The sequence below is a fragment of the Mucilaginibacter puniceus genome (assembly GCF_054783175.1).
Genome location: NZ_BAAGRB010000001.1, coordinates 288,358 through 403,700 on the forward strand (window position 1 = coordinate 288,358; position 115,343 = coordinate 403,700).

Consider the following 115,343-nt stretch of genomic DNA (forward strand, 5'->3'; position numbering starts at 1 on the left):
AATTCAAAGCGCTGCAATCAGCGGTTAATACGCTGGTCTCTGAAGGGATACTTCAAAAAGATACTGTAAAATATGGTGTGGTCGACCTGCATAAGCAAAGCTCGGTACCGATCAGGATCGCCGCAAAAACGAATAGCTATGACCGGCTTGAAAACCCGGTTGCCGGCTCCTATAAACTAATGTCACCAACTGAAGGATTTATTTTTAGTACCGGCTACCCTTTTCAGATCAAAGGCACTTCAAGACCTTTGAATTTATCCATGAAAGAAGGTGACCTTGATTTTATGAAGGTAATGGAAGATATTTTTTGTCAGATCATGTTAGCGTTCTCAGCACCGGATAAGAGTAATTTTCTGCCGGTCATTATTAAGCTGATTGATACCTTGCTCGAACCGCTTACCGCAACCAGAGAGGTCAATGAAGAAGACGAGGAAGACGAAGAAGAATTAATGGACATCAATTAAAATTCAACTATCATGAGTGATGTAAGTATTTTGTCGAACCAGTACAACCAACTGGTCGCAACTTCGGACAAGGTGAATAATTCGGTCATAACTTTTAAAAAAGAACACCTGCTCGCGGATGAAAGTAACCGTAGGAAATATCCCAAATTGGCCGTGTCAGCTGAAGAACACGCAGAAGCTAAGAAAACGCTGACCGCATTTTTAGATAATATCAAAAAGATAATGGACGAGAACGAATTAAAGTCTGACTTTATTCCTTCATTGATCATTCTTGACTATAAAGACCGGTTATCAAAATATCATGACCTCAACAGCGCTTTGCCAAACCTGATAAATCAGGTATCCAATGATAAGCCCATACAAAGCAAAGATCTGATTATCCTTGATGATTTATTGACTGTTCTTGACAGCGAGCGGAGTTCATTGTTCAGAAAACTAAGAAAAGGTCGCGGATGATTTCTTTTTTAAAAGGATTGTTTTTTGACCAGGCATCTAAAATTTCAAAAATGATGGAAGAATTGGATGCGTCAACGATTTCACCCGAAATCGATGAACCTTTTTTGCAAAAAACAAAGGATCTTTTACATGAGCTTTTTCAGGAGATTCAGCACCTGATCAGCTCAGGCGATCTTGATATCGAATCTTTAGCCTCCAATAACATCATACGTTATAACACCATTCACGAGAAGATCCTAAATATTGAATTATTCAGATTTTTGGTAATCATCAATTATGATGAAGCCGAAGTATATTTCAAGAAAAAGATCACCAAGATCTATGATGAGATCAATTGCTTTTTTCAGAACCCGCCGATCATAACGACCATCAGCAATTCTGATGATTACTTCTGGGCCTTTCCTGGCTATGATATTATTGCGGTGCCTAATGGGGAACAACGTAACCTGCTAAATCTACCTGACCTTTACCACGAAATGGGTCACCTGTTTTTTAGCCAGTACGAAAAATTCCTGATCGGAAAGATCAACAGGTCGATTGAGGCTTTTTATAACAGAGAAATTATCCGGGTTGATAGTGAACAGCGCGCACAAACCTTAAAAACGTTTTACCGCGAAAAGCTTGTCAGGTGGGCCAGTGTCTGGGTAATGGAGTTTTCGTGCGATTTGATAGCTACCTATCTTGTCGGTCCTGCATACGCCTGGACAAATCTTAAGATATGTACGCTGAGCAGCGGACATTCCAGTATATATAACGATTCAGCCAAACACCCTTCCGATGAAGCCAGGATGCGGGCGATCTGCTACCTACTTAACAAAATGGGACATACGGCCGAAGTCATAGAGATCAATGCTTCATGGGATAGATTTTTGAAAGCAACTAACAATCCTATCCCTGCCAATTACGCAGATATATTTCCACAAGATCTACTGAATGAACTCGCTGAAAACGTATTCGAAGGATGCAAAAAAATCGATCTGAGAACCTATGCGGACCAGATAGCGAAATATGACCAGCCCATATCCAGGGTTTTGAATGATGCCTGGACAAAACTTTTCACCTCGCCCGATGATTTTGCGACGTGGGAGCGGTCAAAGATCGAAGAAATCAATACTTTACTGCGATGAATGAAATCAATTTTTTTTATAGTACTTTAGAGAGACCAATCCTATAAGATCATGAGCACCGAGCCTAAAAATGAAAAACGAATACTTGATGCAATAGAAAGTTTACCAGCCGCCCAATGGTATAAAATAGAGGATATTGCCCAAAGATCAAAGTTAAGCAATCCGGAGATTTATGAAGTCATCAACAGCTCGGATGACTTTGTATCGTCGACAGATGATCATATGCAGCCCGTAGTAACGACCAGGGACCGTTTCCGCAAGACCGAGCCGTTTTTCAGAAAAATAGTTGGCGCATTTAAAAACCGGATAGATTAATGGAAGCTATCATTCTTGCAGCATTAGGCAGCACATGTATCCAGCTTTTGAACTTATTAGAATTAAGTAAAGTACCAAAAAGCAGGCGACCCGATTTTAAAGATATCGCTTATTGGTTACCTTATATCATCAATCCTTTATTTGGGGCACTCATCGGCTACGCGTATTTTGACGGACAGGTACATGTTAACAAATTGCTGGCCATTCACATCGGAGCCTCAGCACCGTTAATCATTAGAAGTATGTCCAGTGTTATTCCTTCTGTCATTAAATCTGATACCAAATAACCGGGATCATAAAAATCACCTCAATACCAACGGCAAAGTCTAAATTTCGACGTAATACTTATTTGTCTTAGAAGTTAAGCCTACATTATTTCCTGTTTTCGGTCCCCTTTGGGCCCTGCTCTACGCTATATCTTTTTCAAAGGATGCCGCTGCGATCACTGACCGGAGGCTTCGCCATTTTCGCTTCGCTGCAAACTGCGCGCCCGATCCGTAAAAAAGCAAGGTTAAGTCTTCACTCTATGAAGGACTCCGCCGATCAGGCTACATTAGGCTTTCCCTTGCATTTTCGATTTATAAAAAAAACCGTCCCCGCTTTTCGCAATTGACATGACTTGATTTCAACAGGAACGGGCAAAAGCAGTCTATGATCCTACGGACGCCTCGGCCGGCAACAGTAGCCGGCTGGGCGGACGCCTTTTCCCCGCATCAAATACGGGCCACCCCGCAGCGCACTAAAGATTCTTCGAGGGATAGCAATCGCGGACACTACAAGGAGCGTTCATTTAGCCTTTGCTTGAGGCAAATTTATACCTCTTCGGCAAGCAAGGCCAGGCTTCGTGACCGAAAAAATCTCCACACCTCCGCTGCGCTCCGGGTAGTATTTTTTCTATGTCAGCCTTGCATGCCAGCCCCCCGCGCAAATTTTCTGCCTCTATCAAAGGCCAAATGAATTTTAAAAACTAATGGTCATTGAGCGAAACAGAATAATTAACCATAAAAAAAAGTAGTCATGGAAATCACAGGAAGATTGGTAGCAGACGCTACCGTAAGAGCAGTAAACGAGGACAAAAAAGTAACAGGTTTTAGGGTTGCGGTTAACCGTACCTACCAGTCACAGGGCGAACGTAAGGAAGAAACCGCCTTTATTGAGTGTACCTACTGGCGCACCGATGCCATAGCGCCCTACCTGACCAAAGGCATGTTGGTGCAATTAAGCGGATTTATGACCGCTCAACCTTGGGTAAGCCGTGACGGCGAGCCTATGGCAAGCCTGCAATTCCGCACCGAGCAGATACAAATGCTGACCAAATCAGCCAAAGCCAATTAAACCGTAGCACAGGAATTTATAAACTTTTAAATATTAAGAAAATGGCAAATAATCTTTTTTATAACGAGCAGACAGGAAAACACAGTTTTTTTAGCGTAAAGGAAAAAGCATGGCATGGATTAGGGCAGGTCGTGGAAGATTACCCGACCAGTGCCGAGGCCATCCGCTATGCGGGTTTAGATTATACGGTAGAAAAAAGGCCGTTGTTCACTAATTCATTACCGAATGAATTAAATGAAATGGGGGAAAGTATCGACTTTCCTAAAATTAATGTACCTAACTATTTTGCCACCGTTCGCACCGACAACAGTTCTGTTTTGGGTGTGGTGGGTAAAGATTACGAAGTGGTACAAAATGCCGATGCCTTTCAATTCTTTGATGCTATAGTAGGGGGTGAAACGGGTATCAAATACGAGACCGCAGGCGCATTGGGTAAAGGAGAGCGGATATTTATCACCGCCAAATTACCCGATTTTATTAAGGTTGGCAAACAGGATTTAATAGAACAATACCTGTTTTTAACTACCTCCCACGATGGGTTTGGCAGTATAACCGCAGCATTTACACCAATTCGTATCGTTTGCAACAATACGCTGAATGCCGCCCTGCGCAACCACACCACCGCTATTAAGATTAGGCATACCGCCTCGGCTAATGACCGCCTGAAACAGGCGCATACCTTAATGGGCATTTCCCATAAAATGGGCGAGGAATTACAGGAACTGTTTAATTACTGGACAAATGTTCGCATTACGGATAAGCAGGTGAAAAAACTGATACAGGTTGCTATGGCTCCAAATAAGGAAGTGATACAAAACTTGGAATTGGGTTTACTGGATAAGCTGTCCACCACCTACACGAACATTGTAGATAATGCCTTTGCTTATGCAATGGGTAACGAAACCCAGCAAATGGAAACCACCGCAGGCACTTTGTTCGGTGCTTACAATGCCATCACAGGCTATTATCAGAACGTCAGAAACTTTAAAGACGGGGATGCCAAGTTTAAATCCATCATGGATGGCACAGCCAAGCAAAGGGCGCAGGTCGCCTTTGACCTATGCGGGAACTTCGCCAAAAATGGGACGGATGCCCTGAACTTGAATTGATACTAACGCAGGGGAGCAATCCCCTGCATTTATTCACCTTAAAGATTAATCAACATGCAACCCTTAAATATGATGAACAACGTGGCAAAAGCAAGGCTTTTACACAGTTTGCTAAGAGAGGAAATCCCTGAATTTTTAGGTTACCTGAACGAACTCACCGAAACCGTTTTAAATGATAAAGAGCGTATCAGTGAGGCATGGGACAACGGGATGATGGCCGCCGAAATGTGGTTTGAACTGGCAGAGCGCATACAGGCTATTATGGCTAAGTACCCAAAAGATTTATACCGTTCCCCAAATGTGTTCGCTGACCAGTTGTTCGACGGTTATCTGGCCATTTTTACCCGACACGCCCTGACCACCTACGTGCAACAGGCTAAACAGACCGACCCCAAATTCAAACCCGCAGTAGAACTTTTATTCACTTGATATGAAAACCCAACATTATACCGTGCCATGCGCTCTGCTGTTAATCGCCCTTTGCCTGTTCATCCGCTATTCCATTGGCAGGCGCAGGTTCAACCGCAGGGGCGTAGCAGGCTTACAACAATTCAGCAGTTACCATCATTTTATAACGGTGACCACCATTGAAAAAATCATCCTGATTGCCGGAAATCTCTGCGGATTGGCAGGGCTTTTCTTACTGGCGGTCGCAGGCATTAACCATCTAAAATTTTAACACTATGAAAACGCAATTCTTTCAGCAGATAGCAGGCTTAGGCTTTACAGGCAATTTCCTGCTCAATATCAATCAGGACGAAACAGGGATATTGACCGTTTCCGCAGTCCTTAAAAAAGGCAGTATCACGGCAACCGCAGGGAACAGCCTGCCCCCGATGCTGTTCAAAGGCACAGCCGAAGAACTGGACGAGGGCTTTTTTGAGCAGTTCGCACAGCCCGTTAAACAAACGGCAGGCATCATCAACAATTTAGAGGATTACCAAAAGCAACTGGAAAAGGCCAAAAAGAACGTGAAAAACGGCAATGATAAAACGGCCAAAAATTCAGCATCTGAAACAGACGATGAAACAGATGAAGAACCGCAAAACCTGTTCACCCCGCAGGTGGATGATGCGCAGGCCAAAGCCGAAAAGAAACGCCTGTACGATGATGCGATGGATAAAGTAAAGGAACTGGCGCAAAACACCAAGTATGCCGAAGCGTTGGCGCAATTGCCCGACCCTGCAGATTATCCTGACAAGGCCGAAGCCATCGAGGCGAAGCGCCAAACCTTGCAGGCAGGCAAGGAAGCCTATGATAAATTAACCGCCAGTTTTAACGATTAAGAGAACGCCATGAAAACGATGATTTTACCGAGGATTTTCCTGCACAAGGAGAACGGGCAGGAAATCCGGCTAACAGACCCGAACGATACATTCACCATAACCGATGTGCAGAATTTCTTTGCAGGTACATACCCCGTCTTGACCAATGCCAAAGTGATTGGCCCTGAAATCAGGAACGATGAAGCGGTGTACCGCTTTGAAAGCACGATAGGAACAAAAGGTTAGCCATGAAAAAGCGAGTAATTAACAGGATAATTAAAATCAACACTAAAGGCGACCAATGGAAACTACAGCAATTGTTCAGGGAACTGACAGGTCGGTTAGACCGTCTGCCCGATGCGGACGAGGTCAGGCGCAACCCGTTAAGGAGCGCACCCGCAGACATCACGGAAATGGTTTTTTGAACCATAGCTTTTTGCCCTTTTGGCCGTTCAGCGGGAACAGGGACAGGATAGCAAGGGAGTATTTTCACTCCCTTGCCAATCTCTGCGGGTTCTATCATTTACCTATACCACCAACAGATTTACCGTTCCCGCAGAATATTTACCACACATGGCAACAGGTGGCTGAACAAGTCGCCAAAATAGACCGAAATAATCATTGTGTGATAATTAAGGATAGGGGAAAAAGTGCAGTATTAGGTGTGGTGAAAACCTACGATTTAAGCCATTGCCTGTTTTATATCCCCGTTCGCGCGTACTGGCTTTGGTCGCAAAACGCTGAACAAAAACGCATCACCGAATTGGTCACCGTCTTATTTGCCTACCTGCACCAAGTGGTGGATATTCCATTCTATGCCGAGAACGGCACATTCATGGATTGCCAGTACGATACATTGGAACAATGGATAAGCGAAGCGGAACACGAAATCGGGAATGATGCCGAGGAAAAGGCATGGCGGGAACATCAGGAAGATACGCTTTACGAAATGAAAAGGGCGGGCGGGCATATCATGCCCATCATCAAAAACCCTGTTTGGCTACAAAAAATGGAACAGGTAATAACCGATTTCCATCATCGTGATAAACACGAACTGGAATGGGAACTGTTAGCCATCGAAATGCTACAGCTTTACCGCCAGTACCCGAAACGCTCGGTAACCGATAGCATCCGTGAGGACTTGGTTTATCCTGACGAGGAAGAACGCATCAGGGTGGAACAATACATCAGTTTCTATTGGAGTGACAGGGATTGTTTTCAGGATGAATTGATGGACATGATCAATTGCAGTTTTCAGGAAATAGCCGTTCAGGATGAACCCACCATCGTGCATTGTTTTGATACCCTGCCCGATACAGACCGCAAAGATTTTGATTTTGAGACCCGCCTGTTCGAATTGATTGAACGATTACGGGATTTACTAAACAGTTACGACCATGAAGAACATCACCCAACAGTTTAACAGCAGGTTTGAACCTTACAAAGTCCTGCTGATTTATAAGCATGAACAAGCGCAGGAAATCAACCAGTTTCAGCGAAACGAAGCTGAAACGCAGATTTACGTGGAAAGCTATGACATAGGCAGGAATGGCAAACCCATCAATGCGCACCCGTTATCCGTAAAGGAAATGAGCGTTTTACATGCCTTATTGCAAACCTCGCAGGAGTTACAGGACACCTATTTAAAATCTAAAGGCTTGCTCTCCAATAAGGTGTTATATGTCAATCAGCAGGCTAACGGCTTTGCCGTATGGTACACTCCGCCACAGGAAGTGACCCTATTCTTTGTCGATGGCCTGCGTATTCCATCGGGAAAGTTTCAGATACCTGCCATGCTGTGGAAAGCCAATGCGGATAGTTTGCACGTTTTTGCCCTGAAAGGCAAAGCAAAACCCAATGAGAACACTAAACTATGCCATGCCCCATACCTGAATATATACGGGAGCGGTCAGGTTTGTATGGGAACGGTGCAAATCAATATCGGTAAAACCACCTGTTTAGAGAACTTTATGGCTACATGGGAACGTTATTTCTTTAACAGCAAATTCAGCCACTCCATTAGCGGGAACAACAGCACCAAGTCCAACACCACCGAACTATGGCGTAACCTCGCAGGTTCGGGCAAACCTTTTCCCCAAGAGGAATTATTAACCAGTCATTTGACCCTTAAACAAATCATCCGATGAAAAAGCAAAAAGTCTTTAAACCTGCCGTACATATTGTACAAAAGGAACTGTTACAACCCTACAATCCAGTTACCATCAACCTCATTGGCGCTGGTGGAACAGGCAGTCAATTGTTAACCGCATTGGCGAGAATGAATCACGCTTTAAATGCGTTAGGACATGCAGGGCTATTTGTCAGGGTATTTGATAATGATGTGGTAGATACCGCCAATTTGGGCAGGCAATTATTTACCACCGCCGAATTAGGGCAATACAAGTCGGTTGCCCTCATTAACCGCATCAACCGCTTTTTTGGCACGAACTGGAAAGCCGAAACGACCCGTTATGATAAGCAATCCTTAAAAGACGGGGACTTGGCAAGTGCGGTAATCACTATTTCTTGTGTAGATACGGTAACTGCACGCTACGAAATAGGCGAGATATTAAAACACCTCACCAAGAACTATGGCGGTCGCAACCGTGTCAAGTACTGGTTGGATTTTGGCAACAGCCGTTCAAGCGGTCAGGTGATTTTATCGACCCTTGAAAAAATCACACAACCCGCCTCTGAATTATACCGACCCGTTGAAAGCCTGCCCTTAGTGACCGAAGAATTTAAAGAACTGCTGAACAGTTCGGAAAAGGAGGATAATACCCCAAGCTGTTCACTGGCCGAAGCCCTTACCAAACAGGATTTGTTTATCAATTCGGCTTTGGCCAACTGCGGGGCATCCCTGCTCTGGCAGTTATTCCGTGAGGGCATTTTATTTAACCGTGGTTTCTTTCTCAACCTCGCAGATTTCAGGACACAGCCTTTAAAAGTGGCGTGATAGATAGCCAACCTGCCGGAATGCCCGGCGGGCGGGCATGCGCCCGCCCCGTTTCGCCCCGTGCTTTCGCTTTGATCGCATTTTGATGGTGAAATCACGGGTCGCCACATAGCAATAGACTTTTCTTAGGTATTCAGTTAAATAGGATTGCCGTTCGCATCAACCCGATTACGGCAAAGTTCAGGGTATTTCGTAGCCTCATCGCTGAGAAAGACAATATACTCCGCTATCTGATCGTATTCATTTTCAAAAATGGTATCGAAACGCTCGATAGGATTGGCCATTTGATTGGCCGCGTAAAAGCGTTCACTCATATCAAACGCATGATGAACAATTCCGGTTTGGTCAAGCTCCATTTGACCAAGGTTCATCCTGGCCGCTTCAACGATCAGGTTGGTGATGTAAATGATCCTGACAACCGGGTGGGGATGATCACCCGCTTTGTAATATACCGGACCACCTCCATCCAGGAAAGTAAAATAAATGAAGATCGTTGCCGCGTATAATGCGATGAGGTGCTGAATAACGCCCTGATCACCGCCCATTTCAGGGTGCCTTTCGATGTACTGCAAAATATGAAAGGTCATTAAATTGGCGGCATGGCAATCAGCATCAAATTCCAGGATATGTTGATATTCCTCATAGGGAGCGCCGTTGGCCTGATACTTTTCATTCAGACGGGTGGGCAATAATGCACTTCGCTGTATCAGGTGCGCTAACTCATGATAGTAGGTAAATTGCGTACTGATCTGGTACATGATATAGCCCGGCGGATCACCTTCGTTAAAAATTGCCCCGTATCGTTCCCTGAGAACCTCATCCCGGTCAAAACAGTCATTATTCCGGTAAAAATGATCGTAAAAATGTACCTGCAAGGCGGCAGTTATCATGATCAACGAATACCCGGGAATCGTCATTGCGCAGGCATTAACCTCGTTCCGCTCATTCTCATAAAAGAAACGCGCGGGAGCGATCTGGTATTGCTGCTCATGGATGAGCAAGTTATCGCGGCAAAACTCAAATAATTGATCGAACAGGTCCACATAAGGGCTGAACTCGTAATCGAAGATCGCTACATCGGGAAGACCGGCCTGGTCTACAAGTTCCCGTTTATTGGCTTCATAGTTTTGGATACTCATGGTAAAGCTATTTGATGTCCACTGCTCATTGTCTTCAGATTATTTAAGATAAAAAAAGCCCCTGCAAGCAGGAGCTTTTTACCTAAACCTTATCACATTGCCGGAGGTTCCCGGCATGAATATCCAAAACTATTACTTTTTATTTATTTTCCGGCAAATTATTCCCTGCGCTTTTATCCCTAATGTTTCAAATAATAAGTTCAGAAACCTGCTGAAGAAATTGAGCTATATTTGTTTATCAACCCTATTTCTAAAGTTGACCCAGATCACATGTACAGAACCATCTATCAATATCATCCGGTTGGACAGGGTTGTTTTTATACTGGAAATATCTATATCGGTGCTTACCGCGCATTTACTTTTGTCTACGATTGCGGTACGAATTCAGATCAGGACTACCTGCTGGAAGCCATTGACAATTCACCCATCAAAAGACGGAAAAACGGTAAGATCGACGTTTGTATGATCTCTCATTTTCATGCCGATCATACCAGCGGCATTCCGCATTTACTGCAAAATACCCGTTGCGACCGACTGGTGATCCCTTATTATGAACCTATCGAAAGACTCATTATCTACCTGGAATCCGGGAACACGGATGATGATTACCGCAGGATGTTGGAAGATCCTTATACCTATTTTTCAGGAGATGGATTTGATATCGGGGAGATCATTGTCGTAGGTGGCGGGCCGGAAGCGCAAATTCTGGAACCGGGCAGGCCTGTTGCTCCAGGCCCGAATAGTGAAGCTAATTTCAGGGCAACTTCGGACTTCCCTAAAAACCGGGGATATGCGGATGATTGGCAGGATGAGCAGGACAATCAGCTATTATTTCAGGAATTGAACCGCCATGAGCCAAAAGCGGACCTGAATAAGGTCAGTGTGAAATCCATCCCTTACCAAATGCGTACGCCATTGTATAAGTTCATCTTTTATTGCCGGACCATGCAAGGCGGCAGTGACACCGATGCCCGTTTGAAAATAGAACTGTTGAAAAAGCAGATCGACGCTTATTATCACAGTAAGTTAAATGACCCGAAAGCCGGGGTTTCAGAATTTAAGGACCTGTTTAATAAAGTACATCTTAAAGAGATCACCAGGATATATGGTTCGGTGTTCGGTGGCGCAGCCAAACTGAATGGCACATCATTGGCTGTTTACCACCAGACTACTTTAAGCCCGGAAGGCTATACCATGACGCAAACTCATGATGTGCGCTTTCCTGGACGGGGGTTTACGAGAAAAGAGTTGGGTTCCCTGATGACGGGTGATCTTGACCTGGAAACAAATGAAAAATTAGAGCTTTTTCAGGACTACTATCAATATTACCTGCCAGATACCGGTTGCTTTCAGGTGATGCACCATGGGTCGGACAGGAACTGGCCCTTCGGTGTTCCTGCCAGCAAGCTGCATACTTTTCCTGCATATGTTGTTAACCATGGTGCCGGACGTGCACATCATCCGGGTAAGGAGGTTGGTAAGTTATTGCGGAGACACCGTCCTCACCATGTTTTTTTGAATAACGAATTTACACCTGTGGTTTACGGGTATTATTTCAGGTTGCGTTAAACAGCTATGGGAAAGAAGAAAGATAAGGAATGGTGGATGCGGGTGGATCAGGAGATCGCGCAACTGGAACTATTTAACAGCACGCTGGATGGCCAGGCGAAATTTAAAGGAAAACATATCGGTGCCGAGATTGAAAGGGTTGACGGACGCCGTATATTTAGATTGGGCGCCATAAACGACAGTTTATCTGAGGAACCTGGTTTTCCTTTTGAGGCAGGTGACCTTTCGATAAAAGTTGCCGGACGGACGACCGCGCAGCGCAATACGGTTGATGTTCGTGAGGGCTGGGCATCAAGATATACTGAAGGGATTGTGGAGGAATTCAGGAGCGCGAACTGGACCAGTCGCCCGGGTTGCTTCCGAAGCTATTACTTATCCCGCAGCAATCAGTTACTCTACCAGCTCTTTGGGAATATCGGCGCAATAGATATCTGTCTTAAGGGGGGTAATTTACGCCTGGTACAGGAGGACCATTATATTATCGTAGCCGCTTTAGTTCCTGTAGCTTACGAGGTCTTCAATGAATTATCCTATGCCTTGCTGGTTGCTTTAGGATTTGTCAGCGGTGAGTTCCTGCAAAATGAAGTATTTAGTTTCCGGGTAAAGACAGCTAATAGCAGGCCGGGAAACTCATTTCATTACCGGTCACTTAGAAAAGGAGGTTCTTCGGTTTATCAGGCTTTGGTATGGATCCCTTTTGGATATGAAGAAATGATAGGCCGTCCATTGGCTGAAAAGCTCTATAAAAATAAAACGCTGATCCCTTTAGATATACCGACCATCACAGAGCTGGCACGGCAGGTTTTGGATGATCATCATATCAAATATGCGTTGGTGTTATTAAATGATGCCAACGAAAGCAGCCAGTCGCTACTGATCAGGAATAACTGCTTTTTTATCGTTATGGAAGTACTCCGGAAAACTTATTATGAACAGGTAAAGGACCAATTGCCCAAAGATTACAGCAACCGCCCACACCTGCAAAAATTCCGGAACGTATTTGAAGCGATCGCTCCTATAACAGATCAAGAAGCCGAGCTTTTGGCTCTCCGGAATACCTTTATGCATGGCGATATCAGGAATATCGAGGGCGAAGAAATGATGCGGATCATGCACCGTCAGTTATCGCTCATCTACAAGCTGGTGCTGACCCATGCAGGCTTCCGTGGCTATACGATCGATCATTATTTCTTACGCCACGGCCCAGCAAAAAAGGCGTTTACAAAATTAATTCCAGGCTTTGCAAAGATTGGTGTATCAACAACTGATAATAATTTAGAAAATTAGAAAATGAAAAGCCTCTACATCATTGGCAATGGCTTCGACCTGTACCATGGTTTACCTTCCAGGTATGCTGACTTTCATCAGTATGTTTCTGAATTCGCGCCCGAACTTTTAAACCGCCTTGATGCTTACTTCGATTTTGAAGTTGATCAAAATTATTTGTGGCGAAACTTTGAACAGGACCTTTGCAAATTCGACCATGAGGGTTTCATGGATACTTATAACCATATCGATGTAACATCCGAATCCTTTAAGTTAAGTGAATTGTATGGACTGGAGGATGAAGTAACTGAGGAAGCCGATAATTTGGTAACGGATATTCGCGAACAGTTTACGGACTGGATAGGAACCTTTGATTTTGAGGAGATAGACCGTTCATCCTATATTCCGGTAAATATAAATACGGGTGCTTTATTTATCAATTTTAACTATACCGACACCCTGGAAGAATTGTACAGCATACCCAAAGAAAGGATCTTGTATATTCACAATAATGCCAATGCCTATGATGGTGAAATGATCTTTGGGCATTCCGAGGTTTCTGACCATGCCGATACCCCAACTTTTGATGAAGATGGGGAACCCACACGAACTATGTATACAGATTCTCAAAATGCTTCAAGAGCTCCGTTTTATGCCTTTCAAAAAGATACCAAAGCCGTGTTAAAACAACACCGGCTTTGGTTTGCTGACCTTAAGGACCTGGACGAAGTGACTATTCTTGGTCATTCGCTCGGAAAAGTTGACTGGCCATATTTAAGGCTGATCCACAAGCTTTCACCCAAGGCAAAGTGGAAAGTGAGTTATTACGGTAACCAGGAACGAATTGATCTGCAAAAGCGGATCAGGTCTATAGGCCGACATATAAACTGTGAAATGATCACCTTTCATGACCTGACATGACCCTCATTATGCGACCTTGGCTTCTTTGCCGATGCGTATCCGTTTACTCTTTACTTCGCCGGAAAGCACCCGGTTAATATCATCGATACTATAATAAAGTATCCCACCGATCTTGGTAAAGGGGATAGTGCCATTGTCCCGCAAGGTCTGTAAGGTATTATCGGAAATTTTAAGCATGTTCTTCACCTGGTAACTTTTTAGCCACTTTTTAGGCTCTTCGATCGCATGGCCCAAAAGCCCTTTGATCTGATTCAGTAATTGCAGGCCAAATTCCTGCAAATCTTCTTTTGTTATGATTTCTGCTGCCATAATTCATATCATTTGAGGTTAACTGATACAAACTTGCCTGATTTCAGAAAAAATTGCCTCCGACATTATCCGAGTCGGATAGGATTTTTTTTCTAAAAATATAAGAGAACTGTAGCATAAAGCGTATAGAGGATACTAATTCTAATCCATGCCAATAGGAGAATGGTATGTTGCTCAATTAATTATTTATCGTATTCCATATCCACCTGAATCCCCAATAATTTATGTTCCGGGGAATCGTCCTGCAGGACATGGCAAATATTATCTTCGATAATTGTACGATACTCATCCGCTGTCAGGTAAGGCTTTACCTCTTCCAGTTGATTTTGATTAATTGTTAAAATATATTGCTTTCGGGTAGGCAAAATTAAATCTTTCAGAACTTTAAACAGTTCTGCCACCTGCCTTGGATCAATACCATCTAATAACCTGCTGTCATGAAATAGCAAGTTCATGTGATGGCCATAACCGCTGAGTAAGATGGTTAGATCATAGCAGAATAATTTTACACTGTTGATGCCATCAGATGCATCAGCTTCAATTTTGGCATCGAAATTATAGCGAAGCTGATTATCGCCATCGTTATTATAGACAGTTATGCCTGCAGCAGATTCAGGATAGAAGCGTTTCGCCAAATCCCGGAAAAAGTCTCGCAGATCTTTGATCACTCCATCAGCCTCGGTGAGATATGTAGAAGTCTTTAATGTTTCCTCAACAAATTTTTGATCGAGTTTAATCTTTTGATCTTGGTATTGTTTAAGAAGCTGGTCATAACGTTCGAGGTTTTCCTTTTCGCTTTTTAAATCCGCGAGCCGGTTGGTCAAACGGACAAATACATCAAGCGCCTGATGCGTATCAAGATATTTTAGCGTATTGTCAAAAGCGACTTTTTCCCTCGTAAATTTATCCGTAACGACATCAATCTGTCGAATAAGTTCATTTTTTTGATCAAGAAGCCTTTTCTGCCTGTTGGTGGTCAGGTGTATGTAGAACTTTTCTAACTCATCCAGTTTTTTTAACGCTACCTCTGATAATATTACTGCCGCTTCTCTATAGATACGCTCGATACTATCCCTTTTGATATCAGGTGTTGTCTTGAGGCTTTCTTCAATATTATGTACCTGGCCCTGTAAAAGAACGATCTGGTTTTGCGCGTTATCAAGTTCAATTCGTAAACGGTCAGCTTCCTTTTTAATATCGTAAAAGTCTTCAGCAACATTAAATTTGGAAAGATCGATCTCCAGTTTTTTTATCTTATCGGCCAGGTCCTGGGTAGCCAGGCTGACATCCCGATTACCGGCAAAAAAATCCTTCAGAAGCTGATCGTTGCTTAATTCTTTGATCAGGCCCTTAATACGTTCGCGTTCCGTTCTGAGTTTATATTTCTCCTGAACCAGATGTACATTCAGGCCTAATAAGAATGAATTGTATAACAAAACCTGATACGGTTGGCCCAATTCATTGGGATCGTTAAAATTCACATAGGAGCCCCTTTGAGGCCGTATAAAAAACGGGAGCAAAGACCGGAAAGACAAATGTTTCAGATCGTCCGGAATATCAAAAAGGAGGTTTTCGAATTTTTTATTAAAGTCACTTTGCTTGATCTCTTCACCGTCAAGTTTGATCACCTGGCCTCCGTCGGTCGACCTGGACACGTTGTATATAACTCCGCTGACCTGGAACTTCAAAAAAAATTCCCAACCGGGCAGGTGTTTTTTGAATGAGTTTTTTTTGCTTGAACCGAGACAAAAATGGATTATAGCGACTAACAATGACTTACCAACGCCATTGTAGGTTCTGCTTTTATCTTTGATTCCGGGTGATGCCTGCTTTGCAACAATAAAGTTCAAGCCGGAAGTATTGTTAAATACGACCGGCTTAAAACTTGAATGATTTGAATTTAATTCAATTAGCTGCATTTAATTATAAGGCCTTTATCTTCTTTAATAGCTTGCACACTGTATAAAAATATAAGTGTCAATACCAGGTTGTCGAAGGTCTGTTTAGCAAAATAAAATCCGTTATTGAGATCAGCGAGATATTTTCTCCAAAGCTCATCAACACTTAATGGACGATCGAGTATTTGTAGCAGATAACTACCAAACCCTAATAAGGATTCCGAGAAGTTTACATGTTTACTTGGCAGTAGCATCTTTTAATTTATTTTTCAGGGTTTTTCTCGAACACATCGCAGGATTCGAAATACTTTGCAATTATCGTAATAATTGCTGATTCAACGTACGCCTCATTTTTCGGGGCGCAATTTTTTACCATATCCCAAAAAACAAGGTCTCCCGGGTGATCCGTTTCGACGCCCGTCCAATCCTTATTCTTTGAATCCAGGTAAACTCCGGTTAATTTTTCCTGCAACTCATCAGCTAAAAAACTTTGATTACCAAGATACGTATTCAGCGCCCCCAATTTCTGGACGCCAGTATTTAAAAACATTTGAGTGGTTTCACTAAGTTTGTTAAACTGTATTTTCTCACTCCAGTCCGGGAATTCTATTTTCGCCGGAACGGCCTGTATTGGTAACGCCATAATATGTCCGATCGCTTCAGCAAGCGCTGAATAATCAAGGTTAATGATTTTATTAACGTCGGGAATAAAGCCGGTCACAGAAAAGATCTGATCATCAGTTAAATTGAACAACGTATTTTCAAGGTCCTTCGGCGTTAAAAAACCGCCATTTACCAGAGATTGATTTTTCACCAATGCCTTGATCGCTTTTTCACTATCGGGATTTACACCCAGGTATTTATCATTGACCACGAAATAAAATTCCTTGATATCAGGCCACTGTTTTTTGAGACCCGCAAAGTCAGTTTCGAGTTTTTTAACGACCTCGGGATAATTGTTTCTGATTTCTTCGGGAGCATAAACCTGGTAATACACACCAGTGCTTGAATTATAGCCGTCATTCTTCCGGTCGCCTAAAGGTCCCCAAGGCTTGATTTGCTGAAACCCTGCATCATTATAGTTTTGAATGGATGTGAACAGGTCCTCGAACTTATCCCCATTGGCTTCATGAATTTTTATTTTAAATAATTGACGGGCAAGTGCTTTTTCCTGGGAATTCATATCTGTAAATATACTAAGTTAATTAGTGATGATAAATAAGAAATGCATTTGAATTGTGCAGACAGTGTTTGCACAATTCAAATGCATTCAAACTTGAGGTCGCAATTTGCGGCCTCAAGTTTTTAAGCTCTACCGTCAGGAAGCTCGTCGTTGCCCAACTCTTTTTGCTTGCTGATCTCCTTTTCAATTTCATTAGCTAATTGCTCCGCCGTCGGCAAATACAGTTGATACTTGGACGCAAAAATGTTGCTGTTATCCGGTAAGGTGAACTTCACGACCGTATCATTCTTTTCAAGGCATAAAAGAATCCCTACTGTTGGCGTTTCATGGTTCAGTTTTTCTACCCGGTCGTAATAATGGACATACATCTGCAATTGTCCAATATCCTGGTGAGTGACTTTGTGGGTTTTAAGCTCGATGATCACAAAGCATTGTAGCAGCCGATTATAAAACACCAGGTCAACAAAAAAATCATCGCCATCCAAATGAATCCGCTTTTGCCTTGCTACAAAAGAAAAGCCATTGCCAAGCTCCAGCATGAATTCCTGAAGGTGGGTAATCAAAGCGTTTTCAAGGTCCTTTTCATAATAAGCGGCTTCAGGCCTCAAACCTAAAAATTCCAGGATCATTGGGTCTTTAATAATGTCCTGTGGCTTTTCAGGTTTTGATTCATTTCTCGCAACTGATAAAACTTTTTCTTTATCAATGCTCAAAAGAAGCCTTTCATATAACTGACTGCTTATTTGCCGGTCCATCTGTCTTGAAGTCCAACCGTTTTTAACCGTTTCCTGAATGTAAAACTCAATTTTTTCATCACCATTAATACTTAATAATGATTTGTAGTGGGTCCAACTCAATTGTGTCCGCAGTGCGGACACAATTGGAAACTTTCGATAAAACTGCCTGAAACGATTTAAATTTCTTAAAGCAAATCCATCCCCAAATTCCGGCAGTAATTGCTCAGATAATACCTCCAGTAGACGATCACCATACACAGCACGTTCTCTTCCATTTTGTTCTTCTTCAAAAATGCGTTTGCCGATATGCCAATACATCATTGTTCTCTGAGTGTCAACGGCACGTGTAGCTGATGCACGAGCATCTATTATAATGGCTTTGATCTCGCCAACTAATAACAAATCTGTTTTCATACCAGTTCCTCCTCCAGTTTATCTTCAGCAATCTCAACGTTAACTCGCAGTCGCGCCTTTAATGCCTGCATATCCCTGTTCACTTTTTTATCCTTCATCTTAGCATAGATCTGGGTTGTGGTCAATTTGGTATGCCCAAGCATTTTACTAACCGTTTCAAGGGGAACATCATTTTCAAGAGTAACGGTAGTGGCGAAGGTGTGGCGCGCAATGTGGGTGGTCAAGACCTTTTCAATGCCAGCCAGGTCGCCGATTTCTTTCAAATAAGCATTCATCTTTTGATTGCTTTTAACCGGCAGTAACCTGTTCTCTATGATCCGGGAATTATGATCGGCATAGCGTTCAATGATCTCAATGGCCTGTGGTATCAATGGAACGTTGGCTTCGATAGCAGTTTTGGTTCGGGTGGTTTTTATCCAGGTCACACCATCAGTACCGGTAACAACATGCTGCGGGGTTAGTTTATCTACATCAACAAAGGCATAACCTGTATAACAGCAAAATAAAAATGTATCGCGTACTTCCGCTAATCGTTTCACTTTGAAATTATATGCAGCTAACTGGTTGATCTCTTCCCATTCCAGTTCCACTCGGTTTACTTTATTGTAGGTGCATTTAAACAGGTTAAAGGGATTGTGGCTCATCCATTGATGATTCACGGCCAGGTTGATGATCTTTTTAAGATTTTTGATGTAACGCATAGCGGTGTTATGCTCGATCTTATCCTCGGTTTTCAGATACATTTCCAAACCGGTTACAAAGGAATAATCGATAGACTCCAAATAAACATCAGGTTTCTTAAATCGGAACTCGATGTATTCTGCGGTTTTTTTGCGGACTGTCTTGTACTTGGTCAGCGTGGCCCGAACAAAATCTTTATCCAGCAATTTCTCCAGATCAGCATTGTGTTCATCGAATACCTCCAGCAACATTCTGTGCTTCTCTTCCTCACCGGTAAATTTGCGTTTGATCTTTTCGGCGGTGATAAAATCTTCAACACGTTTAAGATCTTCAAAGGCCCGGCGGATACCATAGATGGTATCATTGATGCAGGCATTGACATCGCGGGCGTCCTGGCCGTTGCCTTTTAAATAACCGCTTTCGGCATCCCACTTTTTAGGGTCGACCTTTCGGCCGAGGGAAATCTCTGTTCGTTTGGTTAGGTACGTGATGCGCGCATAAAGCGGTACCATTCCCTGTGAATCTGTTTTTCTTTTGTCAGCCCAGATCAGGACTGCAAACTTTTGTGCATTTTTCATTTGAATGAATTTTAAATACCTGGTAAATAATCTGGTCACGAAAACTCGCTTTTCGCGACTAATTTTAACTTATACAAGTGCCTTAAAATCAATCAATTAACCTCATATTCGGTGACCTATTTTTAACTTTCAAAATAGGTCACCGAGTTAGTCACCAAAACCATAAAAACCGGGTTATTTTCCGGGTCCAGAACCCTGCGGATCATAATTTCTGCAGGGTTCTGATATGGCTTGATATCGCCTCCTGATCAAGGCGTTATTTAAACCAAAAATTTGATATAAAATGAGGTGTTTTAAGGTCCTATTTTATGATTGCAAATAATTGATTTACAAATAGTTAATCATTGATTTGGTGACTAAATTAGGTGTTCTGAACCAGTCACCGAATAGGACGCTGGATGAGTCATAAATGCTGAGGTATTATGCGGATTTTTGGGTATAAAAAAAGCGCTTAGACCAGTAATCTAAGCGCTTTTGATGTGCCTTGCGGCTCTTTTAGCGGAATGGACGGGACTCGAACCCGCGACCTCCTGCGTGACAGGCAGGCATTCTAACCAGCTGAACTACCACTCCGTTTGGGATGGCAAATATAGTGACCATTTTTTATAACACAAGCTATTTTTTTAAAAATAGAGTAAATAGGCCCTATGTGCCTCAAAACGTGGTTTTTAAATATATTTTAAAGTAAAATATATCCTTTGGCTCAACAATTGCTTTAAAGGAGGCGTCATTAAAACTACAAAAAAATACAAATGAAGCACTACAAAGAAAACGATATTGTGATTTACACAGATTGCGATGGCAATAGGTTTGACACATTTGTAATTTTTGAAACGGATAGATTAACCGGCTTAACCCATATTAATCATTTAAATTTAAAAGTAACCGACGCGGAACTGGAACTACATCCCCGTTCATTAACTAATGAAATACCTATGAACGACGTGTATAGCTTTCAGCTTTTTAAGCAATTGAAAGAGAAATATGCTGAAATAGATAGCAGGAAGGGTATGACCGTTCACCGCGAGATACCAACTATTAAATTGGCTAAAGCATCTTAGCTGACCAAAATATTTTCGCCAAATTTGTGTGAAACGGTTGTTTTTTCGGTACCATTGATACTGATTACCAATGATTGGTCAAAGCTGATCTTTTCAATCAACTCAATTTGGGTTCCTATACCAATATTTAACTTTACCAGGTATTGTAAAAACGATGCGGTGGTATCACTTACCGCGGCAACCTTGCATTTATCGCCTTCTTTTACATCTGCCAGGGTTACGGAGTAGGTTTTAGGCAACTTGCCATTTGCTTTAGGTATTGGGTCGCCGTGCGGGTCATACTCCGGGAACCCTAAAAACTTATCCAGTCTATCTGCCAGGTCGGCATTGCTTATATGTTCCAGGTCTTCGGCAATCTCATGTATCTGATCCCATCGATAACCCAGCTTGTCTAACAAAAACACTTCCCAAAGACGGTGCTTTCTAACTATAAGTACGGCATGTTTAAATCCATCTTCAGTAAGCTTTACGCCATTTTTTTTATCGTACTCAATTAATCCCTTTTCGGATAGCTTGCGTATCATATCCACCACCGACGCCGCATTGTTACTTAATGCCTCCGCGATAGCAGTAGGGGTGATTTTTTCGTCCCCTTTTTGCGACAGCCTGTATATAGCCTTCAGATAATTTTCTTCGGATAGCGTATGCATTAAACAAATGTAATTATTTATACATAAAAAATAAAATTAGTTAAGACTAATTTTATTTTTTTTGGTTTATCAATTTAAATAAATATGTTTGCACTTTGATATTTAAATATGAAGATCATATACCTATTAGGATTATTATTTATATCTATAAGCGCCGCCGCACAAAACGGTATATTAAAAGGTCGTTTAACATCAGGCAACGAAGCATTGCCTTATGTTAATGTAGCCATAGACACTATACAATCAACAAATACCAATGATAACGGCTTTTATGAATTTAGCGTTGCCCCCGGCATTTACGAGGTTACGTTTTCGTGCGTGGGTTATTTAACAGAAAAGCGTAAGGTCACTTTAACAGCTGGTATCACTATAAACCTTAACATCACCCTTAGTGCCAATACATCTAAGCTTGACGAGGTGGTGGTAACCGGTGTGTCGCGCCGCACACAATTGCGTAGTAATCCGGTACCTATTGCAGTAATGACCAAAAAGGAAATGGATGAGAACGTAAATAATAATATTATTGACGCCATTGTAAAAGGTGTACCGGGCGTAAGTGCGGTAACTACAGGGCCTAATATTTCAAAACCATTCATCAGGGGTTTAGGTTATAATCGTGTTTTAACTTTGTATGATGGTATACGTCAGGAGGGCCAGCAATGGGGCGATGAGCATGGCATTGAGATAGATCAATACGGCATTGGCCGTGCCGAGGTAATAAAAGGCCCGGCAAGTTTAACATATGGGTCCGACGCGTTGGCAGGGGTAATTAATATGATCCCTTATATCCCGGTAGGAGTAAACAAGGTTTTACAGGGTAACTATATTGCCGATTACCATACCAACAACGGTATGATAGGTACATCATTAGGGTTAACGTATAAAAAGGACGATTGGAAATACTCCTTCCGCGCTACCGGAAAATTGGCGCATGATTATCGGAACAAAGTGGATGGCTTTGTATATAATACAGGTTTTAGAGAGATCAACTTATCAGGTTTGGCTCGTACTGACAAAAAATGGGGTTACAGCCAAATAGCAGCCACCGTATATGATAACAAACAGGAAATACCCGATGGTAGCAGGGAGCAGTTTACACGCCGATTTACCAGGCAGGTATTTGAGTCGGACTTGGATGATATAACCAACCGCCCGGTTGTGAGCGATAGAGAATTAAAAAGCTATACCATAGCACCGCTACACCAACATATACAGCATTACAGGTTATATACCAATAACGAATTTAAACTGGGCGATAGCAGCAGTATTACAGCATCATTGGCTTTTCAGCAAAGTGTACGCCGCGAGTATAATCACCCCACACAAATAACCCAAGCGGCGCTGTATTTAATATTAAATACTTTAAACTACGACCTGAAATATAACCTGCCAACACTAGCGGGTATTGAAAGCTCAATTGGCGTTAATGGTATGTACCAAACCAACCGCAGTAAGGACGCAACCGATTTCCCGATACCCGATTATAATTTGTTTGACGCCGGTGCATTTTTATTCGCTAAAAAAACAATAGGAAAAGTGGATATATCAGGGGGCATTCGCTATGATAACCGCCATATTAAATGGAACGATTTTTACGTAGGAACCAATCCTCAAACCGGATTTGGACAGCGTGTTACCGCAAATACTGCCGGAGCTAAGTTACAGTTTCCCTCTTTTACGCATGCTTACCAGGGTGTATCAGGTAGTTTAGGTTTAACGTATAATATTACTGAAAGGCTATTGCTAAAAGCGAACATTGCCCGTGGTTACCGCGCACCAAATATTACAGAGATAGGATCAAACGGATTGGATCCCGGCGCGCATATAGTTTACCTGGGTAACCGCAACTTTAACCCCGAGTTTAGTTTGCAGGAAGATATAGGCGTGATAGCCTATTTAAAGGATGTGGATCTGGTGCTGGAGTTGTTTAATAACAATATTGACAACTACATCTATCAATCAAAACTAACCGATGCTGCCGGTAATCCGGTGGTAATTGTGCCGGGTAACAGCACCTATCAGTACCAGCAATCAAGCGCACGATTATATGGTGCCGAGTTTACTTTTAACATTCACCCACAGGCTGCAAAATGGATGGCATTTAATAACAGCATATCATACGTTAAGGGCCTTAATGGCAACATGCAACTGGTAGCACAATCAAATGGCGAGGCCAAATATTTGCCTTTTATACCACCCCTGCATACACGGTCCGAATTGAAATTTAACCTGCAAAAGCATTACGGTGCATGGTCAAAAATTTATTTTAAAGCGGAACTGGACAATTACGTCACCCAAAATAACTTTTACGCATTGGATAATACAGAAACCGCTACGCCCGGGTATAGCCTGGTTAATTTAGGTGCGGGAGCCACTATCAACAAAAAATCGGGAAAACCACTTTGTGAGCTATTTTTTCAGGTAGATAACTTGTTTAATTTAGCTTATCAATCAAACCTTAACCGTTTAAAATATTTTGAATATTATACCTCGTCGCCTAATGGCAGGTCAGGTATATATAATATTGGTAGAAATGTTAGCATAAAGGTTATTTTCCATTTTTAAAATTAAAGTTAAATGTTTCTTTTTAATTTAATTGTTTTTTATATTCGTGGTAACTAAACCTTATCACTATGAAGCAACTTTTTTACCCAATTCTCATTTTTGCATCGCTTATAATAACTTCTTGTAATACCGTCCAAAAGACGAGTAATATTGGACCCTTTATGCGCTCGCTCTTTGTAAACCAAAACGTTTACAAAACAAAGGATACCTTAGCTTTAAAAGAGGTTTATGACTATGAAAAACACGGCGTAATACATAATGATGAGGTTTATTTGCTTGATCCGGGTTATTCTAGAAGCGAATCATCCTTTTTAAGATATACGGTGGTTAAAGACGGTGAGAAGCAAGTTATAAAAATTCCGGGGCTGGTTTCATTGATTAAGGATAAGATAAAAGTCAAGGGCAAGGATTCATTAATTACAAGAATAGTTTATTTGGATACAAGTAATCATGAATTGAAAGACAATGCTAAGCCGTCATACTTTCAATTCATAAATCCTACAAAGGATGAACCTGTCACTAAACAGTATTTAGCTACCGAACATATAACCGCATTACCCATAACTATCCCGATAAAATTCAGACCTAATGTACCAAGTAATAGACAGCCATTTTCTTTAAATGCCTCAGTGTCCTATGCATTTGGATATAAAATACGTGTTAATAATAACCCATACAAGGAAAATTTTATAAGGATATTGCCATTTAGTTTGGGGCTCGGAACAGAAATGTATCTACATAAAGATTCTGTATCAAATGATAAATATAAAGGTGAAACTAATATAGCCCTATCTATGGCTTCAGGGATTACCTACGAGGCCAGCAATCGTTTCAACATTGGTATATTTGTCGGTATAGATAAAATGTTTAACGATAAAAAAAACTGGATATATCAAAATAAAGCGTGGTTTGGGTTGGGGTTTGGGTATAAATTTGGCGGCGGGGCGGCTAAAGAAAAAGAGGAAGAATAATCTGTAAGTGCGTTACATTGCCCCCGACATCATAGCCATATAATAATTGGCCGAGTAGGTAGCCAACAATACCAGCAAAATATCCTGGGGTTTATTGTCGAAAGTCACCTCATAATTATATCTGAATTTTGACCAATTAAAATCCGGATCAAACAACATTAGTCTTTGCTGATCCTTATCTTCTACCACAAACTTATTCAGGAAAGTTCCGGTTGCCTTTACAATATATTCTTGCCCGTTTTGAAAGGATATGATGATATGTCCTTTCCAATTCATTGCATATTGGCAATTTGCAAACCATTTTTGGTGACAGAAATAGTAGTACTAAAAATTCCAATGGGTGTGATCTCATAATTATCATACCCGCAATAGCAGCTTTATATGAAAATAAACTTTCATAATTTATTTGCCCTACCTTATCTGAACCATCCATAAGTTCAAATGTGTTTGAGTTGGTGTATTGAACTTTCATAATATCATTCTTTTATTCCTGTTTACAGCATTGTGCTGCACCCTGTTTTTTAAATTGAGCAGATAGTGGCCCCCATATAATTATTAGGTGCATGGTTGCAGCACTGGTAATTAATAAAGAGACCTGATTAAATGATCCTTTAAGTATGAAGGCGCAACCCAAAGTTGTTGCTGCCCAAATTAATGCACTTCCAATAATGTAATAGGTAAGTGCGGTTTTCTTGTTTTTTTCCATTTTGGTATTGATTAATTGTTTTTAAATAAATATCATCTTATTCTTCCTGCTTCAATTTTTCCATATCGGCAATAGTTTCTTCTAATTTGTCAAATAAGCGTCCATACATCAACCGCACATCCCATTTGTTGATCTTTGCTGAAAAATAAAACATCGGCAGAGTAAAGGCTACAGTAATGATTATTGCAATTAACGGAATGTTTAAATCCGGATATTTTTGGGTCCACATCTTTATTACACCAAATTTACTCCAGGAGGACCATACAGCACTCATAGCAAGCGGAACAATAAGTGTATTGGTAACACGCGCTAATATTTCAACTCTCGAAAAAATATTTTTAAGCCATCTATCAAATAACTTGAGATATTCATAACTGGTTGCTCCCTGATCTAATATTTTAGTGCTATCCATTATACTTTTAACATACAATACTCTACAAAGAAAAAGTAAAGAAATAACCAAACCTTGCCATAACGCATCCATGGAATAATACATAACGGGTGTGGCAATGGTGGCAATGAGAACAAAGTTAGTGTTGAATTTCATCCTCCGTTTTATCCTGTAAACCACGTGTATTGATTTTTGGTTGTACAGGTCGTTAATCTTGGGTGCAATCAAGCTTTTTTCATTCAAAAAGCCTTGTTTCCAAATATTCTCAATTGAGGTTTCCATCGAGTATCTTTTTTAAACGTTCTTTAATTCGGCCCACACGTACGGCGATGTTGTTGGCGTTGGTATCTAATACTTCAGCAATTTCCTGGTAGGGCTTTTCTTCCAGGTATAGTAGGATGATTGCCCGGTCAACTTCGGATAAGTGCCTTATCGCCATATATAACTGGTTCAGCGGTTCATCTTCAAATGCCCTGTTTTCAGTAGTTACCACATCCGGCAAAACATCCGATGTGAAATAAGTTTGCCCGTTTCTTTTCTCCTTTTTTAATAATGTTAAGCATACATTGAGTGATACACGGTAAACCCATGTCGACCACTTGCATTGCTCCTTAAAATTATCTTTACTCCGCCAGATCTGAAGGCAAACTTCCTGGTAGTAATCCTCAAAATCTGCCTGCGAATTGGTGTACGCCTTACATATCTTGATGATGATTCCCGCAAAAGGTAAAATGGATGCCTGGTAAAAATCTATGCTCAATTTTAATAGCTTTAGTATTGCAATGCTGTTTTTACAGTTAGTGGCTTAATTTAAGAAATATTACACGCCTGCTGATTTTTTTAAATGTTCTTTGTGATATATTTGACCCACCTACAACTACCCACTAACAATGACCATCAAAACCTTATATAATGCCGTTAAACTATCCTTAAACGGCGAGGAACAAGACTATACACAAGGCAGCATACGTAAAGCTGTATTTCTGTTAGCTATACCCATGATATTGGAGTTAAGCCTGGAAAGCGTATTTGCCCTGGTAGATATATTTTTTGTAAGCAAACTGGGCGAGAATGCCATTGCCAGTGTAGGGTTGACTGAATCGGTAATAACTTTAGTATATTCTATAGCTATTGGTTTAAGCGTTGCTGCCACCGCCGTAGTTGCCCGTCGAATAGGAGAGAAAAACGCCGAGGCTGCCGCTCATGCAGGCGCGCAATCACTTATTATTTGTTTTTTACTTAGCGTATTTGTAACAACCGCAGGGGTAATATTTGCCCCGCATATTTTGAGCCTAATGGGTGCCGGTAAAGAGGTAGTAGCCGAGGGTGCCATATTTACCCGCATTATGTTTGGCGGCAGCCTGGTAATTATGTTGATTTTTTTAATCAACGGCATTTTTCGCGGGGCAGGCAACGCGGCAATGGCCATGAAAAGTTTATGGATAGCCAGTTTGGTTAATATTATATTATGCCCTGTTTTAATCCATTTTTTTGGCTTAAAAGGCGCGGCAATAGCTACCCTAACTGGCCGCAGTTGTGGTGTGCTTTACCAGTGTTATCATTTAATTAAGGGCAAGGGCACTATTAAATTTAAGGCCAGCCATTTTACGGTTGATATGCCTATTATCAAATCCATTATAAACATTGGGTGGCCTGCTACCTTACAGTTTATTATAGCCAGCGGCAGCTGGATAGTATTGGCACGTTTAGTGGCCCAAACCGGGGGGACATCCGCATCGGCAGGTTATCAAATTGCTATACGGAACGTGGTTTTCTTTATACTGCCCGCCTGGGGTTTAAGTAATGCCGCGGCCACATTGGTAGGGCAAAACCTGGGTGCTAAAAAAATAGACCGCGCCGAAAAAAGCGTGATGTTAACGGCAAAATACAACGCTATATTTATGGGCATAGTTATGCTGATATTTTTGTTTCTATCAAAATATATCATCAGTGTGTTTAGTAAGGATGAGGTGGTTGTAAATTTTGGCGCACATGCTTTGCAGATGATGGGCGCAGCTTATATTTTTTACGGCTTAGGCATGGTGATGACTCAGGCGCTCAATGGTGCGGCGATACCAAAACACCAACCTGGATAAATTTTATTGGTTTTTGGCTGATACAGATACCGTTGGCCTATTTGTTATCAAAGGGCCTCGACCTGCGTACCACAGGCGTTTTTATATCTATACCCATAGCCGAAACTATTATTGCGCTTACAGCATGGTACTATTTCAAAAAGGGGAAATGGAAAGAGGTTAAAGTTTAGCTTATACATAAAAAGCCATCCACTAATAGCGGATAGCTTTCAAGAAAGTTTGAATTTTTAACACCCTTTGCCTGGTATGGCATAAATCACATTGCCTGAGACAGATAAATTGAAGCCAAAATTTTCTTTAGGAAGCACCAATTTTTCCCATGTTTTTCCCATGTCTGCTGACCGGAATATACCATCTGAGTGGCCACTTATTAAATATTTGCCTGCTTGTTTAATTGAATAAATATCTGATGAAGGTTGAGGTCTGATCAATGAACTAATCCACGAAGGTCGAAGTTCTTCACCTATAACATTCCAGGTTTTTCCACTATCCAGTGAAATGTGTACGCTGTTTGTTTTGGTTATTGTGTTGTTGATTATGGCAGCAAATCCTCCATTGATACGTTCCACGGCGATGCCAGTACCCCATTCACTAAGCACATCATCCCAGGTTTGACCATCATCGGTTGATCTTAAAATCCCCTTTTTGCTGGTAGACAGCAATACACCGTTTGACTCTGCCAATTTCATCGCACCGTCGCCAACTTGCACCGCCTTCCAGGTTTTTCCTTTATCGGCAGATCTGAAAAAGACATTGTTTGAACCAATGAAAACAGTGCCTGCGGCAGTTTCAAAAATGGTGCGTACTTCTTTTACACCAAACTTTTCGTAGGTATAATCTGTCGTTTTGTCTATGCGTAGGGCTTGCTCCTGAAAATCAGTATACATAGGCGACCAATTATTTGTTCCGTTTATTTTTTTTAGAAATTGCCCTCTAAAATTGTATGCAAATATCCCATTATTGCCAAAAGCAATTTGACGCTGATTACCTGCGAATGCCTCTTTTGTCCAAAAAGAAGTTTTGGCATTTGGGTTAGTGTGATATAAACCATTGCCGGCATTTATATATAACCCATGGTCATTTGCCAATACACGGCCCCATACCCCCGTTCCTTGCAACCTTTCAGGCAGCCCTTTACTAATGTCCTGCCAGGTTTGGCCGCCATCTGTAGATCTTAAAACAACTGTTTTACTCGCTTTATTTACTTTTTTGGCTGTTTTATTTTCTTTTAACACAAAAGAATTTAGCAGGAATAATCCTAGCAGGATAGCCGGGACAAATACAAATAATTTTTTCATCTTATCAAATTTTAAAGTAAAACCTATGTTTCGTAATTTATTTAATGGTCCTATCGATTGGATGAAGCAAAATTACTTTGATAACTTTTGGCCCGAAGAATTTGAATTGTAAATAAAAATGTAAACTCTGTAAATAGATAGTAAATAGGCTTGTTAAACAACCGGAATTGTAAATAAAATTGTAAACTTTGTATATAAAATTTTGACGTTATGTTAGATAGCCGAAATATACTGTACGGGAAAAGCAAATACCTTTTTGGAGGAATGTTGCTTTTGTTTATTGCTGTGATATGCGCGGCTTTCAGCATGACGGGCAATGATGACTTTGATATCAGCAGGAGAGAAATTTTACTCCGCAGGATAGGACATGAGTTGCTTTTGCAGTCGGGCGATAGTAAATCACGGGTGTTGCCTGTAAAAAGGATAGCCGACAATGAATACCAGATCAGTTTTGAGAATGAACTTACCTTTCAGCCCGACTCGCTGGTAAATACTACCCGGCGTTTGTTGGCTAGAGACCCGCTTACGCGTGATTATGTGGTTAATGTGCTGAATAGCGGTAGTGTAGCCTACGGATATGCCATATCTGAGAATGAAAAAAATGATATTATAGCTTGCAAAGGAAGGGTGCAACCCAAAGCACAGTACATCATCGACATTAAATTTAAACCCAAGGGTATGAATATTCTGGGCAATGGATATCTTTTAGGGGGCCTTCCATTTTTAGCGTTTGTTGGGTTTATGTTTTTGAGATCTACCAAGCCGCGTAAAGAATTACCTAACAATGAATATAACAAGACATTTACTTTAGGCTCGACTTTGTTTGATACGCAGAGAAAACAATTGATCATAAATAAGGAAACTATAGAGCTAACCGGAACTGAAACGCGCCTGTTGCTTATTTTCGCGTCGTCTCCCAACGAAATTATAGAGAGGAAACGGCTGCAAAAAGAAATATGGGAAGATGAAGGTGTTATTGTAGGGCGCAGCCTGGATATGTTTATATCAAAACTCAGAAAAAAACTGGAATTGGACCCCAATATCAAAATTGCTGTTATACGCGGTAAGGGCTATAAGCTTGAAATAAACTTTTAAAGCTGTTTCATTTAATCAGGTAATCGGTTAATTTTTCTTCCATATTTTTTTTATAAAGCTATATCCTGAAAGTATTGCCTTTTTAAAATTCTCTTTGGCGCAAAAATAAATAAATATCCTGCTGGCTGTTGCAAGCAAAAAAGGCCTTGTGCGCAATGCTTTTTTTAGTTTTACATGATCGTTTGAAGTAAGTTTAAAGCTAAATAGTTTATGCAGATAGAGTTTGTAAATGTTGATGTATATATCTCTTTCTAAAAACGCAATTTCAACTTTTCTTAGGTAAGGCCTGTAAAGTTTAAGAAGGGCGCTTAAATCCTCTACATGCAAATACTCTAATATTTCAATAATATCTTTTCCTTCATATACATTTTCGTCGGCTGTTCGTTTTGTCCATAGCCTTTCAGTTGTAACAGCAGCATGATAACCTTTAACCAATATCATATCCAGCAACAGGCTCCAGTCGTCTGCTATATTAAAGTTTTCATTCCAGTGTAATGCCGGATCTTTTCTGAATATAAATGACGAGGACGGCGAAGGACATATTTTCAGGTATATCTCTCTTAATTTTTCATTATCCAGTAATATCCAGTTGTCGGTATTATTGGATATCGAGATGTAACTGTTTAATATGGTAGATTCAACAAAAAAATCATAGCTTTTGTTGTCGCCATTAACCTGTGTCCAGTTTGCAAAAACAAAACCTAAATTTTCTTTCTCAAGCTTCTCAATACATCGTTCTATAAAATTATCGTTCCAGATATCGTCAGAATCCAATGAAGCTATATACACCCCTTGGGCCATTTGAAGCCCGGTATTACGTGCTTTTCCCTGTCCCCCATTGGTTTGGTAAATGTATTCTACCTGTGGGTATTGCGCTACAAGTTCACGGGTTTCATCAACAGATCCATCATCAACTACAATAATTTGCTTATTAAGGTATGTTTGTTTGATAGCACTTTCAATTGCGCTTGCAAGCATATCCGCCCTGTTGTAAGTAGGAATAATGATGGAAACAAGTGGGGTGGAAGAGGTTGACATATCTTATAATAAACTTTTAAAATGAGGCACGTATCTGCCTAAGAATTTGCAATGTGTTTGATGGAAATAAAAATAAGTGCAACAATAAGGCAATGATATTAACAGGGTTGTTAAAGGCCGCAATAATTAAAATTGATACGGGAAGAAAAACCTGGTAATATTCAAACAAAAAAATACGATACTGCGCAAAATTAGGGTTGACATATATTTGTTGAACAGAGAATTTTTTTAACAATAGCCGGTTATAGATAAAGTAAAAAACCAGGCCGGGGATAATTAAATATAATTGATCAAACCAAACATAGGCAGCAAAAGCAGCTAGCTCAACAGCTACAATGCAGTTGCCCAGTGTTGCAAGTTGTGCATCGCTTAATTTTTGAACTAAAGTAACCAAGCCGCTAACTTTATCGTTCTCCTTGTCGGCCAGCTGGTGCCAAAGTATACCCCTTAAACCAAAACAAAAAAGCCAAATTGCCATACAGGCAACCGACCATGTGTTTATTTGCTGATTAGTTGATTGATAAAAACACAATGCAATAAACAGTGTTGGAAACACCTGCGAACCTAACGCGTCAGCCAGGATGCCAGGCAGTCCCCTTTTCTTTAAACGAAACGGAGGGACAGAGTATAAAGTGAAGGCAATGTACGAACCAAGGTAAAACAAGTTTGCGACAGAAAAAGGTTTTAGAAAATAGACGACAATGCCTATTGCGACAACCAATGGTAATAATATCAGTCCTATTTGTTGGAAAATATTGTAAGCGGCCATCTGGTTTTTTTTACCGGCTTTTGCATCGTCCTGTACATCTGTAGCATCATTAATTAAACTCACATAAATGGCACATAATATAATGGCGCATAGCGTAAGTAATATTAATGGTATCTGACTAAGGAAAGTATGATGGCTTTTTTGTATGATTAGATATGCAACAGCAAGCATCGGTGGAAGTTTATACTCCCACCAATCGTTTGCCCTTATCGTTGTAAAAATCTTTTTCATTAGTTATTTACTCATTCTGTCCAATATAGAGTTGACCAGGTCCTTTTCGGGTTGTAATGGTACATTTTCATTAATAAAAGCATGCGCCAGTTTCCCCATTGCTCCCCATTCCTCACGTTTGTTCCAGGCGCGTTCCATTGCGTTGTCAAAGTCAACTTCATTGGGCTGGCCTATAAACCCATTCACGCCGTCGGTAATAACCTCCGGGTTGCCACCTGCAGCTGATACAATTGCAGTACGGCCAATTGCCATAGCTTCAAGCAATACAAGGGGTAAACCCTCACTACGAGAAGGCAGAATCAACGCATGGTAATTTTCCCATAGTTTAGCTATGTCTTCTGCTTGGTCCAGAAATTGGATGTTTTTTACACCCAATAGTTCGGCCATTTCTATTAAGGCTTCTTTGTCAGTACCCGAACCAATGAATGAGATCGTTATCGGCCGTTCCCTCCACTTTGCCTGGGCCATTACCCTGATCAATATATCCTGTCCCTTATCCAGTAAAAAATAACGTCCAATACAAGCAAGTCTAAATCCTTGTTCTGTGTGCGGCATAGGCGCTATATGCCTTTGAACTTTTACCGGATTATAGATAATCTCTGACTTTGGTAAGCGTATGCCAAATTGTTCTTCAGTTAATAGTTTATTGTGTTTTGATACAAAATAACTCCAGGAAGCTTTTTGGTAAACCTCGCGCATTACAGGTCTTTCTAATGGAGTGGGCCAGTAAAAATCAACTGCCTTTTGTGCTATAAGTACGTAAGGTATGTTAAGCTGTAAACATGCATAAGCCAAACTAAGCCCGTCAAAATTTATTCCCTGAGAGACAATTGCAAATTGTGGTTGTATTTTTTCAAGTTTCTTTTTAACCCAATAGTTGTCGCTGGCATACGGGGTATTATCCGGTTTCACCATTTTTAGTGCCCGTTTGAAAACTTTTGTAAACAACAACGAGGGCTTTTTAATACTATTTAACAGGCCAAATTCTTGTTGCAGGTCTTCCAGCACAACCCCCTGCTTAGCAAGTTCAACATACTTTTTATGCTGTGCATTTAACCGTATTTTAAATATGGTTATACCATACCCGGCCAATTGAAAGTAGGGTATGGTACGCGCCCACAACTCCTCGCTGCCTCCCCAATCTTCATGGCAGCTGGAAATAATAAGTATTTGTTTATTGGTGTCTGCCATCCGTTGTCTTATTGCGATTCATATAGTTTGGCATATACTCCGTTTTTTTGAAGAAGCATTTCATGCGAGCCCTGTTCTACAATTGTTTTATTTTGCATTACGTATATTAAATCTGCCTGTTGTATGGTTGATAACCGGTGGCTGATTACCAATGCCGAACGATTACCCAAACTTTGCTTGAGATTTATAAATAGGTCACGTTCAGCAAAAATATCAAGCGCACTTGCCCCTTCGTCAAGAATGATAAGTTGAGATTTGCTGTAAAGGACACGCGCAATAGCCAATTTTTGCCATTCGCCGCCGCTTATTTCATGGCCGTCATCAAAAATGCGTCCAAGAATAGTATTGTATTGATCCGGAAAATAATTAATATAATTAGCCGCGCCTGAATCTTCAGCAGCTTTTTTTATCTCTTTTTCATCAATTGGCGAATGAATATTTCCAAACCAGATGTTTTCATTCGCAGTTAAGTTATATTTAACATAATCCTGGAATACAACGGACACTTTACTGCGATATTCATTGATATTAAATTCGCGGATATCCTTGGTGCCTGCACGAATTATACCCCGGTCAGGATCATATAATCTGCATAGTAATTTTATTAGTGTAGACTTACCCGCACCATTAAGGCCTACAAGCCCAATAATTTGGCCGGCAGGTATGTTTAAATTAATGTTTTCTAAAGTATTGGCCGAAGCATGGGGGTATTTAAAGTATAGGTTTTCTACGCTAAAACCGGTTGGCTCCTTTTGATTGTTGAAATTGGTAAATGCAGAAGATTCTATTATTGGCTTTAAGTCAAAAAGAGCAAAGACATCTGAAAGATACCTGTTGTTTTGATATATATTTGATATGCCTGCAGCAAGCCCCTGCATGGTAGAAAACGATTGCGGAAAAATAACCAGGAAAACGGCAATGTCCCCTACGCTGGTTTCTCCGCTTAATATGCCAAAAACAATATAACCGATAACAATAAAAAATGAAGCTGTTGAAATGGCAGTGCATATAAGTTCAACAATTGTTCTTCTGCTATTGTGTTTAAGTTGATACTCCAGTAAGTTTTTTTTAATGCTTGAGTATTTATTTAAAAGATGGGGGCCCAACGAAAACGATCTTATTTCTTTGGCAGACGAGTCGCCGGTAATGAGTGTGCTTAAATAAGATGCTTCGCGTTCCATCCCTGTATGCTTTCGTTGCCATTGGTAAAGCTTTTCTGAAAATTTAAATCGAACTATCAAAACCGGGGCAACAAAAAGACACAACAATGGCAGCAATACCCAGTTTATAGTAATTAAAATGTAACCCATTGAAGCCAGCATAACCATGTTTTTCACCAGCTCATGCAGCCCTAATACAATGGCATGTGGCTTATTAACCCCCTCCCGGGCTCTTTTTAAAATATCAAAGTAAACCGGATCCTCATAACATCCATAATCCAGGCTGATGGTATGTTGGTGAATTTGCTTATCTACATGATTATTGACAACCGCCGCTTGTTTTTCGGTCAAAAAAGTTGATATGCTTTTAACACATACATATAGTATGGCCACTATGCCGGCCAACAAAATATAATTGGTGATGTGATTGGTATTATTAGTGCCCGCAGGCTTCACCAATTGGTTGATCAGGAGTTTTAAGGTGTAGATACTTCCAATCCATCCGATGTTCTCCAACAGCAGAAATAACACAGACAAAATGGTATCGGTGGGAGAAATTTCCCAAATAAACCTAATGGCTTTACTTAAATGAAGATTTTTATAGAAATTTATTACTTTGAGCCTGGTTACAGCCATACATCCTTAAGAAAAACATGGAGTTTTATTAACCAGGGAGGGAAATCGTACAGTAACATCATTAAGAAATAACTAATAGGGAAGAAGTTATATCTTTAATGAATTTTACAACCACGATGTTTAGGCTAAGGTACAAACCATGTAGTAAAATATAAATTTTATTTGCATATAATTTCCGGTTGAATAGTTTTACAAGTTGTGATAGTTAAATTTTGTTTCTAAACGATAATATGGGCAATACAGACGCTGTTGATTCCGCTATCGATAAAGGGTTAGACTATTTGGCCCAACACCAATACCCCAGCGGAGAGTTTTGCAGTTACATAGCGCCTGATGATGCGATGCAGGAATGGTGTGCTACCGATAGCACAGTTTTTTTTAGCTCGGTGATAGGGTCATGCTTGATACCATTGACTAAAACACCTGCTGCTGAGCCAATACTATCAAAAATTACGGATTACCTGCATTATCAAATGGCCCCAGATGGCGTATGGAATTTTTTTGCTCTATATCATCCAATGCGATGGGTTCTTCCGTACGATGCCGATAGCTTATCATTTGCCAGTAGTTTTATGAAGGCAAGAGGTGTACAATTTCCGGAAAGAAGCAACAAACAACTACTATTAGCTAACAGGGCCCGGGGTGGATTATTTTATACCTGGTTTGTTCTTCATCCCAAAATACATACCAATAAAACGCTTTTGCGCTTATCCATCCGGGCATTGCGGAAACCGTTTCGTAGCATGTTGTTTTTGGCACGTAATGGTGAAGATATTAATTTGGGAGTTAATGCAAGTATATTGGCTTATTTGGGTGATATACCGGAAACAACTCCTATTATAAATGCGCTAATCAAGATGATCAACGAGGGTAAGGAAGACAACTGCGACAAATGGTACCTTAACCCCTTTGTTATATATTACCTGATATCCAGGGCCTACAACCGCGGAGTAATAAAATTACAGCCGGTGGCCGCACCAATTATTGAGCGAATATTGGCCACTGCTTCGGCCGAAGGCCAATTAGGGAAATCAATTTTTGATACAGCTATAGGTATTACTACCCTGATCAATTTTGGTGTTAAACCGCAGGAAGTTCATCCATCAATCAGTTTTTTGTTAGAGAAACAAGGTGTGCACGGCGAGTGGCCCAGATGGCTGTTTTTTTACCTCAACCCACAACGGGCCTATGGTTGGGGCTCAGAAGAATTAACCACCGCATTAGGTGTTGAGGCACTTGCCAAATATAAAAGCAGTTTGGTAACAACACCAACAAAGGCAAAATAAAAGCAACAAAGCCAATCCGGCCTCTCTAATTAAAATATTAAGCCGAATTTTTTGATAAAATATTAGGAGCTGAAATCAAAAGATCATTGTTGATAGTACACAGGTTTTTTTTACCGGAAATCCTATTCATTTACACGCCAAATTAAATCTTATGATTTTAAGAAATTAATATAAAGGTAATATCGGTTCTATTACTTTGCACCCGTTGTTAATATCACTAATAAGAGTAGGTGTATATAATGAAAATAATATAAACAATTAATCATAAAAACTATGGAGAGAAATATATAAAAAGAAAATATATACCCAAAAAAATACCGGGGTGCGCTAACACCACCGGCTTATGCCCGGGTATTCAAACAAAATCTATCGACAGAATTTATTAACCCAAACAATGCAAAAGTATGCAATTCAATTTGAGCAGGAAAATCCCTGCGCAGGAAGTTTTTTATTCTAAAGCTTTCCTGATAATGAAATTAACTTTCATAGTATTAATAGGCCTGTGCTTACACGCTTCGGCGGCGGTATTACCCCCAATTAAAGTAACAGGTACGGTAACAGATGATAAAGGCCTTTCGTTACCTGGTGTATCCATAAGTGTTAAAGGAAAAAACACCGGATCTGTGTCTGACAGTAATGGTCATTATGCTATTGATACCGAAACCGGACAAACCCTGGTATATTCATATATCGGATTTAAAAAGGCCGAAGTAGTTGTAACTGGTTCAGTTATAAACATAACATTGATGCCCGACGCGGCACAATTGAATGATGTAGTGGTAACTGCCCTGGGTATTAAGCGCGAAGAAAAATCATTAGGATATGCGGCCCAGACTTTAAAAGATAAAGCGGTACAGGATGCTAAATCAAACAACTGGGTAAACTCTCTTTCGGGTAAAGTTGCCGGCTTAAATATACAAGGTACCGGTTCTGGCCCAATGGGTTCGGCCCGTATAACGCTTCGTGGCGAAAACTCTCTTAATTTGGATAATAACCAGGCACTTATTGTACTGGATGGTGTGCCGGTAAACAGCAAAATAACAGGTACCGGTTTTAAAGCCCACTTAGCAACGGATAGCCCGGTAGATTTCGGATCTGACGTGTCTGATATTAACCCGGATGACATTGAAAGTGTTACCGTATTAAAAGGCCCGGGAGCTACCGCACTTTACGGCAGCAGGGCCGCAGGCGGGGCATTAATTATAACCACTAAAAGCGGTGCCCGTAAAGACGGCGGATTGGGCGTTACCTACAACCTTAACATGAGTATTGACCAGGTTAATCGCTGGCCGGATTACCAGTACGAATATGGGGAAGGTAGAACATCGGCCTATTACTCCTACGGCGATAGTGCCGATGGTATAAATACCAGTACCAATGTGTCTGCGGGCCGGGCATGGGGCCCAAAATTCAATGGACAATCGTATTTTCAATATGACCCAAATACAGCCGATAACCGGGCCTTGGTGCGTACACCATGGGTAGCTTATCCTGATTATATTAAAGGGTTCTTTCAAACCGGATCAACCGTTACCAATAATCTGTCTATAGAGGGCGGTAATGATAAAAGCTCGGCCAGGTTATCTCTTTCCCATCTGGAAAATACCTGGATCATTCCTAATACCGGGTTTGAAAGAACGTCGGTTGCTTTATCGGTAAATCATAAAATTACGGATAGGTTAAAAATCAGCGGAAAAGCCAATTATACCAATAAAACCAGTGATAACCTGCCATCAGCCGGCTATAATAATCAAACACTGATGTACTTTTTAGCTATAGGTACAGCTCCAAATATTGATCATAATTGGTTTAAGCCTTATTGGATGCCGGGATTAGAGGGCGTGCAGCAAAAAAATCCTTTCAATCCAGGCCCCGACAACCCTTATATTGACATTTATGAGGATCTGAACAAAATGTCAAAAAATGGCTTTATTGGTACCGCTTCGGCCAATTACCAATTTACCAATAAGCTGGAGTTGATGTTGCGTACCAGTTTGGATATGTCTACTGAGTTTCGCGCGCAGCAACGTCCTTACAGTATTACCAAATACCCTAAAGGAAGTTACCGCGAATCAAACGTTTTTAGCTATGAGTCTAACAGCGATTTATTGTTAACTTATAAAGATGAAATTGGCAGTAAAATAAAATACTCGGTAAATGCGGGTGCCAACGCCTTAATGCAAAAATATAATTTTGCAGGTATTTATGCCGACCAACTGGCGCAGCCGGGTGTTTACCAGCTATCCAACAGTCTTGACCCTGCAGTTGCCGATCCATTACGTACCGAAAAGGCGCTTAACAGCGTTTACGCGGCAACGCAATGGTCATATAATGATGCGTATTTCCTGGATCTGACCGGCCGTAATGATTGGAGCAGCTCGCTGCCATACCAAAGCAATTCTTTCTTTTATCCATCGGCCAGCATCAGTGTTTCGTTGGGCGACGTATTTACTTTACCAAAGGCATTTTCATTTGCTAAGGTACGTTTGTCCTATGCCCAGGTTGGTAATGATACACGTCCTTATCAAACGGCAAAATACTATGATAAAATTTACAGTAATAGCTTTACCAATGCTACCACACTATTTAACCCGGCGCTTAAGCCCGAGATCACCTCAAGTTATGAGGCAGGGTTAGACTTAAGGTTATTTGGCAACCGTTTATCTACCGACATTGCTATTTACCGTAACAATAGCCGTAACCAGATATTGGCTATCCCGCTTGATCCTACTTCGGGTAACTCAAGTGCCCTGATCAATGCCGGTTTAATAGAAAGCAGCGGTATTGAGGTACAATTAAAGGGCTCGCCTGTTGCTAATCCCGGTTTTAAATGGAACAGTACCATTAACTGGAGCATGAACAGAAGTTATGTGCGCGAACTGGCAAGTGGCTTAACCAGCCAGGTAATATACAGCCATGAGAGCAACGTAGCCATTGAAGCCAGGGTTGGTGGCCGCATGGGCGATTTGTATGGCAGGGGCTTTCAGCGTTCGCCCGACGGTAAAGTAATTTATAATTCAACAGGTTTACCCGCGCCGTTAGATCCGGTATCAAAAAACCTGGGTAATGCTTTTCCTGATTGGAGAGCAGGCTGGGTGAATGAATTTACGGTTAAGAAAGTTCGCTTCAGCTTCCAGTTTGATTATCAACATGGCGGTAAAATGTTCTCGCAAACCAATCATAAAAACAACACGCTGGGCAAAACCAAAGTTACTTTACCGGGACGTGAAGATGGTATTGTGGGCGATGGTGTAGTGTTGGGTAGTGATGGTATATATAGGCCAAATACGGTTAATGTAGCTGCCAGTTCGTATTATGAAAATTTTTACGGTATAAGCAATGCCGAGAACAATATTTTTGATACCAGCTATTTAAAGTTACGCGAAGCCCGTTTAGAGTTTAACCTCAATATGCCATTTTTAATCCACGCGGGTTTAAAGCAAACCAGTATAGCCTTATACGGGCGCGACCTGTTAAATATCACCAAGTTTCCGGGATTTGATCCCGAAGGAGGAAATTTAAATAGCGGTACCCTTACCCCGGGTGTCGAACTGATGCAGTTTCCGTCTACACGCACTATCGGTCTCAATTTAACTTTCAAATTATAATTACCATGAAAAAGATATTCATACTAACCTGTTTATTCAGTAGCTTTTTCATTTCCTGTACTAAGGATTTTGAAAAGATAAACACCGACCCTAACCGGCCCAAAGAAGTAAACCCCGGTATTGTGTTAGGGCAAATGCAGTACCGCATAGTAAGCAGCAGCATTAGTGCCGCAAGGGGCTTTACGCATGAATTAATGCAGGTTGACGCGCCACGCACCAGCACGGGCGGCGGCGGCGTACACCGTTATGTTATTACCCCGGGAACAGGGGTATGGAACAGTTTTTATACCTACCTGGCAGATATTGATGTGATCATCAAAGGGGCCGAGCGTTTAAATGAGCCTAATTATAAAGCTATTGGATTAGTGTACAAGTGTTGGGCATATTCTATTTTAACCGATTTGTATGGCGATATACCCTATTCAGATGCTATAAAGGCTTCCGAAGGTAATTTTCAACCAAAGTTTGATACGCAAAAGGATATTTATACTCAAATACTTAAGGATCTGATAACAGCAAATGACCTGTTTGATGATACCAAAGCTTTAACCTATGCCGGTGACGGGCTTTATCCGTCAAATACTTTAACCGGCGGAAAAAATGTGGGTATACAGCGCTGGAAAAAGTTTTGCAATACCCTGCGCCTTCGTTTGTTATTACGTTTACTAAAACGTAATGCAGAGTTAAACGTAAGCGACCAGATTACCGCTATTTTAGCTAACCCTGCCAAGTACCCGGTATTTTCATCAAATGCAGACGAAGGCATTTACAAATTTACCAATGTAAACCCCTACTTCAACCCGTATTTTACGGCCAGGCAGTTAGATTGGCGCGATGGTACTTACTATACCAAGTTTTTTCTGGATCCCCTAAACAACTGGAACGACCCACGCAGAGCAGTGTGGTCATTTACAGTACCTGTCAACGGTCAAAATGTATACCAGGGAATTGATAGCGGGTATCCAACAACGGTACAATATGTAGTGGGTAAAAACTCAAGCTATAATGATGTACTTAAAACATCGGCAACAACGGGTGTAATGATAACCTATGCCGAAGAGGAGTTTATCAAAGCAGAATTAGCTTTAAAAGGGTATGCTACGGGCAGCACAGCCAAAACGCATTATGAAAATGGCATCAAGGCTTCAATGGCACAATGGGGGGTTACTTTACCTGCAGGATATTTGCAGCAAGCGGGTGTATTATATGACCCAACGGCTAGTTTAGATGCGCAATTACAGCAAATTATATTGCAAAAATACTATGCCTATTACTTTAATGATTACCAGGCATGGTTTGAAAAAAGGCGCACGGGTTACCCGGTACTGCCAAGAGGTACAGGTATACCGGCAGAAAATCAATTTCCTAACCGCATTCCGTACCCTACCTACCTGCAATCATTAAATCCAACAAATTTGGCCGCGGCAGTTGCTGCAATGGGAGGAGACAATAGCGATATTAAAGTTTGGTGGGATAAATAACATTCATAAACAATAATCAGTATATATCATGATAAAAAAATCAATAGTAATCGGCTCATTTTTAATGGCCGTTACATTAATAGGTTTTGGCCAGCCCAAACCAACAGAGCATAAAACGCTGATCGTTTTTTTTGACGGCCTGCGCCCGGATTACATTACACCAGAGGGCATGCCCAATTTGTATAACTTTCGCAAACAAGGGGTATATGGTAAACAGCATCATAGTATTTATCCAACCGTTACCCGTGTTAATTCGTCAGGATATTCAACCGGAAGTTACCCCGCAAAAACCGGGTTAATGGGCAATACAGTATACTTTCCCGAGGTGGATAAAGTGGCCGGCTTAAATACCGGCGAAGCTGCCGACCTAAACCGCATTAGCAAAGCTACCAACGGAAAATTACTTACGGCGGTATCATTAGGCGAGTTATTGCAGGCTGCAGGCAAAAAAATGATGGTTTTTAGCTCAGGTTCAACTGGCCAGGCCCTGCTGCAAAACCATACGATTAGTGGTGGTGCTATTGTTAACCCATCAATGATACTACCAGAAAGCTACAAGGACGAAGTAATTAAAGCCGTTGGCCCAATTCCTCCGCACGAAAAACCAAATTCGGTACAGCATAAATGGGTTGCTGATGCGTTGATGAAACTGGGCCTGGTACAAAACGGCCCGGCGGTTAGTGCGATATGGTTCTCTGACCCGGATGGTACTGCGCATGCAGATGGTATTGGTGCAGAAACCGCCGTAGCTTCTATCAAATCTGTAGACACACAATTTGGCCGCATATTAGCATATCTTAAAGCCACTCATCAAGATGATAATTACAATATCATTATATCTACCGATCATGGTTTTATAACCCATAACGGCAAGCAAAGTGTAGCTGGTTTATTGTTGGAGAAAGGCTTAAAAAAAGACAAGCTATCTGATGATGTGATCATAGCCGAAGGTGCCATTTATGTAAAAGATCATAACCCGGAGGTTATTAAAAAAATTGTGGCCACTCTGCAGGAACAAGAATTTATAGGCCCCGTATTTACCAAAGGCACCAAAAAAGGTGATGTTAAAGGCTGGGCTGATGGAACATTATCATTCGAGGCCATTCACTGGGACCACCCTACACGTGCTGCCGATATATTGGTTGACGAAAACTGGGATGATACCAAAAACAAATTTGGTTATGCGGGCACCAGTTTTTCGGGCGGTGTTGCCGGGCATGGTGGTTTTAGTCCGTACGAAGTACATATCGCCCTGATCGCATCAGGGCCAGATTTTAAAAAGGCCTACGAAAGCGACTTGCCTACATCAAATGTAGACATCGCTCCAACCGTTTTGCACCTGCAGGGCATCCCCGTACCTGCATCAATGGACGGCAGGGTAGTGTATGAATTGTTGACCCAAAAATCAGGTAATTCAAATTTAAAAGCAAAAACAGATATTGTGGAGACAGAAGTGAAACTGCCGACCGGAACCTATAAAGTTTTATTGCATAGAACACTATTTGGAAAATACACTTACATTGATTACGCCACGACAAGCCGTACAAGTAAGTAATTATTTTTCGATTATTAATACCAAAGGTCAGGTGCGTATGCATCTGACCTTTTTTGCTTATGTCATCATATTATTTAAAATAATAAAAGCCTCAAATCTTCTCGACTTGAGGCTTTTATCTTTCTTTAGGTAGAGGGAACGCGCGAAATGTCGAACTTTTTGGAGGATTTAAAGGCGATTAAAGCGAATGAAAATATAAATATATTTTAATGGTGTAACTATTTTCCATTGCTATTAATGGATGTATTAAATGTAATAAGTGCCTTCGCACGGGTTTGTTGTGGCGAATAACGTGGACTTTATAGCCTCTTATACAGGACTGGTTATCTACAGGTATTACAGCATGGGCAACGTTCGATAGCACAGAAGCTACTCTATGGAAGCTAATAGGAAGCAATACGTTAAATATTATTTAATAATAGCGTATTGTTTAAATAATATTTAATAATTACATTGCTTTCTGATTAAACAATGTATTGAAAAGCAATATATTGCAACCAACTTATCACACATCATGAAAAAACTTATCCTAACGCTAAGCTTAGCTATAGCTTCTTACTTTTCTTATGCACAAACCAATACATTTCCTTTAAGTGGTAATGTAGGTATTGGTACAACAAGTCCTACAAATAAATTTGAAATTAAGGGCACTCCAGGTGCGCCGGCTTCAACAGGAACCACTCAAACAGCTCTCGGTTTAACAATAGCTGCTGATCAATGGAATAGTTTAGATTTTGGAAATAATTCCACTTATGATTATGCATGGATTCAGTCTACTCGTAGGGATGCAAAAGATACTTATGATAAATTGGCTCTTAATCCAAACGGCGGCAATGTTGGTATTGGTACAACAAGCCCGACCGGAGTATTACATCTAAATAATTCAACCTCCACTGTTGATATGCTACGTCTTCAGTTTAATGTAAGTGGTGGTGGAAATTGGGCCATTAATCCTTTTATTTCTGGGATAAGTAATGGAGGCTTATCTTTTGTTGATAAACAGCATTCTACTACTCCTGTTGTTATTAGCAATGATGGATTCGTTGGCATAGGGACAACAAATCCACAAGAAGCATTATCAGTAAATGGAAATATTCGTTCAAGAGAAGTAAAAATAGAGGCAACTAATTGGCCTGACTATGTTTTCAAAAAGGAATATAAGCTTCCTTCTTTGAGTGACGTGAAAACTTTCATTGATAAAAACAACCATTTACCTGATATGCCATCCGAAGCTGAAGTAGAAAAGAACGGGATTAACATAGGTGAAATAGTGAAGATTCAGACAAAAAAGATTGAAGAGTTGACATTATATCTTATTAAACAGAAAGAAGATACAGACAAACAAATCAAGTTACAACAGTATGAAATTAATCAACTCAAGCGGCAATTGAAATTGAAAGCTAAAAATTAGTGCATCATAGTATGTCAGTAGCCTCATTAGATAACCAGTTTAGAGAATCAACTAAACAAGTAACCTAACCATGAAACACACCTTATTAAAGTTTTACCTGGTAAGCAGTATCATATTTTGTCTTATAACCAAAGCACAAGCACAAAACCCTGAACTGTCCTTTGATTATGACGCAGCAGGTAACCAAACAACGCGTACCTGGATATGTGTAAACTGTACCACACCTTTTGTTTCTGCGCCATTTTTTGCTAAGCAGTTAGGGACTGTGGTATTCCAAGGATCGACAACGGTGAATACATCCGAAGAGCGTAAGCTTATTGCTTATCCAAATCCATTGGTTGAAACACTCAACTTAAAATGGCAAAACCCTAAGTATCCCATCAAGTCTGTGGACATATCAACAATAAACGGTACTCGGGTTTATTCTCAAACATACACTACTGTAGAAGAACAAAATCAAGTCAGTGTGCCTTTTAGTAAGCAGATTCCGGGAATGTACCTGGTAAGGGTAACCTATTCTGACGGAAAACAGGAAGTTGTACGCGTAGTTAAAAACGGATTTTGATAACACCTAACTTTATCATGAAAAGACTTTTACTCTTAATCATCATATTATTTTCTGCGCTAACATCGTTTGCCCAAGAGGCTGTGCCTGTTGATTCTTTAAAAAAGGATACAGCAAAAAATGTAGTCATCCTTACGGATACGCTTAAATACACTCCGCGCGATCCAAAAAATCCTCAAAAAGCCATTGTCAAAATCACACCGGGTATAAATGAAGTTGAATCTTCAGAAAATAAAACAGTTGCTAAGTCAGCATCCAGGTCTATGTCCATGTCAGCATCAACAGATGCCGGGCGTACAGCAACTGCAATAGATGTTTCGCCCAGTGGGGCTGCAACTTATAGCGTGCCTATTGCAGTACCGCCGGGTATTAGTGGTGTAGTGCCAAGAATAGCCTTGGTGTATAACAGCCAGGCAGGTAACGGGCTTGCGGGCTACGGTTGGAACATCAGTGGGCTATCCAGCATTACGCGCATTGCCCCAACTATTTTTCATGATGATACAGTAGGCGGAGTAAAAGGCAATATACACGACAGGTATGCCCTTGATGGCCAGCGCTTATTGTTAAAAAGCGGCACTTATGGTGCCGATGGTGCCGAATACCAAACCGAAAACTATTCAAATACAAAAATAGTATCGCATGGCTCATTAGGTACAGGGCCAGGAGGTATAGCCTTGGGTCCGCAGTACTTTGATGTTTATTACACAGATGGTTCGCATGCAGTTTACGGGCAGGATACTACATCGCGTACCAAAACCAGCTATGGCATAAACTATATGGATAACCCGCAAAATATCCGTATTAGCTATGTATACACAAAAGCTTATGAAGTTAGCCTCATTTCGCAAATTGCTTTTGGCGCGCTAAGTTCGGGTACGGCTATTAACCAAATTAATTTCAGCTATAACAGCCGCAATCGTAATGAGCAGATGTATGTAGGCGGAACACCCATTTTTCAACAACAAATTCTCAGCCAGATAGATGTTGTGGGTAATGGCTCCGGCTATCGCACCTATGCCTTAACACAAGATACAGTTGCCGGGTTAAAGTATGAGCAAGTATCCAGCATACAGGAACTCAGCGGCGATGGCTCAAAAAGCTTTGAACCTATTTATTTTTATTATGGCTATAATTATTCTTCTATTACTGTTACAGAATCAACTGACCCTTTTTTAAGTGGAGTTACTGCAACCAATTCCAAGGTATTAACCGGCGATTTTAATGGCAATGGTAAAATGGATGTTGTAGTATATCCAAATGCTAAAAACAAGTTTTGGATAAAATGGGATCCCAATCAAAATCCCTCTCCTGGATTTACAGATCCGGTCAATTTATCATTTGTAGACATGTTTGCATCAACTTATTTGAAAGCTAACAACAAAGTAGCTACCGGGCAGGGATTGGTATTAGTGCAGCAACCGGCAGCTGATACCATAAAATTTAGAACATTTTCGGAGGGTATATTTTATGCGATGGAGCAGGAGTATGTGCGGGAATTGACTATACCAGTCCCCCCAGTCATGAGTACCTCTCCATGTAATACGTTCGATTTTACACCAGATAGTAAAATCACTCAAGAATATTATTCGGGCGATTTTAATGGTGACGGTCTAACTGACGTTATTGCAATAGACAAAGGTTATTTTTACAAGGGCTCTTCGGGTTGTTCCGTGCTTAATAACGACGCAAATGCCAGTTTTATTAATCTTGACAGACGCATAACCTCAAATTTTGTGCATTCTTTAGGTTCTTTAAAAACTAAATTTGGCTGGAATGGAAGAACAATATATACTGCAGATTTTAACGGAGATGGTAAAACGGATTTAGTACGTGTCATTGCCGGAAAAATGGAAGTATATAGCTTAAATGCAAGTAACGAACTGATTTTACTATGGTCTCATACTGATTCCAGTATACACCTTTATTTTCCACCTTTGTTGGGTGATTTTAATGGTGATGGCAAATCTGACATTATGTTCCCAAGTCCAATTTGGAATCTTCCCAATACATTCGGATTGTTTACCTCTACCGGTACTGGTTTTAGTAAACAAGATAAAACATATCCTTTTGCAAACGCTTACAATACGCTGATACCGACTGACGTTAACGGCGATGGTAAAACAGATATTATAAGCTACAGTACACAAACAAATAATACACATTGGGGCCTTGCAGATGTAAAGATGTATATTAGTACAGGATCCACAACTTCCGGTGGCGCAACCGAATTTGAGCTTGGACCATCACAAGGTAGATATGCCCATCTTGATAATTATCCCATTCCCTTATTTTTAAACAATAATGAACCCAACCATGACCTTGAATTTGGTTTGCTAAGTGATAATAGTATCACTCAATTTAGCAGCGACCAGGACATGAGGAACATAAGGCAGTTAAAAACAGTGGCTCATGATGGGGTAATACATTATATAGATTACAAAGTTGCTATGAAGGATGATGGCTACCCATTGCCCATTTATGATGCAGACGAAAAGCAGGTTTATCCTTATGTAAATATGGTGCACGCACCGGGTATAAGGGTAGCCAGCAAGCTAAGGCGTGTTGTGGGTACCGCTGATGTAATGCAAGTATTTAACTATAGATCGGCAGTAAGTAATATGGTGGGTTTGGGTTACCTGGGCTTTGGCGAAACTGTAAGGAGCAGTTGGATGGCTAATGGAACATCATACGATCCTAACACGATATTTACAACCAATCTATATGACCCCTTATTGCGTGGCGCTATGATACGATCGTTCACCTCAAAAGCGCCATTTGAGCCAGAAAATATTAATATTAAAAACAAACCCGGCACCACGCCCGATACTACTTTAGCTACCGCGGTTACCACAGCCAAAACTGTAGTGGCTGCACGTTCCATCAGGTTGTTGCCCGGCTTTAGCGCCAGTGGGGCCAACGGTACCTTTATTGCTAAACTGGACGATCCGGTAAATGGTATAGCTGATGGCAGTAATATTGATGTTTATATAACCCGGACGGATTATACCTATAATACCCAATTGCTTTCAAGCAAAGTGTTTATTAATAAGCCTACTGCCGTTATTACTAAAGATCTGCTGAATAAAACCAATACCATTACCAGTTATGGTTATGACAGTTATTACAATGTTAACCACCAGGAGAGCATATTTTCGGGCCACGGCACAAGAACCGCTCATTATGAGTTTGATAACAATACCTCATCCTGGTATTTTGGGCGGCTAACCAATAAAAAGGAAACATCGACCATTGGCGGTGACAGTTTTAGCACCGAGGAGCAATACACTTACAATGGGGCCTTTGTTGAGCAAATAAAGCGTAAAGGTAACGGTACCCCGTTTATAACCGAAGACTACGTGCCTGATGCTTTCGGCAATGTAAAGCAAAAAACAGTTACTACCGGTGATGGCGCACGCGTAATTAAAACAGATTATGATGCCAGCGGCAGGTTTATTGCCAAGCTAACCGAGGTTAACGGGCAGGAAACCAATATGGCTTATAATAGCAGTAATGGTACCCTAAGCAGCCTAACCAACCCTTATGGGCAAACTACCAGCTACACCTACGATGCCTGGGGAAGGGAGATAAAAGCTATAGATTATAAAGGGAATGAAACCGATACCTATTATAATGGTAATGGCTCGGGCGGTATATCCATTACTAAAGAAAATGATGAAGGGGAATATACTGGTACCAGCACAAACGCGTTGGGCCAAATCACCTTTGTTCTCGCTAAGGATGTACTGGGGCAGTATGTAGGTATTGAATATCAGTATGATATTTATGGCCGGCAGATAAGCCAGAGCGAACCGGGCATTGGTAGTTACAGCCAGGTAAACACTACTGAATATGATGACTATGGCCGCATAGCCACCATGACATCTTATACCGGCAAAACCACCACTATGAGTTATAATGGCTTGCAAACCACGGTTAATGATGGTACCAAAAGCGTAACCAACACCCGCGATGCTATGGGTAATATCAAAACCGTGCAGGACCCGGGCGGCACCATTAATTACACCTATTTTGGTAATGGGGGCTTAAAATCTACTGATTATGGTGGCTCGGGCCAAACTATTGAGCAGGATGGCTGGGGGCGCAAAACCAAGCTCACCGACCCATCGGCGGGTGTATACATGTACACCTACAACCAGTTTGGCGAGCCGCTTACGGAGGTTACACCGAAGGGCACTACAACATATACTTATTTGGCTGATGGCAGGATAAATAGTAAAGATATAACAGGCGACCATACTGATATGGAATATGCCTATAGTTATAATAGCGATAAATTATTAACTACCGTGGGATTAACCGATAACACCTATCATAACAATATCAATTATACTTATGGCTATGATACCGATAAACGGTTGGAAAGCATTATAGAAGATAACCCGCAGGCCAGGTTTACCAAAACTTTAGGATATGATGGTTTTAACCGGGTACTTACCGAGGCTAATGAGGCCAAAAACAAAAGTAATAACCTTATGGTAAGCAAAACCATAACTAATGTGTATGCACATGGCCAGGTAGAGGAAATTACCGTTGGCGGTAACAGTATATGGAAGGTAACCGACCAGGATGCCCGCGGGCATGTAACCACCGCGCTATTGGGTACCGCGCTTAAACAAACCAATACGTATGATAGCTATGGCCTGCCGCAAAATTTTACTACCCAAAAACTGGTACCAGGCAATCCCCCGGTATCGCTGCTGGAACTGGGCTTTAGCTTTAATACCACCACGGGCAACCTAACCAGCCGTACCAACAGTGCCTTTAACCCTACACCCGGTAACCCCTGGAGCGAAAGCTTTACCTATGATACCCAGGACAGACTGACCCAATATGACGAAAATAGTACCACTACTAACCATACCCAAAGCTATGACGCCCGCGGGCGCATAACCAACAACGGGCAGGTGGGTAATTATACCTATAGCGGCACCTCGTACCAGCAAAGCGGGCTAACAAACCTTACGGCTTTTGCCAAGTACCATTACCAACCCAGCCAAAAAAGGCAGTTGCAGCAAATTGCTTACAATGCCTTTAAGGCCCCGGTTACTATTAACGAGGAAGGCAGGGAAAGGATAGACTTTGAGTATAACGGTGCCGAGCAACGCTCGCACATGTATTATGGCGATACCACTACTACAAAAACAGCCAGGCCATTTGTACGCCATTACAGCGAGGATGGGAGCATGGAAATTACCGAGGATAAAGTAAGTGGCAAAACCGGTTTTATATTTTACCTGGGGGGCGATGCTTATACAGCGCCTGCTATATGGAAATATGAAAAGACCGGCAGCACGGTTAACACGGATAACTTATATTATTTACTGCGCGATCATTTAAGCAGTATTGTAATGATAACCAATGATACCGGACGTGTAGAAGAGAAACGCCATTTTGATGCCTGGGGAAATATTATTAAAATTGAAGACGGTGCGGGTACACCATTAAATGTTTTAACGATATTGGACCGCGGTTACACGGGCCACGAGCATTTGCAGGGCGTAGGGTTAATTAATATGAACGCGAGGTTGTATGACCCCGTACTTCACCGGTTCTTGGCACCCGATGGTTTGATACAGGATCCGTACAATACACAGGATTATAATCGATATGCCTATGTGTTAAATAATCCATTGAAATATATTGACCCAAGTGGTAATAAGCGAGAAGAAACAGAGGAGGAACGGAAGGCAAGGGAAGCTTATGAGGCTGAAACGGAGAGGATACTTGAGGAATTGAGGAGAAACAACCCTAATACGCTTCCAGATGCGACCGTACATGGAACTCCTGGAAATAATTGGGGTTCTGGTGGTGGCGGAGGATGCTGCGGGTTTAATTTTGATAATAATTCATCTGTTGATGCTATGCCTATTCCGTTTATGCCTGTAACTTATAATGGAGGAACTCTAAATGAAGTTCAAATTAAATCACCAAGGACGCATAATAATCAAGGAAACGTCCTCGTAAATCCAAGTGGTGGCGCATTGCGGGGGCAGGATTTATATGGTAACGGTCATTTTGGAGCTTCAAGAGATGGCGGTACAAGATTACATTTAGGAATTGATATTATTACTGTAATCGGTCAACCAATAGTATCTCCTATATCAGGGAAAGCGGTAAACTATAGGGGCGCAACCTCTGGAAAACCTATGGTCGATATAATTCCTTTTGATCGTTCGCGCGGTATCGATAAAATAAGAATATTATACGTAAATTCAAGGCCAGGAGTAGTATTGCTTTCGCCTTACAATGTTAAGGCCGGTCAGGTAATAGGTACGGCAGCTAATCTTGGTGATTTAGGCTACCCTAAAAATATCATACCGCACGTACATACTCAAATATGGCAAAATGGAAGATGGATTGATCCAACCCCTTATTTTTTTAATAAATAAAAAACTTAACAAATGAAGAAGTATCTATTTTTTTTAATTACGTTATTTTCTATAAACTGCTATTCCCAGAATTTTTCAAGCAAAATAATAGGTAGTTGGATATTAAAGGGTTATGTTGGTAAAAAATCGGTAATCGAATGTCCTGATGTATTAGTGTTTGAGAAGAACGCTTATTCTATTTTGAATGACTGTTATGGCGAAGACAGCGAATTACCGATAATTGAAAAAGGAAAGTGGACTTTTAACACTAAAGATAATAACATTATCCTAACACAAAGAAAATTCATATCTAATTATAATTTTAATGGTAATATAAAGACTTTGACTATGTATATTAAGGAAAAAAATGATCGAATGATGAAAGTTTGCTTTAATAATATGAATAGTACGACAATAGCAGTTTTTGAAAAAAAAAGATAGCGTCTTCTCCCGCAAGCGTTCCGCTTGTGGTAATAAGTAAAACAACCCCGCGGTAAATACTGTGGGGTTTATAGTTCTTTGAAATATCCGGGCATTTGCAAGGCATACTTTTACTATCAAATAGGGATTTATTTGTAACATATTGAATATCACCAATTAACAGATATTTTAAGTTCAAATTTCCTGACTTATTTGTCGTTAACATTTTTTTGCAGTATTTTTTGTTTAACGTTTGATTTTCAATAATTTAATAAAAAAATATTTGAAAATGTGTTAAGTTGTGTTAACCCTTAAAAGCGCCACTTTGATGCCTGGGGGAATGTGGTACAAACCGGTGGAAGTGTTGCCGCTTTTAGCATAACCGACCGGGGTTATACCGGGCATGAGCATTTGCAGGGTGTGGGTTTAATAAATATGAACGCGAGGTTATATGACCCTATATTACACCGCTTTTTAGCACCTGATGATTTAATACTGAACCCATATAGTACACAGGATTACAACAGGTATGCCTATGTATTAAATAACCCGTTGAAATATATAGACCCAAGTGGTAACGCCTACGGGCCGGACGACGATAAAAAGAAAAAAAATGACCCGCCACCACCAGCTAAACCAATTGAATTGCCAGAAGTGAGGATACATGAGACTTACATACCAGGTAGTGGTGGAGGAGGGGGCTATAGTGGTTGTTGCGGAACTGGTTTAGGTAATAATTCATCTGTTGAAGCTACGCCTATTCCGTTTGTCCGTACAGAGTCTTATAATTCAATGGTTAACTCAAAAACGCATAATAATGCCAATCAGGGAGGGCCCGGTCCATTCCAAGTTGGATGGGAGTGGTTAACTGGGGGAACAAAACATCGTAATTTCACAAATGGAGACTATTTTACAGAATTATTAAGAAAACATTCACATATTGAAGCAACAAAAAATCTTATAAGGAATGGAAGTCGAAAAGGAAGAAACCCTTACAGTTTAGGAGGATTACGAGGTGTCGGATTATACATTAAAGATTATTCAACCCTTTTAACTGCAGGTGCTACGGGTAATTTAGCTGTAACATATTTAGGTTCATATGAATTGACCTATGAAGTTATAAAAGTATCTGGTAGCTTGGCAACTGTACTTTTTACAGTAGAAAATAGATCAACAATTGAGTCCGCACTTCATCCACCAGTTATCGGTTACTTACCGGGATGGAGTACATATATTGGCCAACCGCTTAATAACTTTTTTTCAAGTGGACCTCTATCGCAGACAACTCAAACATTTATTTGGACAGAAACAATAAAATTGAAATGAAAAAAATAAAATTGGCTAAAATCGTTATTCTATTATTATCGGGTTTTTTGCAGGCGTGTAGTCGCACGGCACCAACAGAAAGTGATATTATTGGAAAATGGATAAGTGAAGATGGTGCAACGCTTAAATTAAAAAAAGATCGAACTTTTGAAGGTAGTCTACTTCCTGGAGAATATTTTTTTGGTCAAGGCAAAGACTATGTCAATAAAAAAACTAATGGCAGTGGAAATTGGATTTTGCAAAAAGGACAAGGTTGGTGGGAGTTATCCTTAAGATTCAAAGAAATTTCAGGTAAAAAGGATGAGTTTGATACTCAAATTTTGATTTCTGGGTCCAAAGGTATTTTATCACAAAACCCTCCCTGGTGTCTTTTTGAATGGAAAGGCGAGGAGGGTGGGGAGCGTTATAATTTTAAGAAGCTGTAACCCAAAAACTGGTCGAAGTTTATAACTTCGACCTAAAATATATAAGCTTACAGCTTAAATGTTCTTTGAAAATAAACATCGGCCATATTTGCAATATATTGATTATCAATAGGTAATAATAATTTTAAGTTCAAATTTCATGACTTATTTGTAGTTAACATCTTTTAGCGGTATTTTTTGTTTAACGTTTGATTTTCAATGATTTAATAAAAAAATAAGTGAAAATGTGTTAACCTATGTTAACCCTTAAAATCGCCAGTTGCAGCAAATTAGCTATAACGCGTTTAAGGCCCCGGTAAGCATTAACGAAGAAGGCAGGTAGCTATTGATTTTGCCCTTAACCTACCTAAAAGTGGCTTTCTGCCGATTATTTCACCAAACAAAGGCTGCAATTTTTGGTGTTTCCGGAAGGCATTAGCTATGATAGAGAAAATGACAAGTGTCGAACAACGAGAATAAATTCTGACTTTTTGTATATTGCTTATTTGAGGCAACTTATGACTAAAAAAGAAAGAGGAATACCCGGACTTAATCTAAAATATTCCTCTTTGGCTCTTTAGGTAGACGGAACGCGACAAATCTCGAACTTTTTGGAGGATTTTAGGGCGCTAGAAAACTTGTGCGCTACATACAAAATACGACTATCCATAATTTAAAAAGCCAACTTACCCTGATAATAGTCTAATACTTTAACGCGTATTAAATAATCATATCGGGCACTTATCAGGGCGCTATTGGCTTGGTCAAGGTTGTTTTTTGTCAAAACAAACTCTACCGAATTAATCACACCTGCATTAAACCTGGCTTCGGCCGCGTTAAAAGACCCGGTATATGCTTTTATCTGCTCAACTAATACCTGGTAGCGTTCAAAAGCTGCAGTCATGTTTAAATATGCCTGTTCAATATCTTGTTTCAATTTTATTTGTGTGCTTCGTTCGGTGTATTCGGCATCCAATAAGTTTATTTTGGCTAATGCTACCCTATTTCGGCTACGGAAGGCACTTAATATAGGAATACTTAAGCCTACCCCTACAGAGGTAGAGTAGTTGTTTCTAAACTGGTTAACATAACTTATAGGTTCCGATCCACTGGAATAGTTTGTGTATAAACCTCCGGATAAAGATATAGAAGGCAATAACAGCCCTTTGGTAACTTTAACTCCTTTTTCAGCACTTTCGCGTCGTAACGTTGCTGCCTTTACTATGGCGATATCATGTAAAGCAATATTATAAATAGCGTCTGAAGTAACAGCATATGGCTGTGGTTCTATTGCGTTAAAGCGTTCAATATTGATGTTTTTATCATATGGCGCATTCATAATTTGCAGCAACATTATCTTGGCCTGGTTCAAATTGTTTTTAGCGTTAATCAACGATAGCTGGTCGCTAGCCAATCTGCCTTTAAAATCATAAATATCTGATGGTTTAACAGCTCCTTCTTTATCCAATATATCAACCCGTTCAACTTGCTTTTGCGATACCACTAACTGGTTGTTGACTTGCACCAACTGGTCTTCGCTGTTTAAAACCTGCAAATAAGCATTTATAACATTTAGCGCAACCATCTCTTTAACCTGTTGGAAATCCATTTTACCCGCCTGGTACGCCAACGCTGCTTGTTTTATACTGTTTTGCACAGCCAAACCATTAAATAAAGTTACGCCGCCGTTTAAGCCGTAGTTGGCCGTAGTAATTTGCCGGTTAACATAAGTATACGAGGTAGGGTCAACACTGCGCCCGCTATTAACATTATGCGATACATTGCCTGATAAACCCGGTAACAAATTCTCGCGGGATTGCTGCAACGCTATATCAGCTATCTGTACCTGTAGCTCACTTTTACTAACGCTCAAATTATTTTTGATGGCGATATCAATACACTGTGGCAATGTGTAGGTGGCTTGCTGAGCATGCGCCATAGTGACAACAAACACTAAACAGATCAATAATATGATTTTACGAGATAACATGGTTTTAAATATTGTGCGAAGAATCTACCTTGCCATCTAATAAATTAATAATACGCGAGCCATAAGCCGCGTTTTTTTCGCTGTGGGTAACCTGTATAATAGTTACGCCATCCTCCTTGTTCAGCTTACGGAATACCTCCATGATCTCCTCGCCTTGCCTGGAGTTCAAATTACCGGTAGGCTCATCAGCCAATAATAGTTTTGGTTTGGCTATGAGCGCGCGGGCTATCCCCACCAATTGCTGCTGCCCACCTGATAGCTGCGCCGGGAAAAGATCTTTTTTACCAACTATCTGGAAACGGTCAAGCGCATCGGCTACCAAAGCCTTACGCTCGCTGCTGCTTACGTTCTGGTATAATAGCGGGGTCTCAATATTTTCATAAACAGTCAACTCATCAATTAAATGATATGCCTGGAAAACAAAACCAATATATTGCTTATACAAGGCCGAACGCTGTTTTTCTTTTAGCTGATGGACCATCTGATCCATAAAATAATAGTAGCCTTCTGATGGTTCATCCAGCATGCCAATAACGTTCAACAAAGTTGATTTACCTGAACCCGATGGCCCCATGATGGATACAAACTCGCCCTCCTCAATATCAAGGCTGATGTTTTGAAGTACAGCGGCTTTGTTTCCACCACTGTTATAGTATTTGGATATATTTTTTAGTGATAACATATTATTCGCTTCTTAAACTTTTAACGGGATTGGTAATAGCCGCTTTCATTGTATTTAAACTCACTACCAGTAATGTCAGCAGCAATATGATAATGCCCACCGCAGCAAAAAGCCAAACGTTGAGTTGAATATGATAGGTATATTTTGCCAGCCAGTCGCTCATAAACCACCACGTTAACGGAACGGCAATAACAAATGCAATTAAAACTAATTTTAAAAATTCTTTTGAGATAAGTATTAAGAGTTGCTGTACTGTCGCGCCCAGTACTTTGCGTATCCCTATTTCGCGGATACGTTTTTCAATGGTAAATGAAACTAACCCCGCCAAACCTATACAGCAAATAAAAATGGCCAGGCCCGCAAAAATATTGGTGATCTTGCTCACCAACTCTTCGGTTAAAAATTTCTTCCCAAATTCCTGATCAATAAATTTGTACTCAAATGGATAAGCAGGGTTATACTTTTTAAAAATGGTTTCAATTGAACTCAATGCCTCTTGAGGTTGCACGGATGGATTTAACCTGATATTTATCGCACTGGATTGCTGTGAATCGTGATAGATCACCATTGGGTCAACCGGCTCGTAAGGCGAACCCATGATCACATTATCAGTAACACCAATAACAATATGGGGTGTGCCGGATTTATTTCTTAATGCCATACCCAAAGGGTTTTTTAATCCCATTGCTTCAACAGCCGCTTTATTTATAATAATAGCGTTTGAATCTGCCGGCGCCCCGGTAAAATCACGACCCACCAACATTTTTATGCCAAATGTTTTTGCAAGGTCCACGTCAGCCGCTTGTATGGCAAATAATATGCTTTGATCTACCGGTTTTCCTTCATAGTCAGGCCCAGGCTCCCTTGCCCAAATATCAGTAACCGGCGAAAATGTCCTGGTTAAAGAATTAACCATGCCTGTATTTATCAATTCCTGTTTTATCACTTCAAAGTTTTTCTGGGTATCGGCTGTGCCCGAAATTGTGATCAGGTTATCAGGGTCATAACCTATATGACGATCTTTAGTATGTTGTATTTGCTGGTATATTATGATAGTGGCCGAGATCAATAAAATTGAAATGCCAAATTGTGCCACTACTAAAATTCTTCTGGGCAATAAGGCGGCTTTGCCGGGAAGGAAAGTCCCTTTTAAAACTTTTACCGGATTAAACGAAGAAAGATATAATGCAGGATAACTGCCCGCAATTATACCTGTAAACAAAATAATAGCAGAAGCACCCAGCCAAAAAACAGGCTGTAAAATTGGCAAACTCAATTGTTTATCAATCAAAGTATTAAAAGTCGGCAACACCAAATAAACCACACCTATTGAAAAAATAAACGCGATGAAAACAAGTATCAGCGACTCAAAAAAGAACTGTAGCACCAGTTGCTTTTTACCTGAACCTAAAGTTTTGCGCACGCCAACTTCTTTAGCTCTTTTTTCGGAACGGGCCGTAGAAAGGTTCATGAAGTTTACACAGGCAATAAGTAATATTATAAGCGCTATTATGGTAAATAGCCTCACATATTCTATCATACCACCTGTATTTTTACCTTCTTTAAATTCACTATATAGCCGCCACTTCTCCATGGGGAAAGTAAAATAAGTACTTACTTTTTTATCCTCGGTATTATGTTGGTAGTGAATATCATTGATGTTCTTTTCTAACATCGCGATGTTTGCACCGTCTTGCGTTTGTATAAAAACGTCGTATGAAAACATACGCCATTCGGCCATCGCATTCTTATAACTCTCACCGTTTTTGTTAAACGGCATTATATAGTCAAAATGAAAAGTAGAGTTACCCGGAGGGTCTGCAATTATGGCTGTTACTTTAATGTCGCGTTCATTATCTATTCTTAAAGTTTTATTTATCGGATCATCATTACCAAATAAGGTTTTAGCTGCCGATTGGGTTAAAACAATTGACGATGGATCAGTAATTGCTGTTGCCGCATTTCCTTTAATAAATGTCCATGAAAAAATATCAAAGAAATGGTCACTTACGTTATAGCCTAATTTTTTCAGCTTAGCATCCCCGTAAGTAAGTACGTGCGGCTGCCTGTGCGACATAGCTACTGCGCTTTTTATTTGAGGAAGTTTTTCCTGCAATTCTGCGGCAAGCGGCAACACCATATTGCCATCGGTTTGTATCTGATTATTAAAATTCCGGTTGGCCTTTAACTGATAAATGTTGTTGTAATTGGCATGGAACTTATTATAATTGATCTCATCCTGCACCCACAAACCAATTAATATGGTACAGGTAATACCAATGGTTAGTCCAAGTAAATTGGTTAATGAGAAACCTTTGTTTCTAAAAAGGTTCCGCCACGCTATTTTGATGTAGTTTTTTATCATGATAAGGTTTAGGTTTTATTCGCTTTTTAAACTTTTAACGGGGTTGGTTAACGCGGCTTTTACAGATTGGAAACTAATAGTAATAAAAGCTATTACTAGTGCCATAATTCCTGCTAATGCCAGTATCCACCAATGTATGCTTACCCGGTATGCAAAATCCTGCAGCCATTTATACATTACATACCAGGCTAAAGGCAGGGCTATCAGCATGGCTATAAAAACCAACTTTATAAAATCGGCTGATAGCATGGTTAGTATGTTAGCTACACTTGCACCTAATACTTTACGAATGCCAATTTCTTTATTGCGTTGTTCGGCAGCGTAAGCGGCAAGGCCAAATAATCCTAAACAGGCAATTACTATGGCTAAAGAGGTAAATATTATAAACAACTTTCCCATACGTTGCTCGGTACGGTAAGTGGCTTCAAAGTCAGCATCCATAAATGAATACTTAAACTTGTTTGATGGGGTTAACGACTTCCATTTATTTTCTATTTGGGTAAGCAGGGCGGGTATATGCGCAGTATTTATTCGTATACCTAAATTACCATTGTCTGTACCCAGTAACATCACCATAGGGGTAACATTTTCGCGTAATGAGTTGAAATTAAAATCCTTAACTACGCCTATAATTGTGTAAGAGTTTATTGTGCCCCTGCTGTTGCCTCTGTATAGCATTTTGTTAAGCGGGTTGCTAAAGCCCAGTAATTTTGCAGCAGTTTCGTTTACTATCATCGCGTTAGAGTCGGTAGCTAATTGTTCCGAAAAATCACGACCTGCTACAATTTTCATATCAAGCGTTTTTATGTAATTATGATCCACACTCCATATCTGGGGGAATATTGTTTTTTTAGGATCTTTGGATGTTTCTTTAAATACAACATCGGTATTACGATAGCCGGCGGTAGGCAAAAAACCCGTTAAGGTTGCATTTACCACACCAGGTAACTGCTCCACTTGCTGTTTAAAAATTTTTGCTTGCTGGTTACCCAATTCAAAAATATTTTTAATTACCAATACCTGGTCGCGGTTATAACCAACATCACGGTTTTGCATATATTTTAACTGGGTGTAGATAACCAAAGTACCGATGATAAGAAATATAGATACAGCAAACTGAAACACCACCAAAAAACTACGCAACCCTCCGGCTTTAAAGCCGTTTGCCAGTTTGCCTTTAAGTACATCAACCGGTTGAAATGCAGATAAGAAAAGGGCCGGATATACGCCAGCTAAAAAGCCTATAACCAGTATACCTACTAATAAAGCGGGTAGCAGCCAGCTTAATGTGGTTAGATTAATAATAATATTTTTATCGGCCAGGTTATTAAATGCCGGTAATAGTAAAGCGGCGACAATTACAGCTATCAAGGTTGCTGCAAACGTAATCAGTATTGATTCCATTAAAAATTGGGCTATCAAATATTTACGCGGCGAGCCCAATACTTTACGTACCCCAACCTCACGCGCGCGGTTAGCAGACCGTGCAGTAGAAAGGTTCATGAAGTTGACACAAGCTATTATCAAAATAAAAAGGGCTATAGCCGAGAATATGTAAATGTATTGCGTAGTACCATTGGCTCCCATCTCGCCTGTCATGTTCGAGTGTAGGTGTATATCAGTTAATGGCAGCAAATTCAGTCTGAAATAGCTGCCGCTTTTTTCAAAAGCATCAAAGTCCATTCCAACCGCTTTTTGCAATTCCTGGCCGCTATATTTTCTTAATAATTGCGGAAATGCGGCTTCCAGTTTTTTATGATCAGTCCCTTTACGCATTAATACATACGTATTGTAGTTACTTTGCAGCCAGCTGTTTGATCGGCTATCCGGCCATGTGACCATCGATATAAAAAAATCTGCATAAAAATGCGACTGTGCAGGCATATCTTTAATTACACCGGTAATTTGCAGGGTCTGGTTATTATCTATATGTAGTAATTGGCCAACTACATTTAGTTTGTTAAAATATTTTAGCGCTGCTGACGCTGATATAATAACTGTATTAGGGGCAGTTAAAGCCGATGTTTTATTGCCATATAATATTGGCAGCGTAAAAACATCAAATATCGATGGGTCGGCATATACTACCTTATTCTCTATAATATTTTCGATGCCTTTTTTTACATGAAAACCGGTGGGTTTTAATCTGGCAGCATTCTCTACATCCGGATAATTACTTGTTAAGGCTTTAGCGAGCGGCGCCATAGCAACCCCATATTCCACTTTACTATCACCAAGTTTAAGGTCTTCATTCACGCGGTATATTCTATCAGCTTTTTCGTTAAAACGGTCATAACTTAACTCATCAACCACATAAAATATAATGAGCAAACAGGTAGCCAAACCCAGGGCCAGCCCTAAAATATTAATAGCGGTAAACCCTTTGTTTTTAGCCAGGCTGCGGAATGCTGATTTGATATAGTTCTTTATCATGATACTAATAGATTTATTCGCTTCTTAAACTCTTAACAGGGTTGGTTAAAGCTGCTTTTATTGATTGAAAGCTGATAGTAACAAAAGCGATCAAAGCGGCACCCAATCCGGCGGCGGTAAGCATCCACCACGATATATCAATCTTATAAGCAAACCCCTGCAGCCATTTGTTCATAAAGATCCATGCTAAAGGCGAGGCAATAATTATGGCGATGAATACTAACAGCAGAAAATCTTTTGTGAGCATACTTACGATGGTTGATAGGCTGGCGCCTAAAACTTTCCTTATTCCTATCTCTTTAGTACGCTGTTCAGCCGCATAGGCCGCTAATCCAAACAGGCCCATACAAGCCACCAATATAGCCAGCGAGGTAAACGCGACAGCTATTTTACCCATGCGCTGTTCGGCAAAATAAATGTGGTTAAAATCGTCATCCATGTAAGAAAAATCGAACTGTACGTTGGGCGACAAGGCAGCCCATTTTGACGCTATTTGCGCGCGGGTAGACGCAACATCGGTGGCGTTTAAGCGAACGCTCATCGAATAAGTTTCGTCGGCAAAGCGGAGTAAAAGAGGGCTTACACTTTCTTTTAACGACCTGAAATTAAAGTTTTTGATAACTCCAATTATATTAAAATACCCTGCATCGTTTCCCCTGGGGTAGTATAATTTTTTACCAACCGGATCTTGAAAACCCAATAGCTGCGCTGCTGCTTCATTAATAATTATCGCATCCGAGTCTGTTTTCATCTCACTTGAAAAATTTCGGCCGGATTTTAATTTTATGCCAAGTGTAGTCAGGTAATCTTCGTCTACATTCCATATTGATGAGAACAGGGCCTGTTTAGCATCCATTGTCGACTCTTTAAAAAAGGATGATGTGTTGTCAGAAGTCGCGGTAGGTAGAAAACTGGTTAGCGTAACGCTTTTTACACCCGACAGTTGCTCAACATCATGCTTTAATATTTTAGCTTTTGCAACTCCAAGGCTACCAACCTGGTGCACAACTATTACCTGATCGCGATCGTAGCCTACATCTTTATTCTGAATGTATTTAAGCTGACTGTAAATAACAATGGTGGCGGTGATAAGAAAAATTGAAATAGCGAACTGAAAAACCACCAGCGAGCTGCGCAACCGCCCGCCCTTAAAACCTGCGGACAGCTTTCCTTTCAGCACTTCTATAGGTTGAAAGCCGGAAAGGAACAGTGCCGGATAAGACCCTGCCAGGCAGCCAACAATAACGATGAACCCTAACAATACCGGGAATAACCAGGCTATAATTTGAGATGTTACCGTAAGTTCTTTGCCCGCCATTTGGTTAAAAACCGGCAAAAATGCCCATGCAACAAATACTGCTATTAACGCACCAACTAAGGTTACTACAATTGATTCTGTAAGAAACTGTGCTATGAGATACTTGCGCGGCGAACCCAATACCTTCCTAACACCAACCTCGCGTGCGCGGTTTGATGACCGCGCTGTTGAAAGGTTCATGAAGTTAACGCATGCGATGAGTAATATAAATAAAGCAATTGCTGAAAAACTATACACAACGGTAATACTACCAGGTTGGCCCAGGCTGCCTTTTATGCTTGAATTAAAGTGGATATCTGTTAACGGCGTTAAACTCCACCTAACATAATTGCCAGATGCCTCCAATTTTGAAAACGTCATGTGTATAACCGTTTGGAGCTCGGGTTCTGCATTTTTCGCCAGAAAGGCCGACATTTTAGCCTCGAACTTTGTAACGTCAGTACCCGGTTTGATCAGAACGTAAGTATGAAAATTGTTGGTGAACCAGCTTGTGTTTTTGGTTTGTTCATTGTCTGCTATAGGCAGGAAAAAGTCGAAATCTAAATGTGATTGTTTAGGGATATCCTTTATTATACCTGTTACTTTATAAAACGAAGTGTCATTAAACGTTAGCACTTTACCCAGCACATCTTTGCTGTTAAAATATTTTCGGGCTGCTTTTTCAGTTATAACAACCGAGTGCGTTGCTTTTAAAGCGGTTGCAGGCCGTCCTTCTATCATGGGCAGGGTAAATACATCAAAAATAGTGGCATCTGCATAAGCAATTTTTACCTCGGGTATATCCTGGTCGCCCTTCTTTACCCATTGCTTGCCGGCATTGAGGATTCTGGTTGCTTGTTCCACTTCCGGAAAATTGCTTTTTAAAGCAGCGGCAGCTATTGCCGGAGTTGTTGCATAGCTCCCTTCAGTTCCGCCAAATTTCATGTCATTATTTACCCGGTAAATCCTATCGGCGTTAACATTGTATCTGTCATAACTCAGCTCGTCAAACACATAAAATACAATAAGCAAACAGGTAGCCAGCCCCAGCGCAAGGCCAAAAACATTTATGGCAGTAAAGCCTTTGTTTTTTAAAAGCGTGCGGTATGCGGTTTTGATGTAGTTCTTTATCATGATACAAATAAATTTATTCGCTTCTTAAACTTTTAACGGGGTTAGTTAATGCGGCTTTAATTAGTTGCAAACTCACAGTTGCCATAGCTATAAAAATGATCAAGCCACCAGAAAGTGCAAATATCCACCACTGTAAGGGTGTGTGATAAGCAAACCCTTGCAGCCAATTATTAATGGCGTACCAGGCTATAGGTGTAGCAATTACCAGAGCAATGATTATCAACCATAAAAACTCAGACGATAATAAAGCAAATAGCGAACTAACATTGGCTCCTAATATTTTACGGATACCTATCTCTTTAAAACGCTGCTCGGCGACAAACATGGCCAATCCTAATAAACCCATGCATGAAATAAATATGGCCAGGAAAGCAAAGTATTTAGCCAAATTCCCTGCAAGCTGTTCGCTTTTATATAACTTGGTATATTCCTGGTCAGAAAATTGGTAGCTAAATGAAAAATTAGGATTTAATTGTTTGCACAACTTTTGTAGCCCGGCAATAACACTTTGGGTTTTACCTTCTTCTACGCGAATTATAATATTCCCCCATCTTTGATCATCAGCAAAGCGGATAACCATAGGCTCAATAGCCTGATGCATAGATTTGTAGTGAAAGTCCCTTAATACCCCAACAATTTTGCCTTTTTTATCGCCCCACCAAATTGCTTTACCCAATGGTTCTTTATATCCCATTTTTTCAGCTGCAGTTTCATTTATCAGAAAACTTGCGGAATCTGCATATACTGTTGAAAAGTCGCGCCCTTCTTTTAGTTGTAATTGTAAGGTCTTTACAAAATCGTACCCAACGGTAGCATCAGCAATTGATGAATTTGAACCGGGGTCTTTACCTTCCCACCTAATATCACCCTTACTATGGGTAATTACGGTAGGCGATTCTTTCATTTTTGAGATGAACTGGATACCTGGAATTTTAATTGCTTCGTTTTTAAATGCAGTATAGTTTTTTGTCAGGTCGCCCTCTAAGGGGATGTACAGTAAATTATCGCGGTTATAGCCAATATTTTTAGTGTGGATGTATTGCATTTGTCGGTAGATCATTACGGTACCTGCAATTAAAAACACAGCCAGTGTAAACTGAAAAACAACTAAACTTTTACGGAAAAATTTAGCACCGCTTGTAAACGTAAGGCTACCTTTTAATACCCTTATGGGGTTTAATGACGACAAGAAAAAGGCCGGATAACTACCTGCGATAAATCCGGTTAAAGTAAATAATACTAATAATGCTGCCCAAAAACCGGGTTGTTGTACAGGAATAAAAAGTTGTTTGCCTACTACATTATTAAAAGCCGGTAAAATCGCTAACACTAACGCTAATGCAAACAGCATTGATATAAATGTGAGCAGCATTGCCTCGCAAATAAATTGTCCCATTAATGCGGACCTGATTGCTCCAATAACTTTTCTTACGCCTACCTCTTTAGCACGTTTGATGGAACGCGCCGTAGCCAAATTCATGAAATTGATGCAGGCTATTAACAAAATAAAAATAGCTACAATGCTGTAAAGGCGTACATACTCTATTCGGCCACCATCAATTTGCCCATTTTTAAAAGTGGAATGCAAATATTTCTCGGTATAAGGCTGTAGAAACAATTCATTACTTAATTCAGGCTTATGCTGCTGTACAAAGTTTTTGATCTTATTGCCAACTTTAGTAAGGTCGGCATCAGCACGTAATTGAATATAGGTTGCGGGGCTGGTACTATCCCAGGTGCTTACCCAGGCATTTTCGGCAACAAAAGACCGCCAGCTTCTTAAAAAATCAAATTGTTGAGACGAATTAGCTGGTACGTTCTCAAAAACTGCAGTTATTGTAAGGTTATCCCTGTTCTCATACCGTATGGTTTTACCGATAGCTTTTTCAGGCGATCCAAAGAATAGCTCAGCCATTTTATGTGAAACGGCAATACCTTCAGGAATATCTAATGCGGTTTGAGAATTACCTTGCAGTAATTGATAAGTGAACATCTTAAAAAAGTCGGCTCCAGCATAAGTGCCATCCATCTTCAATACTTTTTTATTGGCCTCAAATGTTTGAGGAAAGTTCTGCTCCAAACCACTTGCATATTGTATTTCCGGTATTTGCTTCTTTAATTCAGTAGCCAATAACCCTTGTGTAAGATAACTGGCTTCAACTTTACCGTCATTAATAGTGCGCTCATAAACCTGGTATAATTGTTTGCCATTTTTGTGAAAGCCATCCACGCTGCGCTCACTTTGTACCCAAAGCATAATCAATAAACTACACGCAAGCCCAACTGAAAGCCCGGCCAGATTTATAATTGCTTGCACCTTGTTTCTTACCAAGTTACGCCAGGCTATTTTTATATAGTTTTTTATCATATCAATTATATTTTAAAACCCTTATTAGCCCCCTTTCGGGAGGGAGCTAAAAGAGCAGTCATTATGATCAGTATTTGCGTATTACTTTATTAAATCATAATATTTTCAATCACCGCCTGCCCATCCAGCAGCCTTATAATACGGTGGCTGTATCGTGCGTCATGCTCCGAGTGGGTTACCATTATAATGGTAGTTCCCTGCTCGTTCAAATCGGTTAATAGTTCCATCACATCGTTACCGTTGCGGCTATCCAGGTTACCGGTAGGCTCATCCGCCAGGATAAGCTTAGGGTTATTTACCACGGCACGGGCAATGGCCACGCGCTGCTGTTGCCCGCCTGATAGCTGCTGCGGATAATGGTTACGGCGATGCATGATCTGCATTTTATCCAGCACGGCCTCTACCATTTTTACCCTATCGGCTGATGCTACCCTTGTATAAATGAGAGGCAGTTCAACATTTTCAAACACGGTTAACTCATCTATCAAATTAAAACTTTGGAAAACAAAGCCGATGTTGTGCTTACGCAGGTCAGCCCGTTTACGCTCATTAAAATGAGCCACCTCAATATCATTAAACAGGTAGCTGCCTCCATCCGGGTCATCCAGCATACCCAGTATATTCAACAAGGTTGATTTACCGCAGCCCGATGGGCCCATAATGGCTACAAACTCGCCTTTTTTAACTTCAATACTGAGTTTATTTAACGCAATGGTTTCTACCTCTTCGGTGCGGTAAAATTTTTCAAGGTCTGTTATTTTTATCATGTTGCTTTTTCGCCAATTGGCGATTTAATAATTGTGATTAATTTACTTTTTTAAAACCAATTCCTGCATATCGCCATAAGTGTCATAGTCTGATGTGATTACTTTATCGCCGGGTTTAAGGCCCTGTAATACTTCATAATAATCAGGGCTTTGCCTGTTTAATTGTATATCCACTTTATACGCTGTTTTGCCGTTATCGCTCACTTTAAATATCCAGTTACCACCGGTTTGCTGGTAAAAACCGCCCTTAGGTAATAGTATAGCTTGAGTTTCGTCGCTTAGTGCCAGCCTTATTTGCAAGGTTTGCCCGCGTCTTATAGTTTTAGGTACTGCGCCAACAAATTGCATATCTACCTGGAAATGCCCGTTGGTTACCTGTGTGAATATCTTTGTTATTTTAAGCTGATAGGTTTTATCATCAATAGAAAAATCTCCTATCAACCCATTAAACACACGGGTAATGTAATGCTCATCAATATCTACCCGTACTTTATAGCCCGACAGCACATCAATTTGGCCCAGTCTTTCGCCTTTATTTTTACTTTGGCCCACCTCTGCATCTAAAGCGGTTAGCTGCCCATCAACAGGTGCCCGTACGATCAGATCGGCCACCTTTTTGCGCATCAAGTCAAGCGTTTTTTTCATTTGTGCATATTGTTCTTTTGTTTGCGCATCCTGCTGCCTTACTAATGCTGTATCCTGCTTTAATATCTGCATGGTTAAGTTTTTGCGGCGCAACTGGTAGTCATAAGCGTTTTGGGCCTGTTTAAACTCTTGCAGGCCCACAGCTTTTTGATCGTATAATTGTTTATTCAATTTATATATCCGTTCGGCTTCTTTAAAAGCATTATCCACATCGGCCATTTGGTTAAGTTTGCTTATGGTGTTTTGTTGCGCGTTGTTACGCGATATTTGTATTTGTGTTTGTGCCGCGTAAACCTGGTTTTCCTGGCTGGCCAAACTCAATTCGAGGTCGGTGTTTGATAATTTTAGTATTGGTTCGCCTTTTTTCATATTGGCGCCATCCTCTACAAAGCGCTGCTCTACACGTCCGCCCTCTAATGCATCCAGGTAAATAGTTGTAATTGGTAATACCACGCCGTTAACCGGTATATATTCGCGAAACGGACCTTTAGTAACTTCGCTTATGGTTATGCGTTCGGTATTAACATTTAATTGGCTTTTGCCCGATGTAAAAAATATGCTGGCCGCAATTAGTAACACTAATGCGGTTATTCCGCCAATAGTCATTAAGCGTTTACTGTTCCACCTGCTTTTTTCAATTTTTCTATCCACTGTTGGTATTTATTTATGTGATGTGTGTATACAAACCTGTGCCATAAAATAAAAAGCTCATTTACAGTATATTATGATTTATTTTTAGAATATGCGCGTTCGCTAATGTTACAGCAGGTGTACGATTATGATACAGTTTATATTTGAATTTAAAACGGAAGGCATTATTTGCCAATAAGTTAGCTTTATGGTAAATTAATTGTTAAAAATTGCAGAGATTTAATGCTGTAATACAATAACCTTATGCTATTAAAAAAGGCAACTGTTTTAGTTGTAGATGATGACCCTGATGTGCTTACTGCCGTAAAGCTTTTGCTTAAAACCGAGGCGCATGAAGTTATCACCGAAAGAAACCCTGAAAATATAAACTCGCTGCTGCTACGTAACCAGGTTGACCTGGTATTGCTGGATATGAATTTTAACAGCAGTATTAATACCGGTAACGAGGGAATATATTGGCTGCGCAAAGTAAAAGAATGGAAACCTGCAGTTAAAGTAATAATGATAACGGCCTATGGAGAGATTGACCTGGCCGTACGCACATTAAAAGAGGGTGCTGATGACTTTATAGTAAAACCATGGCATAACGATAAGCTAACCGAAACAATTAAGGAACTGCTGGATAAAAAGGAAGGCGCTAAACAACCCACACCATCAGCAAAAAGCGGGAGCACCGCGGCCATATTGGGCGAGTCGGAACCGATGCAGGATATATTTCATAAAATAAATAAGATAGCCCCTACAGATGCCAATATTTTAATCCTCGGCGAAAACGGAACGGGCAAGGACCTGGTAGCCAAAGCCATTCACGAACAATCATTACGTTCGGGTAAGCCCTTTGTTAAGGTTGATGTAGGCGCGCTAACCGACACGCTATTTGAAAGCGAGCTATTTGGCCATAAAAAGGGCGCGTTTACTGATGCGCGCGAGGATAGGCAGGGCCGTTTTGAGGATTCACAAGGCGGTACTTTGTTTTTAGATGAAATAGGAAACATCAGCTTGCAGCAGCAAGCCAAACTGCTAACTGTTTTACAAAACAGGCAGGTTACCCGCCTGGGAACTAATAAACCGGTAGATATTGATATCCGCCTGATATGTGCTACCAACATGCCCTTGCAAGAATTGGCTAATGAGGACCGATTTCGTAAAGACCTGATCTATCGTATTAATACAGTTGAGGTAACTATGCCTCCATTACGTGCGCGCGACACAGACATCATATTGCTGGCTAAACATTTTGTACAGGTTTATAGCCAAAAATATTTAAAACCGGCTATTAGTTTTGACAACTCGGCATTACAAAAACTTAAAGCTTATACTTATCCGGGAAATGTGCGCGAGCTGCAATACAGCATTGAGCGCGCAGTGATTATGGCAGATGAAGCTATATTAAAGGCAGATGACCTAACATTTTCTGCATTAGAATCAGCAGTAGATGATAGCTTGATAAATACAGATAACATACAATTAAGCACATTGGAAAAAAATGCCATATTGCGTGTTATTGAAAAACACAATGGTAACATTACCCGAGCTGCAAAAGAATTAGGGCTAACCCGTACCGCGCTTTACAGGAGAATAAGTAAATATGATATTTAAGCGTTACGAGTGGCGGTTGATATTGCGTGTGCTGGCTTTATTTGTCACACTTTTAGCGGCTGCATTTATACTGCTTATTGGATTATATATATATATACTAATTGTACTTCCGCTCATAATTTTTGAGTTGATAGATATGATCCGATTCAATAAAAAAGCACAGCAGGAAATCAGCCAGTTTGTTGAATCTGTTCATTACCGCGACTTTTCAAGGCATTTTGATGTAGGTAAAGCCCCCGGCGAATTAAAAGAACTGCGCAAAGGTTTTAATGACATCAACAGCACTTTTAAACTGATAAGCCGCGAGAAAGAAACCCAATATCAGTATTTGCAAAAGATATTGGAACTGGTAGATACGGGTATCATATCTTACGAACAGGAGAGCGGTGAGATCATTTGGATAAATGAGTCGTTTAAAAACCTGTTGAATATCCCCTATTTAAAAACCATACACTCTTTAGCTAAGCGCGAACCTGTTTTTTATGAAGACATCATCAACATTAAAGCCGGCGATAATAAACTGGTAACCATTACCCGCGATCAGCAGCAAATAAAAATATTGGTAAACATTAGCATATATAAAATTGAGGATAAGATATATAAATTGCTTGCTTTTCAAAACGTAAGCGAAGCACTGGATGAAACAGAATCAAAAGCCTGGCAAAAGCTATTAAATATCATGACGCATGAGATCATGAACTCGGTCGCGCCTATTTCATCACTGGCCGAAACGTTGAAGAACCGCCTGCAAAGCCCGCAAATTGTTAATAGTGTTGCCGCTGGCGAACTGGAAGACTTGGAGTTGGGAATTGATACCATTAAGCGCCGCAGCGAAGGATTGTTAAAATTTACGGAGAGCTATCGTAACTTGAATAAGATAACTCAGCTTGACCTTGAACCTATATTGGTTTGTAACCTATTGGAAAATATCAACAGCCTGATGCTACCGACGCTTGAGAAAAAGCAAATTGAACTGGATATTATCATCAAGGATCTTACCCTTTCGGTTAATATTGACATTAATTTAGTTGAACAGGTATTAATTAATTTATTACTAAATGCTGTTGAGGCCGTAAAGGATAATCCTAAACCACGAATCGTTCTATCAGCGGAAGCACAGAACAATAAAACCATTATCAAAGTAAGCGATAACGGTATTGGTATGTCGGCTGAATTAGTTGATAAAATATTTATTCCGTTTTTTAGTACCCGTAAAACCGGCAGCGGTATAGGTTTGAGTTTATGTAAGCAAATTATATTATTACATAAAGGCAATATACAGGTTCAATCAGCAGAGGGTAGGGGGGCGGTATTTATATTACAGTTCAGTAATAAGTTATAATCTTAGGGGTTAACACAGTTGTCTAAATTATAAGCAAGAAAAGCCATCCACCAAAGGTGAACAGCTTTCTGTCAATGTAGCGGGGAGCAGGATCGAACTGCCGACCTTAGGGTTATGAATCCTACGCTCTAACCATCTGAGCTACCCCGCCGTATGTTTTATAACTCAATTGGTTAAGTAGTTTGAGTTATTTGCCCTAAAATTAGGGCTCTTAAAAAAGGTTTGCAAATATAGCAGAAATTCGTTTCCTTTAGAAAAAATGTTAATATTGCCATTAACATACCTGTAATTATAAACCCCTTATGTCTGAAAAGAAGAAATTTAACCTGGAATACGAAATAAAATCATCTCCACGCATACTATATACTTTTTTGAATGAACCCAACGGTTTAACCCAGTGGTTCGCCGATGATGTAAGCGTACGCGACTCTATCTATACCTTTACCTGGGATGATGAACAGCAAACTGCTAAACTTATCTCCATAAAAGAAAATAAGCTGGTACGCTTTAGATGGATAGACGATGACCCGCAATATTTTTTTGAAATGGAAATTGTGCAGGATGAGTTGACCAATGACGTTGCCCTTGCCATTACCGATTTTGCTACTGATGAAACCCTTGCCGAGCGCAAATCTATCTGGGATAACCAGATCAAGTATCTGGTGAGTGTTTTGGGTGCCTAAACACACCATAAATTTTCGCTAATTTTGCATAGTGAAAAAAATACATCTTCTATTACTTAAATCATTCATAAGGCCCTTTATAGTTACCTTTTTGATTGTGATGTTTGTGTTGCTGATGCTATTTCTGTGGAAATACATTGACGACCTGATAGGCAAAGGGCTTGAGTGGTATGTAATACTGGAGTTAATGATGTATGCTTCGGCTACCAATGTGGCAATGGCGCTCCCTTTATCTGTACTGTTATCTTCTATCATGACCTACGGCAGTCTGGGCGAAAACTACGAATTGGTAGCTATTAAATCTGCAGGTATTTCTTTACAGCGTGCGCTGTACCCCATGTTTATTTTGGTTGCCCTTATAAGTATAATGGCTTTCTTTTTTTCGGATTATATGCTGCCCAAGGCCAGTTTAAAGTATTATTCGCTGTTATGGGATGCCCGCGAACAAAAATCGGCAAATTTTTTACCCGAGGGGATATTTAGTAACAGTTTTCCGGGATATACTATAAGAGTACGCAAAAAAGACGAGGATGGCCAAACACTGCATGATGTGATCATTTATCAAAGAAGTATTCAAAATAGTTCAAACTCTGTAACTTTTGCCAAAAAGGGTAGAATGTATCGTACGCCCAATGATAAATACCTGGTTTTAAAATTAGAGAATGGTGTACGTTATGAAGAGGCACCGGCAGGCGGAACTGAAACTGGAGCTCTAAACCCAAGGCAAACCCTTACGCGTTACCGCTTTGCAAGCACTCAGCAAAGATTTGATTTGTCAAGCTTTAAGATGAATCGTACAGACGAAACCATGTTTAGCAAGGCCTATCAAATGATGAATTTAAAGCAGTTGAAAGGGCAAATGGATACAACACAAAATTTGATAAATGCCGATGCTAAGGACAACTATAAATTAATTACACCCTTTATCAGGTATTTCAATATACCCCATAAGTCAGTTGCTGTTAAAAAAGCCATACCGGCTAAAGCAACTGTAATGGACGGGAAACAAAGCGATATGCAATTAAGTATTATATCAAATGCCTTAAACGAGGTTAAGTATATAACTGACGCATTAAAAAGTCGTCATACGTTATATAAAGACTATACAACTAACCTGTACGCTGCACAGGTAGAATATCAAAAAAAATTCACGCTGTCTGCAGCTTGCTTAGCCTTGTTTTTAATTGGTGCACCTTTAGGCGCAATTATACGTAAAGGCGGGCTGGGGTTGCCGGTTGTTATATCCGTAGTTTTTTTCCTCATCTATCATATCATATCAACCATAGGCGAAAAATATGTAAAGGCAGGCGATGCCGAACCAATTGTAATGTGGGCAGCTATACTTATTTTAGCACCATTGGGGCTTTTCTTATCCTACAAGGCAGCTAATGACTCGGTGATTTTTGATATTGATGCTTATAGGCGTTTTTTTGTAGGATTATTTAAGCGGAAGAAAGAGATTTGATATTAGATTAGTTATTAAAGATTGAAGATTAGTTTTGCATAAGGGAAAAAAAACTAATCTTTAATAGCTAACCTTCAATCTTCAACAACAATTTACATATTCCCGACCATTATCCTTTTATTATAGCTTAAATTTGCATCGTCACAAATAGGTGCAAGCCTATAATGTTAATTTATTTATGCTAAACACCATACCCGAAGCGATAGAAGCTATAAAAGCCGGTAAAACCATTATAGTGGTTGATGATGAGGACAGAGAGAACGAGGGTGATTTTTTAACCGCTGCGCGCAATGCTACTCCTGAGGCTATCAACTTTATGGTGCGTCATGGTCGTGGATTGGTTTGTGCCCCAATTACTAAATCGAGAGCTGAGGAATTAGAGCTGGATTTAATGGTTAGCCATAACACCACTTCATACGAAACAAATTTTACGGTATCAATTGATTTGCTGGGACATGGTTGTACTACAGGTATATCGGCAACTGATAGGTCAAAAACTGTAATGGCTCTGATCGATCCGGCAATTACTCCGGAAGATTTGGGTAGACCGGGGCATATTTTTCCGTTGATTGCTAAAAATGGTGGCGTATTGCGACGGGCGGGACATACTGAGGCGGCAATTGATTTTTCGGTTTTAGCCGGTTTTGAACCTGCAGGAGTAATATGCGAGATCATGAACGAGGATGGAGAGATGGCCCGTTTACCCGATCTGTTAAAAATAGCCAAAGAGCATGACCTGGTAATAGTATCAATTAAAGATCTTATAGCTTATCGCCTGGATGCCGAAACATTAGTTAAAAAAGAGGTATCGGTTAAATTGCCTACAGAGTGGGGCGATTTTGAAATGATTGCCTATACGCAGGTAAATACCGGCGAAAACCATTTGGCCCTGGTAAAAGGTACCTGGGAGTTTGACGAGCCTGTATTGGTACGCGTACATAGCTCATGTGTTACCGGCGACATATTTGGATCGTGCCGTTGCGATTGTGGCCCGCAGTTACATGCAGCAATGGAGATGATACAGAAAGAAGGTAAGGGTGTAATTGTTTATATGAATCAGGAGGGCCGGGGCATAGGATTAATTAATAAGCTTAAAGCCTATAATTTACAGGAAAATGGTTTTGATACCGTTGAAGCTAATTTACAATTGGGCTTTAAAATGGATCAGCGCGATTACGGCATTGGCGCGCAAATATTACGTAGCCTGGGCGTATCAAAAATGCGTTTAATGAGCAATAACCCTAAAAAACGTGCAGGGCTAATTGGTTACGGGTTAGAGGTGGTAGATAATGTGCCTATTGAAATTGTGCCTAATAAGCATAACGAGGTTTACTTAAAAACCAAGCGCGATAAAATGGATCATTCCATTCTTAAAGATCATTGATCAGGATCGTCTAAATAATTGGTGGCCCCTTTTCGTTTTAAACTATCCGGTAATGCCGGATTGGTTGCGGTACTATCAGTAAGCGCCCGTTGCCTGCGGCGGCGGTTACCAAAAGTAAACATGTTCCTGAAAAATTCGCCTATGGTATCAAAGTCCCGTTGATATACCAAACCAATACCATTTACATATTGCGCGGTAAACGCATCACCGCTATAAGTATTTAAAGTAGTGGTATTTAAAGCTCTGTAGGAAAACCGGGCCCGTAAGTCGCCATCGGGCCTTATCAGGTACGAGGCTTCAAAATCTTTAGTCAAATTATTAAAGCCCGAGCTAAATAGGTTATTATTAAAATTATATATATCGCCATTTCCCGAATTGGTAAATAAACTACCATTGATCCTTAACCTTTCATTAAACAAACGCACTGATGCGCTTGCATCATTATAAGAACGGATATTCAGATCAAAATTTTTAATGTTTGATTGCGATATCAGGCTGTTTAATTTATTAAAGGCAAATTCGCTTACCGCGCTGCCCGCTGTTTGAAATGCTTCGTTGGTTAAACTATTACCCGTACCCGGTGCAAAATTACGGCGCACAATAATACTTATCGCTTGTTGGTTACGGTTATTAACGTCGCTAAGGTACGTAGCCAGGTCATCTTTAATATTTGGCTCTGTTGGGAAGTTAAAGTTAAAATCAATATCAGGCTTTATCAATGATTTAGTCAGTATCATTTCGGCTTGTACTAACACCTGTTTTTTTCCTTGTGGCGATTGTGAACCTGCGGCAAGATAAAGGTTGGATATATCTGTACGTACTTCATAAAGGGCCTTTAGGTTAATTTCGGCATTGGCGGGGTTGCCTGTCCAACGTATGTTGCCGCCTTGGCTAACTGTAAAGTTTTTACTAATAACGTTATTGGAAGTAAACTCAAATTTACCTGATACAATATTATAATCACCAACCATCTCAAAATCGCCCAGGCTGTTTATTTTCAATTTTAAACCATCGGTTGTACCGTTACCCTCTAATTTACCGAGGTCGGTGGTTATCTTCACTACAGTTGCTTCGTCGGCAGAAAGGTCAAAATTAAGGGTAACGCCCCCAAACGCTTTCTCCTTGGCCACAACTTTAGCAGTATCGCTATGGCTCACAAACGTTATAAAATCATAATCGCTCACGGTTGAAGATGTATTTAATGGAATATTAAATACTGTTCCTGCAGTAGTACGTGCAGTAATATTAATATTCATATTATCAATTGGGCCGGTAAAGCTAAATGTTCCTGTGGCGTAAGCAGTACCATAATATAAATGGTTGTCTTTAAAGCTGGTGTTAAGCGCCATCAACTTTTGATCTCTTGGTACAGTTAAGGTTACATCAAGCGTAGGATTTGAAAGATTATTTAAATCAACACTTCCATTAATAATACCTTCACCGCCTTGGGTATCTTTTAATGACATGTTGTCTATACTTACCACACTATTGTTTACACTTAATCTATCATTTACTGTATAAGTAGTTTTTAAATAATCAACGGTTAAGCCGGTATTATTTAGAGTGAGGTCGCCATTAAATAACATATTTTTAGGTGTTCCTGATAGCTTTAAATTGGCAGACACAGTACCCTTCATATCAGACACCAAACCCTTGGTAAAAGGCGAAATTATTACCGCTTCAGTTTGGTTCATTTTAAAATCAAAATCAAGCTTATCTCCACCCTCTTTTCCTAATAAATATACCCCTGTGATATCAAGTGTTTCTAACCCACGGTTTAATATGTTTATTTTAATATTGAGTTGTTTGCGTGCATTATCCAATGTGGACCCAATTTTAACATTCCCCACCAAAGTTTCATTCATTTTTAGCGAATCGATGATAAGGTTGGCATCAACCCCCGGCGATTTGGTTACACCGGTTAATAATACATCACCATTAAGCAACCCGCCTAAACTAACACCTGATGTCTTGGTTAGCTGGTTAATAGTAGCCATCTTGAATTTATCAAACGTAACCTTTAATTCATCCTCCGGGTTTGCGGATATAAAGCCATCTATTTTCACCATTTGTTGCCCATTAGATAGTTCAAAGCCAGATACTTCGGTTTTACCATCCAGCAAGCGTATATCTACCTTTTCCTGTATCTTCCAACTCTGGTTTTCTAATATTACATCAGATGGCAGCAAACTTAACCTGGCAGTGGTGTCTCGCCCAAATTGTACTAAACCATAAAGGTCCAATTGGTTAGTCGCGTCTTTATCGGCTAATTTAATGTTAAAGTTAAGGCTGTCACGTTTCAGGAAATTGGTGATGTTTATATTTTTAACATAAAGTTCCTTGTTCAGGTCAACCCGGCTTACTGATACGTTTAGCCCTAAATAATCATCGGTGGTATTCTCGTCAATGATAAGGTCGTTAAATACGATGCCATCATATTTAATGGTTTTTACATAACCGTTAAGTGTGGCAGTTTTCTCATTAGAGTTAAACTTGCCTACAAAAGTTCCCTGGTCGGGCACTTGTAGTTCGGGCATAAAAACAGCCAGTAAAGGGTCAAGGTTTTTGAGTTTCAGGTTAAAGTCAAAATGTTGTGGCTTGTGCTCTGCTATTGTAGTTTTTAATGATGGAATGTATTTTTTTACTATGGTTTTAAAATAATCCGGTAGGGTAGCCAGATCATAGCTGCCCTTAATACTGCCATCCAAAACATCTGATGTCATGGAAATTGACCGGTTGTCGCCTTTGCCTGTTGCTAATAAATGTAATGAATCAACCACATAATTATTAGTAGGGCTAACCACCCGCACGGGCGATAACAATAGCTCACCCTCAAAATTTTTCAAATTACTGCCCGATCCTTTGGCCATTATCTGCATACTGATAGTAATGGTATCTTTAAGCAGCTTTATGGTATTTAGTTCAGCATTATCAACGCTTGCTTTAAAATCATATACCGGCAATTCGGGCTTAAGGTCAATACTGCCATCCAGATCAAGCTTAATATTTTTATCATTTACTTTGATTGTAGCTATAGCCTTTTTATTGGCAAAAGTGCCGTTTAAAGTAACGTTGCTATAGTTGTAATTTTTAAAATCAATATTTTTAATGGATGCCGTTACCCGTGTATCCAGATTGTCCAGATCATCGCCGCTGCCTTTTACATTGGCGTTAACGGTGATGCGGCCAATTTCTTTACTGTCAATTAAAGTACCCAGGTCAAAATTGTATGTGTTTATTTTGCCGCTATAGCTTGGCCGGCCGGCTTTATTAATTTTAAGGTTGATATCCGGGTCAAAACGTCCAAGCTTGGTTTTAAATACACCATAGGCCACAAAATCATTTTGCACTCCGGTAAATCTGCCCGTGAAGCTGATGTTGCCAAATTTACCCACCACATCAGGTGCCCTAGCTATCGGATCGCCGGTAAAATCGGCCATCAGGTTATCAATATCATTTTTATTGGTAGCAACCTGGTCAAATTTCAACTCCATGAAAGTGTTTTCCCAATCTGGCAATCCACGTATATTAAAATCACCTTTTATATAGGTGGATTTTCCTGCTTTAATGGTTAAGGCCTTAGTTTTGATATTATTTATCAACCCGCTTACCTGCCCATCGATGCCCAAATCAAATTTTACTTTATCTAACGAGCTCCCACTGAAATAAGCTATGTCTTTTGATGATAATCGCGAATCTTTAAAATCGGCCTCCATACGTACCTTACTTTCCAGTTCGGCAAAATCATCCATGGTTTTAAAGCTCATCCTAAAATAATCCCTCAATGTAGAGTTAGGGGTTTGGATGAACATGTTTTTGGCTACTATCTGGTTAGTATCAATAGTAGTAACAGCGGTTAAGTTTTTAATATAGAAGCCGCTTTTTTCGCGTAGCGTTAACCGGTGAATATCTCCTTTAAACAGGTGGTTCCTAATATCTACATTGTTAACCGTTACGCTAAAATTGTACACGTCAAAATCATCAAAATCAATCCCTTTGGCAGGTTTTTCATTTAACTGGTTTTTGTACCGAAAGCGCAGGTTTGTAACGCCTATTGTGTTAAGATTAACTATCCAGGGTTTGCCTGCTTTTTTAACTGTATCCTTTGAGGCGAAATTATCTAAAATGAATTGCAGGTTTGTTTGTTTGTTCTTTAACTTTTTAAGATAAAATGAGCCATTATCCAACTGTATCCTATCGATATTAATGGTTTTGTTTTTAATGCTCGAGAAAACCGAGAAACCGTTGATGTCGACCGAAAGTTTTGGTGTACTTATCAGCGTATCTTTTTGCTGATCTAATACAAAAAAACCCTCTAAAACAACCGACGAGAAAGGCTTAATGTAAAGGCTTTTTATAGAAACTGTGGTATTTAACTTCTCTGAAAAGTATTTTGCCGCTTTTTTTGCCGCCCATGTTTGTACCGGCTTGTATTGGAAAACCAACAACAAGATGCTTACCATCAGCAACAACAGCAATACAATACTTAAACTTATTTTGAGTAGTTTTTTAATAACTTTGTGTTTTGTAATTCAAAATGCAAAAGTAAAAATTCAAAAACGCGAATGTACCTTATAAAGTACTTTACCGATTAATTGTTTACTACTTTTTAATTTTGACTTTTAACTTTTGATTTTCACCCGTGCCTGTAATTTTAGCCATAGAATCTTCCTGCGATGACACCTCGGCTGCCGTATGTGTTGATGGTGTTGTATTAAGCAACGTTATTGCTAACCAAAAAATACATGAGGCCTATGGAGGTGTTGTCCCTGAGCTCGCCTCAAGGGTTCATCAGCAAAACATAGTTCCGGCTGTGCAACAGGCATTAATTAACGCAAAAGTAAGCAAAAATGATGTGGATGCGGTAGCTTTTACACGCGGTCCCGGTCTTTTAGGCTCACTATTAGTTGGCGTATCTTTCGCCAAGTCATTTGCATTAGCAAAAAGCCTGCCTATTATTGAGGTTAACCACATGCAGGCGCATATTTTGGCGCATTTTATTGAAGGTCCAAAACCTATATTTCCATTTTTGTGTCTTACCGTATCGGGCGGGCATACACAAATCGTATTGGTAAAAGATTATTTTGATATGGAAGTGATAGGCCAAACGTTGGATGATGCCGCCGGCGAGGCGATGGATAAAACCAGTAAGATACTGGGCTTACCTTATCCCGGTGGGCCGTTAATTGACAAGCATGCCCGTAATGGTAATCCTGATGCTTATAAATTCCCCGAGCCGCAAATACCCGGACTGGATTTTAGCTTTAGCGGATTAAAAACATCCATACTATATTTTATACGCGATAACGTTGCCGCAAACCCTAACTTTATTGAAGATAATATAGCAGACATTTGCGCTTCGGTTGAGCAGCGGATTGTTACCATTTTGCTGAATAAATTAAGCAAAGCGGCTAAGGAATATGGCATTAAGGATGTAGCTTTGGCAGGTGGAGTGTCGGCCAATACCGGTTTGCGCCAGGGGCTGCAAAACATGGGCGAAAAAAATGGGTGGAACTGTTTTATACCCCAAATGCAATATTGTACTGATAATGCGGCCATGATAGCCATTGCCGCACATTATAAATATTTAAAAGGCGATTTTGCCGACCAAAGTATAACTCCTTTAGCCAGGATGCCAATGTAGATCATAGTATATGGTTGATAGTTCATAGTTTTGCCATGAACCATCAACTATGAACCACTAACTCATAAAAAAATGAATTTTCCATCACTTATATTTTGGGCCGTTTTTGTATTGCCGCTGGTAGTACTTTTGATTTGGATAATGCGCCAGGATAAACGCAAGGGCCGTATGGGGCTTATTGTATTGGCCATTACCGTTATTGGCGGTATAATTTACATGTATTTAAAAACAGGCGGAAAGTAGGCCTTTCCTCAAAACATTAAGTCCTAAATAATTACTTTTGTATCATCCGGGATAAAAACCCGGCAATTGTATGATCAAAGAAATTGAGATAGTTTGCCCGCCGGGGCAGCAGGAAGATGAAGGCGCCTTAAAAAAGATAGCCGCTGGCTCTTTAAATATCAACCCGCAAAAAATTACAGGGTTACAAATAATTAAACGTTCTATTGATGCACGTGGCCGCAGGGTGGTTTATCGTATGCAGGTCAAGGTTTATGTAGATGAAACTTATCAGCCTGAAAACTACACCAAGCAATATCCTAATGTACAAAACGGCAAACCGGTTATCATAGTAGGCGCCGGACCTGCCGGGTTATTTGCCGCATTGCAATGTATTGAGCAGGGGCAAAAGCCCATTGTGCTGGAGCGCGGTAAAGCCGTAAAGGACCGCCGCCGCGATTTGGCCAATATCAATAAGCAAGGTTTGGTTAATCCCGAATCAAACTATTGCTTTGGCGAGGGTGGGGCAGGTACTTATTCGGACGGTAAACTCTACACCCGCTCAACCAAGCGTGGCGATGTGAACCAGGTACTTAAAACCTTTGTAGCGCATGGGGCAACAGAAGATATATTGGTTGATGCACGCCCGCATATAGGCACCAATAAACTGCCGCAGATCATCACCGCTATGCGCGAAACCATATTAGCAGCAGGTGGCGAGGTGCGGTTTGATGCTAAGGTAACGGAGTTGCTCATCGAAATAGATACTATAAAAGGCGTACAATTAGCAACAGGAGAAAAACTATATGCTGATGCTGTGATTTTGGCAACGGGTCATTCAGCACGGGATGTTTTTGAGATGCTGCATCGCCAAAATATATTGATGGAAGCCAAGCCTTTTGCGTTGGGTGTGCGTATTGAACATCCGCAGGAAATAATTGACCGCGCCCAATACCATTGCGAATACCGGGGTGAAGATTTACCGCCATCCTACTATAACTTGGTAGAACAGGTGGACGGCCGGGGTGTATTCTCATTTTGTATGTGTCCGGGTGGTATCATAGCCCCATGCGCTACAGAACCGGATGAAATTGTAGTAAACGGCTGGAGCCCATCCAAACGGAATAACCCTTATGCCAATTCGGGCACGGTGGTACAGGTAAACCTGGATGATGTGGAGGGAGATAATAATGACCCGTTTAAAATGCTCAACTTTCAACATCATATTGAGCAATTAGCATTTAGAGTAGGTGGCGGTAATTTGGTAGCCCCGGCGCAACGAATGATAGATTTTGTGGAGGGCCGCCTTTCAAAAGATCTGCCTAAAAACTCATACTTGCCCGGCGTTAAAAGTGTGCAATTAAAAGAAGTATTACCCGGCTGGATCGCCGAAAGATTACGCAAGGCCTTGCCTGCCTTTGGCAAAAAAATGAAGGGGTATTATACCAACGAAGCCATATTGGTGGGGGTTGAGTCGCGCACCTCATCCCCCATCAAAATTCCAAGGGATAGGGAAACCTTCCAGCATCCACAACTCAAAGGATTGTTCCCATGTGGTGAGGGCGCGGGTTATGCAGGTGGCATAATTTCTGCTGCAATTGATGGGATAAATTGTGCGATAGCAACTAAGGATTTATTATAATATTAATTGTCATCTCGAACGAGGTACGAGGAGAGATCTATACACATTCTAAATTGCATATGTATAGATTTCTCACTATGTTCGAAATGACAGGAGAGAAGATATGAATACCACAGCCGAACAACTGGAACAGGAGCTGCAAAAAGTATTATCAGGCGAGCCATGGTACGGACTGCCGATATACAGCATTTTAGATGAAGTGACTTTTGAAAGTGCTTATGAAAAGCCTGCTCATGCGGCGCATAATATTGCTGAGATTATTTTGCACATGTTAAGCTGGACCGAAGAAGTTATGGATCGCCTGAACGAAAAACCTGCCGGCTACCCGGTAAGCGGTAACTGGCCAGACCCCGGCGCACCTGATGAGCAAAAGTGGAGACTTTGGATAGATGACCTGAAACTGGTTAACGTAAACCTGGTTAGAGCTATACGTGAATTCCCTGCAGATAAATGGGATGAGCTGATTATTGATGAACGTGGCGATGAACCGGTTACCACTTATAAAGAAATGATCTATGGCTTTATCCAGCACCAAATATATCATGCGGGGCAAATAGCTTTATTGAACAGGATTATAATAGGCTAATCAGCCAACTCCAAACACTGATAACCCGCGTTTTGCAGTAACCCTTCAATAAAGCGCGGCGACAGGTCATTAGCCACTACTCTTAATATCTTATCACAGTCTTCCAGGTCAAAATTCCACTCTTTGATAGATCTTACGGCCTTTAGTAATGGTTTTACTTCTTTGATCTGCTCGGGCGCGGTAACGCTGGTGGTGAATACAAGTACATTCATTGTGCTTTCTTTTTAACAACCCTGTCATCTCGAACATAGTGAGAGATCTATACACAAGTAGGTTGCCTGCATGTGTATGGATTTTTTCGCTACGCTCAAGAGAGTAGTCCTCCTCGTTCCTCGTTCGAAATGACAAGTGGTTATAGGTCAGTAATAGGGTCAATTATTCAGTTGGTTTTGCTGGCTCTTCATCCACATCATCCCAATTGGTATCAAAACGATGGCGTTTTCCCCAGGGCCCGCAGGCACGCTCGCGCATTTTTTGTTTAAAGGCCTCCTTTTGCTCCGGTGTCATGTGTTTAAATTTTTCCTCCATCCTATGACGCATCCATCCCGGCCCGCCGCCACAACCCCGGCCACCACGGCCAAAGCCAAACAATATTTTACATAAAATGAAAATACCCAGAGCCTGCCAAAAGGTAATGGTGTTTACAAATAGGATGTCAGGCAATAATGCGTTCCAAAGTAGCATTACGGCAAAGCCGGCTAATGTTAGGCACGCGGCTATCCCTAAGGGGATGAAAATAAAGCGGCCTTTAAAAAAGAATTTTTTCATGATTTTTAATTTTTAATATTTTGTGATCTCTTCATACAATTGTTGCAGCCTGTCGCGCAAATGCAGCACGGCATACCGCTTACGCGATACCAGCGTATTGGTATTTACCCCGGTAAGCTCAGCTATTTCGGCAAAGGTCATATCGTCAAGCTCTTGCCAAATAAATACTTGCTTTTGCTCTTCGGGCAGTTCATCCAGCGCCAGGAATAGCTGCTCCCAAAACAGGTTGCGCACATATTCGGTTTCGGGCGTGGTATCTTCGGTAAGCAGTATCTCTTTAAAATCAAATGCCTCTTCCTCATTGTCGCCATCGCCGCCCAGCATATCATCTAATAAGGTTTCCGATCGTTTTTTATGCTTATCAATGATCTTGTTTTTGGCTACCTTATACAACCAGGCACCGGTTTGCTCAATAGGCTCGGCATTTACCAGCGAACTAAACTGGTACCAAACATCCTGCAGTATGTCTTCGGCATCAGCATCGTTTTTTACACGCTTGCGTATAAAGCCCAGCAGGTTTTTGCCATATAGCTTTATAGCTTGCAGTATGTTGCTGTTCTTTTCGTCCGATGCCATTAAACTTGTTACCAATGTTGTGTTGTTTAAAGGTATAGACGATTGTGGTTTGAAAACATTTTAAATTATTTTAATATTTTTTTTGACCCATGCCTGACTGACACCGATGCGCTGCTCATTAGCTTGGCTTAATATTTGAATAACGATTAGTATGGCAAATAAAAAAACATTGATATTAGGCGCTACTCCAAATCAGGGGCGATATGCTTACGCAGCCGCTAATCGCCTTACCCAAAGCGGACATACTATTGTTAATGTCGGTTTAAAAACCGGCGAAGTATCAGGTGTGCCTATTGAAAAACCTGAGGAGATATATAGCGATATTGATACCATTACCTTATATGTAGGCCCCCAAAATCAACCGCCATTGTACGATTATATTTTAGGTACCCATCCAAAGCGCATTATATTTAACCCCGGCACAGAAAATGCTGAACTGCGCCGTATGGCTAATGAAAGGGGTATTGAAACCGAATATGCCTGTACGCTGGTAATGCTGTCAATTGGTGAGTATTAAACCGGAATGACATTAAGCTTATAATACCAACAGTAATATTACACACTATTAACACTATTACCATAAAATGCTACTAAACTTGTATTACAAAACTATAGGGGCTATAGCCTCTGCTCACAGCAAGTTATATAAATGAAAATAGGAATAGTTTGTTATCCAACCTTTGGCGGAAGCGGGGTTGTTGCCACCGAGTTAGGTAAAGCCCTGGCAGACAATGGTCACCAGGTGCATTTTATTACTTACAACCAACCTGCCCGTCTGGACTTTTTTTCCGAGAATCTTTTTTACCACGAAGTATCCGTATCTAAATATCCGTTGTTTGATTATCCGCCTTATGAATTGGCATTAGCCAGCCGTTTGGTTGATGTGGTAAGGTTTGAAAAGTTGGATATCCTTCATGTGCATTATGCTATTCCGCATGCTTCGGCCGCGTTTATGGCTAAGCAGATATTATTAACTTACGGTATTTATATTCCGGTGGTAACTACACTTCACGGTACAGATATTACCTTAGTAGGTAAGGATAGAACCTATAAACCGGTTGTTACTTTCTCCATCAACAAATCAGATGGTGTGACCGCAGTATCTGAAAACTTGAAGCAAGAGACTTATGAATTTTTTGAGATAGAAAATGATATTAAGGTAATTCCCAATTTTATTGATCTAACCCGGTTCAACCTAAAAGCTAAAGATCACTTTAAAAAAGCCATTGCACCTTCGGGCGAAAAAATATTGGTACATACTTCCAACTTCCGTAAAGTAAAACGTACAGAAGACGTGGTTAAAATATTTGCTAAGGTGCGCGAAAAGGTACCATCCAAATTATTAATGGTTGGCGATGGTGGCGAGCGTTCGGACTGTGAGCAGCTTTGCCGCGATTTGGGTGTGAGCGATGATACCCGCTTTTTAGGTAAACAAGATGCCATTGAAGAAATACTTTCCGTATCTGATCTTTTCCTGATGCCATCACAATCAGAAAGCTTTGGTTTGGCAGCTTTAGAGGCAATGGCTTGTAAAGTGCCCGTTATTAGTACAAACGCGGGTGGATTGCCTGAGTTAAATATTGATGGCGTAACCGGGTTTTTAAAAGATATTGGAGATATACAAGGTATGGCCGATAGATCTGTTTATATTTTGGAGGACGAGGCTCGTTTGGCAACCTTTAAAGATAACGCGCTTGCCCGCGCCAAAGAGTTCGACCTGACTAAAATATTACCCCAATATGAAAACTATTATATAGAGGTTATTGAAAAAAGTAAGGCCAACGTACTATAGTTCAATATTCTTGGCATGATTGTAGATATTATTTGAAATATAATAATATCTACAATCATGAAAAAATTACTTCAAATCCTAATTCCAGTTTTAGCTGTTGCTTTACTTATTTCATCATGCGGGGCGCCCGCTGCATTAACAGGCTCTTCAAGGGCGCGTTTTGTGGGCACATGGACATTAAACACCGTTACCTATCAAGGTTTAGTTACCGGTTCGGTACAAACCGTATTTGACCAGGCTGCGCCAAGTGCATTTGTCGGCAGCACCTGGCAACTGACCAATAGCGGCAATGGTGTGTATACTTTAAACAACGGTACATCGCAAACTATTTTCTGGTCGTTGTTTAACGACCCGGGTATGGGTACTATGTTCCAGTTCAAAAAAATCTACCAGGGCGATGCGCCTAAAAACGTACCTGACGGTTACCGTTTAGTTATTAATGATAACGATGGCCAGTCAATGACTTTAAAATCTCCCGTAACTATAGGTAATACCACGGGTTACGTAGTTTACTCATTTACCAAAAACAAATAAAGTTTAAGCTGAAATCTTAAAGTAAAGGCTCAAAGCATATCCGCTTTGAGCCTTTTTTATGGTTTACACAACTTAACACATTTTTGATAAAATTTTTTATAAAAAATTGATAATCAAAAGTTTAACAAAATTTGACTCAAAAAAGTGTAAACCATGATTTTCTTATGACCAATGACCAATGCACCAATGACCAACCTACTCCACCGGCACCAATTTCAAACACGCCGGCGAATCAACAGTAATTGAATTACGTGTTGGAAATATCCTTCCGGTTTTTTGATCAATAGTAAAAACATTTATGGTATTACTGTTTTGGTTGGCTGCTATTAAGAATTTACCTGTTGGGTCGATAACAAAATTACGGGGAGTTTTTCCCAATGTTCGATATCGGTCAATAAACCTCAATTGCCCCGTTACCGGGCTTATTTCATAAGTTACAATTTCATCAGCATCGCCACGGTTGGAGGCATATAAAAACTTGCTGTTAGGCGATACATGAATATCTGCTGCGCCAACGTTGCCTTTAAAGCTTTCATCAACCATGGGGATGGTTTGTATTTCGGTTAGTTTGGCACCGTCAACGCTGTAGGTGGTAACCGATGCGGCCAACTCATTTACTACATACAAAAACTTTCCATCTGCCGAAAAATCCATATGGCGCGGGCCACTACCGGGTTTAGCATTCACAAACGCAGGATTCTCTGGCGTTAGCGCCGGTACTTTCGAATCACGGTAACGGTATATGTTTATTTTATCTGTTCCCAGGTCGGCAACAAATAAATGTTTTTCGTCAGGTGATAAAGTAGCCGAATGTACATGCGGTGTGGCTTGTCTTTCGGTGTTTACGCTCTTGCCCTCACTTTGTATAGTTTGGGTAGGTGCACCCAATGAACCATCTTTATTAATAGGCACAACAGCCAAACTGCCCGAGCCGTAATTAGATACAAACACATTTTTTTGATCCTTATCAATATTAACATGCGCCGGGCTGCCACCTGTTTGCTGGCTGTTAATTAATTCCAATTTCCCTGTACCTGCGTCAAACTTAAACGCGCTTACCGAGCCATTGGGGCTATTTTCATTTACCGCATAAATAAATTTATTATTGGCGCTAACAGTTAAATAGGACGGGTTGCTTACATCTTCAATTTGACTTAAATAGGCTAATTTGCCTGTTTCTACATAAAAACGATAAACATAAATGCCTTTACTTTCGCCTTTGGTGTAGGTGCCTATTACCAGGTCATAAGTTGAGGGTAGTTTTTTTTGTGCTATGCCAAGCGCGGGCAGGGCCAGCATGATGATGAACAGCAGCTTTTTCATAATGAAAATGTATTGGTTTAACCGGTAATGCAAGTTACCTAAATCTCAACAAAAAAACGCCTCCCGATATATCGGGAAGCGTTTTTGTTATTTTATTAAGTGCTTTAGCTGGATGATCTCTTTCTCGTCCAAAAAGCGCCAGCGTCCCCGTGGCAGGTCCTTTTTGGTTAGGCCGGCATAAACTACACGGTCCAGTTTTACAACCTCGTAACCCAGGTGTTCAAATATGCGGCGAACAATGCGGTTCTTCCCGCTATGTATCTGTATTCCTACTTCGCGTTTAGATGCACCTGCTACATATGATACTACGTCAGGTTTAATAGGCCCATCCTCCAACTCCAATCCAAACTGAATTTTATTCAGGTCGCCCTGGGTTAGGCTTTTATTTAGTTCGACTTGGTATAGTTTAGTGATCTGGCTGCGCGGGTGCGAAAGCTTATCGGCTAATTCACCATCATTGGTCATTAACAATAACCCGGTAGTATTCCGGTCCAATCGTCCGATAGGGTAGATACGTTCGCGGCTGGCTTTTTCAACCAGGTGCATAACCGTACGGCGTTCCTGCGGGTCTTCGGTGGTAGTAATATAATCTTTTGGTTTATTTAGCAATACATAAACCATTTTTTCGCGTTTTAATGTTTCACCATTATAGCGTATTTCGTCTTTTATCGGGTCGATCTTAGCACCCAGTTCGGCAACAACCTCGCCGTTTACTGAAACCACACCCGCCAATATCAATTCATCGGCCTTACGGCGCGAACATATACCCGCGTTAGCAATGTAACGGTTAAGGCGAATAAGTCCGTCGTCTTTTTTAGCAGGAGCTTTTTTAGGGCGAAGGGTTTTCGCCGGGGCATCACGGTCAACCGTTATTTTATCATAAGTAGGCTTCTCGCGGCGGGTATAAGGTTTGTCTTTAATAAAATCGGCATCGCGTTTTTTAAAGCCGCCCTCGCGCGGTGGTCTGCTATCAAAATCTCTTTTTGGCCTGTCGCCTGATGGTTTATCACCAAACTTACTTGATGAGCGTGGCCTGTCTGACGAAGTTCTGTTGTTGCTGAAGCTTTTTGGTGGACGCTCATCATTTGATGGCCTGCCTGAATAAGACGATTTGCCTTTTGGCGCGAAACTTCTTTTTTCCCCCGATCCTTCACCACTGCCAAAACTTCTTGGCGGACGGTCATCACCCGTTGGCCTGCCGGAGTATGGTTTGCTTTTTGGCGAAAAGCTTTTCTTGTCGCCATAGCCACCACCAAAACTGCTTTTTTCATCGCCTGATGGTCGGCCGGTGTATGGCCTGACTTTTGGCGCGAAGCTCTTTTTATCAGATGATGATCCGCCGGAAAAGCTGCTTTTGTTTTCACCGTCTGATCGGCCTGCATAAGGCTTTCTTTCAGATGATGAAGACGGCCTCCTGTCATGGCCAGATGAAGCATCGCTGCCGTATCTTTTTTTCGAGTCTGATCTGTCTGAATTATTGGATGATTTTTCGCGTGATCCGGAAAAGGATTTTCCCGCGTTATCGCCACCTTTCGGGGCCCTGTTTGATGATCTGCCGGACTGACCGTCGCGGCCCTTCTCTGGCCTTTTAAATACCATATTTTTTTGTTTTGCGCTTTCGCAGCGTGAGGGTCAAAGGTACTGTTTTTTGTCGGTTTTTCATCACTTTTTTCAAGTTTTTGCATCGGTTCAAAAACCCACTTTAAACCAGTTTAAAGCCCGATTTTTGAACTATTTTAAAATAATCAAAACACTAAGGTATGGTTAAGTGTTTGACAATCTGACTAATATAAAGTACCTTTGTTTAATATTTTACCTAATGTACATTTAATGGAGATAAAAAAAATGATCAACAAATCCTTAATTACGTGCTCCGTAATCCTGGTGCTGGCTATCATTTTTAAGCTTAACATTTGCAGTACCAACACCACTAAAAATAGCACTAAAACTGCAACAAAAACACATCATGTTTCCGGGTTAATCTTTGTGAAAAATGATGCTGCAAAATACTATAGTTTCGCTGATGAAGCCCTACCACGTAATAATGCAAAAGTAGATCGCAAAATGCGCCTGACACTTAAAAAGCATAGTTATAAAACCACTCAAACAAATCTTTTGCATTCAAAAGCTGAGAAGTTGTTTCCTATAATTGAGCCAATTTTGGCAGAATACGGCATCCCTGATGATTTTAAATACCTTCCGTTGGTGGAGTCGGGTTTAAAAGAGGGTACGTCGCCAAAAGGTGCAAGGGGTTTATGGCAGTTTATGCCGGGCACCGCGCGCAGCTATGGCTTAAAGGTTGGCAAGGGAAAGGATGAACGATTGAACGTTCGTAAAGCAACCATTGCAGCATGCAAGTACTTAAATGAACTGCATGACGAGTTTGGCAGCTGGACATTAGCCGCTGCTGCTTATAATAATGGATCGGTAAAGCTTGCAAAAGCTATGAGGACGCAAAAGAAAGTTAATTACTTTAGGATGCACCTTAACAAAGAAACCGGCGCATACGTGTATAAACTGGTTGCTATGAAAGAGATCATAGGCCAGCCGGTTAAATATGGCTATAGCGCGCTTTACGCGTACCAGCCATTACCGCAATTATTAGCGGTTAATTAAGCACAAAAAATTTACGGAGCACTTACAGTCCGGCTTGTCCAAATGGCAAGGCCGGACTTTTTTTTGCGTATATTTGCGGGCTGTTTAATGAGTGAATTATTGAATTAGTGAATGAGTGATTGACAGAGTTTCATAATCATGCCTGTTTGCCTTTTATCATTCACTAATTCACTCAATCGCTCATTCACTAATTAAATTTATGAATGAAAAACCATTAGACCTGGGCGAGCAGAGTGAAGTTGAAGTTTACGGAGCCCGGGTACATAACTTAAAAAATATTGATGTTTCTTTTCCGCGTAACCAGCTGGTTGTTATCACCGGGTTAAGCGGCAGTGGTAAATCATCTTTGGCATTTGATACTATTTATGCCGAGGGGCAGCGCCGTTACATGGAAACATTTTCGGCCTACTCGCGCCAGTTTATGGGGGGCATGGAGCGGCCCGATGTGGATAAAGTATCAGGCTTGAGCCCGGTTATCGCCATTGAACAAAAAACCACCAGTAAAAACCCACGCTCTACTGTGGGTACCATTACCGAGATATATGATTTTATGCGTTTGCTTTTTGCACGTACCGGCGAGGCTTACTCGTACGTGAGTGGCGAAAAGATGGAACGCATGACCGAGGACCAAATACTTAAAACCATTTTTGAACGGTTTGATGGTCAGCCGGTAAATATATTGGCCCCGGTTGTAAAAGCCCGTAAAGGCCATTACCGCGAATTGTTTGAGCAAATACGTAAGCAAGGCTATTTAAAGGTTTGGATAGACGGCGCTATTGCCGACGTTGAACCTAAAATGCAGGTTGACCGCTATAAGATACATGATATTGATATTGTGGTTGACCGCTTAATTGTAAGTGAGAAAGACAGTAAACGTCTATATACCTCTATACAAGCGGCGTTGAAGATCGCTAAAGGTATTATTCGTATCGGTGATAAGGATAATAACGTAGCTTACTTTAGTAAGTACTTGATGGACCCGATATCGGGCATATCCTATGATGAGCCGCAGCCCAATACCTTCTCTTTTAACTCGCCCTATGGTGCTTGCGAAAAGTGTAATGGCTTAGGTTATATTTTTGAGATAGACGAAGCATCGGTTATCCCAAATCCTAAACTAAGTATATTGAATGGTGGCTTAGCTCCGCTGGGCGAATACCGCGAAACATGGATATTCCAGGTACTGAAATCATTGGCTAAAAAGTATGAGTTCTCTTTATCAGTGCCTATCGAAAAACTGGCTAAAGAGCATTTAGAAATTATCCTGAATGGTACTAATGAGATGTTGACCGTTGCTGTAGAATACAACAAATGGAATGTGCAAAGCTACCAGATAAGCTTTGACGGCATCATTCGCATGTTAGAAGAGCAACAGGAGCGCCGCAGCGAGGAAGGTATTGACGATATGGAAAACTATCGGGTATTGCGCACTTGTCCAACCTGTGAGGGTGCAAGGCTTAAAAAGGAATCGTTACACTTTAAGGTTGATAATAAAAACATATTTGAGCTGGCTTGCATGGATATTAACGACCTGCAGGCATGGTTTACCAATCTGGAAGACAGGCTAACCGAGCGCCAGAACGTTATCGCTAAAGAAATACTGAAAGAGATACGTGCACGTATTGTGTTTTTGCTGGATGTGGGGTTAAGTTATTTAACATTGGATCGTACGGCTAAAACGCTATCAGGCGGCGAGGCACAGCGTATAAGGCTGGCGACGCAGATAGGCTCGCAGTTGATGAACGTAATGTACATTTTAGATGAGCCAAGTATTGGTTTGCACCAACGCGATAACGAGCGCCTGATAAACGCGTTGAAAAACCTGCGCGACCTGGGCAATACCGTATTGGTGGTGGAGCATGATAAGGATATGATACTGGAAGCCGATTATGTGATTGATATGGGCCCGGCTGCCGGTGTACATGGCGGCGAAGTGGTTGCCGAGGGCACACCAAAAGAGTTAATGGCTAAGCATACGCTTACAACGTCTTATATCAATGGTGAGCGCGAGATCAGCATACCTAAAACCCGAAGAGAAGGCAACGGCAAAACGCTAAGCATTAAAAAAGCTACGGGACATAATCTAAAAAATGTATCAGTTGATTTCCCTTTGGGTAAGTTTATTGGCGTAACCGGGGTATCAGGCAGCGGGAAATCAAGTTTGATAACCGAGACCTTGTATCCTGTACTGAACCATCATTTCTTCCGGGCCAAAAAGCAACCATTGCCTTATGGTAAGATAGAAGGCCTGGAGCATATTGATAAAGTAATTGAAATAGACCAAACACCTATAGGCCGTACGCCACGGTCAAATCCGGCAACGTATACCGGTGTGTTTTCTGATATACGAAATTTATACGTGGCTTTGCCCGAATCGCGCATCCGTGGTTATAAGCCGGGTCGCTTCTCATTCAACGTAAAAGGTGGCCGCTGCGAAACCTGTAAAGGCGCTGGCTTGAGGGTTATTGAAATGAACTTTTTGCCCGATGTGCAAGTGCCTTGTGAAGAGTGTGGCGGCAGAAGATATAACCGCGAAACATTAGAAGTACGCTACAAAGGCAAATCAATTAACGATGTGCTGGACATGAGCATTGAGGATGCGGCTCCGTTTTTTGAGCATATTCCATCCATCTACCGTAAGGTTAAAACCTTGGCTGATGTTGGGTTGGGTTATATCCGTTTAGGGCAGGCATCAACCACGCTATCAGGCGGTGAGGCGCAGCGCGTTAAACTGGCTACAGAGCTTTCTAAAAAGGATACGGGCAATACTTTCTATATACTGGATGAGCCTACAACCGGGCTTCACTTCGAAGATATTAACGTGCTATTGGGTGTATTGTACCAACTGGTTGATAAAGGCAATACCGTGCTGGTAATTGAGCACAACCTGGATGTGATTAAAGTGGTTGACCATGTTATTGACCTTGGCCCCGAAGGTGGTTCAGGAGGGGGTAACATCCTATATTCGGGCACGCCTGAAGGTTTATGTAAAGTGAAGGGTAGCTTTACCGGGCAGTTTTTGAAAAAAGAAATGGGGGCTTAATATGTACATGATGTTGTACGGGATTAATATTTTTTCTATCTTTATATAAAAATTGATCAATATGTTAATCACATCATACACATCGTTCAGGCAACAACTTAAATCTTACCTGGATAAAGTAAGAAGCACCCATACACCGCTTTTTGTAACAAGTTCTAATGGCGAGGATGTTGTTGTGCTTTCAAAGTCCGATTATGAAAGCATGGAAGAAACCTTCTATCTGCTTAAAAGCCCTGCAAATGCAGCACGATTATTAAATAGTATTGCAGATTATGAAAAAGGCTTAGGTCAAGAAAGAAAGCTTATTGAAGAATGAAAATAGTTTTCCTTGACCAGGCGTGGGAGGACTATTTATATTGGCAAAGTACAGATAAAGCTTCTCTAAAAAAGATCAATGCGCTAATTAAAGAAATAGAGCGAACGCCATTTGAAGGTAGTGGTAAACCCGAGCCATTAAGGCATAATCTTGCCGGATATTGGTCGCGCAGAATTAACCTTGAACACCGGTTGGTTTATAAAATAGATAACGATACTGTTGTTATTTTTCAATGCAGGTATCACTATTAATATTGGGTTATTTATATCGATGTCCCCTTCGCGTATTTTCTGATTGTTCGGTTATCACCCGCTTTCGATGGGATATATCCGTATCTAAATGGTGATCAAAAACGTTATCGGTTATGGCAATATCGCGCTCCTTGTCGCGCTCCGCATAATGAATATCGGCCTCCTGGGTTTTAGCCATGGCTACATCATAGGGCCCTTTAGGCGACATCAGCTTTACAAACACCGGTAAGCATTCAAATAAAATAAACAAGTAACCAATAAATGATATCGCCAAATAGGTATCTAAATCGCGTGAGCCATCCTCATTAAAGGATAACTTTCCCAATGCCCAGTTACGGTCGCTAAAGCCTGCAATGTTCGAGAGGCTATCCAGTTGTTTCTCGGTAAACAGTCGTAGGTTATTCAGTCCCTCAAAATCCTTGCGTTGGGCAAGGTACTGCTCCATTTTACCAACATCATCGGTAACCGTTTTTAAACGTGCCTCTTTCTCTTTTAATACGGCTTCCTTTTGTTTGGCATAAGTGCCATAACCGGTAATACCCGATGTTTGGTTGGTTTTATCGCCAAAAACCTCCTGGTTCAACTGGTAGCGCGAGCGGTTGATGTCTTTTTCTAATGAGTCCTTTTCTTTTTTAAGCTCCAGGTTTTTATTCAGCTCCATGCCATATTTTTGCTGATAGGTTTTTTGCAGGGTATCTATCTTGCGGTTCTGCCCTTTCAGGTATGCGGTTTTTAATTTTTGGCGGATCTCTTTATCAAATATCTTTAACTCCAGTGGGCGCGATATTACGATGCCAATCATGATAGCCAGCAAAATACGCGGCGACGCCTGTATAATTTGTTGATTGGTTGTACCCTCTTTATTAATACTGGATACTATATAGCGGTCCATATTAAAAATAGCCGTACCCCACAGCAAGCCAAAAAGTATGGCAAAGGCAACCGCAAACGCGCTGCCGCTAAATACAAAGTACATAGCATATCCGCCTGATAAGGCAGCGAATAATGCGGTAAAAAATATAGTGGCCCCTATGCCCACATATTTATTATGCTCAATAGGGTACTTTTTTAAAGTTTCAATATGTGCTCCTGAGCAAAACCAGAAAAACTGGGTAATTTTCTCCATCCAATTACGAGATTTATAGTTATAACTTATTATAAACGCTTATGCGTGCCTAATGTTACAAAAATTACTGTTAATTATTTGATACAGAAAAAAACTTACCTTTGAAAATTAATATGAATACCATGAAAGAAATAAGCGTACAGGAATTAAAAGAGAAGATAGACAAAGGCGAAGATTTTCAACTGATTGATGTTAGGGAAGATTTTGAATACCAGGTATCAAACCTTGGTGGCGAGCTAATACCATTAGGCGGCATTTTAATTGAAACTGATAAGATTTCAAAAGATAAAGATGTAGTAATAATGTGCCGCAGTGGTAAGCGCAGCGCGGCTGCCGCTATGCAGTTAGAAGCACAAGGTTTTACTAATTTATACAACTTGTATGGTGGTATACTGGCCTGGCAAGAAGATATTGACCCAAGCTTAGATGTTTACTAATATGTGGTGGAAAGTATTGCTCAATGTATTTTATACCGTTGCTATAATATTAAGCTTTTATGCCATTTATATCGGCTTTAGTACCGGGCATTATGAATATGTGCTGGCGGGAGTTTTTAGCGCGGCCATATTTATTATATTAAAAGTGAAGTTGATTAAACAAGTAAAAGAAATAACCAAACAACCTTAAACCCAAACTCAATGTTTTTAGCAATTTTAGGAGTGATCGTACTTATTGTAGGTACCGTACTCAAACGCTCGCCAGAACCTGGCAACCGCTTTGGCGGTATTGTTACCACCGCCGGAATTGTTGTAGTAGTTGCGGGGATATTACTCTCGGCGGTTAAAATTATTGAACCGGGCCGTGTGGGTGTACAAACCTTGTTTGGAAAAGTACAGGATAACGTGCTGGAAAGTGGTATGCATGTAATTAACCCATTGTTTGATGTTACTAATTTTGATATTCAAACTCAAAATTATACCATGAGCGCGGTACACAGCGAAGGCCAGCAAGAGGGGGATGATGCTATACGGGTGCTGTCTTCAGATGGTTTGGAAGTTACCATTGACATTTCAGTATTGTACAAGGTAAACCCATACAAAGCGCCGTACATTTATCAAAACATTGGCCAGGACTATGTTGATAAAATAGTTCGCCCTATTACGCGCACCGCCATCAGAGATAATGCGGTTAGCTACCAGGCTGTTGATCTGTACTCGGTTAAAAGGCAGGAATTTCAGAATAAAACTACCCAAACCATTGAGCAAAGCTTTGCCAAAAGAGGGTTGGAACTGCAGCAGGTATTGGTACGTAATATAGCCTTACCCGCATCCGTAAAAGCCAGTATCGAATCAAAGATAAATGCCGAGCAGGACGCGCAAAAAATGCAGTTTGTGCTGCAAAAAGAACGCCAGGAAGCCGACCGTAAACGTGTAGAAGCACAAGGTATAGCCGATTATCAAAAAATACTATCTACCGGCTTGTCTGATAAGCAGTTACAATATGAAAGCATTAAGGCTCAAAAGGAAATTGCCTTATCGCCAAATGCTAAAGTTATTATTATGGGCGGCAAGGGAAACCCGATTATTTTGAGTGATAAATAAGCTTTAGGGAACAAATTTTTTATAATCATCCTTAGCGCGATGCGGCTCATAGCGTACACCCGGAGTTAACCAGTACAATAACACAACTCTTGAGTAGCGAAAATTAAATGGCGCCAGTAAAAATGCACAACCAAATAAAATGGCCAGGTATATCCACGGGTTATTACTGCCGGTTAACAAATAAGTACCTACCCCTAAAATTACCATTTGCGCTACATTAAAGGCGTAGCTTACAAACATTGCCACATAAAAGTAACCCAGTTCAATTTCAAATTTAAAGCCGCAATGGGGGCAGTGTTCGTGCATTTTTTGGGACGAAAAGCCATACATACTATTAGCAAACATATCTCCCCTGCGACATTTTGGGCATTTAGCGTGAAGTGCGGCGTAACATTGTGATACTTCCATATTGGGTGTAATTTTAATTGAGGTGTGCATGGTTGTTTGATTTTTTTCTGAACTCTTCAGGTGTAACGCCTTCCAACTTTTTAAAAAATTTGGTGAAGTAGGAGTTATCCGCAAAGTTAAGATGGTTGGCAATTTCTGAAACAGTTATATCATTATTGATCAATAACCGTTTAGCTTCTAATATGATCCGGTTACGTATCACTTCGCCGGCCGGCATACCCAGCACATCATTGCAAAGCGCATTTAAATGATTAGGAGTAATATACAATAACTCGGCATATTGTTTTGGCAAACGCAGGTGCATATAGTTCTTCTCTATTAGTTTTTGAAAGCTGCGCAGCAGGGTATAGTTGTAAGATGGGGCAACAGACTCTGCCACATCATTATTTAACCTTGCTACCAGTATAAATAATTGCAGCATCAGGCTTTTAACCATATCAAGGCCCAAAGGGTTAATCGTTTCGTTCTCGGCTATTAACTCTTCAAAAAGGTTAATTACTTTATCCTGCAATTGCTCGGGGATGTCAATGACCGCATCCTTTGTAATGCCTGAAAAGAAAGGCAGGTCTTCCAAATAATTAGCCTTTAATAAAAACGACTGGAAAAACGTGGTAGAAAAATTGATAATATATCCATCTATCTCTCCTTTAAAAGCCCAGCTATGTACCTGGCCCGGTATCATAAAATAAATTTGATTGGGCCTTACCGCGAAGTTTTCAAAATCAATAGTTTGCATACCACTACCCTTTGTAAAAAATACCAGGTGATAAAATGAATGCTTATGCGCCAAATGCAGGTTGCGATGACTTTTTAAATACGGTGCAAAACGGCTTATCAAAATATCATCTTTTTGACGATCTGACAGGGTACAAATATCGTATATGGGTATAACCGTTTTCATTGTTGGTCAAAGATACGGGTATATTGCCAGGATTTATGGCGCTATTTATTGTACCTATGGTATTTTTTACTGATTAGTTAAAAAATGTTAAAACTATTGTTTTTTAGGGGGTTACTGATACATTGGTAGAAAATTTATTGTATTATTACCCGCGAAAATATTTTGTTGCACATTGTAAATGTGCTCAATATAAGATACTTGGTGTTTTTGGTAAATTTGCTAAGTCTCCTGCCGCCTGTACCTTTATAGGTACAGGCATATAAGGGGTAAACCCAAAATCACAAAAAAAGCGCCCTAATAATTTGGGCGCTTTTTCATTATAGTATAGATCAGTTAATTTTAATAGATAATTTTCCCGGCCGAGGTAACTAATGATGCAATACGTACGGCATCAAAAATGCGCTCTTCGGTAGTGCCTAATTTTATCAGGGAATCTTCATGCGCATTTACACACATTTCGCATCCATTTACGGCAGATATTACCAGGCTCATTAATTCAAAAAACTCTTTGCCTGTAACAGGTTTCATCATTAACTGCATACGTATACGTGCAGGTATCTGGGTGTATTTTTCCTTTTGCGTAAAATGCCTGAAACGGTAGAAAATATTATTTGATGCCAGTAATGACGCACATCCGGCGGCTTCAGCTATTTCGGCAGCGTCGGCACCTTGCTCTTCGGCATATTTGGTGTAATATAAAGTAAGCGGCTTATTATTGTTATTAATAGCCGTGCTTAAACCCAATAAGGCGCACTCTTTGGCAGATAGATGTTCAGATGTAAGTGTACTGGTAAAGTTAAGCTTCAGATCGCGCACGTAACGCGATTCGCCTTTTTCAAGCAGGTCAAGCGCATCTGTTCTGTACTCTTTATCCAGCCCAACGCCGGTTAGCAATTCTTGTATAATATCGGTTGTTTCGCTCATGGTGAATATTTTAACCAAAACGCCACTGAAAGGAACCGCCTGTCTCATTTAGAGAGATTGCGTCGCTCCTTGCAATGACGCTGGGAAAATAATTATATTAAACAGTTATAGTTTCTTCGCCTTTAACCCAGTTACATGGGCAAAGCTCATCTGTTTGTAAACCATCCAGTACGCGTAAAACTTCTTTTACGTTACGGCCCACGCTTAGGTCGTTTACACATACCCAACGTATAATACCGGTAGGGTCAATAATAAAAGTAGCGCGGTAGGCAATTTTTTCGTTAGGCTCTAAAATACCCAATTCTTCAGCTAATGATTTTGAAGTATCAGCCAGCATCGGGAATTTAAGATCACGTAGATCATCATGATTTTTTCTCCAGGCAGCATGTACAAATTCTGAATCGGTTGAGGCACCGATCAAACGGGTATCACGATCGCGAAATTCACTGTAATTGTTATTAAATTCAGCTATCTCGGTAGGGCAAACAAAAGTGAAATCTTTTGGCCACCAAAACATAACTGTCCAAACGTTATCGTCATTTACTAATTCGTCAGAAGTTAATGTTTCAAACTCTTTACCTTTTTCTAAACTTACCACAGCCGTTTTTGAGTAAGACGGAAATCTTTGTCCTATAGTCATCATAAATATTATCGTGTTTATTTTTTTGCGAAGGTAATATTCTCATCGCTAAAATCTAATCATAATAATTGATAGCATATAGTTTATATCTATATGCATGACTATAAGATTAAATAATATCTATAGATTAAATTGCAGGCTCTAAGTCAAGTTTTATGGTGGTTACTGATCCCAGTCCCGGGCCATCGCTTTTTATCTCAAATGACCCGCCATGGCTTTCAATGATAGATTTGCAGTTGTATAATCCAAGGCCGGTGCCGGTTTTTTTAGTAGTAAATCCGCGTTCAAAAAAACGGCTCCCGGTTTCTGCAGTAAAGCCCTGCCCATTATCGGTTACAATTAATTCAATATTGCCATTTACAGATAGGGCAGTTACGGTAATCTTCTTCTCAACCAGGGTAATATCAATGGCCTCAATACTATTTTTCAATACATTTAAAATTACCTGCATTAACTTGGTTTGGTCGCCTTTAATTATCGGTAGCCCCGGTTGTATATTTAGTTTAAGTTCTATACCCTTCCTGTCAAGTGCCGCAAAAAGCATCGACCGGCAATTATCAATTAAATTACCCAAATTAACCGGCCTGCGTTCTTGCGAACCTGATGCATGGTCTCTAACAAGCTGCCTTTGAATGTTTAATATCTCTTGTATATGGGTTATTATATTTAATAACTCATTCATAGAGGTGGTTACCTCCTGCTGATTTGTTGCCTGTGTGTTTGCAAGGTTTTCGGTTAAACTCACCAATGCGGCGGCTTTATCGGTACCAATGGCATCGGCCAGTGCTGTTTGTTGTGCTTTTAAAAATGATGATAGGTTTTTAATAGTATCCAGGTTATTCAACTCAATAGCCCGGTTTATGCGGTTAAGGTATGAGCCAAAACCCACCAGCGCGTTGCCAATATCGTGTAACACCTCAGATGCTATTTCAAATTTGCCCTGTGCAATGGCTTTTTCAAGTTCCTGTTCTTTTTGTTTGGTAAGCTGCGCATTCAGTTCTTTTAGTTCTTCTGATTGTGCGTAGAGGTCCTGGTTTAACTTATTTAAAGTTTCTTCAGATTGTTTGCGTGCGGTAATGTTATGCCCTATACCCAGCAACCTGATGATTTTACCATTTTCATCAATAACAGGTATTTTTGAGGTTAGCATCCAGCGTTTATTTCCGGCATCATCCAAAAAAAACTCTTCCTTATTAAGTATAGATACTCCCTGTTTCAGCACGCTCATATCATCTTCATAACCGCGCAGGCCTATTTCATTTGGGTACAGTTCAATATCGGTTTTGCCAATTGCTTCTGCTTCTGATAATGCACCCATACTTTTAACATCCGCACGGTTAGCTATAATTTTCCTTCCTTCGGCATCCTTAACAAATATGATGTCGGGTAAGCTATCAATAAGGGTGCGTAGTAATATGCGTTCCTGAGCTATTACTTCTTCTGCTTCTTTATGGTCAGTAATGTCTATGTGGGTGCCAATTATTATTGGCGACGAGCCATCCTGCGCATCTTTTAGTAAACTTCCCCTTGACCATATCCAAACCCACCTGCCATTGGCATGGCTCATCCGAAAATAATTTTCGTATAATCCTACCGGGTTTTTAATATAATCAGCAAAAGTTTTTGTTGCGCTTTCTTTATCCTCCGGGTGCACCAAATCAACCCAGGCGGTATTTAGATTTTTGCTGCCGTTTACCCCGTAATCTTTAATATCCCTGCCAAGCATGGCAAAATAGATGTCATTACACCAAAAAAATTCTTTACCTGAATAATATTCCCAGGCACCAATGTTTGATGCTTTTATAAATGCCTTGTATTTTTCAAGGTCCTGGTTCAGGTTATCAGGCTGTGGCTCGGTTTTAAAGTTCTGCATTTTATAACAACGGTATTATAGTTGTTTACAACGGGATGGTAATAGTAAAAGTTGCACCATTATTATTACTAACCACAATGTCGCCGCCGTGTGCGGTTACGTACTGTTTAACAATAGCTAAACCCAGGCCGGTGCCGTTACTTTTATTTTTAGTAACAAAAGGCTCAAACAAGGTGGTCATAATTTCATCTGTTATGCCCGGCCCATTATCACTAATAGTTATAATAGCGTTGCTGCTTTGTACACCCGCTGTGATATTTATTGCGGCATCAGGAACTTTGTTATCGTACAATACATCAACTGCATTATTAATCAGGTTTACAATTGTCCGTCTTAATTTACTTTCGTCGCCATGTATAACCATGTCTTCAGGTATATTTTTGCTGATAGTTATTTGCGACGCATTTTCGTTAATTTCTGCCTGTTCAATAGCAGCATCGGCTATCTTATTTAAATTAACCGGTAATTTTTTAACCGGAGTGTTATTAATAAAATCTAAAAAGTCATCAAATATTTCAGAAGCTTGCTCTGCCGACCGGTCAATAAAATTAACTAATTCGCCCTCTTGTCCATCCTCGCGAAGCATATGTGTTAATAGCTTAATATTTTTTATTGGCGCACGCAAATCATGCATTACCATAGCTATTACCTGCCCAACAGCGGATAATTTTTCTTCTTTTATCAACCGCTCATTAAGTTCGGCATTACGTATGGCCTGTGCAGCATTTTGTACAAATAGCTTCAACAGGTACATTTTTTCGGTTTTTAATTTCTCCTGTTTTTTAAGCACCGCAAAAACCGAGTAGGTGTCCATTTGCGCAAGCACCAACTCATCTATCTGTATTACTTCGTCTTTATCCAGCTTAAGTCCTTTCACTCTCTCTACCAAAGCATCAAGGTTAATTTTCTCTTCAAGCGCGCCTATTGATAATATTTTCTCATAAGCAAATTCATGGTCTAATTTGCCTATCAAAGCCATATCTGTTTCTAATGACATGGCTAACTGCTCCAGTATATTTTTTAGTAATGAGGTAAGCTGATTTTTACTTAAGCCTATGGATGATATAGATTCGATTAAATGCTCAAGGTTGCGTAACTTATTATAATCGGTTACCGCTTTTGTAGCTAATTGTATCACCTCTTCGGGGGCATAAGGCTTGCAATGATAACCTACATTTTGCCCGGCTTGTTCAACTATTTCATCTATTGATTTATCACTATAGGCGGTAATAAATATTATTTCGGCTTTAATGTCATATTTTCTTATTTCCATGGCTGTTTCCAGGCCATCCCAGCCGGGCATACGCATGTCTAAAAATATAACAGCATACGGAGTGCCGCGTTCCAGGGCCTCCTTTACACGCTTAACACCCTCCATGCCATTGGCGGCTTTATCAACAGTAAAAACCGGAATATTACGTGTGCGAGGCGAAAGCAAAGGTTTGGGTGCATCAAATAAGATATTGGCTGCATTACTGATCATATCCTGCTCCTCGGTTTGTCCCCGCGGTACCAGTATATCCTCAATATTGTCTCTTACCATTTCTTCATCGTCTATAACCAAGACTGATGTATTCGCTTCATTCTTCATAGTAATAATTAGGTATATAATTAGGCCTATTTAAAAAATAAGTTCTAAATAGATTTTGGCTTATCAAAATTTGGTGTAAAATACTATAATAAGTTGTAATTACAAGCATAAGATATTAGAAATTATGCTGTTACAATATTAATCGATGTATATTTAATTAATATTTAATACATGGCCATATTTTTTTTGGCAGGGGCTATTTACGTAGAGATTGCTGATATTTATAATGCAGCCTTTTTAATGTTTCGTCGGCAGCTTCATCTGGCGATGTAGCACCATAACCTGTCACTAAAATACCTTTTGTGCCGCTGGGTGATGCCAATGCATAAACGGTAGCTTCATCTGCCGGGTCTGATGGGCCCTCATAACGGTAAAGATCAACTATTTCAAATTCGTCAGCCGAGTATTCCTGCTCATTAACTTTAAGGCTATTTTCCTTCAAATTAAAATCGAGCGTAAAGCCTTGTTTGCGTAATTGCTCAATAGCTTCAGAAATAGTGGCGTAATGAAATTGCTGTTTCATTGTGTTGGTATGATTGGTGTAGTAAATTTAATAAATAACATGGCTTATTTATAAACTTTATCACTTGTATTATAGGCTAGGGTATAATCTGCTGATTTATCTGTTTGCTGACGACCTGTTTTTTCGTTAAGCTTTAAAGGTTTTTGTAGCAAATGGTTGTTATCTAATTTAAATTGCAGGTTAAGTGTATCAGTCATGCCCTCCTGTATAAAGGTCCAAACAACCTCTATAGTGTCATTTTTTATATCACCCTGTAATTTGCCCATCCTGTTATCTTTTTGATAAGGCATCCAATTCATAATCCCGGTAACCTTATTATTTTTTATAACCAATTCAATACTGGTAGTGTCCTGGTTATTATTACCTTCTGTTCGTAAAAAGCATAAGGCCTGGGCATTGGGGGTACGCGGGGCGGGAGCAGCGGTTAAAGTGTCTGATAAGGCTGCCTCGCTTTTATCACCTGTAGCATTGCAGGATGTTATTATAACTGCTATGGCTAAAATAAATATTATATGTTTCATAATGTATATGACATTTATAAGCCGTAAAAGTTTTGATTAAACTGTATACCCTTTTTTACCGCAAGCCCTCAAAATAATTGGGGACTTAGCTTTTTTGCAATTTACCATATGGTGATAAATTTAGCCGAAAGCTTTTATAAGTTTGAATTAATGGAACACGTTTTGGATAACCCCGCATGGTATGCCTTAAATTCTGGTAATAGTAACCTGGCTTATGGAAATGAGCAAGTTAAGTTTTTCGATAAAGACGTTGCTCCGTTTGTTGGGTTTAAAGAGAACTCTGTAGAAAACTTTGACGCGCTTTATGAGTTGATCACTCATGATGGATTGGTAGCTTTTGTTTCACCTTTTCAAACAGCAATTCCCGGCAAATGGAAACTATTAAGACACGTGCCCTGTTTGCAAATGGTTTACAGAGGTGATACTGTAGCGGTAAATACTGATTTGATTGATTTGACAAATGAGCATATACCACAAATGATGGAGCTTACCGAACTAACTAAGCCAGGGCCTTTTCGGGAAAGGACTATAGATTTTGGCTATTACCAGGGCATATTTGATAAGGAAAGATTAGTAGCCATGGCCGGGCAGCGAATGGCCCCATTACCTTATATTGAAGTTAGCGCTGTTTGTACGCATCCTGACCATTTAGGTAAGGGATATGCCAGACAGTTATTATTAAGCCAAGTCAATCGCATTACAAGCGAGGGTAACGTACCATTCTTGCATGTAAGGGATGATAATCACCGGGCTATAAAAGTGTATGAAAGCGTGGGTTTTGTTACCCGCACGGATATGCATTTTTATATGTTGCGCAAGTAAATCGATTTTACCCTTTCTTCAATAAGTAATCTTTAAACCCTCCAAAATCAGTTCCTAACTCAACTGACAATTTTTGTTTGGATTGTATGTCTTTAACCTGTTCAGGAATATCAATATGCCCGGCTATCTCCTCGTTAAATACATCAGGGAACTTGCAAGGGTGGGCGGTGGACAGAAATATACCAGCCACATCGGCGTGGCTATGTTTGTCTTGCTGATAATCCTTTAGCGCCTGCCAGGCAATAGCGGTATGCGGGCAAACTATATAATTATAATGATCGTAAACCTCTTGTATAGCTTTTACGGTTTCCTCATCATCATAACGATAACCGGTTACCAGTTTCTTCAACTCATCAGCATTATCTTTAAACATATCAGCAATACGTACCCAGTTGCTTGGGTTACCCACATCCATCGCGTTGGATAGTGTAGCTACCGATGGTTTTGGTTGATATACACCTGTTTTTAAAAACTCAGGCACGGTATCGTTTGCATTGGTAGCCGCAATAAATTGTTCCACAGGTAGACCCATTTTCCACGCTAACAGGCCCGCGCCAATATTGCCAAAGTTTCCGCTGGGTACCGAGAATACCACTTTGCTTTTACCTTGCTTTAAAGCCTGCGCATAGGCATTAAAATAATAGAAGGTTTGCGGTATTAATCGTGCAATGTTTATAGAGTTGGCTGAGGTCAATCTGAATTTTTCATTCAGTTCTTTATCAGTAAATGCTTGCTTAACCAAAGCCTGGCAATCATCAAAAGTGCCGTCCACCTCAATGGCGCGGATGTTTTGGCCGTTGGTGGTTAATTGCAGCTCCTGTATGTTACTAACTTTGCCTTTTGGGTATAATATAGTAACCCGGGTATTTGGCACGCCCAGGAAGCCTAATGCTACCGCACCGCCGGTATCGCCGGAGGTGGCTACCAGTACATCCAGTTGTTTTTCGCCGGCTTCTAAAAAGTAGCTCATTACCCGGCTCATAAAGCGGGCGCCAAAATCCTTAAACGCTAATGATGGGCCATGGAAAAGTTCCAGTACATAAACATTCTCTTCCAGCTCCACTATTGGCGCATAAAAGTTTATGGCATCATCGATAATGGCTTTCAAATCATTTTCAGGGATATCATCACCTATTAAATGTTGGGCTACATGAAAGGCTATCTCAGGCAGGGTATAGCTGCCCAGGTTATTGATGAACTGAGCATCTAACTGCGGAATAACAGCCGGCATATATAAACCTTTATCCTGCGGCATGCTGTTAAACACAGCCTCTTTAAAGGATACGCTTGAAGATGGATTATTGGTACTGTATAATTTCATTTCGATTTCGGATTTCGAATGTTCGATTTCGGATTTATTAATATTTATAATTGCTTTTAGCTTTCTGCTTTCGCCTTTTAGCTTTACCCCAATACTTTCGGCCCGGCATCATTAATAGTACTTACGTAGCTATTGGAGCCGATTTTTATACCGGTTAAATGTTGTTGTAATTTTTGAGTGATAGCTTTGGCGGTTTGCTCATCGCGGGTAAACGCAAAAACAGATGGCCCCGAGCCTGAAATACCAAAACTAACCGCGCCCATTTCCATGGCTATCTCGCGCATTTTGTAAAAATCAGGTATCAGCATAGAGCGTACCGGTTCAACCAGTACATCCTGCATACTGCGGCCTATCAGGTCAATATCGCCCATAAATAAGCCGCTTACCAAACCTGCAATATTACCCCATTGGGTAACCGCATCCTTCATGTTTATTTTGTTGCGAATGATCTGTCTTGCCTCGCGGGTGGGTACATCCACATCCGGGAAAACAATACCACAATACAAATTTTTAGGGTGTGGTAAACGTATCACATCCAACGGCTCATAACTGCGTACCAACACAAAGCCACCAAATAGTGCAGGGGCTACGTTATCCGCATGGCCATGGCCGCAAGCCATTTCTTCGCCTTTTATAGCGAAGGGTAATATATTTATAGGGTCGGTATCGTCACCTAATAAGGTTTTGATAGCAAACAAACCCCCAACCGTACTGGCCGAGCTTGAACCCAACCCACTGCCGATAGGCATTTTTTTATGCAGCTCAATATCTAAACCTATATCGGGACGGCCAATACTTTTTAAATAATGCTGTACGCTTACGCTAACCGTGTTTTTCTCAGGGTTAAGCGGTAGCCGACCGTCATCGCCGGTAATTTTGCTGATAACAATGCCCGGTTTATCGGTAACGCGCATAATTACTTCATCGCCCGGCTCATTTACCGCAAAGCCCAGCACATCAAATCCGCACACTACGTTAGCAACCGTTGCAGGCGCAAAAACACGAACACTTGCGCCGACGCCCCCCCCGCCCCCTGAAAGGGGGGCTTTAATGGCGGCTTTATTTTCTTGTATATTATTTTCCATATAATTATCAAACTATCGTTCCCCCTTTAGGGGGTTAGGGGGTTTAATTCGATCCAACATTGATCAGATCTGCAAATACACCCGCGGCGGTTACTTCGGCACCTGCACCCGGGCCTTTTACTACTAATGGGCGCTCTTTATACCTATCAGTAGTAAATGATATAATATTATCACTTCCCGATAGCGTAAAGAAAGGGTGGTCCTCATTAACCATTTGCAGGCTGATGGAGGCTTGACCGTTCTCTAAAATTCCTATATAACGCAATACTTTACCTTCGCTTGCGGCTTTGTCTTTAAGGTCTGCAAAATAGGCATCTTCTGCCTTAAGCGCAGCATAAAATTCATCTACAGATTTGGCATCCAAACAAGCTTGTGGTAATATATTTTGAATATTTACATCAGACTCCTCTAACTCATAGCCCCCGTCACGGGCCAATATTAGCATTTTACGCATAAAATCTTTTCCGCTCAAGTCGTCGCGTGGATCAGGTTCAGTATAGCCTTTTTCCTGCGCCAGTTTTACGGTATCATGGAAATTAGCATCGCCTTTAAAATTGTTAAATATAAAGGATATGGTTCCTGAAAGTATCGCTTCAATACGCTGTATTCTGTCGCCGCTGTTGATCAGATCTTTTAATGTACGGACGATAGGCAAACCTGCACCCACATTAGTTTCATAAAAGAAATCAACCCCATGCTGGCGCGCGGCATCCCTAAAAGTTTTGTATTGCGCATAGCTGCCCGAATTACCTATTTTATTACAGGTAACAATGGATATGGTGGATTTTAATATCTCTTCGTAATGCTCAATAGGTTTAGGGCTGGCCGTATTATCAATAAACACGCAGTTAGGCAAATTCATGTCTTTCATACGATTGATAAACGCTTGCAAGTCGGCTTCATGGTGCGAAGCTTCCAGTTCTTTCTCCCAAGTATCTAATGATATACCATCTTCATTAAATATCATTTTACGGGTATTGGCAATACCGGCTATTTTAACTTGTATGCCGTTATTCTCCTGCAAAAATTTGGCGTGACCGTTTAATTGAGCAAACAAAGTTTTACCAATATTACCCGTACCTAAGCAAAATGCGTGTAAGGTTTTATTCAGTTCGATAAAGAAAGCATCATGCACCGCGTTCAACGCTTTCGACAGGTCATGTGCGGATATAATAACCGAGATATTATACTCTGATGATCCCTGCGCTATGGCCCTTACATTAACCCCATTACGGCCCAATGAATGGAACAACTTGCCGGATACACCCGGGGTTTCTTTCATGTTCTCGCCTACCACTGCTAATATGGCCAGGTTCTCTTCTATCACAACCGGCTCCAGTTTTTGGGCCAGCAATTCCAGTTCAAATTCATGTTCAATTACGGCGCGTGCTCTTTGGGTATCGCCGGGTTGTACGGCAAAAGTAATGCTATGCTCTGATGATGATTGGGTGATCAAAATGACATTGATCTGCTCTCGCGCCAGCAAAGAAAACAAACGTCCGCTAAAGCCCGATTTACCCACCATACCACTACCTTCAACATTAATAATGCTGATGTTGTTGATAGACGATATGCCTTTAATAGCCAAATTTGATGGCTTACACTCCTGGCGAATAACAGTTCCTGCAAACTCCGGCTCAAAAGTATTTTTAATGACGATAGGTATCTTCTTTAAAAAGGCCGGGGTCATAGTTGGCGGATAGATAACCTTAGCACCAAAATAGGATAGCTCCATTGCTTCGGTATAAGTCAGTTCCTCTAATGAGAATGCTTTTTTAACCATGCGTGGGTCGGCAGTCATCATGCCATTAACGTCGGTCCAAATTTGTATCTCAGATGCGTTCAATGCCGAGCCAAAAATGGCCGCGGTATAATCGCTTCCGCCACGGCCCAAAGTAGTTATCTGGCCCTCATCGTTACCTGCAATAAAGCCGGTAACAAAAAGCATTTTGCCTTTATTTTCCTTAACAAACTCGCGTATCAATATTTCAGTAAGCTCGGTATTCACCTTGGCCTGTCCGTAGCTGCTATCGGTTTTTATCAGTTCGGACGCATCAACAAACAATGCTTCCGGAAAATGTTGTGCCGCAATTTTGCTGATCATTAAAGTTGAGCAGCGTTCGCCAAAGCTTAATACCAGGTCGCGTGTTTTGGGGGTAAGTTCGCGCAAAGTTAGCACACCTTGCAAAAGGTCCTCCAACTGGTTAAAATGAATCTTTAACTTGGTAAAAGCCGGGTTTTGGTTTTGTATATCCAACAGGCTCTTTACCACGTCAAAATGGCGTTTTTCCAGTTCGGCTAAGGGCGCGGTAAAGTCGTTGCCTTTAGCGGCATCTTCTGCCATAGCTATCAATAAGTTGGTTACACCACTCATGGCCGATAATACCACAACGGGTTTATCAGTGCCGGCAGCCTCATTTTTTAAAATATTCAATAAGGTTTGGATGCTCTGAACTGATCCTACGGAAGTACCGCCAAATTTTAAAACTTTCATATCATTTGTAAACAAAAAACGCCTTCCCCGTTAGCGGAGGAAGGCGTTCATCTGGTTTTTATATTTTACACCATACGATTATCTTCCTCCGAACTGTATGCCGGTGGTAGTAACTGTTGTTATGGTGGTGTTTTTTATCATTTTTTTTGTCTTTCACGACGCCGCAAAATAAACGGTTAATTTTTGAATTAGCAAATCTATTACGTTTTATTTTTAGATTATGGCTTCATTTTAGCAATTCGGGCTTAAACCGTTTGGCTAAAATACCGGTGGCTTGTTCAATATCTATTTCGGCTACCAGCACTCCGGGCACACCATAAGGTTGATACGCTATACACGTACCATCAGGTGCAATTAATGAGCTGGCCGATTCGGGATAATCAAAAGCATAATTGGCGCTGACAAAGTATATCGTATTCTCCAAAGCACGCATCATCATCGCCTTTTCGTAATAAGGGCTATCCATGCTTCCCCATGAGGCAGGTTTAATACCATCCATATTACTTCCGGCGCAATGCGGTTGGAATACTATTTTGGCGTCCTTACGCGCTGCCCATCTAACCAATTCAGGGTAACGAAAACCTTCATGGCAAATAACAATGCCAATTTTAACCCCATTTATATTAAATATAGAGCGCTGTGTACCGGGTGTCCAAACGCTGTCTTCGGATGGGTCCAGTTGGTTTTTGGCCTGGTAACCCAACAACTCTCCTGTATTAGATATTACATGCGCCACATTAAAAAAGCCATCACCGTCATACCAATTCATAGGTAATATAATGGCTATGTTATTTTGGGCGGCTATTTGGCAGGCGGCGTTTAATGCAAAACGCAACGTTTCGGGCGAACACATCTCCACCTCATACTCAGTTAATGGATAACCCGGAATAAACGATTCAGGAAAGCAAATGATCTCGGCTTTTTGTACTGCCGCTTCCTTAACCAGTTTATCCAGCCAAAATAAACCATCATTAACAGATTTTGGAAATGGGGGCGAGGCTATAGCAATTTTCATGATAGATGGATGTTATACTAAAATAAGCAGATATTTCTATATATCGTGTAGTTATTGAATAATATATAAAAAAGTATATCTATATTTGATATATAAATTTAATACTATGAAAAGTATTCTTTTAAAGTTGGACGATCGTTTGTTTGAGGAAACTGATAAACAGGTCAAGGCAAAAAAAACCAGCCGCTCAAATTATATTAAATCAGCTATTGAACAGTATAATAAATGGCAACAGCGTAAGGCCATAGAAGATCAAATGCGCAAGGAAGTGGAAATGCTGAAAAAACACGACCCTGATATAGAGCTTAAAAATGATTTTGAACGTGCTTCTTTAACAGATTTTCAAAAATATTTAGATGAGTAACGTTGTTAAGCAATATGAAATATGGACAGCAAACTTAGAGCCAGCTATAGGAAGTGAGCCTGGCAAAGTGAGACCTATTGTAATATTACAATCTGACATATTACACTTGGCAAAACATACCTCAACTATTGTATGTTCAATTTCATCACAACATAAGGAAGGATTTTCTTTAATACGGTTACCTGTACCTCCATCAACTATTAACGGGTTAAAAAAGCAATCATATATTTTATGTGATCAAATAAGGGCGATAGATATGACAAGATTGCAAGAACGTATTGGGCGTTTAGATGAAGAAACCATTGAGCGTTTATTGGTGAGTATTAAAGCTATTTTAACACTTTAAATGCAGGGATTAATAACCAAATCAACCGGAAGCTGGTACCAGGTTCAAACACCTGAAGGAGATAGATACGATTGCCGTATAAAAGGAAAGTTCCGCATAAAGGGAATAACCACCACTAACCCTATAGCCGTTGGTGATGTAGTTGATTTTGAGTTAGAGCCCGACCAGGAGACAGGCGTTATTAACCACCTGCTTCCGCGTAAAAATTATATTATCCGTAAATCTATCAACCTGTCTAAACAAGGGCAAATTATTGCTGCTAATTTAGATCAGGCCTTATTGGTGGTAACACTGGCTTCGCCGCGTACCTCATTAGGTTTTATTGATCGTTTTTTAGTTACCGCCGAAGCGTACGATATTCCTGCTAAATTGATTTTTAATAAATTGGACCTTTTCAGCGGACCAGGATTGGAAATATTGGCCGAATACAAAGCTATTTATGAAAACATTGGTTACCCCTGTTATGATGTTTCGGCATTAGAAGGTACTAATATTGATGTGGTGCAGGAACTGCTAAAAGACAAAGTAACCTTGTTCTCCGGCCATTCAGGTGTAGGTAAATCAAGTTTGATCAATGCCTTATTACCAGAATTGGACCTGCGCACCAATGAGGTATCCGACTGGAGCGATAAAGGTATGCACACCACCACCTTTGCCGAAATGTTTGAACTACCACAAGGCGGATTTATTATAGACACTCCGGGTATCCGCGAATTAGGTATTGTAGATATTGAAAAGCATGAACTGGGCCGCTACTTCCCCGAAATGCGCTCACGTATGCAGGACTGCCGCTTTAACAACTGCCGCCATATTAATGAACCCGGTTGCGCAGTGCTGGAAGCTTTAGAGAATGAAGAAATAGAATTATCCCGCTACGAAAGCTATTTAAGTATTTATAATAATAACGATACGAGGGCGTAGGTTAAAAAACTACGTCATTGCGAGGAACGAAGCAATCTCTGCACTTGCAATTCAAAACTGCAATGATTGTCCTATGTAGAGATGCCACGCTATCGCTCGCAATGAGCGCGTGGGGGAGTTATCCTAAAGCTGCTTTAAAATCCGCAATCAGATCTTCCTGGTCTTCAATACCGACGGAAAGGCGTATCATATTATCAGATATACCCATTTCGTCGCGTTTTGCTTTACCTAACTCGTTAAATATGGTATGCGCTACCGGGATAGCTAATGTGCGTGTATCGCCCAGGTTGCTTGATTTTACAACCAGTTCCAGCTTATTTAAAAACGCAAAGCAATCCAGTTTTTCATCCAGCTCAATACTCATTAAGCTGCCAAATTTATTAAACAGCTTTTTAGCCAACGCATGTTGCGGATGGTTAGGTAACCCGGGATAAAATACTTTTTTAATATTTGGATGCCCTTCAAAAAACTCTGCCAAAGCCAACGCGTTACTGCAGGTTCTCTCCATGCGTAAAGCCAAAGTTTCTGACCCTACCGACAGTGAATGAGCAGCCTCCGGTGCTAAAGTGGCGCCTGCATCTCTTAATCCTTTTTTGCGTATTTGGGTTAATCCTAATTTTTTAGGGTCCACCTGACTTTTATATACTTCGTTAATATTGGCAAAGTTGCTCCAGTTAAATAAACCCGTATCAGTTACACTACCGCCCAAAGCATTACCATGGCCGCCAATGCTTTTGGTTAAGGAGTTTATTACCAGGCTTGCTTTAACATTGATAGGGTTAAATAAATAAGGCGTGGTCATGGTATTATCTACGATGTAGATCAAGCCTTTTTCCTGGCATAGGTTGCCAATAGCTTCCAGGTCGGCAATTTGTGTGGCCGGGTTAGCAATGGTTTCTACAAATACCAGCTTGGTGTTTGGTTTTAATGCCTGTTGTATGTTGTTTACCGATGTGGCATCTACAAACGTAATATCCAAACCCATATCCATATAGCTTTGGAAAATACTGCGGGTATTACCAAATAAAAATGAGCTGGCTACTATATGGTCCCCATTTTTTATTAAGGCTAAAATAGTTGCTGATATAGCACCCATACCGGTTGCAAAAGCAATAGTGCCAAAGCCGTTTTCCATTTGGGTTACTTTATGCTCCAACGCCGTTACTGTAGGGTTACCCTGGCGCGAATAAGCATAACCGCTTGTTTTGTTTTGGAATACATCAACCAATCCCTGCACATCATCATAACCATAAGTTACGGATGTATGAATAGGTTTATGTAATGCACCATGCTCGGGTTTTTGTAAACGATCAGAGTGCAGCAGGGTAGTAGTAAAGCCTTTTTTAGTTGCCATGGAGCTATAATTCAATTAACACTTAACAGACTGCGAACTTAGCGGTTTTTGAGTAAAGTTTTATCAAAAACTTGTCATTGTGACTATCTACAAACGTCATCGCTGTAAAGGTGGTTGACCTAATCTCCCAACAAAGCCTTTAAAGTTTCCAAAGTATCCGCTTCCTCTTTAGGCTTATCCTGCCGCCAGCGCAATATACGCGGGAAACGTAATGCAATACCCGATTTATGGCGTGTGGACCGATTTATACCTTCAAATCCTATCTCAAAAACCAGTTCCGGTTTTACGGTGCGTACCGGGCCAAACTTTTCAAGCGTATTGCGTTTTACAAAATTATCTACCTTATTTATTTCCTGGTCGGTTAGGCCCGAGTAGGCTTTGGCAAATGGTACCAGTTTGTCACCATCCCAAACGGCAAAAGTATAATCGGTATACAGGTCGGCGCGGCGGCCATGGCCCTTTTGGGCGTAGATCATCACCGCGTCTACCGATAGCGGGTCAATCTTCCATTTCCACCAATCGCCACGTTTGCGACCAACCTGGTAGGTGGCGCTTTTACGCTTTAGCATAATACCCTCTGCTATCATAGCGCGAGATTGCTCACGTACAGTAGCTAATTCATCCCAGCTGCTAAAGGTTATTAATGGCGATATGCGCAACAGTTCCGGATAAGGCGTTGCGGATTGTAATTCTTCTAATAGTACACGCCTTTCTGACTGTGTTTTGCTGCGGATATCCTCGCTATTATATTCCAGGCAATCGTAAGCAATAACTGCTACGGGGCTTTCTTCCAGTATTTTTTTACTTAGATTTTTTCTACCAATTCGGGTTTGCAAAATGTTAAATGGCATAGGAGATCCCTTTTGAAAGCTCAATAATTCGCCATCTATCACGGTACCATCCGGCAGGGCATTTAAAAATGGGTGCAACTCCGGAAACTTATCTGTAGCCAGATCCTCGCCGCGGCTCCATATAAATATTTTGCCATCGCGTTTGATCAGTTGCGCGCGTATGCCGTCCCATTTCCATTCGGCCTGCCATTCGGCTGCATCACCTAATGAGGTTTTTAATTCATCTGCTGATTTTTGCTTTTCGGATGTTTCTTGTATCGGGTAAGCTAAAAAGAAGGGGTAAGGGCGCGATACATCATCAGATGCGCCTTGCTCCTGTATCAACTGTTCGTAGGTATAGGTTTCGGGCAGCCAATTGCCCATAATACGGTGGGTAAGGGTTGGGGCATCCAAATTGGTAATATCCGCCAATGCTTTTATCACCAGGCTTTGTGATACACCCACACGAAAGCTGCCAGTGAGCAGTTTATTAAATACAAAGCGTTCCTGCGTATCCAGCATGGCCCATGAGTCTATCAGCCAAAGTTTGCGTTCTTCTTCGGTTTTGCTGCTTAGCATATTTAACTCGGCTATCCACTCGGT

103 protein-coding genes, 2 tRNA genes and 1 pseudogene (2 of these 106 only partly in view) are annotated in these 115,343 nt (G+C 40.7%); 58 read left to right on the plus strand and 48 right to left on the minus strand.

The features are described 5' to 3' along the window. The 15 genes from ACYVJ6_RS01325 to ACYVJ6_RS01395 form a co-directional block, all read left to right on the plus strand. Positions 1-464, plus strand: the 3' end of a protein-coding gene (locus ACYVJ6_RS01325; protein WP_460692232.1) for an argonaute/piwi family protein. Its footprint begins 1,924 nt before the window's first position; the window shows 464 of its 2,388 coding nt (coding positions 1,925-2,388); the start codon falls outside the window, past its left edge; its stop codon occupies positions 462-464. A 153-nt stretch (positions 465-617) separates the two neighbouring features. Further along, on the plus strand, positions 618-920 hold the full coding sequence (locus ACYVJ6_RS01330; protein ID WP_460692233.1) for a hypothetical protein: 303 nt from the start codon (positions 618-620) through the stop codon (positions 918-920). Further along, on the plus strand, positions 917-2,047 hold the full coding sequence (locus tag ACYVJ6_RS01335; RefSeq protein WP_166584069.1) for a hypothetical protein: 1,131 nt from the start codon (positions 917-919) through the stop codon (positions 2,045-2,047). The genes ACYVJ6_RS01330 and ACYVJ6_RS01335 overlap by 4 nt, the downstream gene beginning before the upstream one ends. 51 nt (positions 2,048-2,098) lie before the next feature. Further along, positions 2,099-2,362 (plus strand): hypothetical protein, encoded by a 264-nt coding sequence (locus ACYVJ6_RS01340; protein WP_166584068.1) that lies wholly within the window; start codon positions 2,099-2,101, stop codon positions 2,360-2,362. Continuing rightward, the gene (locus ACYVJ6_RS01345; RefSeq protein WP_166584067.1) at positions 2,362-2,649 is read left to right on the plus strand and encodes a hypothetical protein; all 288 of its coding nucleotides are present in this window, start codon (positions 2,362-2,364) and stop codon (positions 2,647-2,649) included. The genes ACYVJ6_RS01340 and ACYVJ6_RS01345 overlap by 1 nt, the downstream gene beginning before the upstream one ends. Before the next feature lie 730 nt (positions 2,650-3,379). After that, on the plus strand, positions 3,380-3,697 hold the full coding sequence (locus ACYVJ6_RS01350; RefSeq protein WP_166584066.1) for a single-stranded DNA-binding protein: 318 nt from the start codon (positions 3,380-3,382) through the stop codon (positions 3,695-3,697). 41 nt (positions 3,698-3,738) lie between these two features. Then, the gene (locus ACYVJ6_RS01355; protein WP_460692234.1) at positions 3,739-4,806 is read left to right on the plus strand and encodes a DUF932 domain-containing protein; all 1,068 of its coding nucleotides are present in this window, start codon (positions 3,739-3,741) and stop codon (positions 4,804-4,806) included. Between the two features lie 54 nt (positions 4,807-4,860). Further along, positions 4,861-5,235, plus strand: a complete 375-nt coding sequence (locus ACYVJ6_RS01360) for a hypothetical protein (protein WP_166583866.1) — start codon at positions 4,861-4,863, stop codon at positions 5,233-5,235. A 1-nt stretch (position 5,236) separates the two neighbouring features. After that, the gene (locus ACYVJ6_RS01365; RefSeq protein ID WP_166583867.1) at positions 5,237-5,485 is read left to right on the plus strand and encodes a hypothetical protein; all 249 of its coding nucleotides are present in this window, start codon (positions 5,237-5,239) and stop codon (positions 5,483-5,485) included. Positions 5,486-5,489: 4 nt separating this feature from the next. Continuing rightward, on the plus strand, positions 5,490-6,092 hold the full coding sequence (locus tag ACYVJ6_RS01370; RefSeq protein WP_460692235.1) for a PRTRC system protein E: 603 nt from the start codon (positions 5,490-5,492) through the stop codon (positions 6,090-6,092). Positions 6,093-6,101: 9 nt separating this feature from the next. Beyond that, on the plus strand, positions 6,102-6,317 hold the full coding sequence (locus tag ACYVJ6_RS01375; protein ID WP_460692236.1) for a PRTRC system protein C: 216 nt from the start codon (positions 6,102-6,104) through the stop codon (positions 6,315-6,317). A gap of 2 nt (positions 6,318-6,319) precedes the next feature. Further along, a complete protein-coding gene (locus ACYVJ6_RS01380) occupies positions 6,320-6,496 on the plus strand; it encodes a hypothetical protein (RefSeq protein WP_460692237.1) in 177 nt (58 codons plus the stop codon). Positions 6,497-6,654: 158 nt separating this feature from the next. Next, positions 6,655-7,494 carry a hypothetical protein gene (locus ACYVJ6_RS01385; RefSeq protein WP_460692238.1) on the plus strand — a complete coding sequence of 280 codons (840 nt, stop codon included), beginning with the start codon at positions 6,655-6,657 and terminating at the stop codon, positions 7,492-7,494. Then, positions 7,469-8,218: a PRTRC system protein B gene (locus ACYVJ6_RS01390; protein WP_460692239.1), complete on the plus strand. Its 750-nt coding sequence runs from the start codon at positions 7,469-7,471 to the stop codon at positions 8,216-8,218. Before ACYVJ6_RS01385 ends, ACYVJ6_RS01390 begins: the two co-directional genes overlap by 26 nt. Then, positions 8,215-9,027, plus strand: coding sequence for a PRTRC system ThiF family protein (locus tag ACYVJ6_RS01395; RefSeq protein ID WP_460692240.1), 813 nt, complete (start codon positions 8,215-8,217; stop codon positions 9,025-9,027). Before ACYVJ6_RS01390 ends, ACYVJ6_RS01395 begins: the two co-directional genes overlap by 4 nt. Before the next feature lie 137 nt (positions 9,028-9,164). Here ACYVJ6_RS01395 and ACYVJ6_RS01400 read toward each other — a convergent pair whose 3' ends face one another. Next, positions 9,165-10,070: a hypothetical protein gene (locus tag ACYVJ6_RS01400; protein ID WP_460692241.1), complete on the minus strand. Its 906-nt coding sequence runs from the start codon at positions 10,068-10,070 to the stop codon at positions 9,165-9,167. A gap of 211 nt (positions 10,071-10,281) precedes the next feature. Here ACYVJ6_RS01400 and ACYVJ6_RS01405 point away from each other — a divergent pair, with 211 nt between their 5' ends. Genes ACYVJ6_RS01405 through ACYVJ6_RS01420 form a run of 4 tightly spaced genes read left to right on the plus strand, consistent with a single transcriptional unit; the run spans position 10,282 to position 13,922 of the window. Beyond that, the gene (locus ACYVJ6_RS01405; RefSeq protein ID WP_460693305.1) at positions 10,282-10,632 is read left to right on the plus strand and encodes a hypothetical protein; all 351 of its coding nucleotides are present in this window, start codon (positions 10,282-10,284) and stop codon (positions 10,630-10,632) included. Beyond that, complete coding sequence (locus ACYVJ6_RS01410; protein WP_460693290.1) at positions 10,569-11,735, plus strand: ComEC/Rec2 family competence protein; 1,167 nt, start codon at positions 10,569-10,571, stop codon at positions 11,733-11,735. The genes ACYVJ6_RS01405 and ACYVJ6_RS01410 overlap by 64 nt, the downstream gene beginning before the upstream one ends. Positions 11,736-11,741: 6 nt before the next feature. Then, positions 11,742-13,022 (plus strand): hypothetical protein, encoded by a 1,281-nt coding sequence (locus ACYVJ6_RS01415; protein ID WP_460692242.1) that lies wholly within the window; start codon positions 11,742-11,744, stop codon positions 13,020-13,022. 3 nt (positions 13,023-13,025) lie between these two features. Continuing rightward, positions 13,026-13,922, plus strand: a complete 897-nt coding sequence (locus tag ACYVJ6_RS01420) for a bacteriophage abortive infection AbiH family protein (protein ID WP_460692243.1) — start codon at positions 13,026-13,028, stop codon at positions 13,920-13,922. A 6-nt stretch (positions 13,923-13,928) separates the two neighbouring features. Here the strand turns inward: ACYVJ6_RS01420 and ACYVJ6_RS01425 are convergent, their stop codons facing one another. From ACYVJ6_RS01425 to ACYVJ6_RS01455, 7 genes are all read right to left on the minus strand, one after another. Then, positions 13,929-14,231 (minus strand): helix-turn-helix domain-containing protein, encoded by a 303-nt coding sequence (locus ACYVJ6_RS01425; protein ID WP_460692244.1) that lies wholly within the window; start codon positions 14,229-14,231, stop codon positions 13,929-13,931. Positions 14,232-14,413: 182 nt separating this feature from the next. Continuing rightward, complete coding sequence (locus ACYVJ6_RS01430) at positions 14,414-16,150, minus strand: DUF2326 domain-containing protein (protein WP_460692245.1); 1,737 nt, start codon at positions 16,148-16,150, stop codon at positions 14,414-14,416. Continuing rightward, entirely contained in the window at positions 16,141-16,383 is a 243-nt protein-coding gene (locus ACYVJ6_RS01435; protein ID WP_460692246.1) for an ABC-three component system middle component 6, read from the minus strand. The genes ACYVJ6_RS01430 and ACYVJ6_RS01435 overlap by 10 nt, the downstream gene beginning before the upstream one ends. An 8-nt stretch (positions 16,384-16,391) precedes the next feature. Next, complete coding sequence (locus ACYVJ6_RS01440) at positions 16,392-17,312, minus strand: hypothetical protein (protein ID WP_460692247.1); 921 nt, start codon at positions 17,310-17,312, stop codon at positions 16,392-16,394. 122 nt (positions 17,313-17,434) lie between these two features. Continuing rightward, a complete protein-coding gene (locus ACYVJ6_RS01445) occupies positions 17,435-18,463 on the minus strand; it encodes a PDDEXK nuclease domain-containing protein (RefSeq protein WP_460692248.1) in 1,029 nt (342 codons plus the stop codon). Next, the gene (locus tag ACYVJ6_RS01450) at positions 18,460-19,722 is read right to left on the minus strand and encodes a site-specific integrase (RefSeq protein WP_460692249.1); all 1,263 of its coding nucleotides are present in this window, start codon (positions 19,720-19,722) and stop codon (positions 18,460-18,462) included. The genes ACYVJ6_RS01445 and ACYVJ6_RS01450 overlap by 4 nt, the downstream gene beginning before the upstream one ends. Before the next feature lie 499 nt (positions 19,723-20,221). Next, positions 20,222-20,295: transfer RNA gene (locus ACYVJ6_RS01455), tRNA-Asp, on the minus strand. A gap of 179 nt (positions 20,296-20,474) precedes the next feature. Here ACYVJ6_RS01455 and ACYVJ6_RS01460 point away from each other — a divergent pair. After that, the gene (locus tag ACYVJ6_RS01460) at positions 20,475-20,783 is read left to right on the plus strand and encodes a hypothetical protein (protein WP_460692250.1); all 309 of its coding nucleotides are present in this window, start codon (positions 20,475-20,477) and stop codon (positions 20,781-20,783) included. Here ACYVJ6_RS01460 and ACYVJ6_RS01465 read toward each other — a convergent pair. Continuing rightward, positions 20,780-21,433, minus strand: a complete 654-nt coding sequence (locus tag ACYVJ6_RS01465; RefSeq protein WP_460692251.1) for a metal-dependent transcriptional regulator — start codon at positions 21,431-21,433, stop codon at positions 20,780-20,782. The two genes, ACYVJ6_RS01460 and ACYVJ6_RS01465, sit on opposite strands and share 4 nt — an antisense overlap. A gap of 108 nt (positions 21,434-21,541) precedes the next feature. Here ACYVJ6_RS01465 and ACYVJ6_RS01470 point away from each other — a divergent pair, with 108 nt between their 5' ends. Together ACYVJ6_RS01470 and ACYVJ6_RS01475 are read left to right on the plus strand one after the other, a co-directional pair. Then, entirely contained in the window at positions 21,542-23,998 is a 2,457-nt protein-coding gene (locus tag ACYVJ6_RS01470; RefSeq protein WP_460692252.1) for a TonB-dependent receptor, read from the plus strand. A gap of 68 nt (positions 23,999-24,066) precedes the next feature. Then, positions 24,067-24,969 (plus strand): hypothetical protein, encoded by a 903-nt coding sequence (locus ACYVJ6_RS01475; protein ID WP_460692253.1) that lies wholly within the window; start codon positions 24,067-24,069, stop codon positions 24,967-24,969. 12 nt (positions 24,970-24,981) lie between these two features. Here the strand turns inward: ACYVJ6_RS01475 and ACYVJ6_RS01480 are convergent, their stop codons facing one another. The 4 genes from ACYVJ6_RS01480 to ACYVJ6_RS01495 all read right to left on the minus strand — a co-directional run bounded on the left by ACYVJ6_RS01480 (position 24,982) and on the right by ACYVJ6_RS01495 (position 26,826). After that, positions 24,982-25,245 carry a hypothetical protein gene (locus ACYVJ6_RS01480; RefSeq protein ID WP_460692254.1) on the minus strand — a complete coding sequence of 88 codons (264 nt, stop codon included), beginning with the start codon at positions 25,243-25,245 and terminating at the stop codon, positions 24,982-24,984. Between the two features lie 208 nt (positions 25,246-25,453). Beyond that, positions 25,454-25,675 carry a hypothetical protein gene (locus ACYVJ6_RS01485; protein ID WP_460692255.1) on the minus strand — a complete coding sequence of 74 codons (222 nt, stop codon included), beginning with the start codon at positions 25,673-25,675 and terminating at the stop codon, positions 25,454-25,456. A gap of 37 nt (positions 25,676-25,712) precedes the next feature. Then, on the minus strand, positions 25,713-26,348 hold the full coding sequence (locus ACYVJ6_RS01490; protein ID WP_460692256.1) for a hypothetical protein: 636 nt from the start codon (positions 26,346-26,348) through the stop codon (positions 25,713-25,715). Further along, on the minus strand, positions 26,332-26,826 hold the full coding sequence (locus tag ACYVJ6_RS01495) for an RNA polymerase sigma factor (RefSeq protein ID WP_460692257.1): 495 nt from the start codon (positions 26,824-26,826) through the stop codon (positions 26,332-26,334). The genes ACYVJ6_RS01490 and ACYVJ6_RS01495 overlap by 17 nt, the downstream gene beginning before the upstream one ends. 130 nt (positions 26,827-26,956) lie before the next feature. Between ACYVJ6_RS01495 and ACYVJ6_RS01500 the strand changes: the two genes are divergently transcribed. Both ACYVJ6_RS01500 and ACYVJ6_RS01505 read left to right on the plus strand, forming a co-directional pair. Beyond that, on the plus strand, positions 26,957-28,162 hold the full coding sequence (locus ACYVJ6_RS01500; protein WP_460692258.1) for an MATE family efflux transporter: 1,206 nt from the start codon (positions 26,957-26,959) through the stop codon (positions 28,160-28,162). 32 nt (positions 28,163-28,194) lie between these two features. Then, on the plus strand, positions 28,195-28,332 hold the full coding sequence (locus ACYVJ6_RS01505) for a hypothetical protein (protein WP_460692259.1): 138 nt from the start codon (positions 28,195-28,197) through the stop codon (positions 28,330-28,332). 57 nt (positions 28,333-28,389) lie between these two features. Here ACYVJ6_RS01505 and ACYVJ6_RS01510 read toward each other — a convergent pair whose 3' ends face one another. Then, entirely contained in the window at positions 28,390-29,460 is a 1,071-nt protein-coding gene (locus ACYVJ6_RS01510) for a WD40/YVTN/BNR-like repeat-containing protein (protein WP_460692260.1), read from the minus strand. 210 nt (positions 29,461-29,670) lie between these two features. Here ACYVJ6_RS01510 and ACYVJ6_RS01515 point away from each other — a divergent pair, with 210 nt between their 5' ends. After that, the gene (locus ACYVJ6_RS01515; protein ID WP_460692261.1) at positions 29,671-30,555 is read left to right on the plus strand and encodes a winged helix-turn-helix domain-containing protein; all 885 of its coding nucleotides are present in this window, start codon (positions 29,671-29,673) and stop codon (positions 30,553-30,555) included. A 27-nt stretch (positions 30,556-30,582) separates the two neighbouring features. Here ACYVJ6_RS01515 and ACYVJ6_RS01520 read toward each other — a convergent pair whose 3' ends face one another. Genes ACYVJ6_RS01520 through ACYVJ6_RS01535 form a run of 4 tightly spaced genes read right to left on the minus strand, consistent with a single transcriptional unit; the run spans position 30,583 to position 35,475 of the window. Beyond that, positions 30,583-31,593 carry a glycosyltransferase family 2 protein gene (locus ACYVJ6_RS01520; RefSeq protein WP_460692262.1) on the minus strand — a complete coding sequence of 337 codons (1,011 nt, stop codon included), beginning with the start codon at positions 31,591-31,593 and terminating at the stop codon, positions 30,583-30,585. 16 nt (positions 31,594-31,609) lie between these two features. Beyond that, a complete protein-coding gene (locus tag ACYVJ6_RS01525; RefSeq protein ID WP_460692263.1) occupies positions 31,610-32,593 on the minus strand; it encodes a UbiA family prenyltransferase in 984 nt (327 codons plus the stop codon). A 3-nt stretch (positions 32,594-32,596) separates the two neighbouring features. After that, positions 32,597-33,784: a glycosyltransferase family 4 protein gene (locus ACYVJ6_RS01530; RefSeq protein ID WP_460692264.1), complete on the minus strand. Its 1,188-nt coding sequence runs from the start codon at positions 33,782-33,784 to the stop codon at positions 32,597-32,599. 8 nt (positions 33,785-33,792) lie between these two features. Further along, positions 33,793-35,475 carry an ABC transporter ATP-binding protein gene (locus ACYVJ6_RS01535; protein WP_460693291.1) on the minus strand — a complete coding sequence of 561 codons (1,683 nt, stop codon included), beginning with the start codon at positions 35,473-35,475 and terminating at the stop codon, positions 33,793-33,795. 335 nt (positions 35,476-35,810) lie between these two features. Here ACYVJ6_RS01535 and ACYVJ6_RS01540 point away from each other — a divergent pair, with 335 nt between their 5' ends. The 10 genes and pseudogenes from ACYVJ6_RS01540 to ACYVJ6_RS01585 all read left to right on the plus strand — a co-directional run bounded on the left by ACYVJ6_RS01540 (position 35,811) and on the right by ACYVJ6_RS01585 (position 54,046). Beyond that, complete coding sequence (locus ACYVJ6_RS01540) at positions 35,811-36,866, plus strand: hypothetical protein (RefSeq protein ID WP_460692265.1); 1,056 nt, start codon at positions 35,811-35,813, stop codon at positions 36,864-36,866. Between the two features lie 416 nt (positions 36,867-37,282). After that, positions 37,283-40,474 (plus strand): SusC/RagA family TonB-linked outer membrane protein, encoded by a 3,192-nt coding sequence (locus tag ACYVJ6_RS01545; protein ID WP_460692266.1) that lies wholly within the window; start codon positions 37,283-37,285, stop codon positions 40,472-40,474. Between the two features lie 5 nt (positions 40,475-40,479). After that, entirely contained in the window at positions 40,480-41,955 is a 1,476-nt protein-coding gene (locus ACYVJ6_RS01550) for a SusD/RagB family nutrient-binding outer membrane lipoprotein (protein ID WP_460692267.1), read from the plus strand. 28 nt (positions 41,956-41,983) lie between these two features. Then, positions 41,984-43,510: an alkaline phosphatase family protein gene (locus ACYVJ6_RS01555; protein ID WP_460692268.1), complete on the plus strand. Its 1,527-nt coding sequence runs from the start codon at positions 41,984-41,986 to the stop codon at positions 43,508-43,510. A gap of 514 nt (positions 43,511-44,024) precedes the next feature. After that, on the plus strand, positions 44,025-44,921 hold the full coding sequence (locus ACYVJ6_RS01560; RefSeq protein WP_460692269.1) for a hypothetical protein: 897 nt from the start codon (positions 44,025-44,027) through the stop codon (positions 44,919-44,921). 70 nt (positions 44,922-44,991) lie between these two features. After that, positions 44,992-45,486 carry a T9SS type A sorting domain-containing protein gene (locus tag ACYVJ6_RS01565; protein ID WP_460692270.1) on the plus strand — a complete coding sequence of 165 codons (495 nt, stop codon included), beginning with the start codon at positions 44,992-44,994 and terminating at the stop codon, positions 45,484-45,486. A 17-nt stretch (positions 45,487-45,503) separates the two neighbouring features. Further along, entirely contained in the window at positions 45,504-51,896 is a 6,393-nt protein-coding gene (locus ACYVJ6_RS01570) for an FG-GAP-like repeat-containing protein (protein ID WP_460692271.1), read from the plus strand. 12 nt (positions 51,897-51,908) lie between these two features. Further along, a complete protein-coding gene (locus tag ACYVJ6_RS01575) occupies positions 51,909-52,316 on the plus strand; it encodes a hypothetical protein (RefSeq protein ID WP_460692272.1) in 408 nt (135 codons plus the stop codon). 318 nt (positions 52,317-52,634) lie between these two features. Next, positions 52,635-53,621, plus strand: a pseudogene (locus ACYVJ6_RS01580) (RHS repeat-associated core domain-containing protein); the annotation flags it as partial. Beyond that, a complete protein-coding gene (locus ACYVJ6_RS01585) occupies positions 53,618-54,046 on the plus strand; it encodes a hypothetical protein (protein WP_460692273.1) in 429 nt (142 codons plus the stop codon). The pseudogene ACYVJ6_RS01580 and the gene ACYVJ6_RS01585, both read left to right, overlap by 4 nt. A gap of 652 nt (positions 54,047-54,698) precedes the next feature. Here the strand turns inward: ACYVJ6_RS01585 and ACYVJ6_RS01590 are convergent. From ACYVJ6_RS01590 to ACYVJ6_RS01625, 8 genes are all read right to left on the minus strand, one after another. Continuing rightward, positions 54,699-56,015: a TolC family protein gene (locus tag ACYVJ6_RS01590; RefSeq protein ID WP_460692274.1), complete on the minus strand. Its 1,317-nt coding sequence runs from the start codon at positions 56,013-56,015 to the stop codon at positions 54,699-54,701. 4 nt (positions 56,016-56,019) lie between these two features. Continuing rightward, a complete protein-coding gene (locus ACYVJ6_RS01595; protein ID WP_460692275.1) occupies positions 56,020-56,697 on the minus strand; it encodes an ABC transporter ATP-binding protein in 678 nt (225 codons plus the stop codon). Position 56,698: 1 nt separating this feature from the next. Continuing rightward, positions 56,699-59,062, minus strand: coding sequence for an ABC transporter permease (locus ACYVJ6_RS01600; RefSeq protein WP_460692276.1), 2,364 nt, complete (start codon positions 59,060-59,062; stop codon positions 56,699-56,701). A 15-nt stretch (positions 59,063-59,077) separates the two neighbouring features. Continuing rightward, positions 59,078-61,495, minus strand: coding sequence for an ABC transporter permease (locus ACYVJ6_RS01605; protein WP_460692277.1), 2,418 nt, complete (start codon positions 61,493-61,495; stop codon positions 59,078-59,080). A 13-nt stretch (positions 61,496-61,508) separates the two neighbouring features. Beyond that, entirely contained in the window at positions 61,509-63,926 is a 2,418-nt protein-coding gene (locus ACYVJ6_RS01610) for an ABC transporter permease (protein ID WP_460692278.1), read from the minus strand. A gap of 13 nt (positions 63,927-63,939) precedes the next feature. After that, entirely contained in the window at positions 63,940-66,294 is a 2,355-nt protein-coding gene (locus ACYVJ6_RS01615; RefSeq protein ID WP_460692279.1) for an ABC transporter permease, read from the minus strand. A gap of 89 nt (positions 66,295-66,383) precedes the next feature. Then, the gene (locus ACYVJ6_RS01620; protein WP_460692280.1) at positions 66,384-67,061 is read right to left on the minus strand and encodes an ABC transporter ATP-binding protein; all 678 of its coding nucleotides are present in this window, start codon (positions 67,059-67,061) and stop codon (positions 66,384-66,386) included. Positions 67,062-67,103: 42 nt separating this feature from the next. Further along, positions 67,104-68,357, minus strand: coding sequence for an efflux RND transporter periplasmic adaptor subunit (locus ACYVJ6_RS01625; RefSeq protein ID WP_460692281.1), 1,254 nt, complete (start codon positions 68,355-68,357; stop codon positions 67,104-67,106). Between the two features lie 243 nt (positions 68,358-68,600). Between ACYVJ6_RS01625 and ACYVJ6_RS01630 the strand changes: the two genes are divergently transcribed. Together ACYVJ6_RS01630 and ACYVJ6_RS01635 are read left to right on the plus strand one after the other, a co-directional pair. Then, on the plus strand, positions 68,601-69,956 hold the full coding sequence (locus ACYVJ6_RS01630) for a sigma-54-dependent transcriptional regulator (RefSeq protein ID WP_460692282.1): 1,356 nt from the start codon (positions 68,601-68,603) through the stop codon (positions 69,954-69,956). Then, positions 69,946-71,298 (plus strand): sensor histidine kinase, encoded by a 1,353-nt coding sequence (locus ACYVJ6_RS01635; protein WP_460692283.1) that lies wholly within the window; start codon positions 69,946-69,948, stop codon positions 71,296-71,298. Before ACYVJ6_RS01630 ends, ACYVJ6_RS01635 begins: the two co-directional genes overlap by 11 nt. A 77-nt stretch (positions 71,299-71,375) precedes the next feature. On the opposite strand, the gene ACYVJ6_RS01640 is transcribed toward ACYVJ6_RS01635, so the two are convergent. Continuing rightward, positions 71,376-71,449: transfer RNA gene (locus tag ACYVJ6_RS01640), tRNA-Met, on the minus strand. Between the two features lie 151 nt (positions 71,450-71,600). Between ACYVJ6_RS01640 and ACYVJ6_RS01645 the strand changes: the two genes are divergently transcribed. From ACYVJ6_RS01645 to ACYVJ6_RS01655, 3 genes are all read left to right on the plus strand, one after another. Then, positions 71,601-71,981, plus strand: a complete 381-nt coding sequence (locus tag ACYVJ6_RS01645; protein ID WP_460692284.1) for an START-like domain-containing protein — start codon at positions 71,601-71,603, stop codon at positions 71,979-71,981. Positions 71,982-72,012: 31 nt separating this feature from the next. Beyond that, positions 72,013-73,446 (plus strand): LptF/LptG family permease, encoded by a 1,434-nt coding sequence (locus tag ACYVJ6_RS01650; protein ID WP_460692285.1) that lies wholly within the window; start codon positions 72,013-72,015, stop codon positions 73,444-73,446. Positions 73,447-73,624: 178 nt separating this feature from the next. Further along, positions 73,625-74,830 (plus strand): bifunctional 3,4-dihydroxy-2-butanone-4-phosphate synthase/GTP cyclohydrolase II, encoded by a 1,206-nt coding sequence (locus ACYVJ6_RS01655; RefSeq protein ID WP_460692286.1) that lies wholly within the window; start codon positions 73,625-73,627, stop codon positions 74,828-74,830. Here ACYVJ6_RS01655 and ACYVJ6_RS01660 read toward each other — a convergent pair. Next, positions 74,824-79,293: a translocation/assembly module TamB domain-containing protein gene (locus ACYVJ6_RS01660; protein WP_460692287.1), complete on the minus strand. Its 4,470-nt coding sequence runs from the start codon at positions 79,291-79,293 to the stop codon at positions 74,824-74,826. The genes ACYVJ6_RS01655 and ACYVJ6_RS01660 overlap by 7 nt on opposite strands. A gap of 179 nt (positions 79,294-79,472) precedes the next feature. Between ACYVJ6_RS01660 and tsaD the strand changes: the two genes are divergently transcribed. The 4 genes from tsaD to ACYVJ6_RS01680 all read left to right on the plus strand — a co-directional run bounded on the left by tsaD (position 79,473) and on the right by ACYVJ6_RS01680 (position 82,921). Continuing rightward, complete coding sequence (gene tsaD, locus ACYVJ6_RS01665) at positions 79,473-80,474, plus strand: tRNA (adenosine(37)-N6)-threonylcarbamoyltransferase complex transferase subunit TsaD (protein WP_460692288.1); 1,002 nt, start codon at positions 79,473-79,475, stop codon at positions 80,472-80,474. Positions 80,475-80,546: 72 nt separating this feature from the next. Further along, positions 80,547-80,717, plus strand: coding sequence for a hypothetical protein (locus tag ACYVJ6_RS01670; protein WP_460692289.1), 171 nt, complete (start codon positions 80,547-80,549; stop codon positions 80,715-80,717). Positions 80,718-80,787: 70 nt separating this feature from the next. Beyond that, positions 80,788-82,335: an NAD(P)/FAD-dependent oxidoreductase gene (locus ACYVJ6_RS01675; RefSeq protein ID WP_460692290.1), complete on the plus strand. Its 1,548-nt coding sequence runs from the start codon at positions 80,788-80,790 to the stop codon at positions 82,333-82,335. Positions 82,336-82,438: 103 nt separating this feature from the next. Next, positions 82,439-82,921, plus strand: a complete 483-nt coding sequence (locus ACYVJ6_RS01680; RefSeq protein WP_460692291.1) for a DinB family protein — start codon at positions 82,439-82,441, stop codon at positions 82,919-82,921. Here the strand turns inward: ACYVJ6_RS01680 and ACYVJ6_RS01685 are convergent. The 3 genes from ACYVJ6_RS01685 to ACYVJ6_RS01695 all read right to left on the minus strand — a co-directional run bounded on the left by ACYVJ6_RS01685 (position 82,918) and on the right by ACYVJ6_RS01695 (position 84,280). Further along, positions 82,918-83,133 (minus strand): hypothetical protein, encoded by a 216-nt coding sequence (locus ACYVJ6_RS01685; RefSeq protein ID WP_460692292.1) that lies wholly within the window; start codon positions 83,131-83,133, stop codon positions 82,918-82,920. The two genes, ACYVJ6_RS01680 and ACYVJ6_RS01685, sit on opposite strands and share 4 nt — an antisense overlap. Before the next feature lie 163 nt (positions 83,134-83,296). Further along, complete coding sequence (locus tag ACYVJ6_RS01690; RefSeq protein WP_460692293.1) at positions 83,297-83,689, minus strand: hypothetical protein; 393 nt, start codon at positions 83,687-83,689, stop codon at positions 83,297-83,299. A 12-nt stretch (positions 83,690-83,701) separates the two neighbouring features. Further along, positions 83,702-84,280 carry an RNA polymerase sigma factor gene (locus ACYVJ6_RS01695; protein ID WP_460692294.1) on the minus strand — a complete coding sequence of 193 codons (579 nt, stop codon included), beginning with the start codon at positions 84,278-84,280 and terminating at the stop codon, positions 83,702-83,704. A 136-nt stretch (positions 84,281-84,416) separates the two neighbouring features. On the opposite strand from ACYVJ6_RS01695, the gene ACYVJ6_RS01700 reads away from it, so the two are divergent. From ACYVJ6_RS01700 to ACYVJ6_RS01710, 3 genes are all read left to right on the plus strand, one after another. After that, a complete protein-coding gene (locus ACYVJ6_RS01700; protein ID WP_460692295.1) occupies positions 84,417-84,782 on the plus strand; it encodes a CoA-binding protein in 366 nt (121 codons plus the stop codon). A 132-nt stretch (positions 84,783-84,914) separates the two neighbouring features. Beyond that, positions 84,915-86,057, plus strand: coding sequence for an N-acetyl-alpha-D-glucosaminyl L-malate synthase BshA (gene bshA / locus ACYVJ6_RS01705; protein ID WP_460692296.1), 1,143 nt, complete (start codon positions 84,915-84,917; stop codon positions 86,055-86,057). A gap of 57 nt (positions 86,058-86,114) precedes the next feature. Continuing rightward, positions 86,115-86,591, plus strand: coding sequence for a hypothetical protein (locus tag ACYVJ6_RS01710; RefSeq protein WP_460692297.1), 477 nt, complete (start codon positions 86,115-86,117; stop codon positions 86,589-86,591). A gap of 195 nt (positions 86,592-86,786) precedes the next feature. On the opposite strand, the gene ACYVJ6_RS01715 is transcribed toward ACYVJ6_RS01710, so the two are convergent. Both ACYVJ6_RS01715 and ACYVJ6_RS01720 read right to left on the minus strand, forming a co-directional pair. Next, positions 86,787-87,914: a lactonase family protein gene (locus ACYVJ6_RS01715; RefSeq protein WP_460692298.1), complete on the minus strand. Its 1,128-nt coding sequence runs from the start codon at positions 87,912-87,914 to the stop codon at positions 86,787-86,789. Between the two features lie 87 nt (positions 87,915-88,001). After that, the gene (locus tag ACYVJ6_RS01720) at positions 88,002-89,513 is read right to left on the minus strand and encodes a pseudouridine synthase (RefSeq protein ID WP_460692299.1); all 1,512 of its coding nucleotides are present in this window, start codon (positions 89,511-89,513) and stop codon (positions 88,002-88,004) included. Between the two features lie 231 nt (positions 89,514-89,744). On the opposite strand from ACYVJ6_RS01720, the gene ACYVJ6_RS01725 reads away from it, so the two are divergent. The 4 genes from ACYVJ6_RS01725 (at position 89,745) to ACYVJ6_RS01740 (ending at position 94,140) form a co-directional block, all read left to right on the plus strand. Beyond that, entirely contained in the window at positions 89,745-90,530 is a 786-nt protein-coding gene (locus tag ACYVJ6_RS01725; protein WP_460692300.1) for a lytic transglycosylase domain-containing protein, read from the plus strand. Positions 90,531-90,729: 199 nt separating this feature from the next. Continuing rightward, positions 90,730-93,573, plus strand: a complete 2,844-nt coding sequence (uvrA, locus tag ACYVJ6_RS01730; RefSeq protein WP_460692301.1) for an excinuclease ABC subunit UvrA — start codon at positions 90,730-90,732, stop codon at positions 93,571-93,573. A 61-nt stretch (positions 93,574-93,634) separates the two neighbouring features. Further along, the gene (locus ACYVJ6_RS01735; RefSeq protein ID WP_460692302.1) at positions 93,635-93,889 is read left to right on the plus strand and encodes a type II toxin-antitoxin system Phd/YefM family antitoxin; all 255 of its coding nucleotides are present in this window, start codon (positions 93,635-93,637) and stop codon (positions 93,887-93,889) included. After that, complete coding sequence (locus ACYVJ6_RS01740; protein WP_460692303.1) at positions 93,886-94,140, plus strand: Txe/YoeB family addiction module toxin; 255 nt, start codon at positions 93,886-93,888, stop codon at positions 94,138-94,140. Before ACYVJ6_RS01735 ends, ACYVJ6_RS01740 begins: the two co-directional genes overlap by 4 nt. Positions 94,141-94,147: 7 nt before the next feature. On the opposite strand, the gene ACYVJ6_RS01745 is transcribed toward ACYVJ6_RS01740, so the two are convergent. Beyond that, positions 94,148-95,266, minus strand: a complete 1,119-nt coding sequence (locus tag ACYVJ6_RS01745) for a DUF4407 domain-containing protein (protein ID WP_460692304.1) — start codon at positions 95,264-95,266, stop codon at positions 94,148-94,150. 122 nt (positions 95,267-95,388) lie between these two features. On the opposite strand from ACYVJ6_RS01745, the gene ACYVJ6_RS01750 reads away from it, so the two are divergent. The 3 genes from ACYVJ6_RS01750 to ACYVJ6_RS01760 are packed head-to-tail and all read left to right on the plus strand — an operon-like array spanning position 95,389 to position 96,807. Next, on the plus strand, positions 95,389-95,703 hold the full coding sequence (locus ACYVJ6_RS01750) for a rhodanese-like domain-containing protein (RefSeq protein WP_460692305.1): 315 nt from the start codon (positions 95,389-95,391) through the stop codon (positions 95,701-95,703). A gap of 1 nt (position 95,704) precedes the next feature. Then, on the plus strand, positions 95,705-95,893 hold the full coding sequence (locus tag ACYVJ6_RS01755; RefSeq protein ID WP_460692306.1) for a DUF6358 family protein: 189 nt from the start codon (positions 95,705-95,707) through the stop codon (positions 95,891-95,893). A gap of 11 nt (positions 95,894-95,904) precedes the next feature. Next, entirely contained in the window at positions 95,905-96,807 is a 903-nt protein-coding gene (locus ACYVJ6_RS01760; RefSeq protein WP_460692307.1) for a prohibitin family protein, read from the plus strand. Between the two features lie 3 nt (positions 96,808-96,810). Here the strand turns inward: ACYVJ6_RS01760 and ACYVJ6_RS01765 are convergent, their stop codons facing one another. From ACYVJ6_RS01765 to ACYVJ6_RS01800, 8 genes are all read right to left on the minus strand, one after another. Further along, the gene (locus ACYVJ6_RS01765; protein ID WP_460692308.1) at positions 96,811-97,215 is read right to left on the minus strand and encodes a DUF983 domain-containing protein; all 405 of its coding nucleotides are present in this window, start codon (positions 97,213-97,215) and stop codon (positions 96,811-96,813) included. Positions 97,216-97,228: 13 nt separating this feature from the next. After that, a complete protein-coding gene (locus ACYVJ6_RS01770) occupies positions 97,229-98,116 on the minus strand; it encodes an AraC family transcriptional regulator (RefSeq protein WP_460692309.1) in 888 nt (295 codons plus the stop codon). A 339-nt stretch (positions 98,117-98,455) separates the two neighbouring features. Next, positions 98,456-99,040 carry a carboxymuconolactone decarboxylase family protein gene (locus tag ACYVJ6_RS01775; RefSeq protein ID WP_460692310.1) on the minus strand — a complete coding sequence of 195 codons (585 nt, stop codon included), beginning with the start codon at positions 99,038-99,040 and terminating at the stop codon, positions 98,456-98,458. Between the two features lie 97 nt (positions 99,041-99,137). After that, positions 99,138-99,683 carry a peroxiredoxin gene (locus ACYVJ6_RS01780; protein WP_460692311.1) on the minus strand — a complete coding sequence of 182 codons (546 nt, stop codon included), beginning with the start codon at positions 99,681-99,683 and terminating at the stop codon, positions 99,138-99,140. Positions 99,684-99,807: 124 nt separating this feature from the next. Then, on the minus strand, positions 99,808-101,553 hold the full coding sequence (locus ACYVJ6_RS01785) for a PAS domain-containing protein (protein ID WP_460692312.1): 1,746 nt from the start codon (positions 101,551-101,553) through the stop codon (positions 99,808-99,810). A gap of 25 nt (positions 101,554-101,578) precedes the next feature. Continuing rightward, complete coding sequence (locus tag ACYVJ6_RS01790) at positions 101,579-103,144, minus strand: ATP-binding protein (RefSeq protein ID WP_460692313.1); 1,566 nt, start codon at positions 103,142-103,144, stop codon at positions 101,579-101,581. Positions 103,145-103,340: 196 nt separating this feature from the next. Continuing rightward, entirely contained in the window at positions 103,341-103,667 is a 327-nt protein-coding gene (locus ACYVJ6_RS01795) for a phosphoribosylpyrophosphate synthetase (RefSeq protein ID WP_460692314.1), read from the minus strand. Between the two features lie 44 nt (positions 103,668-103,711). Further along, positions 103,712-104,188, minus strand: a complete 477-nt coding sequence (locus ACYVJ6_RS01800; RefSeq protein WP_460692315.1) for a hypothetical protein — start codon at positions 104,186-104,188, stop codon at positions 103,712-103,714. 108 nt (positions 104,189-104,296) lie between these two features. On the opposite strand from ACYVJ6_RS01800, the gene ACYVJ6_RS01805 reads away from it, so the two are divergent. Further along, on the plus strand, positions 104,297-105,010 hold the full coding sequence (locus ACYVJ6_RS01805; protein ID WP_460692316.1) for a GNAT family N-acetyltransferase: 714 nt from the start codon (positions 104,297-104,299) through the stop codon (positions 105,008-105,010). Between the two features lie 7 nt (positions 105,011-105,017). Here ACYVJ6_RS01805 and thrC read toward each other — a convergent pair whose 3' ends face one another. The 4 genes from thrC to ACYVJ6_RS01825 all read right to left on the minus strand — a co-directional run bounded on the left by thrC (position 105,018) and on the right by ACYVJ6_RS01825 (position 110,925). Next, on the minus strand, positions 105,018-106,331 hold the full coding sequence (gene thrC, locus ACYVJ6_RS01810; protein ID WP_460692317.1) for a threonine synthase: 1,314 nt from the start codon (positions 106,329-106,331) through the stop codon (positions 105,018-105,020). Between the two features lie 83 nt (positions 106,332-106,414). After that, positions 106,415-107,416, minus strand: coding sequence for a homoserine kinase (locus tag ACYVJ6_RS01815; protein ID WP_460692318.1), 1,002 nt, complete (start codon positions 107,414-107,416; stop codon positions 106,415-106,417). A gap of 43 nt (positions 107,417-107,459) precedes the next feature. Next, positions 107,460-109,910: a bifunctional aspartate kinase/homoserine dehydrogenase I gene (thrA, locus tag ACYVJ6_RS01820; protein ID WP_460692319.1), complete on the minus strand. Its 2,451-nt coding sequence runs from the start codon at positions 109,908-109,910 to the stop codon at positions 107,460-107,462. A gap of 226 nt (positions 109,911-110,136) precedes the next feature. After that, on the minus strand, positions 110,137-110,925 hold the full coding sequence (locus ACYVJ6_RS01825) for a carbon-nitrogen hydrolase family protein (RefSeq protein WP_460692320.1): 789 nt from the start codon (positions 110,923-110,925) through the stop codon (positions 110,137-110,139). Between the two features lie 106 nt (positions 110,926-111,031). Here ACYVJ6_RS01825 and ACYVJ6_RS01830 point away from each other — a divergent pair, with 106 nt between their 5' ends. Genes ACYVJ6_RS01830 through rsgA form a run of 3 tightly spaced genes read left to right on the plus strand, consistent with a single transcriptional unit; the run spans position 111,032 to position 112,556 of the window. Then, positions 111,032-111,289 (plus strand): hypothetical protein, encoded by a 258-nt coding sequence (locus tag ACYVJ6_RS01830; protein ID WP_460692321.1) that lies wholly within the window; start codon positions 111,032-111,034, stop codon positions 111,287-111,289. Next, positions 111,282-111,635, plus strand: coding sequence for a type II toxin-antitoxin system PemK/MazF family toxin (locus ACYVJ6_RS01835; RefSeq protein WP_460692322.1), 354 nt, complete (start codon positions 111,282-111,284; stop codon positions 111,633-111,635). The genes ACYVJ6_RS01830 and ACYVJ6_RS01835 overlap by 8 nt, the downstream gene beginning before the upstream one ends. Next, a complete protein-coding gene (rsgA, locus tag ACYVJ6_RS01840; RefSeq protein WP_460692323.1) occupies positions 111,636-112,556 on the plus strand; it encodes a ribosome small subunit-dependent GTPase A in 921 nt (306 codons plus the stop codon). It begins immediately after the preceding gene. Between the two features lie 118 nt (positions 112,557-112,674). Here the strand turns inward: rsgA and ACYVJ6_RS01845 are convergent, their stop codons facing one another. Together ACYVJ6_RS01845 and ACYVJ6_RS01850 are read right to left on the minus strand one after the other, a co-directional pair. After that, on the minus strand, positions 112,675-113,910 hold the full coding sequence (locus tag ACYVJ6_RS01845) for a cystathionine gamma-synthase family protein (protein WP_460692324.1): 1,236 nt from the start codon (positions 113,908-113,910) through the stop codon (positions 112,675-112,677). Between the two features lie 119 nt (positions 113,911-114,029). Then, positions 114,030-115,343, minus strand: the 3' portion of a protein-coding gene (locus ACYVJ6_RS01850; RefSeq protein ID WP_460692325.1) for an ATP-dependent DNA ligase. The gene runs 306 nt beyond the window's last position; the window shows 1,314 of its 1,620 coding nt (coding positions 307-1,620); the start codon falls outside the window, past its right edge; the stop codon is at positions 114,030-114,032.

What these genes read in the sequence shown, in the direction of transcription:
- ACYVJ6_RS01635 (WP_460692283.1), top strand. Translation starts at nt 69,946, where the DNA reads ATGATATTTAAGCGTTACGAGTGGCGGTTGATATTGCGTGTGCTGGCT.
- ACYVJ6_RS01715 (WP_460692298.1), bottom strand. Translation starts at nt 87,914, where the DNA reads ATGAAAAAGCTGCTGTTCATCATCATGCTGGCCCTGCCCGCGCTTGGC.
- ACYVJ6_RS01510 (WP_460692260.1), bottom strand. Translation starts at nt 29,460, where the DNA reads ATGAAAAAATTATTTGTATTTGTCCCGGCTATCCTGCTAGGATTATTC.
- ACYVJ6_RS01735 (WP_460692302.1), top strand. Translation starts at nt 93,635, where the DNA reads ATGTTAATCACATCATACACATCGTTCAGGCAACAACTTAAATCTTAC.
- bshA (WP_460692296.1), top strand. Translation starts at nt 84,915, where the DNA reads ATGAAAATAGGAATAGTTTGTTATCCAACCTTTGGCGGAAGCGGGGTT.
- ACYVJ6_RS01700 (WP_460692295.1), top strand. Translation starts at nt 84,417, where the DNA reads ATGGCAAATAAAAAAACATTGATATTAGGCGCTACTCCAAATCAGGGG.
- ACYVJ6_RS01465 (WP_460692251.1), bottom strand. Translation starts at nt 21,433, where the DNA reads ATGCATACGCTATCCGAAGAAAATTATCTGAAGGCTATATACAGGCTG.
- ACYVJ6_RS01485 (WP_460692255.1), bottom strand. Translation starts at nt 25,675, where the DNA reads ATGGAAAAAAACAAGAAAACCGCACTTACCTATTACATTATTGGAAGT.
- ACYVJ6_RS01825 (WP_460692320.1), bottom strand. Translation starts at nt 110,925, where the DNA reads ATGAAAATTGCTATAGCCTCGCCCCCATTTCCAAAATCTGTTAATGAT.
- ACYVJ6_RS01595 (WP_460692275.1), bottom strand. Translation starts at nt 56,697, where the DNA reads ATGTTATCACTAAAAAATATATCCAAATACTATAACAGTGGTGGAAAC.
- ACYVJ6_RS01610 (WP_460692278.1), bottom strand. Translation starts at nt 63,926, where the DNA reads ATGATAAAGAACTACATCAAAACCGCATACCGCACGCTTTTAAAAAAC.
- ACYVJ6_RS01680 (WP_460692291.1), top strand. Translation starts at nt 82,439, where the DNA reads ATGAATACCACAGCCGAACAACTGGAACAGGAGCTGCAAAAAGTATTA.
- ACYVJ6_RS01425 (WP_460692244.1), bottom strand. Translation starts at nt 14,231, where the DNA reads ATGGCAGCAGAAATCATAACAAAAGAAGATTTGCAGGAATTTGGCCTG.
- ACYVJ6_RS01775 (WP_460692310.1), bottom strand. Translation starts at nt 99,040, where the DNA reads ATGAGCGAAACAACCGATATTATACAAGAATTGCTAACCGGCGTTGGG.
- ACYVJ6_RS01655 (WP_460692286.1), top strand. Translation starts at nt 73,625, where the DNA reads ATGCTAAACACCATACCCGAAGCGATAGAAGCTATAAAAGCCGGTAAA.
- ACYVJ6_RS01450 (WP_460692249.1), bottom strand. Translation starts at nt 19,722, where the DNA reads ATGAAAAATGCACAAAAGTTTGCAGTCCTGATCTGGGCTGACAAAAGA.
- ACYVJ6_RS01575 (WP_460692272.1), top strand. Translation starts at nt 51,909, where the DNA reads ATGAAGAAGTATCTATTTTTTTTAATTACGTTATTTTCTATAAACTGC.
- ACYVJ6_RS01590 (WP_460692274.1), bottom strand. Translation starts at nt 56,015, where the DNA reads ATGTTATCTCGTAAAATCATATTATTGATCTGTTTAGTGTTTGTTGTC.
- ACYVJ6_RS01660 (WP_460692287.1), bottom strand. Translation starts at nt 79,293, where the DNA reads ATGGTAAGCATCTTGTTGTTGGTTTTCCAATACAAGCCGGTACAAACA.
- ACYVJ6_RS01600 (WP_460692276.1), bottom strand. Translation starts at nt 59,062, where the DNA reads ATGATAAAAAACTACATCAAAATAGCGTGGCGGAACCTTTTTAGAAAC.
- ACYVJ6_RS01845 (WP_460692324.1), bottom strand. Translation starts at nt 113,910, where the DNA reads ATGGCAACTAAAAAAGGCTTTACTACTACCCTGCTGCACTCTGATCGT.
- ACYVJ6_RS01370 (WP_460692235.1), top strand. Translation starts at nt 5,490, where the DNA reads ATGAAAACGCAATTCTTTCAGCAGATAGCAGGCTTAGGCTTTACAGGC.
- ACYVJ6_RS01570 (WP_460692271.1), top strand. Translation starts at nt 45,504, where the DNA reads ATGAAAAGACTTTTACTCTTAATCATCATATTATTTTCTGCGCTAACA.
- ACYVJ6_RS01785 (WP_460692312.1), bottom strand. Translation starts at nt 101,553, where the DNA reads ATGCAGAACTTTAAAACCGAGCCACAGCCTGATAACCTGAACCAGGAC.
- ACYVJ6_RS01765 (WP_460692308.1), bottom strand. Translation starts at nt 97,215, where the DNA reads ATGGAAGTATCACAATGTTACGCCGCACTTCACGCTAAATGCCCAAAA.
- ACYVJ6_RS01340 (WP_166584068.1), top strand. Translation starts at nt 2,099, where the DNA reads ATGAGCACCGAGCCTAAAAATGAAAAACGAATACTTGATGCAATAGAA.
- ACYVJ6_RS01335 (WP_166584069.1), top strand. Translation starts at nt 917, where the DNA reads ATGATTTCTTTTTTAAAAGGATTGTTTTTTGACCAGGCATCTAAAATT.
- ACYVJ6_RS01805 (WP_460692316.1), top strand. Translation starts at nt 104,297, where the DNA reads ATGGTGATAAATTTAGCCGAAAGCTTTTATAAGTTTGAATTAATGGAA.
- ACYVJ6_RS01565 (WP_460692270.1), top strand. Translation starts at nt 44,992, where the DNA reads ATGAAACACACCTTATTAAAGTTTTACCTGGTAAGCAGTATCATATTT.
- ACYVJ6_RS01405 (WP_460693305.1), top strand. Translation starts at nt 10,282, where the DNA reads ATGAATATCCAAAACTATTACTTTTTATTTATTTTCCGGCAAATTATT.
- ACYVJ6_RS01780 (WP_460692311.1), bottom strand. Translation starts at nt 99,683, where the DNA reads ATGATGACTATAGGACAAAGATTTCCGTCTTACTCAAAAACGGCTGTG.
- ACYVJ6_RS01440 (WP_460692247.1), bottom strand. Translation starts at nt 17,312, where the DNA reads ATGAATTCCCAGGAAAAAGCACTTGCCCGTCAATTATTTAAAATAAAA.
- uvrA (WP_460692301.1), top strand. Translation starts at nt 90,730, where the DNA reads ATGAATGAAAAACCATTAGACCTGGGCGAGCAGAGTGAAGTTGAAGTT.
- ACYVJ6_RS01710 (WP_460692297.1), top strand. Translation starts at nt 86,115, where the DNA reads ATGAAAAAATTACTTCAAATCCTAATTCCAGTTTTAGCTGTTGCTTTA.
- ACYVJ6_RS01345 (WP_166584067.1), top strand. Translation starts at nt 2,362, where the DNA reads ATGGAAGCTATCATTCTTGCAGCATTAGGCAGCACATGTATCCAGCTT.
- ACYVJ6_RS01560 (WP_460692269.1), top strand. Translation starts at nt 44,025, where the DNA reads ATGAAAAAACTTATCCTAACGCTAAGCTTAGCTATAGCTTCTTACTTT.
- ACYVJ6_RS01515 (WP_460692261.1), top strand. Translation starts at nt 29,671, where the DNA reads ATGTTAGATAGCCGAAATATACTGTACGGGAAAAGCAAATACCTTTTT.
- ACYVJ6_RS01770 (WP_460692309.1), bottom strand. Translation starts at nt 98,116, where the DNA reads ATGAAAACGGTTATACCCATATACGATATTTGTACCCTGTCAGATCGT.
- ACYVJ6_RS01830 (WP_460692321.1), top strand. Translation starts at nt 111,032, where the DNA reads ATGAAAAGTATTCTTTTAAAGTTGGACGATCGTTTGTTTGAGGAAACT.
- ACYVJ6_RS01350 (WP_166584066.1), top strand. Translation starts at nt 3,380, where the DNA reads ATGGAAATCACAGGAAGATTGGTAGCAGACGCTACCGTAAGAGCAGTA.
- ACYVJ6_RS01645 (WP_460692284.1), top strand. Translation starts at nt 71,601, where the DNA reads ATGTCTGAAAAGAAGAAATTTAACCTGGAATACGAAATAAAATCATCT.
- ACYVJ6_RS01725 (WP_460692300.1), top strand. Translation starts at nt 89,745, where the DNA reads ATGGAGATAAAAAAAATGATCAACAAATCCTTAATTACGTGCTCCGTA.
- ACYVJ6_RS01795 (WP_460692314.1), bottom strand. Translation starts at nt 103,667, where the DNA reads ATGAAACAGCAATTTCATTACGCCACTATTTCTGAAGCTATTGAGCAA.
- ACYVJ6_RS01395 (WP_460692240.1), top strand. Translation starts at nt 8,215, where the DNA reads ATGAAAAAGCAAAAAGTCTTTAAACCTGCCGTACATATTGTACAAAAG.
- ACYVJ6_RS01380 (WP_460692237.1), top strand. Translation starts at nt 6,320, where the DNA reads ATGAAAAAGCGAGTAATTAACAGGATAATTAAAATCAACACTAAAGGC.
- ACYVJ6_RS01475 (WP_460692253.1), top strand. Translation starts at nt 24,067, where the DNA reads ATGAAGCAACTTTTTTACCCAATTCTCATTTTTGCATCGCTTATAATA.
- ACYVJ6_RS01760 (WP_460692307.1), top strand. Translation starts at nt 95,905, where the DNA reads ATGTTTTTAGCAATTTTAGGAGTGATCGTACTTATTGTAGGTACCGTA.
- ACYVJ6_RS01630 (WP_460692282.1), top strand. Translation starts at nt 68,601, where the DNA reads ATGCTATTAAAAAAGGCAACTGTTTTAGTTGTAGATGATGACCCTGAT.
- ACYVJ6_RS01415 (WP_460692242.1), top strand. Translation starts at nt 11,742, where the DNA reads ATGGGAAAGAAGAAAGATAAGGAATGGTGGATGCGGGTGGATCAGGAG.
- ACYVJ6_RS01835 (WP_460692322.1), top strand. Translation starts at nt 111,282, where the DNA reads ATGAGTAACGTTGTTAAGCAATATGAAATATGGACAGCAAACTTAGAG.
- ACYVJ6_RS01355 (WP_460692234.1), top strand. Translation starts at nt 3,739, where the DNA reads ATGGCAAATAATCTTTTTTATAACGAGCAGACAGGAAAACACAGTTTT.
- rsgA (WP_460692323.1), top strand. Translation starts at nt 111,636, where the DNA reads ATGCAGGGATTAATAACCAAATCAACCGGAAGCTGGTACCAGGTTCAA.
- ACYVJ6_RS01815 (WP_460692318.1), bottom strand. Translation starts at nt 107,416, where the DNA reads ATGGAAAATAATATACAAGAAAATAAAGCCGCCATTAAAGCCCCCCTT.
- ACYVJ6_RS01690 (WP_460692293.1), bottom strand. Translation starts at nt 83,689, where the DNA reads ATGAAAAAATTCTTTTTTAAAGGCCGCTTTATTTTCATCCCCTTAGGG.
- ACYVJ6_RS01550 (WP_460692267.1), top strand. Translation starts at nt 40,480, where the DNA reads ATGAAAAAGATATTCATACTAACCTGTTTATTCAGTAGCTTTTTCATT.
- ACYVJ6_RS01745 (WP_460692304.1), bottom strand. Translation starts at nt 95,266, where the DNA reads ATGGAGAAAATTACCCAGTTTTTCTGGTTTTGCTCAGGAGCACATATT.
- ACYVJ6_RS01525 (WP_460692263.1), bottom strand. Translation starts at nt 32,593, where the DNA reads ATGAAAAAGATTTTTACAACGATAAGGGCAAACGATTGGTGGGAGTAT.
- ACYVJ6_RS01490 (WP_460692256.1), bottom strand. Translation starts at nt 26,348, where the DNA reads ATGGAAACCTCAATTGAGAATATTTGGAAACAAGGCTTTTTGAATGAA.
- ACYVJ6_RS01435 (WP_460692246.1), bottom strand. Translation starts at nt 16,383, where the DNA reads ATGCTACTGCCAAGTAAACATGTAAACTTCTCGGAATCCTTATTAGGG.
- ACYVJ6_RS01390 (WP_460692239.1), top strand. Translation starts at nt 7,469, where the DNA reads ATGAAGAACATCACCCAACAGTTTAACAGCAGGTTTGAACCTTACAAA.
- ACYVJ6_RS01615 (WP_460692279.1), bottom strand. Translation starts at nt 66,294, where the DNA reads ATGATAAAAAACTATATAAAAATAGCCTGGCGTAACTTGGTAAGAAAC.
- ACYVJ6_RS01675 (WP_460692290.1), top strand. Translation starts at nt 80,788, where the DNA reads ATGATCAAAGAAATTGAGATAGTTTGCCCGCCGGGGCAGCAGGAAGAT.
- ACYVJ6_RS01740 (WP_460692303.1), top strand. Translation starts at nt 93,886, where the DNA reads ATGAAAATAGTTTTCCTTGACCAGGCGTGGGAGGACTATTTATATTGG.
- ACYVJ6_RS01585 (WP_460692273.1), top strand. Translation starts at nt 53,618, where the DNA reads ATGAAAAAAATAAAATTGGCTAAAATCGTTATTCTATTATTATCGGGT.
- ACYVJ6_RS01790 (WP_460692313.1), bottom strand. Translation starts at nt 103,144, where the DNA reads ATGAAGAATGAAGCGAATACATCAGTCTTGGTTATAGACGATGAAGAA.
- ACYVJ6_RS01500 (WP_460692258.1), top strand. Translation starts at nt 26,957, where the DNA reads ATGACCATCAAAACCTTATATAATGCCGTTAAACTATCCTTAAACGGC.
- ACYVJ6_RS01720 (WP_460692299.1), bottom strand. Translation starts at nt 89,513, where the DNA reads ATGGTATTTAAAAGGCCAGAGAAGGGCCGCGACGGTCAGTCCGGCAGA.
- ACYVJ6_RS01670 (WP_460692289.1), top strand. Translation starts at nt 80,547, where the DNA reads ATGAATTTTCCATCACTTATATTTTGGGCCGTTTTTGTATTGCCGCTG.
- ACYVJ6_RS01685 (WP_460692292.1), bottom strand. Translation starts at nt 83,133, where the DNA reads ATGAATGTACTTGTATTCACCACCAGCGTTACCGCGCCCGAGCAGATC.
- ACYVJ6_RS01445 (WP_460692248.1), bottom strand. Translation starts at nt 18,463, where the DNA reads ATGAAAACAGATTTGTTATTAGTTGGCGAGATCAAAGCCATTATAATA.
- ACYVJ6_RS01555 (WP_460692268.1), top strand. Translation starts at nt 41,984, where the DNA reads ATGATAAAAAAATCAATAGTAATCGGCTCATTTTTAATGGCCGTTACA.
- ACYVJ6_RS01755 (WP_460692306.1), top strand. Translation starts at nt 95,705, where the DNA reads ATGTGGTGGAAAGTATTGCTCAATGTATTTTATACCGTTGCTATAATA.
- ACYVJ6_RS01800 (WP_460692315.1), bottom strand. Translation starts at nt 104,188, where the DNA reads ATGAAACATATAATATTTATTTTAGCCATAGCAGTTATAATAACATCC.
- ACYVJ6_RS01460 (WP_460692250.1), top strand. Translation starts at nt 20,475, where the DNA reads ATGAAGCACTACAAAGAAAACGATATTGTGATTTACACAGATTGCGAT.
- thrC (WP_460692317.1), bottom strand. Translation starts at nt 106,331, where the DNA reads ATGAAATTATACAGTACCAATAATCCATCTTCAAGCGTATCCTTTAAA.
- ACYVJ6_RS01360 (WP_166583866.1), top strand. Translation starts at nt 4,861, where the DNA reads ATGCAACCCTTAAATATGATGAACAACGTGGCAAAAGCAAGGCTTTTA.
- ACYVJ6_RS01480 (WP_460692254.1), bottom strand. Translation starts at nt 25,245, where the DNA reads ATGAATTGGAAAGGACATATCATCATATCCTTTCAAAACGGGCAAGAA.
- ACYVJ6_RS01430 (WP_460692245.1), bottom strand. Translation starts at nt 16,150, where the DNA reads ATGCAGCTAATTGAATTAAATTCAAATCATTCAAGTTTTAAGCCGGTC.
- ACYVJ6_RS01420 (WP_460692243.1), top strand. Translation starts at nt 13,026, where the DNA reads ATGAAAAGCCTCTACATCATTGGCAATGGCTTCGACCTGTACCATGGT.
- ACYVJ6_RS01375 (WP_460692236.1), top strand. Translation starts at nt 6,102, where the DNA reads ATGAAAACGATGATTTTACCGAGGATTTTCCTGCACAAGGAGAACGGG.
- ACYVJ6_RS01365 (WP_166583867.1), top strand. Translation starts at nt 5,237, where the DNA reads ATGAAAACCCAACATTATACCGTGCCATGCGCTCTGCTGTTAATCGCC.
- ACYVJ6_RS01750 (WP_460692305.1), top strand. Translation starts at nt 95,389, where the DNA reads ATGAAAGAAATAAGCGTACAGGAATTAAAAGAGAAGATAGACAAAGGC.
- ACYVJ6_RS01620 (WP_460692280.1), bottom strand. Translation starts at nt 67,061, where the DNA reads ATGATAAAAATAACAGACCTTGAAAAATTTTACCGCACCGAAGAGGTA.
- thrA (WP_460692319.1), bottom strand. Translation starts at nt 109,910, where the DNA reads ATGAAAGTTTTAAAATTTGGCGGTACTTCCGTAGGATCAGTTCAGAGC.
- ACYVJ6_RS01520 (WP_460692262.1), bottom strand. Translation starts at nt 31,593, where the DNA reads ATGTCAACCTCTTCCACCCCACTTGTTTCCATCATTATTCCTACTTAC.
- ACYVJ6_RS01540 (WP_460692265.1), top strand. Translation starts at nt 35,811, where the DNA reads ATGGGCAATACAGACGCTGTTGATTCCGCTATCGATAAAGGGTTAGAC.
- ACYVJ6_RS01530 (WP_460692264.1), bottom strand. Translation starts at nt 33,784, where the DNA reads ATGGCAGACACCAATAAACAAATACTTATTATTTCCAGCTGCCATGAA.
- ACYVJ6_RS01470 (WP_460692252.1), top strand. Translation starts at nt 21,542, where the DNA reads ATGAAGATCATATACCTATTAGGATTATTATTTATATCTATAAGCGCC.
- ACYVJ6_RS01605 (WP_460692277.1), bottom strand. Translation starts at nt 61,495, where the DNA reads ATGATAAAGAACTATATCAAATCAGCATTCCGCAGCCTGGCTAAAAAC.